At 68.8% G+C, this 112622-nt stretch carries 113 protein-coding genes and 1 riboswitch (2 of these 114 running past the window's edge); of the genes, 60 read left to right on the top strand and 53 right to left on the bottom strand.

All coding sequences use genetic code 11. The features are described from left to right. Positions 1–257 carry the beginning of a flavin-containing monooxygenase gene (locus ABD156_RS04045; RefSeq protein WP_344266522.1) on the bottom strand. Its footprint begins 1213 nt before the window's first position, so only the first 257 of its 1470 coding nucleotides appear in the window; its start codon is at positions 255–257; the stop codon falls past the left edge of the window. A 75-nt stretch (positions 258–332) separates the two neighbouring features. Further along, on the bottom strand, positions 333–1100 hold the full coding sequence (locus ABD156_RS04040) for a helix-turn-helix transcriptional regulator (RefSeq protein WP_344266519.1): 768 nt from the start codon (positions 1098–1100) through the stop codon (positions 333–335). 68 nt (positions 1101–1168) lie between these two features. On the opposite strand from ABD156_RS04040, the gene ABD156_RS04035 reads away from it, so the two are divergent. Next, the gene (locus ABD156_RS04035) at positions 1169–2218 is read left to right on the top strand and encodes a zinc-binding dehydrogenase (protein ID WP_344266516.1); all 1050 of its coding nucleotides are present in this window, start codon (positions 1169–1171) and stop codon (positions 2216–2218) included. Here the strand turns inward: ABD156_RS04035 and ABD156_RS04030 are convergent. The 3 genes from ABD156_RS04030 to ABD156_RS04020 form a co-directional block, all read right to left on the bottom strand. Next, positions 2215–2688 carry a pyridoxamine 5'-phosphate oxidase family protein gene (locus ABD156_RS04030; RefSeq protein WP_344266513.1) on the bottom strand — a complete coding sequence of 158 codons (474 nt, stop codon included), beginning with the start codon at positions 2686–2688 and terminating at the stop codon, positions 2215–2217. The two genes, ABD156_RS04035 and ABD156_RS04030, sit on opposite strands and share 4 nt — an antisense overlap. An 8-nt stretch (positions 2689–2696) precedes the next feature. Beyond that, positions 2697–3587: an SDR family oxidoreductase gene (locus ABD156_RS04025; protein WP_344266510.1), complete on the bottom strand. Its 891-nt coding sequence runs from the start codon at positions 3585–3587 to the stop codon at positions 2697–2699. Positions 3588–3668: 81 nt separating this feature from the next. After that, positions 3669–4583, bottom strand: a complete 915-nt coding sequence (locus ABD156_RS04020) for an aldo/keto reductase (protein ID WP_344266506.1) — start codon at positions 4581–4583, stop codon at positions 3669–3671. A gap of 62 nt (positions 4584–4645) precedes the next feature. On the opposite strand from ABD156_RS04020, the gene ABD156_RS04015 reads away from it, so the two are divergent. From ABD156_RS04015 to ABD156_RS03995, 5 genes are all read left to right on the top strand, one after another. Beyond that, positions 4646–5467: an LLM class F420-dependent oxidoreductase gene (locus tag ABD156_RS04015; protein WP_344266503.1), complete on the top strand. Its 822-nt coding sequence runs from the start codon at positions 4646–4648 to the stop codon at positions 5465–5467. A gap of 104 nt (positions 5468–5571) precedes the next feature. Continuing rightward, complete coding sequence (gene fbaA, locus ABD156_RS04010; protein ID WP_344266499.1) at positions 5572–6603, top strand: class II fructose-bisphosphate aldolase; 1032 nt, start codon at positions 5572–5574, stop codon at positions 6601–6603. Positions 6604–6794: 191 nt separating this feature from the next. Further along, on the top strand, positions 6795–7112 hold the full coding sequence (locus ABD156_RS04005; RefSeq protein WP_344266497.1) for a type VII secretion target: 318 nt from the start codon (positions 6795–6797) through the stop codon (positions 7110–7112). Then, on the top strand, positions 7112–8749 hold the full coding sequence (locus tag ABD156_RS04000) for an alpha/beta hydrolase (protein ID WP_344266494.1): 1638 nt from the start codon (positions 7112–7114) through the stop codon (positions 8747–8749). The genes ABD156_RS04005 and ABD156_RS04000 overlap by 1 nt, the downstream gene beginning before the upstream one ends. Positions 8750–8847: 98 nt before the next feature. Next, positions 8848–9441 (top strand): hypothetical protein, encoded by a 594-nt coding sequence (locus ABD156_RS03995; RefSeq protein ID WP_344266490.1) that lies wholly within the window; start codon positions 8848–8850, stop codon positions 9439–9441. 9 nt (positions 9442–9450) lie between these two features. Here the strand turns inward: ABD156_RS03995 and ABD156_RS03990 are convergent, their stop codons facing one another. After that, positions 9451–9606 carry a hypothetical protein gene (locus tag ABD156_RS03990; RefSeq protein WP_344266487.1) on the bottom strand — a complete coding sequence of 52 codons (156 nt, stop codon included), beginning with the start codon at positions 9604–9606 and terminating at the stop codon, positions 9451–9453. 68 nt (positions 9607–9674) lie between these two features. Then, a complete protein-coding gene (locus tag ABD156_RS03985; RefSeq protein ID WP_344266484.1) occupies positions 9675–11066 on the bottom strand; it encodes an alpha-L-fucosidase in 1392 nt (463 codons plus the stop codon). Between the two features lie 231 nt (positions 11067–11297). On the opposite strand from ABD156_RS03985, the gene ABD156_RS03980 reads away from it, so the two are divergent. Beyond that, positions 11298–13049: a hypothetical protein gene (locus ABD156_RS03980; protein ID WP_344266481.1), complete on the top strand. Its 1752-nt coding sequence runs from the start codon at positions 11298–11300 to the stop codon at positions 13047–13049. Here the strand turns inward: ABD156_RS03980 and ABD156_RS03975 are convergent. After that, complete coding sequence (locus ABD156_RS03975; RefSeq protein ID WP_344266477.1) at positions 13046–14956, bottom strand: UvrD-helicase domain-containing protein; 1911 nt, start codon at positions 14954–14956, stop codon at positions 13046–13048. The two genes, ABD156_RS03980 and ABD156_RS03975, sit on opposite strands and share 4 nt — an antisense overlap. Positions 14957–14963: 7 nt before the next feature. Continuing rightward, a complete protein-coding gene (locus tag ABD156_RS03970) occupies positions 14964–16133 on the bottom strand; it encodes a hypothetical protein (protein ID WP_344266474.1) in 1170 nt (389 codons plus the stop codon). Positions 16134–16367: 234 nt separating this feature from the next. Here ABD156_RS03970 and ABD156_RS03965 point away from each other — a divergent pair, with 234 nt between their 5' ends. Together ABD156_RS03965 and ABD156_RS03960 are read left to right on the top strand one after the other, a co-directional pair. Next, complete coding sequence (locus ABD156_RS03965; RefSeq protein WP_344266471.1) at positions 16368–16778, top strand: DUF3151 domain-containing protein; 411 nt, start codon at positions 16368–16370, stop codon at positions 16776–16778. A 108-nt stretch (positions 16779–16886) separates the two neighbouring features. Next, positions 16887–17780 (top strand): helix-turn-helix domain-containing protein, encoded by an 894-nt coding sequence (locus tag ABD156_RS03960; RefSeq protein ID WP_344266468.1) that lies wholly within the window; start codon positions 16887–16889, stop codon positions 17778–17780. Here the strand turns inward: ABD156_RS03960 and ABD156_RS03955 are convergent. From ABD156_RS03955 to ABD156_RS03945, 3 genes are all read right to left on the bottom strand, one after another. Beyond that, entirely contained in the window at positions 17761–18267 is a 507-nt protein-coding gene (locus tag ABD156_RS03955) for a GNAT family N-acetyltransferase (protein WP_344266466.1), read from the bottom strand. The genes ABD156_RS03960 and ABD156_RS03955 overlap by 20 nt on opposite strands. 108 nt (positions 18268–18375) lie before the next feature. Continuing rightward, the gene (locus ABD156_RS03950) at positions 18376–19560 is read right to left on the bottom strand and encodes a GGDEF domain-containing protein (RefSeq protein ID WP_377926848.1); all 1185 of its coding nucleotides are present in this window, start codon (positions 19558–19560) and stop codon (positions 18376–18378) included. A 323-nt stretch (positions 19561–19883) separates the two neighbouring features. Further along, the gene (locus tag ABD156_RS03945) at positions 19884–21143 is read right to left on the bottom strand and encodes an MFS transporter (protein WP_344266464.1); all 1260 of its coding nucleotides are present in this window, start codon (positions 21141–21143) and stop codon (positions 19884–19886) included. 317 nt (positions 21144–21460) lie between these two features. Between ABD156_RS03945 and ABD156_RS03940 the strand changes: the two genes are divergently transcribed. Then, on the top strand, positions 21461–23338 hold the full coding sequence (locus tag ABD156_RS03940) for an FAD/NAD(P)-binding protein (RefSeq protein ID WP_344266461.1): 1878 nt from the start codon (positions 21461–21463) through the stop codon (positions 23336–23338). Here ABD156_RS03940 and ABD156_RS03935 read toward each other — a convergent pair. The 3 genes from ABD156_RS03935 to ABD156_RS03925 form a co-directional block, all read right to left on the bottom strand. Then, entirely contained in the window at positions 23328–24227 is a 900-nt protein-coding gene (locus tag ABD156_RS03935) for a glycosyl hydrolase family 18 protein (protein WP_344266458.1), read from the bottom strand. The genes ABD156_RS03940 and ABD156_RS03935 overlap by 11 nt on opposite strands. Before the next feature lie 49 nt (positions 24228–24276). Then, positions 24277–24915, bottom strand: a complete 639-nt coding sequence (locus ABD156_RS03930; protein ID WP_344266455.1) for an HNH endonuclease family protein — start codon at positions 24913–24915, stop codon at positions 24277–24279. Positions 24916–25066: 151 nt separating this feature from the next. Beyond that, the gene (locus ABD156_RS03925) at positions 25067–25738 is read right to left on the bottom strand and encodes a hypothetical protein (protein WP_344266452.1); all 672 of its coding nucleotides are present in this window, start codon (positions 25736–25738) and stop codon (positions 25067–25069) included. A 76-nt stretch (positions 25739–25814) separates the two neighbouring features. Between ABD156_RS03925 and ABD156_RS03920 the strand changes: the two genes are divergently transcribed. Then, a complete protein-coding gene (locus ABD156_RS03920; protein WP_037808782.1) occupies positions 25815–27101 on the top strand; it encodes an adenylosuccinate synthase in 1287 nt (428 codons plus the stop codon). Positions 27102–27153: 52 nt separating this feature from the next. Here ABD156_RS03920 and ABD156_RS03915 read toward each other — a convergent pair whose 3' ends face one another. Continuing rightward, positions 27154–27651, bottom strand: a complete 498-nt coding sequence (locus ABD156_RS03915; RefSeq protein WP_344266448.1) for an OsmC family protein — start codon at positions 27649–27651, stop codon at positions 27154–27156. 149 nt (positions 27652–27800) lie between these two features. Here ABD156_RS03915 and ABD156_RS03910 point away from each other — a divergent pair, with 149 nt between their 5' ends. After that, the gene (locus ABD156_RS03910; RefSeq protein ID WP_344266445.1) at positions 27801–28703 is read left to right on the top strand and encodes a TIGR03564 family F420-dependent LLM class oxidoreductase; all 903 of its coding nucleotides are present in this window, start codon (positions 27801–27803) and stop codon (positions 28701–28703) included. On the opposite strand, the gene ABD156_RS03905 is transcribed toward ABD156_RS03910, so the two are convergent. The 3 genes from ABD156_RS03905 to ABD156_RS03895 all read right to left on the bottom strand — a co-directional run bounded on the left by ABD156_RS03905 (position 28684) and on the right by ABD156_RS03895 (position 34219). Next, positions 28684–30321: a Na+/H+ antiporter gene (locus ABD156_RS03905; RefSeq protein WP_344266442.1), complete on the bottom strand. Its 1638-nt coding sequence runs from the start codon at positions 30319–30321 to the stop codon at positions 28684–28686. The two genes, ABD156_RS03910 and ABD156_RS03905, sit on opposite strands and share 20 nt — an antisense overlap. 789 nt (positions 30322–31110) lie before the next feature. Beyond that, complete coding sequence (locus ABD156_RS03900) at positions 31111–32646, bottom strand: amino acid permease (protein ID WP_344266439.1); 1536 nt, start codon at positions 32644–32646, stop codon at positions 31111–31113. A 229-nt stretch (positions 32647–32875) separates the two neighbouring features. Next, positions 32876–34219: an FtsX-like permease family protein gene (locus ABD156_RS03895; protein ID WP_344266436.1), complete on the bottom strand. Its 1344-nt coding sequence runs from the start codon at positions 34217–34219 to the stop codon at positions 32876–32878. 273 nt (positions 34220–34492) lie between these two features. Between ABD156_RS03895 and ABD156_RS03890 the strand changes: the two genes are divergently transcribed. After that, the gene (locus ABD156_RS03890; protein ID WP_344266433.1) at positions 34493–34939 is read left to right on the top strand and encodes a nitroreductase family deazaflavin-dependent oxidoreductase; all 447 of its coding nucleotides are present in this window, start codon (positions 34493–34495) and stop codon (positions 34937–34939) included. Between the two features lie 51 nt (positions 34940–34990). On the opposite strand, the gene ABD156_RS03885 is transcribed toward ABD156_RS03890, so the two are convergent. Continuing rightward, positions 34991–36127 carry a glycerophosphodiester phosphodiesterase gene (locus tag ABD156_RS03885; RefSeq protein WP_344266430.1) on the bottom strand — a complete coding sequence of 379 codons (1137 nt, stop codon included), beginning with the start codon at positions 36125–36127 and terminating at the stop codon, positions 34991–34993. A gap of 241 nt (positions 36128–36368) precedes the next feature. On the opposite strand from ABD156_RS03885, the gene purD reads away from it, so the two are divergent. The 5 genes from purD (at position 36369) to ABD156_RS03860 (ending at position 41088) form a co-directional block, all read left to right on the top strand. Further along, positions 36369–37628, top strand: a complete 1260-nt coding sequence (gene purD, locus ABD156_RS03880; protein WP_344266427.1) for a phosphoribosylamine--glycine ligase — start codon at positions 36369–36371, stop codon at positions 37626–37628. A 100-nt stretch (positions 37629–37728) separates the two neighbouring features. Further along, positions 37729–38118 (top strand): PE domain-containing protein, encoded by a 390-nt coding sequence (locus ABD156_RS03875; protein ID WP_344266423.1) that lies wholly within the window; start codon positions 37729–37731, stop codon positions 38116–38118. Beyond that, positions 38099–38701: a DUF3558 domain-containing protein gene (locus tag ABD156_RS03870; RefSeq protein ID WP_344266421.1), complete on the top strand. Its 603-nt coding sequence runs from the start codon at positions 38099–38101 to the stop codon at positions 38699–38701. The genes ABD156_RS03875 and ABD156_RS03870 overlap by 20 nt, the downstream gene beginning before the upstream one ends. A 9-nt stretch (positions 38702–38710) precedes the next feature. Then, positions 38711–40333, top strand: a complete 1623-nt coding sequence (locus tag ABD156_RS03865; RefSeq protein WP_344266418.1) for a hypothetical protein — start codon at positions 38711–38713, stop codon at positions 40331–40333. Next, a complete protein-coding gene (locus ABD156_RS03860) occupies positions 40330–41088 on the top strand; it encodes an ESX secretion-associated protein EspG (protein WP_344266415.1) in 759 nt (252 codons plus the stop codon). The genes ABD156_RS03865 and ABD156_RS03860 overlap by 4 nt, the downstream gene beginning before the upstream one ends. A gap of 1 nt (position 41089) precedes the next feature. Here ABD156_RS03860 and ABD156_RS03855 read toward each other — a convergent pair whose 3' ends face one another. Next, positions 41090–42916 carry a serine/threonine-protein kinase gene (locus ABD156_RS03855; protein WP_344266412.1) on the bottom strand — a complete coding sequence of 609 codons (1827 nt, stop codon included), beginning with the start codon at positions 42914–42916 and terminating at the stop codon, positions 41090–41092. A 172-nt stretch (positions 42917–43088) separates the two neighbouring features. Here ABD156_RS03855 and ABD156_RS03850 point away from each other — a divergent pair, with 172 nt between their 5' ends. From ABD156_RS03850 to ABD156_RS03840, 3 genes are read left to right on the top strand one after another with little or no spacing between them, the layout of a single operon-like run. After that, positions 43089–43400, top strand: a complete 312-nt coding sequence (locus tag ABD156_RS03850) for a hypothetical protein (protein ID WP_344266409.1) — start codon at positions 43089–43091, stop codon at positions 43398–43400. 22 nt (positions 43401–43422) lie between these two features. After that, the gene (locus ABD156_RS03845) at positions 43423–44568 is read left to right on the top strand and encodes a transglycosylase SLT domain-containing protein (RefSeq protein WP_344266406.1); all 1146 of its coding nucleotides are present in this window, start codon (positions 43423–43425) and stop codon (positions 44566–44568) included. Between the two features lie 41 nt (positions 44569–44609). Continuing rightward, positions 44610–45776 (top strand): pyridoxal phosphate-dependent aminotransferase, encoded by a 1167-nt coding sequence (locus tag ABD156_RS03840; protein WP_344266403.1) that lies wholly within the window; start codon positions 44610–44612, stop codon positions 45774–45776. A gap of 98 nt (positions 45777–45874) precedes the next feature. Here ABD156_RS03840 and ABD156_RS03835 read toward each other — a convergent pair whose 3' ends face one another. Both ABD156_RS03835 and ABD156_RS03830 read right to left on the bottom strand, forming a co-directional pair. After that, the gene (locus tag ABD156_RS03835; RefSeq protein ID WP_344266400.1) at positions 45875–46852 is read right to left on the bottom strand and encodes a hypothetical protein; all 978 of its coding nucleotides are present in this window, start codon (positions 46850–46852) and stop codon (positions 45875–45877) included. A 184-nt stretch (positions 46853–47036) separates the two neighbouring features. After that, positions 47037–48212: a S53 family peptidase gene (locus ABD156_RS03830; protein ID WP_344266397.1), complete on the bottom strand. Its 1176-nt coding sequence runs from the start codon at positions 48210–48212 to the stop codon at positions 47037–47039. Between the two features lie 362 nt (positions 48213–48574). On the opposite strand from ABD156_RS03830, the gene ABD156_RS03825 reads away from it, so the two are divergent. Next, entirely contained in the window at positions 48575–48760 is a 186-nt protein-coding gene (locus ABD156_RS03825) for a hypothetical protein (protein WP_344266394.1), read from the top strand. Positions 48761–48827: 67 nt separating this feature from the next. Here ABD156_RS03825 and ABD156_RS03820 read toward each other — a convergent pair whose 3' ends face one another. Beyond that, on the bottom strand, positions 48828–49409 hold the full coding sequence (locus ABD156_RS03820) for an HAD family hydrolase (protein ID WP_344266391.1): 582 nt from the start codon (positions 49407–49409) through the stop codon (positions 48828–48830). 16 nt (positions 49410–49425) lie between these two features. Beyond that, a complete protein-coding gene (locus tag ABD156_RS03815) occupies positions 49426–50442 on the bottom strand; it encodes a threonine aldolase family protein (RefSeq protein WP_344266388.1) in 1017 nt (338 codons plus the stop codon). A 141-nt stretch (positions 50443–50583) separates the two neighbouring features. Here ABD156_RS03815 and ABD156_RS03810 point away from each other — a divergent pair, with 141 nt between their 5' ends. Genes ABD156_RS03810 through ABD156_RS03800 form a run of 3 tightly spaced genes read left to right on the top strand, consistent with a single transcriptional unit; the run spans position 50584 to position 52424 of the window. After that, complete coding sequence (locus ABD156_RS03810) at positions 50584–51093, top strand: SigE family RNA polymerase sigma factor (RefSeq protein WP_344266385.1); 510 nt, start codon at positions 50584–50586, stop codon at positions 51091–51093. Further along, a complete protein-coding gene (locus ABD156_RS03805) occupies positions 51086–51775 on the top strand; it encodes a hypothetical protein (RefSeq protein ID WP_344266382.1) in 690 nt (229 codons plus the stop codon). Before ABD156_RS03810 ends, ABD156_RS03805 begins: the two co-directional genes overlap by 8 nt. A 37-nt stretch (positions 51776–51812) precedes the next feature. After that, complete coding sequence (locus ABD156_RS03800; protein ID WP_344266380.1) at positions 51813–52424, top strand: TetR/AcrR family transcriptional regulator; 612 nt, start codon at positions 51813–51815, stop codon at positions 52422–52424. A gap of 6 nt (positions 52425–52430) precedes the next feature. Here the strand turns inward: ABD156_RS03800 and ABD156_RS03795 are convergent, their stop codons facing one another. Beyond that, on the bottom strand, positions 52431–52844 hold the full coding sequence (locus ABD156_RS03795) for a RidA family protein (RefSeq protein WP_344266377.1): 414 nt from the start codon (positions 52842–52844) through the stop codon (positions 52431–52433). A 13-nt stretch (positions 52845–52857) separates the two neighbouring features. Beyond that, positions 52858–53514 carry an HD domain-containing protein gene (locus ABD156_RS03790; protein ID WP_344266374.1) on the bottom strand — a complete coding sequence of 219 codons (657 nt, stop codon included), beginning with the start codon at positions 53512–53514 and terminating at the stop codon, positions 52858–52860. A 72-nt stretch (positions 53515–53586) separates the two neighbouring features. Between ABD156_RS03790 and ABD156_RS03785 the strand changes: the two genes are divergently transcribed. Beyond that, positions 53587–54519 carry a GlxA family transcriptional regulator gene (locus ABD156_RS03785; RefSeq protein WP_344266371.1) on the top strand — a complete coding sequence of 311 codons (933 nt, stop codon included), beginning with the start codon at positions 53587–53589 and terminating at the stop codon, positions 54517–54519. On the opposite strand, the gene ABD156_RS03780 is transcribed toward ABD156_RS03785, so the two are convergent. The 3 genes from ABD156_RS03780 to ABD156_RS03770 are packed head-to-tail and all read right to left on the bottom strand — an operon-like array spanning position 54495 to position 56799. Continuing rightward, a complete protein-coding gene (locus ABD156_RS03780; RefSeq protein ID WP_344266368.1) occupies positions 54495–55205 on the bottom strand; it encodes a FadR/GntR family transcriptional regulator in 711 nt (236 codons plus the stop codon). The genes ABD156_RS03785 and ABD156_RS03780 overlap by 25 nt on opposite strands. Further along, entirely contained in the window at positions 55202–56188 is a 987-nt protein-coding gene (locus tag ABD156_RS03775) for a lactonase family protein (RefSeq protein WP_344266365.1), read from the bottom strand. The genes ABD156_RS03780 and ABD156_RS03775 overlap by 4 nt, the downstream gene beginning before the upstream one ends. Next, positions 56185–56799, bottom strand: a complete 615-nt coding sequence (locus ABD156_RS03770) for a bifunctional 4-hydroxy-2-oxoglutarate aldolase/2-dehydro-3-deoxy-phosphogluconate aldolase (RefSeq protein WP_344266362.1) — start codon at positions 56797–56799, stop codon at positions 56185–56187. The genes ABD156_RS03775 and ABD156_RS03770 overlap by 4 nt, the downstream gene beginning before the upstream one ends. An 80-nt stretch (positions 56800–56879) precedes the next feature. On the opposite strand from ABD156_RS03770, the gene ABD156_RS03765 reads away from it, so the two are divergent. The 8 genes from ABD156_RS03765 to ABD156_RS03730 all read left to right on the top strand — a co-directional run bounded on the left by ABD156_RS03765 (position 56880) and on the right by ABD156_RS03730 (position 64425). Beyond that, positions 56880–57560 (top strand): SDR family NAD(P)-dependent oxidoreductase, encoded by a 681-nt coding sequence (locus tag ABD156_RS03765; protein ID WP_344266359.1) that lies wholly within the window; start codon positions 56880–56882, stop codon positions 57558–57560. Between the two features lie 16 nt (positions 57561–57576). Further along, positions 57577–58725, top strand: coding sequence for a galactonate dehydratase (gene dgoD, locus ABD156_RS03760; RefSeq protein ID WP_344266356.1), 1149 nt, complete (start codon positions 57577–57579; stop codon positions 58723–58725). A gap of 34 nt (positions 58726–58759) precedes the next feature. After that, positions 58760–60187 (top strand): adenylosuccinate lyase, encoded by a 1428-nt coding sequence (gene purB / locus ABD156_RS03755; protein ID WP_344266353.1) that lies wholly within the window; start codon positions 58760–58762, stop codon positions 60185–60187. A 145-nt stretch (positions 60188–60332) separates the two neighbouring features. Then, positions 60333–61136 carry a substrate-binding periplasmic protein gene (locus tag ABD156_RS03750; protein WP_344266350.1) on the top strand — a complete coding sequence of 268 codons (804 nt, stop codon included), beginning with the start codon at positions 60333–60335 and terminating at the stop codon, positions 61134–61136. A 20-nt stretch (positions 61137–61156) separates the two neighbouring features. Beyond that, entirely contained in the window at positions 61157–61918 is a 762-nt protein-coding gene (locus ABD156_RS03745) for an ABC transporter substrate-binding protein (RefSeq protein WP_344266347.1), read from the top strand. A gap of 4 nt (positions 61919–61922) precedes the next feature. After that, a complete protein-coding gene (locus tag ABD156_RS03740) occupies positions 61923–62663 on the top strand; it encodes an amino acid ABC transporter permease (protein ID WP_344266344.1) in 741 nt (246 codons plus the stop codon). Next, complete coding sequence (locus ABD156_RS03735; protein WP_344266341.1) at positions 62660–63400, top strand: amino acid ABC transporter ATP-binding protein; 741 nt, start codon at positions 62660–62662, stop codon at positions 63398–63400. Before ABD156_RS03740 ends, ABD156_RS03735 begins: the two co-directional genes overlap by 4 nt. Positions 63401–63537: 137 nt before the next feature. After that, positions 63538–64425, top strand: coding sequence for an MOSC domain-containing protein (locus ABD156_RS03730; protein WP_344266339.1), 888 nt, complete (start codon positions 63538–63540; stop codon positions 64423–64425). Here the strand turns inward: ABD156_RS03730 and ABD156_RS03725 are convergent. After that, the gene (locus ABD156_RS03725) at positions 64308–65102 is read right to left on the bottom strand and encodes an SAM hydrolase/SAM-dependent halogenase family protein (protein ID WP_344266337.1); all 795 of its coding nucleotides are present in this window, start codon (positions 65100–65102) and stop codon (positions 64308–64310) included. The two genes, ABD156_RS03730 and ABD156_RS03725, sit on opposite strands and share 118 nt — an antisense overlap. Before the next feature lie 47 nt (positions 65103–65149). Here ABD156_RS03725 and ABD156_RS03720 point away from each other — a divergent pair, with 47 nt between their 5' ends. The 6 genes from ABD156_RS03720 (at position 65150) to ABD156_RS03695 (ending at position 70875) form a co-directional block, all read left to right on the top strand. Next, complete coding sequence (locus tag ABD156_RS03720) at positions 65150–66031, top strand: phosphoribosylaminoimidazolesuccinocarboxamide synthase (protein WP_344266334.1); 882 nt, start codon at positions 65150–65152, stop codon at positions 66029–66031. 72 nt (positions 66032–66103) lie between these two features. Then, complete coding sequence (locus tag ABD156_RS03715; RefSeq protein ID WP_344266331.1) at positions 66104–66925, top strand: helix-turn-helix domain-containing protein; 822 nt, start codon at positions 66104–66106, stop codon at positions 66923–66925. A 30-nt stretch (positions 66926–66955) separates the two neighbouring features. Next, positions 66956–67792, top strand: coding sequence for a patatin-like phospholipase family protein (locus ABD156_RS03710; protein ID WP_344266328.1), 837 nt, complete (start codon positions 66956–66958; stop codon positions 67790–67792). A gap of 730 nt (positions 67793–68522) precedes the next feature. Then, positions 68523–69062, top strand: coding sequence for an NADPH-dependent FMN reductase (locus tag ABD156_RS03705; protein WP_344266325.1), 540 nt, complete (start codon positions 68523–68525; stop codon positions 69060–69062). A 150-nt stretch (positions 69063–69212) separates the two neighbouring features. After that, positions 69213–70076: a class I SAM-dependent methyltransferase gene (locus tag ABD156_RS03700; RefSeq protein WP_344266322.1), complete on the top strand. Its 864-nt coding sequence runs from the start codon at positions 69213–69215 to the stop codon at positions 70074–70076. A 100-nt stretch (positions 70077–70176) separates the two neighbouring features. Then, the gene (locus ABD156_RS03695; RefSeq protein WP_344266319.1) at positions 70177–70875 is read left to right on the top strand and encodes a DUF2334 domain-containing protein; all 699 of its coding nucleotides are present in this window, start codon (positions 70177–70179) and stop codon (positions 70873–70875) included. Positions 70876–70877: 2 nt separating this feature from the next. Here the strand turns inward: ABD156_RS03695 and ABD156_RS03690 are convergent, their stop codons facing one another. After that, positions 70878–71513 (bottom strand): MBL fold metallo-hydrolase, encoded by a 636-nt coding sequence (locus ABD156_RS03690; RefSeq protein ID WP_344266316.1) that lies wholly within the window; start codon positions 71511–71513, stop codon positions 70878–70880. Positions 71514–71714: 201 nt separating this feature from the next. On the opposite strand from ABD156_RS03690, the gene ABD156_RS03685 reads away from it, so the two are divergent. Both ABD156_RS03685 and ABD156_RS03680 read left to right on the top strand, forming a co-directional pair. Further along, positions 71715–73211 carry an aldehyde dehydrogenase family protein gene (locus ABD156_RS03685; protein ID WP_344266313.1) on the top strand — a complete coding sequence of 499 codons (1497 nt, stop codon included), beginning with the start codon at positions 71715–71717 and terminating at the stop codon, positions 73209–73211. A 9-nt stretch (positions 73212–73220) separates the two neighbouring features. Then, positions 73221–74390, top strand: coding sequence for a lactate 2-monooxygenase (locus ABD156_RS03680; RefSeq protein ID WP_344266310.1), 1170 nt, complete (start codon positions 73221–73223; stop codon positions 74388–74390). Positions 74391–74415: 25 nt separating this feature from the next. Here ABD156_RS03680 and ABD156_RS03675 read toward each other — a convergent pair whose 3' ends face one another. Together ABD156_RS03675 and ABD156_RS03670 are read right to left on the bottom strand one after the other, a co-directional pair. Further along, positions 74416–74757 carry a hypothetical protein gene (locus tag ABD156_RS03675; protein ID WP_344266307.1) on the bottom strand — a complete coding sequence of 114 codons (342 nt, stop codon included), beginning with the start codon at positions 74755–74757 and terminating at the stop codon, positions 74416–74418. 53 nt (positions 74758–74810) lie between these two features. Beyond that, on the bottom strand, positions 74811–76928 hold the full coding sequence (locus ABD156_RS03670; protein ID WP_344266304.1) for a S9 family peptidase: 2118 nt from the start codon (positions 76926–76928) through the stop codon (positions 74811–74813). Between the two features lie 208 nt (positions 76929–77136). Between ABD156_RS03670 and ABD156_RS03665 the strand changes: the two genes are divergently transcribed. Both ABD156_RS03665 and ABD156_RS03660 read left to right on the top strand, forming a co-directional pair. Continuing rightward, positions 77137–77871, top strand: a complete 735-nt coding sequence (locus tag ABD156_RS03665; protein WP_344266301.1) for a GbsR/MarR family transcriptional regulator — start codon at positions 77137–77139, stop codon at positions 77869–77871. Positions 77872–77902: 31 nt separating this feature from the next. Next, entirely contained in the window at positions 77903–79087 is a 1185-nt protein-coding gene (locus ABD156_RS03660) for a glycosyltransferase 87 family protein (protein WP_344266298.1), read from the top strand. Here ABD156_RS03660 and ABD156_RS03655 read toward each other — a convergent pair. The 3 genes from ABD156_RS03655 to ABD156_RS03645 all read right to left on the bottom strand — a co-directional run bounded on the left by ABD156_RS03655 (position 79084) and on the right by ABD156_RS03645 (position 82452). Further along, positions 79084–79896, bottom strand: a complete 813-nt coding sequence (locus ABD156_RS03655; RefSeq protein WP_344266295.1) for a methyltransferase domain-containing protein — start codon at positions 79894–79896, stop codon at positions 79084–79086. The genes ABD156_RS03660 and ABD156_RS03655 overlap by 4 nt on opposite strands. Then, the gene (locus ABD156_RS03650; protein ID WP_344266293.1) at positions 79893–81473 is read right to left on the bottom strand and encodes a GMC family oxidoreductase; all 1581 of its coding nucleotides are present in this window, start codon (positions 81471–81473) and stop codon (positions 79893–79895) included. Before ABD156_RS03650 ends, ABD156_RS03655 begins: the two co-directional genes overlap by 4 nt. Positions 81474–81555: 82 nt before the next feature. After that, positions 81556–82452, bottom strand: a complete 897-nt coding sequence (locus tag ABD156_RS03645; protein WP_344266290.1) for a hypothetical protein — start codon at positions 82450–82452, stop codon at positions 81556–81558. Between the two features lie 93 nt (positions 82453–82545). Between ABD156_RS03645 and purS the strand changes: the two genes are divergently transcribed. Together purS and purQ are read left to right on the top strand one after the other, a co-directional pair. Continuing rightward, positions 82546–82785 (top strand): phosphoribosylformylglycinamidine synthase subunit PurS, encoded by a 240-nt coding sequence (gene purS, locus ABD156_RS03640; RefSeq protein WP_037808692.1) that lies wholly within the window; start codon positions 82546–82548, stop codon positions 82783–82785. Continuing rightward, positions 82782–83459, top strand: a complete 678-nt coding sequence (purQ, locus tag ABD156_RS03635; RefSeq protein ID WP_344266281.1) for a phosphoribosylformylglycinamidine synthase subunit PurQ — start codon at positions 82782–82784, stop codon at positions 83457–83459. The genes purS and purQ overlap by 4 nt, the downstream gene beginning before the upstream one ends. Positions 83460–83522: 63 nt before the next feature. Here purQ and ABD156_RS03630 read toward each other — a convergent pair whose 3' ends face one another. The 4 genes from ABD156_RS03630 to ABD156_RS03615 all read right to left on the bottom strand — a co-directional run bounded on the left by ABD156_RS03630 (position 83523) and on the right by ABD156_RS03615 (position 88272). Further along, a complete protein-coding gene (locus ABD156_RS03630; protein ID WP_344266278.1) occupies positions 83523–83942 on the bottom strand; it encodes a pyridoxamine 5'-phosphate oxidase family protein in 420 nt (139 codons plus the stop codon). A gap of 274 nt (positions 83943–84216) precedes the next feature. Next, positions 84217–84657 (bottom strand): hypothetical protein, encoded by a 441-nt coding sequence (locus ABD156_RS03625; protein ID WP_486303411.1) that lies wholly within the window; start codon positions 84655–84657, stop codon positions 84217–84219. Positions 84658–84898: 241 nt separating this feature from the next. After that, on the bottom strand, positions 84899–86641 hold the full coding sequence (locus ABD156_RS03620) for an ABC transporter ATP-binding protein (RefSeq protein ID WP_344266275.1): 1743 nt from the start codon (positions 86639–86641) through the stop codon (positions 84899–84901). Next, a complete protein-coding gene (locus tag ABD156_RS03615; protein WP_344266272.1) occupies positions 86638–88272 on the bottom strand; it encodes an ABC transporter ATP-binding protein in 1635 nt (544 codons plus the stop codon). The genes ABD156_RS03620 and ABD156_RS03615 overlap by 4 nt, the downstream gene beginning before the upstream one ends. Before the next feature lie 144 nt (positions 88273–88416). Between ABD156_RS03615 and purL the strand changes: the two genes are divergently transcribed. Further along, positions 88417–90699, top strand: a complete 2283-nt coding sequence (purL, locus tag ABD156_RS03610) for a phosphoribosylformylglycinamidine synthase subunit PurL (protein ID WP_344266269.1) — start codon at positions 88417–88419, stop codon at positions 90697–90699. 43 nt (positions 90700–90742) lie between these two features. Here the strand turns inward: purL and ABD156_RS03605 are convergent, their stop codons facing one another. From ABD156_RS03605 to ABD156_RS03590, 4 genes are all read right to left on the bottom strand, one after another. Then, positions 90743–91405, bottom strand: a complete 663-nt coding sequence (locus ABD156_RS03605) for a nitroreductase (protein ID WP_344266266.1) — start codon at positions 91403–91405, stop codon at positions 90743–90745. Between the two features lie 16 nt (positions 91406–91421). Then, the gene (locus tag ABD156_RS03600; protein WP_344266263.1) at positions 91422–92357 is read right to left on the bottom strand and encodes a pentapeptide repeat-containing protein; all 936 of its coding nucleotides are present in this window, start codon (positions 92355–92357) and stop codon (positions 91422–91424) included. Positions 92358–92361: 4 nt separating this feature from the next. Next, entirely contained in the window at positions 92362–93213 is an 852-nt protein-coding gene (locus ABD156_RS03595; RefSeq protein ID WP_344266260.1) for a hypothetical protein, read from the bottom strand. Positions 93214–93403: 190 nt separating this feature from the next. After that, positions 93404–94294, bottom strand: a complete 891-nt coding sequence (locus ABD156_RS03590) for a lysozyme (RefSeq protein ID WP_344266257.1) — start codon at positions 94292–94294, stop codon at positions 93404–93406. Between ABD156_RS03590 and ABD156_RS03585 the strand changes: the two genes are divergently transcribed. Continuing rightward, positions 94287–94421: a hypothetical protein gene (locus tag ABD156_RS03585; protein ID WP_344266254.1), complete on the top strand. Its 135-nt coding sequence runs from the start codon at positions 94287–94289 to the stop codon at positions 94419–94421. The two genes, ABD156_RS03590 and ABD156_RS03585, sit on opposite strands and share 8 nt — an antisense overlap. Positions 94422–94467: 46 nt before the next feature. Here the strand turns inward: ABD156_RS03585 and ABD156_RS03580 are convergent, their stop codons facing one another. Both ABD156_RS03580 and ABD156_RS03575 read right to left on the bottom strand, forming a co-directional pair. Continuing rightward, positions 94468–95274, bottom strand: coding sequence for a lysozyme (locus ABD156_RS03580; RefSeq protein WP_377926826.1), 807 nt, complete (start codon positions 95272–95274; stop codon positions 94468–94470). A 101-nt stretch (positions 95275–95375) separates the two neighbouring features. Then, positions 95376–96029, bottom strand: coding sequence for a type VII secretion system-associated protein (locus tag ABD156_RS03575; protein ID WP_344266251.1), 654 nt, complete (start codon positions 96027–96029; stop codon positions 95376–95378). Between the two features lie 59 nt (positions 96030–96088). Here ABD156_RS03575 and ABD156_RS03570 point away from each other — a divergent pair, with 59 nt between their 5' ends. From ABD156_RS03570 to arfB, 7 genes are all read left to right on the top strand, one after another. Beyond that, on the top strand, positions 96089–96469 hold the full coding sequence (locus ABD156_RS03570; protein WP_344266248.1) for a sterol carrier family protein: 381 nt from the start codon (positions 96089–96091) through the stop codon (positions 96467–96469). A 155-nt stretch (positions 96470–96624) separates the two neighbouring features. Continuing rightward, the gene (locus ABD156_RS03565; protein WP_344266245.1) at positions 96625–97503 is read left to right on the top strand and encodes a helix-turn-helix domain-containing protein; all 879 of its coding nucleotides are present in this window, start codon (positions 96625–96627) and stop codon (positions 97501–97503) included. Between the two features lie 488 nt (positions 97504–97991). Continuing rightward, a complete protein-coding gene (locus ABD156_RS03560; RefSeq protein ID WP_344266242.1) occupies positions 97992–98231 on the top strand; it encodes a DUF397 domain-containing protein in 240 nt (79 codons plus the stop codon). Continuing rightward, complete coding sequence (locus ABD156_RS03555; protein ID WP_344266239.1) at positions 98218–98607, top strand: hypothetical protein; 390 nt, start codon at positions 98218–98220, stop codon at positions 98605–98607. The genes ABD156_RS03560 and ABD156_RS03555 overlap by 14 nt, the downstream gene beginning before the upstream one ends. A gap of 750 nt (positions 98608–99357) precedes the next feature. Further along, on the top strand, positions 99358–100902 hold the full coding sequence (gene purF / locus ABD156_RS03550) for an amidophosphoribosyltransferase (RefSeq protein ID WP_344266235.1): 1545 nt from the start codon (positions 99358–99360) through the stop codon (positions 100900–100902). Between the two features lie 31 nt (positions 100903–100933). Beyond that, positions 100934–102004 carry a phosphoribosylformylglycinamidine cyclo-ligase gene (gene purM / locus ABD156_RS03545; RefSeq protein WP_182892735.1) on the top strand — a complete coding sequence of 357 codons (1071 nt, stop codon included), beginning with the start codon at positions 100934–100936 and terminating at the stop codon, positions 102002–102004. Positions 102005–102037: 33 nt separating this feature from the next. Next, complete coding sequence (gene arfB, locus ABD156_RS03540) at positions 102038–102466, top strand: alternative ribosome rescue aminoacyl-tRNA hydrolase ArfB (RefSeq protein WP_344266229.1); 429 nt, start codon at positions 102038–102040, stop codon at positions 102464–102466. Between the two features lies 1 nt (position 102467). Here arfB and ABD156_RS03535 read toward each other — a convergent pair whose 3' ends face one another. After that, entirely contained in the window at positions 102468–103193 is a 726-nt protein-coding gene (locus ABD156_RS03535) for a GNAT family N-acetyltransferase (protein ID WP_344266226.1), read from the bottom strand. Between the two features lie 193 nt (positions 103194–103386). Continuing rightward, positions 103387–104280, bottom strand: coding sequence for a Gfo/Idh/MocA family protein (locus tag ABD156_RS03530; RefSeq protein ID WP_344266223.1), 894 nt, complete (start codon positions 104278–104280; stop codon positions 103387–103389). Positions 104281–104308: 28 nt separating this feature from the next. Next, positions 104309–104456, top strand: a riboswitch (cobalamin riboswitch). Between the two features lie 15 nt (positions 104457–104471). Here ABD156_RS03530 and ABD156_RS03525 point away from each other — a divergent pair. From ABD156_RS03525 to ABD156_RS03510, 4 genes are read left to right on the top strand one after another with little or no spacing between them, the layout of a single operon-like run. Further along, positions 104472–105122, top strand: a complete 651-nt coding sequence (locus ABD156_RS03525) for a hypothetical protein (RefSeq protein ID WP_344266220.1) — start codon at positions 104472–104474, stop codon at positions 105120–105122. Beyond that, positions 105109–106188, top strand: a complete 1080-nt coding sequence (locus ABD156_RS03520) for a CbiQ family ECF transporter T component (RefSeq protein WP_344266217.1) — start codon at positions 105109–105111, stop codon at positions 106186–106188. The genes ABD156_RS03525 and ABD156_RS03520 overlap by 14 nt, the downstream gene beginning before the upstream one ends. Next, the gene (locus ABD156_RS03515) at positions 106185–107843 is read left to right on the top strand and encodes an ABC transporter ATP-binding protein (RefSeq protein WP_344266214.1); all 1659 of its coding nucleotides are present in this window, start codon (positions 106185–106187) and stop codon (positions 107841–107843) included. The genes ABD156_RS03520 and ABD156_RS03515 overlap by 4 nt, the downstream gene beginning before the upstream one ends. After that, the gene (locus tag ABD156_RS03510; protein WP_344266211.1) at positions 107840–108625 is read left to right on the top strand and encodes an ECF transporter S component; all 786 of its coding nucleotides are present in this window, start codon (positions 107840–107842) and stop codon (positions 108623–108625) included. Before ABD156_RS03515 ends, ABD156_RS03510 begins: the two co-directional genes overlap by 4 nt. On the opposite strand, the gene ABD156_RS03505 is transcribed toward ABD156_RS03510, so the two are convergent. The 3 genes from ABD156_RS03505 to ABD156_RS03495 all read right to left on the bottom strand — a co-directional run bounded on the left by ABD156_RS03505 (position 108618) and on the right by ABD156_RS03495 (position 110662). Further along, a complete protein-coding gene (locus ABD156_RS03505; RefSeq protein ID WP_344266208.1) occupies positions 108618–109439 on the bottom strand; it encodes an alpha/beta fold hydrolase in 822 nt (273 codons plus the stop codon). The genes ABD156_RS03510 and ABD156_RS03505 overlap by 8 nt on opposite strands. A gap of 68 nt (positions 109440–109507) precedes the next feature. Beyond that, entirely contained in the window at positions 109508–110368 is an 861-nt protein-coding gene (locus ABD156_RS03500) for a 3-hydroxybutyryl-CoA dehydrogenase (RefSeq protein ID WP_344266205.1), read from the bottom strand. A gap of 111 nt (positions 110369–110479) precedes the next feature. Continuing rightward, positions 110480–110662 (bottom strand): DUF3073 domain-containing protein, encoded by a 183-nt coding sequence (locus ABD156_RS03495; protein ID WP_037353984.1) that lies wholly within the window; start codon positions 110660–110662, stop codon positions 110480–110482. Positions 110663–110869: 207 nt separating this feature from the next. Between ABD156_RS03495 and ABD156_RS03490 the strand changes: the two genes are divergently transcribed. After that, on the top strand, positions 110870–111766 hold the full coding sequence (locus ABD156_RS03490) for a DUF8083 family protein (protein WP_344266198.1): 897 nt from the start codon (positions 110870–110872) through the stop codon (positions 111764–111766). Here ABD156_RS03490 and ABD156_RS03485 read toward each other — a convergent pair. Next, a protein-coding gene (locus ABD156_RS03485; protein WP_344266195.1) for an asparaginase crosses the window boundary here: on the bottom strand, positions 111747–112622 show its 3' portion. 69 nt of this gene lie beyond the right edge of the window; only the last 876 of its 945 coding nucleotides appear in the window; its start codon lies off the right edge, out of view; the stop codon is at positions 111747–111749. The two genes, ABD156_RS03490 and ABD156_RS03485, sit on opposite strands and share 20 nt — an antisense overlap.

Genomic DNA, 112622 nt, shown 5'->3' with positions numbered 1-112622 from the left:
TTGAGATAGTCGAAGATCTCCGGCTGCGGCGAGAACGACCGGCTCCAGTCCGGGTTCTGCGCGTAGGAGAACGAGTACATGTGCGATTGCACGTCGCACGCGCAGCCCGGGTACGAGTTGTCCCGCCAGGTGCCGCCGACCTCGTCGGCTTTCTCCAGGATCACGTAGTCCCGGATGCCCGCTTTTTCGAGCTGGATCGCCTGGCCGAGCCCGGAAAACCCGGTGCCCACGATCACGACCTTGAACCGCTCGGTCATCTTGTCGGCCTCCGCTGCGCTGGGGGTCTGGCGGCGTTGATGTTACCTCAGGTAACAGTTACTTCAAAGTACTTCCTACTCGCCAGTACCACTCGGCAGCCGGTAGACCACCAACGTCTGTTCCGGACGCTCGGCCACGTGGAACGCGGCGTGCGACGCGGTGACCACGCCGAGCCGGGGGTGTCGAAAGCGCTTGTGACCTGCGTGGCTGAACTGGATCTCGTAGTGCGGCCACCACGCGCGCACCTCGGGACTCGCCTCGGTCAACTCGGCCACCAGCCGGGTCACGCGCGGGTGATCGGGATGCCGTCCGGCGATCGCGCGCAGCCGGGCCAGGATGTTGCGCGCCTCCTGCTCCCAGTCGACCAGGACTTCGCGCGCGGCGGGTTCGGTGAACATCCAGCGGACGACGTTGGACCCCGGTTCGATGTTCCGGAACAGCTCCGCGGCGGCGTCGTTGTACGCCAGCAGGTCGTAGCAGATGCCGGTGACATACGCGGGGTTGTCGCCCAGCATCGCCGGGACCCCCTCGACCTCGGGCGCAGCCTCTTCGGGAGCGTCCTCCGGGGTCTTTCCGCCGTCGGCGAGGCGACGCAGGTGCTCCTGCTCGGCGCTGGTCAGCCGCAGCGCGCGGGCCAGGGCGTCGAGCACCTGGTCGGACGGGCGGACGTCGCGGCCTTGTTCGAGGTAGGTGAGCCAGGTGGCGCTGATTCCGGCCAGCAACGCCAGCTCCTCGCGGCGCAGCCCGGGCGTGCGGCGGCGTCCGGTGATCGGCAGGCCCGCGTCGGCCGGGGCGATCCGCTCGCGGCGGCTGCGCAGGAAAGTGCCCAGTTCGACGCTCACCCTAGAACCTCCAGTACCAGAATAAAGCGATTCTGGATACCAGCTTAACGGCGCGCGAGGCTTGTCGTATGCGAGCTTGGACTGTTGCTTCACAAGACGACGACCTGCGCCTCTCCGAGGTCCCGGAACCCGCGCTCCAGGGCGGTGGCGTGGTCGTGGAGGTGCTCGCCGCGCATCTCCCGGCGTACACGAAAGCGGTGGTGACGGGCGGTCGCGGCGGCCTGCTGACCCCGCTGATCCTTGGCCCGTCGTGCATCGGACGCGTGACTGATGTCGCGCCGGACGTCTTCCACGTCGCGCCCGGCGACGTCGTGCTGGACACGGCGCTGCTCAACGCGGGCGACGGCGACGAAATCCTGGTCGGCTGGGTCGGCCTCGGCGGTTCAGGCGGCAGCGCGCGCACTGACCGCATGCGCGAGGTGTGGCGTGACGGTGCCTTCGCGGAGAAAGCGTTGTGCGCCAAGGAAACGATGGTCAAACTGCCCGGTGCCGAGAATTATCCGGACCCGGCGCGGCTGGCGTTTTTGCCGTGGCTCTGCGTTGCCGCCGCAGGACTGCGTACGGCAGGTCCGCTGGCCGGGCGCGACGTCGCGGTGATCGGCGCGACCGGTCAGATGGGCGGCGCGGCAGTGATGCTGGCGCTGGCGGAAGGCGTGGCGACGGTGACAGCGGTGGGCCGCAACAAGGTCGCGCTCGACCGGCTGGCCGAATTCGGTCCGCGAGTGCGTACCCATCAGCTGACCGGTGATCGCGAGACGGACGCGGCGGCGATCGGCCCGGTCGACGTAGCCCTCGATGCTCTCGGTGCCACGCCGACGGCCGACGCGACGATGGCCGCCTACGACAGCCTGCGCGTGAGCGGGACGCTGGTGCTCGTCGGCGGCGTACGCCAGGACCTCGCCATTCCCTACGGCGACTTCATGCACCGCAGGCTCACCCTGCGCGGCTCCTGGATGAGCGACGACGAGACGGTGACGAGGGTGTGGAACCTGGTTCGTTCGGGCGTGCTGGACCTCTCCGCGGTGGAGCTGCTGAAGGTGGGCCTCGACGACCCGGAAACCGCGCTTGACCTGGCGGAACGCACTTCCGGGCTCGGCTTCGTGGCCCTCGTCCCCTAGTAAGTGCCGCCGAGTTTCGAGTGATCCCAGCTCGCGATCTTCGTCGGACGCAGGATCAGCCCGACCCGCTTCGGCGCCTGCCGTTCGATGAAGGTCCGCAGCTCGTCGGGCACCGGCGCGCCCGGTTCGGCTCCGGAGTAGCGCATCATCAGCGCGATCCCCATCGCCGTGACCTGGTCGGTGTCCTCGACGAACTCGACGTCCGCTTCGAAGGAAAGCCCGCGCAGCTGGTCGTACGCGTCGCCGCTTTCGATCAGCACGGTCGCCTCGGGCAGCCGGCGCAGGTTCTTCGCCTTCTGCGAGGTGCCATACGTCCACGTCGCGACCCCGCCCTCGTGCGGGTAGTACCAGAGGGCGGTGAGGTGCGGCCTGCCGTTCGGGCCGACCGAGGCCACGTTGATGACCTTCTGCTCGGCCAGGTAGGCCTGCACCTCGTCCGGAGTCATCCGGATCTGGTCGCGACGGGACATGGCGCTCCTCAGCTGCGCTTCGTGGCCGCGCGCCCGCCGTGGCCGGTGACCGACGACTCGTACGCGCCGCGTTCCTCGACGTCCTTCAGCGCGGCCCGGTCCGCCGCCGGCACCCGGGTCCGCGCGCCGAGTTCGACGATCGGCGGCAGGAACGAGCGCAGCAGCTTCAGTCCGCCGACCCAGCGTGGCACGTGGATCGTCCTGGCGCGGCGCAGAATCCCGGCCTCCAGGTCGTCGAGCGCGACGTCCAGCGGGTAGGTCTTGCCGAGCAGGCCGGGCATGCCGGAACGCAGCTTGCCGAAAACCGGGTGCGCGTCGGCGCTTTCGACCAGGTCGGTGCGGATCCAGGTCGGGTGCGCGACGCCGACCTTCACGCCAAGGTGCGCGACCTCCGCGCGGAGGCTGTTGCAGAACGCCTCGACGCCCGCCTTCGCCGCGGCGTAGTTCGCCATGCCGGGTGCGTGCGTGATCGCGGCGAGCGAGGAGATGCCGAGCAGGTAGCCGCGGCGTTCGATCACGTGCGGGAGCGTGACGCGGAACGTGCGCCACACGCCGAGCAGGTCGACCTCGATCACCCGCTCGAACGCGGTGCGGTCCACCGAGCGCACGAATCCGGCGGTCGCGATGCCCGCGTTGGCGATGACGATGTCGATGCCGCCGAAGTGCTCGACCACGCCCTCGGTGACGCGTTCGAGGTCGTCCCAGCTGGTCACGTCCGCTTCCCAGGACTTCGCGTTCGGCCCGATCCGCTTGGCGACCGCGTCCTGCTCGGCGGCTTCGAGCCCGACGAGCGCGACCTTGGCTCCGCGCGCGGCGAGCCGCTCGGCCAGGCCGGCTCCGATCCCGCGAGCGGCTCCGGTGATGAGCACGACCTTGCCGTCGACCTGCTTCTGAGCCACGGTGCCCTCCTGAGCCGGTTTTGCCTGTCCGGAGGGCACCGTACAACAACCTACCCGCAGTAAGCTACTCTTCGGTAAGTATCAGTTCGACGCTTCGCCCAAAGCGGTGAGTTCGGCGTCGGTCAGGGTCAGCTCGACGGAAGCGAGCAGGTCAACGAGCTGCTCCGGGATCCGCGCGCTGGCGATCGGCGCGGCGACGGTCGGCTGCTGGCGAAGCCAAGCGAGCGAAACGCTGGCGACCGACGCGTGGTGCGCGGCGGCCACTTCGTCCAGCGCGGCGAGCACTCGTTCGCCGCGGGCGTCGAGGTATGCCAGCGCCCGCGGAGCCCGCGGCGAGTCGCCCGGTTCGTCCTTCGAGCGGTACTTGCCGGTGAGGAATCCCTTGGCCAGCCCGAAATACGGCAGCGTGACCAGGTTCTCGCGGGCGACGAGCGGGGCCAGCTCCCGCTCGTAGTCGCGCTCGACCAGGTTGTAATGCGGTTGCAGGGCAACGTATCGGGCGAGGTTGTTCTGGTCCGAAATGGACAGTGCGGACGCGAGCCGGTCCGGTTCGTAGTTGGACGCCGCGATGTAGCGGACCTTGCCGTCGCGCACGAGCTGGTCGAACGCGGCGAGCGTTTCTTCGAGCGGGGTGTCGAGATCGTCCTTGTGCGCGTAGTACAGGTCGATGTGGTCGGTTCGCAGGCGGCGCAACGATTCCTCGACCGACGCGGCGATGTTCTTCGCGGAAAGGCCGGGCCGCTGGTCCCCCATGCCGACCTTGGTGGCGAGGACGATGTCGTCGCGGCGGCCGCGCTTGGCGAACCAGTTGCCGATGATCGTTTCGGAACCGCCACCGCCGCCGTAGGTGTTGGCTGTGTCGAGGAAATTGCCGCCGGCCGCGGTGTACGCGTCGAGAACAGCGAATGACGTGGGTTCGTCCGCCGTGTTGCCGAAGACGTTGCAGCCGAGGTTGAGGCCGTGGATGTCCAGTTCCGTGGTGCCGAGCTTGGTCATGCTTTCGAACCTAATCCGGCCGGGACGGGAGGAAAACCGGGTTATCGCGCGTTGGGCGGGTTATGGCTATCGAACTGGGCAAGCTAGGCGTTTGGCGGATGTCGGCCGCGGTGGACCGCGAGTTCGCCGCCGAGGTGGAGAAACTGGGCTACGGCACGATCTGGCTCGGCGGTTCTCCCGGCGGCGACCTGGCGATCGTCGACGAACTGCTGGCCGCGACCGAGCGGATCAAGGTCGCCACCGGGATCGTCAACATCTGGGCCGACGCCCCCGAGGACGTCGCGCGGGCGTTCCGCCGCATCGAGGACAAGTACCCGGGACGGTTCCTGCTCGGCGTCGGCGCGGGCCACCGCGAGCACACGCAGGAGTACAAGAAGCCGTACGCGGCGCTGGTCGAATACCTGGACGCGCTCGACGCGGCCGGGGTGCCCAAGGAGTCGCGCGCGCTGGCCGCGCTCGGCCCGAAGGTGCTCGAACTGGCCCGCGACCGCACCGCCGCCGCGCACCCGTACCTGACCACCCCGGAGCACACCCGGGCCGCGCGCGAGATCGTCGGCACCGGCGCGCTGCTCGCTCCCGAGCAGAAGGTCGTCTTCGACACGGATCCGGAGCGGGCGCGCGAGACCGGCCGCAAGACCGTGCAGTTCTATCTCGGACTGTCCAACTACACCGCGAATCTGCGCAAGCACGGCTTCTCCGAGGAGGACATCGCCGGGAAGGGCAGCGACCGCCTGATCGACGCGCTCGCCGTCCACGGGGACGGAAAAGCGCTGGCCGAGGGCCTGCAGGCGCACCTTGACGCGGGAGCGGACCACGTCAGCGTGCAGTCGCTGGACGAGGATCCGTTCCCCGCCTACCGGGCAATCGCGGCCGAGCTGCTCTGAATCGCTCCAGTCGGTTTCGTCTCGTGTGAGGTAGGACCGGTCGGCGCGGCCGGTCCACCTCGTACGATGCCGCTGTAGAAGCCAGTCGTCTCGAGGAGGAACCGATGCCCATCGCCACCCCCGAGGTGTACGCGGAGATGCTCGACCGGGCGAAGGCGAACGAGTTCGCCTACCCGGCCATCAACGTGACCTCGTCGGAAACCGTGAACGCCGCGATCCGCGGGTTCGCCGAGGCGGAGAGCGACGGGATCATCCAGTTCTCCACCGGCGGCGCGGAGTTCGCGTCCGGGCAGAAGGTGAAGGACATGGTTGTCGGCGCGACCGCGCTGGCCGAGTTCGCTCAGGTGGTCGCGGCGAAGTACGACGTCAACGTCGCGCTGCACACCGACCACTGCCCGAAGGACAAGCTGGACGGCTTCGTCCGTCCGCTGATCGAGATCTCCGCCGAGCGCGTCCGGAACGGCGGGCTGCCGCTGTTCCAGTCCCACATGTGGGACGGTTCGGCCATCGACCTGGACGAGAACCTGGAGATCGCGCAGGAACTGCTCGCCAAGGCCGCCGCGGCGAACATCATCCTCGAGGTCGAAATCGGCGTGGTCGGCGGCGAGGAAGACGGCGTCGAGGCGGAGATCAACGAGAAGCTGTACACCGCCGAGGGCGACTTCCTGAAGACGATCGACGCGCTCGGCGCCGGCGAGAAGGGCCGCTACCTGCTGGCCGCGACCTTCGGCAACGTGCACGGCGTGTACAAGCCGGGCAACGTGAAGCTCCGCCCGGACGTCCTCAAGGGCGGCCAGGAAGCAGCGGCGAAGAAGCTCGGCCTGGACGCCGGCTCGAAGCCCTTCGAACTGGTCTTCCACGGCGGCTCGGGCTCCCTCCCGGAGGAAATCCGCGAGGCGGTGTCGTACGGCGTGGTGAAGATGAACGTGGACACCGACACGCAGTACGCGTTCACCCGCCCGATCGCGGACCACTTCTTCAAGAACTACGACGGTGTGCTGAAGATCGACGGCGAGGTCGGGAACAAGAAGGTCTACGACCCGCGCAGCTACCTGAAGGCCGCTGAAGCGGGCATGGCCGCCCGGGTGGTCGAGGCTACGCAGGCACTGGGCTCTGCTGGCCAGAAGCTGGGCTGACGGGGGTTTTTCTGGCGGGGAGGCCGCCTCGATCTTTTGATCGGGGTGGCCTCCCCGCTTTTTCGCGTGTGAGACCGCTCTTTGCCGCACTTCCGAAACGGTCACCAGGGTGATTTTCGGGTACTTCGACGGGCTTCTTCGCCGCACTCAGGTCATAGTGTGGTCGGAGGGTGACAGCGGGTGGGGGTGCGATGAGCGGGTTCGAGGTCGTGATCGATGCGATCGAGAAGTCCTCGGAGGCCGCGAAGCGGTCGGCCGCCGGTGCGCGATCTGTTGATCTGGCGAGCACTCTGGTCGGTGTCGCGCAGGGGTTGCCCGGCGGGACGGCAATCGAGGCGGCGCGGATGCTCGGCGATAGGTGGGGGCGAGAGCTGCTTGCCTGGACGAAAAACATGGGCGAGTACGCCGACCAGCTCACTGCGGCGGCCCGCCGCTACCGAACGGACGACCAGGCGGCAGCACATGATCTGCGGGCAATCCCTGTCCACGGTGGGCCGAGGCCGGTCTGATGGTCGCGTGGGCGGATGTACGGCGCTGGAACGCCGCGGCGATCGGCGGAGTTTCTGACGCGCTTAACCAGCGCTGCAACCAGTTGCTCGCGCTGAACGATGACGTGGAGAACGTGGCGAAGTTCGATGGCTGGACGGGCGATGCCGCAGGTGCCGCGTCGGCCAGGGGCAACTCGCTGACCTCGACTCTGGAGCAGCGGGTAGCCGAAGCGTCCGCAGTCCGCCGAGGTGCGCACGAGGCGCAAATCGCGGTCGAGCGCATTACGGCCGTGGTGGCCGAGACAGACGAGCTCGCCCGGACGAACTCGTGGGTGATCGGCGGCGACGGCGCGGTGGTGGCACCGCCGACATCCGGTCCGCCCCCGCCCCCGGACGTGGCGGCACAGCGCGAGAAAATCCGGGTTGAACTCGTGGACCGGGTCGAGCAGATCCTCCGCAGAGCGAACGACGTGGATGCTGATCTTGCCGCGATCCTGACCCGGGCGCTGCGCGGGGAGATAACCGAGCGGGACGCGGGCACACTCGCTCAGGTAGCCGCGACAGGTGCCGCGCAGAGCGGGCTCTCGATCATCGGTCCGCCCGAAGGCGGTACCCCGGGCGACAACAAGGCTTGGTGGGACACCCTCTCCGACACCGCGAAGGCTACGGTCCTGCGGGACTCGCCAGACCTGGTCCGCAACCTGGACGGCATTCCGATCGTGGATCGCGATGCGGCCAACCGGGCGGTGCTCCAGCGGGAGACCGACAAGCTCCAGGCAGAAGCGACGGAGATCTCCAGGGCCAATCCGAACGACCCGCGTTCCCCGCATCAGGCCGATTGGCCGGGCAAGGAAAAGCTCGACGAGATCGCGGGCAAGCTCAACGGCCTGCGCGCGATCGAGGATCGGCTCGACAACATCGGTCCTGGCGGGAAGCAGACTTTCTTGATTGGCTTGGACACCAACGGGGACGGCAAGGCGATCGTCTCGGTAGGCAACCCGGACACGGCGAAGAACGTCGCCACTTACGTTCCCGGCACGGGTGCGGAACTCGGCAAGATCAAAGGCGAAATGGACCGTTCCGACCGCATGTTCGACTCGGCGGCGAAGGCCGGGTCGGCGTCCACGGCGGTGGTCTCCTGGGTCGGCTACGACGCACCGGATGATGTGGTGCCCAACGCGATGAGCGGTGACTACGCGGACGACGCGGAGAAGGACCTCGACCGCTTTCAGGACGGGCTCAGGGCGACCCACCAGGGTACGCCGTCGCACAACACGATGATCGGTCACAGCTACGGAACCACCGTCATCGGCCATGCCGCACGCGACGAGCGCCTCAATGTCGACGACATCGTTTTCGTTGCCAGTCCTGGAGTCGGCGTCAACCAGGCCAGCGAACTCGGGATTCCGGCAGGACACGTTCACTCCACGGTAGATCCGTACGATCCGATCCAGCTCGCGCCGGTGCACGGCATCGAGCCGCAGAACTTCAGCGACGCCAACAAGTTCAGCTCGGGACCAAGCGATCCGAAGCAGAGCACCGAAGGGCCGTGGTACGCATTCGGTTACAACGCAGCCGCTCACTCGATGTATTGGGATCCCGGCAACAAGGCGCTCAACAACATGGGTCGCGTCATCGCCGGCCAACCGACCTTCTAACCGTGAAAAGCCGCCGGAAACCCACCGCCGTGATCTGCCTGGCGGCAGTCGCCGTCCTGACGTGGTCTCTGAGCGCGTGCGATACGGGAGGAGACGGAATGCAGCCAACGATCACCATCGAACAGGCCAACCAGCAGGTTGAGGAGTACTCGAAGAAGGCACGCGAGGCACTGCCCGCGGAGGCTCGCTACTCGTTGTTCGCATCGGAACAGCGGGGCGATTGCAACGACCCTAGCGACAACGGTCCCAAGAACAGGGTTCTGGCCAGCCGCACCTACCGGGTCGAGGGGCTGGCAAAGGACAAGATCCCCACGTACTTCGATGCGCTTCGCACTTGGTGGCAGAACCACAACTTCCGGGTGCTCGACAACAATCCGCCTAACGAGTACCTCTGGGTCGAGAACAACACGGACAGTTTTCGGATGGCGCTTGAAGCGAATCCGCAAGGTGGCTTGTTCCTCACCAGCACTTCGCCCTGCGTATGGCCGAACGGAACGCCGGTCCCCGAAGCGCAGGGCGCTGCCGAACCAACGACCGAACCCGGCGTTGCTCAGGGCGATCCGCGGACGTCGGAGCCCGCTGCTGAAGCGGGGCCCGGGCAACCACGCAAGGCTCGCCAACGGCCGCGGCCAGCAGCCGACGATGAAGAGGATTTCTCGCAGACTGACTGGACTGACGACAGCGCGTACTGAGCCTCCTGCTCAACGGTTCCTGTTTGCCCGGGGAGACGGCTTCGGGCGGGCCTCCCCCGGCCACGTCAAGGACACGACCTGGATCTCGACCAGGCCGCCGGTGACCTCACCGTTCTCGGTAAACGTGACGAGCTGGTCCTCGCCGAAGTCGTTCTGGCCGTCCACCTCTTGAACAATGCCAGGTTGGGTACAGTCGAAGGCTGGCGGAAGCGACTCCTTCGCGATTCGGCCGCCTACCAACCAGTCACCGAGAGCACCGCCGGGAACTCCTCCTCGAAGTCGTCCGTCCGACGCCGAGGCAGGTCGATCACGATCCCCTCCGAAGTACGCGTCCACGACAGGGGCCGCGAGTGCCCGCCCAGAAGCCGGATTCGCGAACGGCTCGTGATCGGCACATCTCCCGGCACAAGAAGCCGCGCGCCGGGCCAATGCAGTGGGATCAGGTGGAACGCGCCGCGTGTGCGGGTGTAGCACAGGTCGCCGTCCATTGCTCTGATCCACGGTGTCGAACCATAGATCGCGCGGCCGTTCAGGCGGAGCCAGCGGCCCATGTCCAGCAGCCGCGAACTCATCCAGTCCGCGATCGTGCCGTCCTCGCGGGGGCCGATGTTGAGCAGCAGGTTTCCGTTCTTGCTCACCACCTCGGCGAGCAAGCGGATCAACTGAACGGAAGATTTGATCTTCGCCGGGTCCTCGTTTTCGTTGTAACCCCAGGACTTTCCGATATTCAGGCAGGCTTCCCATGGATCCGGGCGCAGGACGTACTTCTTATTATCCCCTTCCACGGTAGCGAAATCTGCGCGTGAAGCCTCGAAGCGGTCGTTTGCCAGGACACTCTTCGGGTGCGGACGGTCAGCAGCGTGTCGGTAGTAGTAGGACAGGATCTCGTCGCTGCGCCAGTCCCACGTCTTCGGCCGGAAGATCGGGCCGCCGCCGAATTCGTGGTAGCCCTGGCCGTCTGCCCACAGGAGGTCCGGATCGTAGTGGTCTATCAGGGTTTTCAGGTGTGCGTGTTCGTATTGTGTCACGTAGTCGGCGACTGGGCGGTAGCCGGTGTAAGGGATTTCCGTTCCGGTGTAAGGGTTTCGGGGAGCGGTGCCTAGTGCGGGGTTGTAGAACTCGCCCAGTGAGTAGTAGAGGCCGCGCTTGAGTGGGGAGTGTGCGGCCGCGGAGAAGAGTTCGCCGACCAGGTCGCGGCGTGGGCCTAGGCGGACGGAATTGCGGTCGGAAACGTCATTGCGGAACAATTGAAAGCCGTCGTGGTGCTTGGAAGTGAGGACGAAATACCGGGCTCCGGCCTCTTCGAACAGGCGTACCCAGGAGTGCGGGTTGTAGCGGCGGGCGGTGAAGCGCGGGATGAACTGGTCGTACGCGAAGTCCGCGCCGTAGGTTTGCAGGTGGTGGTCACGGGTTCCGGTGCCGCGCGCTGGATCCGTGACGTTCATGGCGTACAGATACCATTCCGCGGCGTGTTTCGCGTCGCCCCAAGCCGCGGCTGAGTAAGCGCCCCAATGGATGAAGATGCCGAATTTGGCGGAGGGGTACCACGGGGTGGCGGCGGGGGCGGCCTGTGCTGATGGCGCGGTGAGTCCGAGCAGTCCGGCGGCGCCGGCCGCGGCGAGCACGCTGCGGCGGCTGAGTCCTGCCTGGTCCATGACGCATCCACTCCCGGTTGCGGCGGCGGTCATCGGATGTATCGGTCTACCAGGGGTACCAGCTCGCCGGGCGACCGGCAAGCATCCTGTCTGGTCAAGACAGTTGTTCACAAGCATGAACGCGACGGTTGGCCGATTGACTCGACTGGGCACCATTCTTATGGTCGAGGGAATTCATCAGATCTATCAAGGGTGGCCGTAATGGGAGAAACCAGTCGGCGGACGGCGTTGCGCGGCGGGATCGCCCTCGCGGCTCTCGCGGCTACCACCGGGACAGCTTTCGCGAAACCCGCCGGCCGGCGATTGCCGTTTCTGCTCGACATGGTTCAGAACAACCCCGGCGAACCGCTGTTTTCCAGTCGCTTCAACGATCCCGCGACGTTGAAGAGCTACGGCTACGACGGTCAGGTGATCAACGAGTTCACCCCGCCGCAAACCGCGATCACCTTCGAAACGTTCGACGAGCGCATTTTCCCCGCGGATTCACCGGGTCGCGCTTGGGTCGAAGCGGCGGCGAAGAAGATCGACGCACACATCGTGCGAGCGCACGCGGCGGGCATCGCGGCGTATTTCTTCACCGACATCATCGTACTGCCGAAATGCCTGGTCGAGCTGTACGGCGACCAAATTCTCGACAGCCAAGGCCGCATCAGCTTCGACCGTCCGCTCACTCAGCAAATCCACCGCCTCATGCTGCGCGAGATCTGCGCCCGCTTTCCCGGTCTGGACGGAATTGTCGTAAGAACCGGCGAGACGTACGTGCAGAACGTGCCATTCCACACCGGAAACAACCCGATCACCAACGGCGCCACAAGCCATCTGACGCTGCTCGGCATCCTGAGCGACGAGATGTGCTTGCGCGGCAAGCGAGTCTTCTACCGCACCTGGTCCACCGGCAGCGACAAACTGACCAGCGACCCGGACTTCTACCGGCAGGTGACCGATCAGGTCGAAACGCACGAAAACCTGGTCTTCTCGATCAAGCACACCGCTAAAGACTTCTGGCGGACTATCCCGTTCAACCGCACCATCGGCGTCGGCAAGCACCGGCAGATCATCGAAGTGGAATGCCAGCGCGAATACGAGGGCAAGGGCGCGTTCCCGAATTACGTGATCGACGGCGTGGTCAACGGGTTCGAAGAATTCCGCACCCAGCCGCGGACCGGCCCGATCGGGCTCGCCGAGGTGGTGGACAACCCGATCATCGCCGGAATCTGGACCTGGTCCCGCGGCGGCGGTTGGCGCGGACCGTATCTCCACAACGAATTGTGGTGCGACCTCAACACCTGGGTGATCGCCCGCTGGGCCCGCGACACCGGCCTCGGCGAGGAAGGCGCGTTCACCGAATACGCGACAACGCGGCTCGGCTTGCACGGCGATCAAGTCCGCCGCTTCCGCCGCTTGGCACTGCTGTCGGCGGCGGCCGTGCTGCGCGGGCATTACAGCGTGGTGCACCCGATGGGCAGGCTGATGTGGACCCGCGACCAGTTCCTCGGCGGCTCGGACAAGGACCTGACCAGCGATTACGACGCAATCATCGCAGCGGGCCGGGTCGAGCCGGTGCTCGCCGAGAAAGCAAGCGCCGCTCGGATGTGGGACGAAATCGTCGCGTTGTCCGCCACGCTCCCGTTGCGCGATCATTCCGACCGGACGTATCTGCGAGTATCCGCGCGCTACGGCCAATCCTGGCACCGCGTCGTGCACCACGGCTGGGAAGTGATGCTGCGCGGTTACGCCGGCGGGCACGACAAAGCGGTCATGCGCTACCACCTGGCCCGCTACGACGCGGAATGGCAGCGCTGGCAACGACTTGCCGAGACTGAATCGTCCTGCGCGACGCTGTATCAACCGTACAGCTTCGGCCCGAAAGGCCCGGACGGCTTGTACAACGCCGACCCGGACCACGGCATCAAACCGGCCACCGACTACTACCGCCGCCTGCTGTCCAGTTAGGACGGTACGACGCCCCACCACAGAAAATCCCGCGCCCGGGTCGCGGCCACCAGCCGTTGCCGGCTGAGCAACTCACGCTGTTCCTCTTGCTCCGCAGGGTCTTCCGGCGAAGGACGCGGCAACTGGACAACCAGCACCGCGCGAAAGTCGAGCCCCTTCGCCCGGTGCACGGTCCCGACATGCAGCCGATCCTCGGCCTCCCCGACGTAACGTTCGAGCGCACGCGTAGGAATCCCCGCAGCTTCGAGAAAACGCCGACACTGCTCGGCATCCGCATTGCTGAAGGTAATCAGCGCCGTCTCGCCGCGCGGAATGGTCAAGTCGCGGACGGCGTCAGTCAGCGCACCTGGAAGCTCGGCCTGCGTACCGGTCCACGACCGCACAACGCCGCCCGCGTTGACCGAATCCGCGTCGCGCAGCGCGACCCCGGCCGCACCGTCCAGATCATCCACCGCGTTGATCCGCCGGGCGAAGTCGAGAATGCCCGCACGGTTGCGATAGTTGACCCTGAGCACCTCGCCCCGGCCCTGAATCGGAATCCCCGCGTCGGACAGCCGCCAGCCGCCGGGATAGACCTGCTGCTGTCCGTCGCCGACGAGCAGCAGCTGATTCGGCCCGTCACCAGCGATCGTGCGCAGCAGCCGCAGGCCGGTCAACGTCATGTCCTGCGCTTCGTCAACCACGACAGCCGCGTACGGCTCTTCGAGAGGCTGCCGTTCGAGTTCAGCGCCGGCCCGAGCCAACAGGTCGTGAAAGTCGGACAACCCGTTCGCGGCCAGATTTTCCGAGTAGGTCTCGTACAGCTGCCAGACCTTCGCGCGCTGGCCCCGGTCCAGCCGAAGCCCTCGTCGAGCACGGTGGATGGACTGGTACTTCTCCAGCGTCGCGATGCCCTGGCCCTTGATGATGCGCTGGACCTCGGTTTCCCAATAGTCGTAGTTCGGCCCCAGCCGCTCAAGGGGCTCGCGATGCTCCCGCCAAGCGCGCGCGAACGCGTCCTTGGTGAGCCGCGGATTGGTGTTCAGCTCGATGCCGCGCCGCTTGAGGAACGCCCGGGCCCACGCGTGCAGGCTGAGGAACTCGGCCCGGCTCGCGAGCTCCGGGGCCAGTCGCCGGAACGTGGTCTCATTGACCGGCGGAAGAGTGCGTACGAACGTCGTGAACAGCAGTGGGCCGGTGCTCCGGCGGCCGACGTGCCGCATCCGGTGCAGCGCGACCACCGTCTTCCCGGTCCCGGCCGGACCGCTGATCCGCGCCGGGCCGGAATAATTGCGCGACGCCAGCGCGGCCTGATTGGGATGCAGGAACGTCATCCAGGTCTCGAACGGCCGCTCCACTGCCGCGAGCAGCTGGTCGTCCGCGACACTCTCCGCCGAGAGCAGCTCGAGCGACCCGGCCTCCTTCTCCGGAGCCGTGACCGTCAGCCACTCGTAGCCACGCAACCGCGCAGCGAGCCCCGAAGCGATCCTGGCGGCTTGCCGCGCGGTCAGATGCACCGTGTCGCGCCGGAAAAGCTGGTCCAGTTTGCCCGCGGGCAACGACCAGAACGGCCCGGCGGAGCCCGCGCCGCCGATCGCGACCAGGGTCACCGCGCTCCGGGCGATGCGCTGCCCGTCCGGGCCGGGCAGCCCGGCGAACCGTTCTTCGGCGTCCCGGGCCACCTCGCGCATCGCCGCTTCGTCCGGCGGCGGATCGGTGACAACAACTGCGAACACCCCGGCGCGCCCGATCAGGAAGGCATCGGCGGTTCCCGGGTCCCCGGTGCGCACCGCCAGGTGCCAGCCTTCGGCGGTTCGCTCCAGCAACCCGGCCAACGCGTTGCGTCGCAACGGATCCCGGAACCGCTCCGCGATCAGCTTCGTGGCCTGCCGCTGGACGTGACGCCGGGCGTGCGCGCTGAGTCCCACCTCCGCGCTACGCCGCGACCGAGCGTCGCGAAGCCCACCATTCCTTCGCCGGACCGGCCCCAGCCCACAACGCGAACATCGCGACCGCAGCGACCAAAGCCGTCCAATACGCGACCGGCGGTGCCGACTCCGTCCGCGAGTCCCCGAGCAGCCAAGGCCGCAACTGCGACTGCACCCAGAACGCGCCGTACCCGAGCACGGTCACCAGAACCGCCCCCGACAGCGCGGGTCGCGGCAGCAGGAAGGCCAGATCCACCGCGACCCCGACAGCCAGCAGATAGAACGGCACCGTCGACACCGGGAAGCCCAGCGCCAGCAGCAGCGGCCACATCACGCATCGGTACGCGACATACGCGCCGGCCACGGTCAGCGCGGCCCAGCGCCGTCCGACGGTTTTGCGCGCCAGCACCAGGATCAGCGCCGAAACCCCGATCCCCCACAGCGGATAGACCCACTCCGGGATCGGCATCGTGAAGTGCAGCACCGCGGCCCGGTCGACCGGGTGGCCGATCTGGTTGGCGGCGAAGGAGAGCAGCGTCGGCTCCGCCTCCGGCGTGCCGCGTTCCCAGGCTCGCAGGCCGAGGATGCCGTACTCCTGCTGTCCGTTCGGGAAGAAGGTGTTCTCCAGGAAGAACGCCCACAGCGCGAGCAGCACCCCGGTGCGGAAGCGGCCCGGCGGGGCCAGCCGCAGCCAGCCGAGCAGCACGCCCGCCTGCATGATGCCGGTGCCGAGGTACAGCATCATGTGCGACGGGCTCCACGCGGTCAGGTCGAGGCCGTTCACGCGGTGGTTGATCACGTCGAGCGGCGCGGCGACCAGGAACACGATCAGCCCGGCCTGCATGAGCCGCAGCGAGCGCCGGTCGCAGCCGAGGCCGGTGTAGCTGTGGATCGCCACCAGCACGATGATGATCACCGTGCCGACGGTGTTGATCAGGTGCGGCGGGGCGAGGTCGTCGCGCAGCCACTTGAAGTGCCACGACATGTCCCACGACGACCCGACGAGCTTGAACGCGAACGCGGTCAGCCACATGCCGTAACAGAACCGCAGCACCCACGCCGGAGTCGGCTGTCCCGGCGCGCCGCGGTGCCAGTGCGTCGCGAAGAAAAGCCTGGTCTTGCCCACTGGTCCGCGCGGGACCGCGGGGCCGGCGACGTCTTCAACCGCCTTCGTCATAGGCGCCATCATTCCCTGCCGCAAGAGGACGCGGCGGGAGAAGGGGCAAAAACCGGGGTTCACCCCTACGGGTGGCGGATTTGCCCCCGCCCGGCCCGGCACGGCAGGGTGTCGGCCCATGATGCCGAAACGAGCCGTCGCCGCCGTGCTGATCGCAGCTCTCGTGCTGGCCGGCGGAGGCGTGCTGACCAGCCTGTTCCTCTAGGCCGAGAGCAGCGTGGGCACAATGGCGGCATGACGCACAACCTGCTGGGCCCCGAGCCCACGCTGCTGCCCGAGCACACCGACGCGCAGGCCGCGCTCGACTCCGGGACGGATCCGTCCGCCGTGGCCGCCGAACACCCCGACTACAGCGAGGCCTGGGCCACGCTCGCCGAGCGCTCGCTCGCCGACGGCGAGACCGTCGCCGCGTACGCCTACGCCCGCACCGGCTACCACCGCGGCCTCGACCAGCTGCGCCGCGCCGGCTGGAAGGGCTTCGGCCCGGTGCCGTGGGCGCACCGGCCGAACCAGGGTTTCCTGCGCGCGCTCGCCGCGCTCGGCCTGGCCGCTGAGCGCATCGACGAGTCCGAGGAGCACGAGCGCTGCAAGACGTTCCTCGCCGACTCCGACCCGGCCGCGGCCGAGGCGACCGGTCTGAAGTGACGCGGGCCGCCGGTCGCGTCCCGGAAAACCCGGGCGCGACCGGCCCGTTGCCCACCTTCGGGTGACAGCTAGAGGTGTTCGCATTTGGTGACACCTACAAAGACGGCCATGCGAGGCACGGCCATGCTCACCCCCAGGATCCGCACCCTCGGCACCGCACTGCGCGAGGCCAGGGTCGACGCCCGTTTCGGACTGCGCGAACTCGCCCGGCGAGTCGGCACCAACCCCGCGCTGGTGTCGAACTGGGAGCTGGGACAACGGGTTCCCGCGCTGGAGGACGTCGCGGGCATCCTCGGCGCGCTCGGCGTCGTCGGCGCGGAGAAACAGCGGATCCTGCAACTGGCGCGCGGCACCGCCGAACCGGGCTGGGTCGCCCGCGGCAAACAGTCCGACCCGGACCACCTCGGCGGGCTGCTCGCCTGCGAACGCGCCGCGACGTCGGTCGTCGAATGGCAGCCGCTGCTGATTCCGGGGCTGCTGCAGATCCCGGACTACGCGCGGGCGCTGTTCCTCGCCGACGGATTGCCGCTGAAGGACGCGGAACGCCAGGCGGAGCTGCGGATGATGCGCCGGCCGCTGGTGGTCGGCCCCGGCGCGATCCCGTGCGAGGTGTTGCTGGGCGAGGCGGCATTGCGCAATCCGATCGGCGGGCCCGCGACGATGGCCCGGCAGCTGCGGTTTCTCGCCGACCTGATGGCGACGTCGGCGAAGCTGTCGGTCCGCGTCGTGCCCGCCGGCTCCGGCGGGCATTCGGGACTGGCCGGTCGGTTTTGCGTGTACTACGTGGAGGTCGGCGATCCGATCGTCTACTTCGAGCACCAGCACTCGGGGGCCTTCCTCCTCGACGAGGGGAACGACACCTACTGCGAGGTCGCGGACCGGATCCGCGATTTTTCCCTGGACTCCCGCCAGTCGGCGGCGTTCGTGCAGCGCACCGCACAGCAGTTCCGGGAGCTCGCGCAGGGGAAAACCGCGGAGGGGCCTAGGAATACGTTCGGTTAGCCGGGACGTCGGTCGCGATCCGCAGTTCGCTCTGGAGCAGGTTCTTCGCCGCGGAGAAGCCGTGCCGCACATAGGCCGGTATCGCGCGTTCCGAGGAGTGCACGGTCACCCGCTCCAGCCCGAGTTCCGCGGCCAGCCGCAGAATCGCCTCGATCAGGAGCCCGCCGACGCCGCTGTCGCGTGCTTCCGGCACGACGTACACGCATTGCACGTCGCCGCAGATCCGCGAAAAGTCATGCGGCGTCGGCACTCTGGGGGTGAGGGCGAGGAACGCCATCCCGAGCACGTGCTCGTCCCGCACCGCCACCAGACAGCGATGGGTGTCGGCGTGCGCTTGGGCCCAGGCGGAGAACTCGCGGATGAATTCGGCTCGATCTTGGTGCGGCAGGCCGTCTTGGTCCGCGACCCACCGCCAGCGCAGCGCGGCGACGACGGGGAGTTCGTCGGCGCGGGCTGGGCGGATCCCGGTGAGCGGCACAGGTGTCACTTCCGAATTTCCGGACGTCGTGGGCGGCTCGCTGGGCATCGCGGTTGTGAACCTGACGAAGGATGGACCCGGCCGGCCGGGGGAGGGTGCCGGCCGGGTCCGAGGTCGTCAGGCGACTGCAGCGAGTTCCCGGGTCGGAGTCACCGAGCCGACTACCTTGTTTCGGCCGCTGTTCTTCGCCGCATACACCGCGGCGTCGGCCGCGGCCATCACTTCCTCGATGCTTGTCCCGTCCATCGGGAACGCCGCCACCCCGATCGACGCGGTCCGGTTTTCGATCGCGACTGCCACGCCTTCGTTCGTCTGCGTGGGAATCACCAGCTCGCTGATGCGCTGCCGAATCCGCTCCGCCGTGACAATCGCGTCCTCTTTCGACGTCGACGGCAGCAGCGCGACGAACTCCTCGCCACCGAACCGGCCGACGAGGTCGTGCGCCCGGGTCTCCTGTTTCACCACGGCGGCAACGGTTTTGAGTACGTCATCGCCCGCCAGGTGCCCGTAAGTGTCGTTGATCCGTTTGAAGTGGTCGAGGTCGATCATCAGCGCGCCGAAGCTGCCGTTCTCGCGCTCGGCACGGGAAATCTCGCGCTGCGCGCCGTCCTGCCAGGTGGTGGCGTTGAGCAGCTGCGTCTTCTGGTCCGTGGTCGCGAGTTCCTCGAGCCGCTTGATCAGCATCGACCGCTGCAGCACGTACAGCGGCAGGATCACCAGCACCGACAGCAGCGGTTCCTGGCTCAGCACCATCACCAGCAGCCCGCCGACGCACAGGGTCGCCAGCTCGATCAGGTTGTCGTCCATCGTGCCGAGGCAGGACTCGGCGGTCGCCTTCGCCGGGTCGGTCAGGTACAGGCCAAGGCCGGTCAGGGCGGTGTTGACCAGGAAATACCCGAGCGCGCCCGCCACCACGGTGGTGACGCTGTGGCCGTTCGCGAGATGTCCGGCCAGCGCCGCGCCGAAGCCGGACAGGATCATCGTGGTCGCGTTGGCCGCGACGCGGTGCGCCTCACCGGGGCGCGTGCCGTTCCAGCTGCGGAACGCCAGGTAGACGTAAATGATCACGCCCAGCGCGGCTACCAGCTGCGGCGGCACCAGCAGCGCCGCCGGAAGCAGCCACACCGAGGTGACGGTGATGTGCGGGCCCTGGCTCAACATCCGGCGCTGCCGCTCGATCTGCCGCGTGACCTCGGTCTGCGCGATCGCCAGTCCGGCGAGCATGCCGAGGATCCCGAGCTGGCCGAGGCTGACCGGGAACACCAGCGTGCTCACCACGGTGAGCACCACCGTGACGGCCATGCTCGTCAGCGTGACCGCGACCCATTGCCGCGGCCGAGTCCAGAGCGACCACCGGGAAACCGCATCGCGCAGCCCCAGACCAGAAAATTCCCCCAATGTGACCATTCTTCCCCCCGGGTCTTGCGCGGATCTCCAGTGACACTCGCCTTACTCACAGTTTCAGACCGTTTGCCGCCTGTCCACAAGGGCCTTAGGTGTGTACATTTTTCCCGAACACGCCGGATGAAGGGTGACCAGCGATGCGCAGCAAGGAACAGTGACCGCGTAGCAGCACCGCAAGGTCGCGCAGGTCAGAGCCTCACGCGCGGGGCATGTCGGGGTAATCAGGCATGTTCGGCGCGTGTGGCTTCCTTCGCAGACCCCTCTTCGGCCTGCCCGGAAACGGTCCGCTGCCAGGCGATCGCGATCGGAATCGTGATGAGCAGCCCGGCCAATCCGAAGATCCCGACCGTCGTCTGCGCGCTGACGTGGTCCGCGATGACCCCGCCGATCAACGGCGTCACGCCCATCGTCGTGGTCAATCCGGTGTTCGACAGGCCCATCGTCTGCGCCCGGCTCTCGTCCGGGACCGCGACCGTCAGCGACGCCGTCGCCTGCAGCAGCGCGATCGTGCCGAAACCGCCGGAGATCACGAACAGGATCACCGAGACGACCGGACCCGGCTGCAGGAAGCACAGCAGCAGCGGGATCGCGGCGAGCGCGGTCATCGGGCCGATCAGCTTCGGCCGGATCCCGGCGGGCACCCAGCGCGTGTAGACGAACGTGAAGATCACGCTGCCCACCGGGTCGGCGGCGAGCAGGAAGCCGATCATTTCGGATCCGCCGCCCGAGGACGCGACGTACGGCGCGGCAATGCCCTCGTACACCGGCATCAGGCCGGCGAGCCACGTGAAGACCATCAAGGACCGCAACGCACTGGTCGCGAAGGCGACCTTGCCGCCCGCGCTCAGCGAGGAGAGGAACGGCTTGCGCTTCTCCCCGCTGGCCGCCGCGGGGCGGGACTTCAGTCCGAAGCGGAGGAAGAGCGCGGAGAGCACGAAGGTGCCCGCGTCGAGCACCAGGGCGAGGCGGGCGTCCATCGCGAGCAGCAGCGCGCCGCCGCCGGCGAAACCGAGCAGCTGCGCGGACTGGACCGTCATGCTCCGGATGCCCATGCCGACCACGAAACGGTCGCCTTCGAGCACCTGCGGCAGCAACGCCAGCTGAGACGCCTTGAACGGCGGATTCAGCAGTGAAACACAGCCGACGAGCACGCATAGCGCCCAGAACGGCAGTCCGGGAATCGCAACGCACAGAATCAGTGCCGCGCGCGTGGCGTCGACGGTGACCATGACCGCCCGGCGAGGGAAGCGGTCGGCGAATCCGGTCAGGAAGATGCCGCCCAGCAGCGACGGGAAGAACGTGAGCGCGTAGGTGAGGCCGGTCAGCGTCGCGGAACCGGTGTTGGCGTAGACGAGGACGGACAACGCGACCCGGGCAAGCTGGTCGCCGGCGATCGACAGCAGTTCGCCGAACCACATCGCGCGGAACTCGGCGACTCCGAACACCTCGCGGAACGTGACCCGGTGTGGTGCTGTCGTCATGCGTGTTCTCCCCGCTGCTGTGTGCGGACTGTGCCGCACTAGTGACCAACGGGTGACCCTAGATCCTCCTGGTCACGGGCCGGTCACACGAAGTGAGTTGCCAAGCTCAGTGTCTCGTGACTGTTGGTGATTCTCTAGGTTCTTTCGCCGGTATCCGTCAGGTCACGGTCAGTTCGCCACGTGTCCAGACGATAGCGCTCCGCACTCTCCTCCGGGGGCTGTTCGATCTTTGTGGTTTGTGCCACATCCGTTCGGGGCGGACGTCCGCAGAGTGGAACGGCCGCCGCTCGGCCACCCGGCCGCGTAGCTTCGCCCGGGTGACCGCTCTCCCGACGTTCACGCTCGCCATCGTGGGCGCCGGACCTCGCGGGGTCGGCGTCCTCGAACGGCTGTCCGCGAACGCCGCCGAACTGCTCGGCGACCGGCAAGCCGAAGTCCATCTCATCGACCCGTTCCCGCCCGGTCCCGGCCGCGTGTGGCGGTACGAGCAGTCGCCGCTGCTGCGGATGAACTCGATGCCCGAGGACGTCACCGTGTTCACCGACGACACCGTCCGGATCGACGGCCCGGTGCGGCCGGGTCCGTCGCTGATCGAGTGGGTGCGGCAGGTGCGCGCGGGCACCCTCGCGTATCCGGTGCCGGACGACGTCCGCGCCGAGTTCGAGGCCCTCGCGTCCACGGATTTCCCGACCCGGCGGCTGCAGAGCCGGTACCTGGAGTGGTTCTACCGCAAGGTGGTGGCCGAATTGCCGCCCGGCATCACGGTGATCGAGCACCTCGCCACGGCCGAGAGCATCGACAGCGACGAGACCGTGCGGCTTTCCGACGGTACGACGGTGACTGCCGACGCTGTGGTGCTGACGGTCGGCCATCTCGACGCGGTCCCCGACTCTCGCGAACGCGAGCTGGAGGCGTTCGCCGAGCAGCACGGGCTGTCCTACTACCCCGCCGGCTACACCGCGGACGTCGACTACTCCGCGGTGCCCGCCGGAGAACCGGTGCTAGTACGCGGTTTCGGCCTGGCGTTCGTGGACCTGATGCTGTTGCTCACGGAGGGTCGCGGCGGCCGGTTCGAGGAGCTGCCGTGCGGCGGTCTGCGCTATCACCCGAGCGGTGCCGAGCCGGTGCTGCACGTCGGGTCCCGGCGCGGGGTGCCGTATCACGCGAAAACCGGTTATCGGCTGCGCGGGAAACCGTTGCAGCTGCCCAGATTCTTCGACAAGCGCGCCATTGACGGCTTGACCGGCCCGCTCGACTTCCGGACGGATGTGTGGCCGCTGATCGCGAAGGAACTCGCCTGGGCGTATTACACCGAGCTGTTCACTGGGCATCCGGACCGCGTGCGCACGGATTTCGCGGTCTTCGCGGACAAATTCGCCGACCTGCCGTGGGGAACGTCCGAAATGGACGCTCTCATCGCGACTGCCGTTCCTGCCCTGGAAGATCGGCTCGACCTGGAGCGGCTGGACCGCCCGTTCGCTGGCCGCCGCTTCGATTCCGGTGAGGAATTCGGGAAAGCGGTGCGGAAATACGTCGAGTCCGACCTGGCGCGACGGGCGGATGTGCACCACAGTGCGGACCTCGGCGCGTTCATGGCGCTGCTTTCGGTGATCGGTCAGCTGCCCGCGCTGCTCGCGACCGGACGGCTGACCGCGGCTTCCCAAGTGTCCGATATGGACGGCTGGTTCCACGGGTTTTTCTCTTACTACGCAAGCGGGCCGCCGCCGCGTCGGCTCGACGAACTGCTCGCGCTGGAGGACGCTGGCGTCGTGTCGTTCCTCGGTGCGGACATTTCGATCGCCGCCGATGAGACGGCCGGGTCGTTCGTCGCATCGAGCGTCAGTCACCCGGATACGGTCGCCGCGCGCACGTTGATCGAGGCGCGACTGCCGAACGCCAGCGTTCCGCGAGTGTCCGATCCGCTGTTGCGCAGCCTGCGGGACACCGGTGCGCTGGCCGAGGAGACTGTGCCGGATGTCGACGGCGCGACGTTGCCTTCCGGGCGGATTGCCACGACGATCAACGACTTTCGACTGGTCACTGTGGACGGTGGGGTGCATCCGCGACGGTTCGCGGTCGGCCCGCACACGAGCGTCCGATCGGCGGGCGCTTTTACCCGGCCGCGCACGAACGCGATTTCGTTCCGGCAGAACGACGCGCTGGCAAGGGAAATCCTGCGGCTGGCTAACCCTTGACCGTCGGCGCGATCTGCTGCGCCCACTCCCATGGTGCGGCGGTGTCGCCGGGAAGCGAGTTGAAGTACTCCCAGCCGTCGATGCCGCCGAAGTCCGAGTATTTCTGGACGAGACTGCTGACAGTGTTCTTCAGCGTCGGCATGTCGACGTAACCGTTGCAGTTAGCGGGATTCGTCACCGTTCCGGCGACGACCTTGCTCGCCGGGACGACACCGTGGCTGATGATCTGGTCGTAACCCGAGGTGTCCGCCAGCGAACCCCAGCCGCAGTAGAACTGGGTGTTGAACCAGGAGATCTGGTCGCCGCGCTCGCGGTAGAGCCGGTCGTAGTCGAGGCCGGAAAGACCGCCACCGCCGCTGAGTTCGGTCGCGACCGGTGCGAGGGTGATCAGGAAATCCGGGCCGAAGTCGCCCCGCAGCGCGTCGATCACCCGGTTCAGCGCGTCGTTCGACATCTGTTCCTCGACGTCGAGGTCGATGCCGGACAGCGAATGGTCGCGGATCAGGTTGCGCAGCAACGGGTAGTAAGTGTCGAAGTCCTGCTCCAGGCGCTGGAAGCTGCCCTTCGCCGCGCCGCCGACGAAAGCGAGCGCGTGCACGCCTTTGCTTTGCATCGTGGCGAGATCGGCCCACATCTGCGTGAACTTGCCGTCTGAGGGCGGATCGTCGTTGAGCGTCATGGTTCCGCCGTCGTTGAGGTGCACGGCTCCGACGATCACGTCGGTGACGCCCGCGTCGTGGTCGGTGAGCCCCAGCGGGGAGATGTACGACCCGTTTTGGTGCGTAGTTTGGTAGTACACAACGACTCTGCGCCCGGTCGCCGCCGTCGCCGGGACCGCTCCGCAGAGCACCAGGAACACCGCCAGCACCGCCGCCGTGATCTTCCTCATGGGTTTGGACCATAAGACGGCGGCGGCGCCCGCGGTAGGGCTGATCGGGTCAGCAGCGCCCCAGCATGTCCGTCAGCGCAGACTTCTCCGCCGAATTCACGGTGAGCTTGAACTTGGCCTTGACCGCTACCCACATTTTGGCGTAGGTGCACCAGTATCCGGTGGACGGCGGCTTCCACTGGTCCGGCGACTTGTCGCCCTTTTCCTGGTTGACGTTGTCGGTCACCGCGATCAGCTGCGGGTCGGTCAGGTCGTTGGCGTAGGCCTGGCGCTGCGCGGTGGTCCACGACGACGCGCCGGTGCGCCACGCGTCGGCGAGCGGCACGACGTGGTCGATGTCCACATCGGACGGAGAGCTCCAGGTCGCGCCGTCGTACGGCGAGGTCCAGGTGCCCGAGGTCGGGGCGCAGTCGGAGCCGACCTTCACGTTGGTGCCGTCGCGCTTGAGCACCATCTCGCGCGTGTTGCAGCTGTTGCCCTGGTCGATCCAGTGCGGGAACTTGTCGCGGCTGTACCCGGTTTGCGAGCCGTCCGGCTTCACCGTGAGACCGGCGAGCTGGCTCTTCGCGGTGTCCGCCGACGGGATGCCGGGCGGGGTGGCGTCGGCGACGCCCACCGTGACCGAGCCGAGCAGCGCGACGCCGGCCAGGACGGTCAAGGAGTTGCGAACTGTACGTGTGGTCGGCATATTGCTGCCTTCCTGGTCAGATGCGGGACTGATTCACCTTTGACCACGAAAGTGGCGTGCGCAACACCGTCAGGTGACAGGAAACCGACCTTCAGTAAACGGAAAGTCACCGAGAGTCCAAGTCGGCTTGAACCTCGTCCGCACCGCCGGGTCAGCCGCGGACCGCGCGGAGATCGGCGGTGTGCCGGTACCAGGTCCGCCGGGTGATCTCGCGTTCCTGCGGAACACCGTCGATGACCAGCGAAAACGTCGGAACGCAGCCGAGCTGGAAGGCGCGCCCGCGATACGTCGAGGACCGTTTGAGGAGCTTGCCGCGGGTGATTCGGGCGGTGACGCCGGAGTCGTCCGGTGCGACCTCGATGCCGGAAACGAATCCGTCGAAAGCCACCTGTTCGTCGCAATACGCCTGGCCCTTGACATCGCGCAGGGTCGCGTGCCCGAGGAGCACGCCGCCGGTGTCGTCGCGCACGAGGGAGATCTCGGCGTCCTCGCCCTTCCAGGCGAGCGCGAACGCCTCGTCCGGGTCCGAAGGCAGCCGCCAGCGCGCGGCGACGCGAGAGCCGGCCTCGGTGGCCACGAAACCGACTGACACGCCCGGGAGGAGTTCGCGGCGCATGAGACGCACCACCACGGCGGCGAGGTCGGCATCGGAGCCCAGCACGACGAGCCGGTCGTGTTCCCCCAGCAAGGGGTCGATTTCCGCCTTGCCGGGACGGGGTCCGGCATGCACCAGCGGGACGTCGCCGAGCCGTGCGGGGAGATCCGCCGCGGTGCCGCAGGCCACCACTATTCCGCGCACTCCGGCGTCCTCCGTTAAAGTCATGCACCGGCATTTACCAGCGCCACCCGTGCCCCCGTCCGGGGTCACTATTCCTATTGCCGAACACCTGGAGTGTCACATGCCGGCCATCGTGCTGATCGGTGCCCAGTGGGGGGACGAGGGCAAGGGCAAGGCCACCGACCTGCTCGGCGACCGCGTCCAGTGGGTCGTCCGCTACCAGGGCGGCAACAACGCGGGCCACACGGTCGTGCTGCCGAACGGCGAGAACTTCGCGCTGCACCTCATCCCGTCGGGGATCCTGACGCCGGGCGTGACGAACGTCATCGGCAACGGCGTGGTCATCGACCCGGGCGTGCTGCTGGACGAGCTGGCCGGTCTCGAGGAGCGCGACGTCGACACCAGCAAGCTGCTGATCTCGGCCGACGCGCATTTGATCATGCCGTACCACGTGGCGATCGACAAAGTCACCGAGCGCTATCTCGGCAGCCGCAAGATCGGCACCACCGGCCGCGGCATCGGCCCGTGCTACCAGGACAAGATCGCCCGCGTCGGCGTCCGGGTGCAGGACCTGCTCGACGAGAAGATCTTCCGCCAGAAGGTCGAGGCGGCACTGGAGTTCAAGAACCAGGTGCTGGTGAAGGTCTACAACCGCAAGGCGCTCGACGCGGACCAGGTCGCCGACGAGGTGCTCGCGGCGGGCGAGAAGTTCGCGCACCGCATCGCCGACACCCGGCTGCAGCTGAACCAGGCGCTGGAGCGCGGCGAGACGGTGCTGCTGGAGGGTTCGCAGGGCACGCTGCTCGACGTGGACCACGGCACGTACCCGTTCGTCACGTCGTCGAACCCGACGTCCGGCGGCGCGAGCGCGGGCTCGGGCATCGGCCCCGGTCGCATCACGACCGTGCTGGGCATCCTGAAGGCGTACACGACCCGCGTCGGCTCCGGCCCGTTCCCGACCGAGCTCGACGACGAGTCCGGCGAGTACCTGCGCAAGCAGGGCGGCGAGTTCGGCGTCACCACCGGCCGCTCCCGGCGCACCGGCTGGTTCGACGCGGTGATCGCCCGCTACGCGGTGCGGGTCAACGGAATCACCGACTACTTCCTGACCAAGCTGGACGTGCTGTCCGGCCTGGAGAAGGTCCCGGTGTGCGTCGGCTACGAGGTGGACGGCTTCCGCACCTCGGACATGCCGATGACCCAGACCGACGTGCACCACGCGGTGCCGATCTACGAAGAGCTGCCGGGCTGGTTCGAGGACATCTCGAACTGCCGCACGTACGACGAGCTGCCTGCCAACGCGCGGGCTTACGTCGAGCGGATCGAGGAACTGTCGGGCGCGCGGGTTTCGGCGATCGGCGTCGGTCCCGGACGGGAGCAGACGATCGTGCGGCACGAGTTCGCCTGATCTTTTTCGCTTGAGCGGCCAGGCTGGTTTCGTACCGGCCTGGCCGTTTTTGTCAGCGAACCGTTGTGGTGACTGGGGTTTGGTTGCGGAACAGATCGAGCACCGGGCAGTGTTCGTCCACCGCGCGGCGGAGTTGTTCGTAGACCTCGGGCGCGGCCGGGCCGTCGAGTTCCACGGACACCCGGACGTCGCTGAAGCCGGGGCGGGTCGATTCGTCGAAGCCGAAGAAGCCGTGCAGGTCGAGGTCTCCGTCCACCTTCACGCGCACTGCGTCCAGCGGGATGCCGAGGCGGGCCGCCCAGAACTGGTACGTGATCACCTGGCAGGAGCCGAGCGAGGCCAGCGCGTACTCGACCGGGTTCGCCGCCTGGTCGGTGCCGCCGAGGGCGGGCGGTTCGTCGACGGTGAAGGCGTGGTCGCGCACCCGGACGTCCACCACCGTCGCCGTGTTCGGGGCCAGTGCGTGGTCGACACTGAACGACACCGCCGCGTTGTGCCGGTCCGTTCGCACGGCTTGGCGGGTGCCGTCGATGACGTCGGTCAGTGACATCGGTCCTCCTGGGGTCGTCGGGCGTCCAGGGTGCGGGTCCGCCGGGTCGTCGGGCAGGGGCTCTCGTCGGATGGGAAGGCGGCTGGCACAAAGCCGCGCACGTGGTTCGGATGGTGAGAAACCGGGGCTTTCCCGAATAGTTTGAAGAGATGAGCGTCGGACTGACCTTGCCCGCACTTCCGCGGGAGCACATCACGGTGACCGAATTGCTGAACCAGGCACGCGAGGCCGAGGAGGCTGGTGCGGCGTCGATCTGGTTCGCTCAGCTGCCCGAGGGCTATGACGCGCTGGCGTCGGCCGCGCTGGCCGGGCAGGTGACCTCCCGGGTCGAAATCGGGACGTCGGTGGTGCCGATTTACCCGCGGCATCCGCTGGTGCTGGCCTCTGCCGCGCGCACGGCGAGCGAGGCGTCCGGCGGGCGGTTCACCCTCGGAATCGGCCTGGGAGCGAAGAACTTTCTCGAACCCGTCTACGGCACGCCGTATCCGCCGCCGGTGCGGCACCTGCGGGAGTACCTGACTGTCCTGCGCGCGTTGTTCGCCGGGGAGCAGGTCGACTTCACCGGCTCGACGGTTGAGGTGCATCTGTCGGAGCCCGCGCCCGCGGCGCCGATTTCGGTGATCGTCGCGGCGATGGGTCCGCAGGCGTTGCGCGTCACCGGGGAACTGGCTGACGGCACGCTGCCGTACCTGGCCAGCCCGCGGGCGCTCTCGGAGCTGATCGTCCCCGGGATCGGTCCCGGCAAGCGAGTGATCGCCGCGGTTCCGGCCGTGGTGACCAGCGACGTCGACGCGGTGCGCGAGATCGCGGCGCGGGAACTCGGTTTCTACGGTTCGATTCCGTCGTATCGGCGCGTGCTGGAGGCAGGCGGCATCGAAAACGCGGCGGAGTTGGTGCTGATCGGCGACGAGGAGACGGTCGCCGCCGGCGTGCGGCGTTACTTCGACGCCGGCGCGACCGACGTGTTGCTCACCCAGACCGCCCTGCACACCGACGAGGACCGGCGGCGTACTTGGCGGCTGGCGGGCGAGCTCAACTCATCCGGTTCGTAAGGGTTGTCGTCACTGACATTTCCTCCAGATCGAGTTCGCGCAGCACCTTCTGCAGGACGTCGTCGTCAAGGCGGCCGGCGCGGTTCTCCTCGATCATCGCCGCCCGCTGGGTGATGAGGAGTTCCCGCCGCGCCTTGGCGAACTGCGCCTGCGGACTGTCGCGGCGTTCCTCGCCGGACAGGGTGATCGCGGCCTGCGCGAACCGGTAGCGGGTGTCCACCACGCGTTCCAGCCGTTGTTCGAGCCGCTTCATTTTCTCCGGCTCCATGTCCAATGTGGACAGCTGGTCGCGGGCGAGTTCGCGCAGCCGCTCGTGCGCGGCCTTCTGCGCGACCTTGCGCGCGGCCAGCTCCTCGGCCTGATCGCGGGCGTCCTCGTCCGGATCCTGGACTTTGAGCAACCGGATCAGCGGCGGCAGCGTGAGTCCCTGGATCAGCACAGTCCCGACCGCGACGGCGAACGCGAACAGCTGGATCTCGGCACGCCCAGGCGTATCCGCCGGAACACCGGACGCGGCGGCGATGGTGACGACACCGCGCATGCCGGTCCAGGAGATCACCGCCAGCGAACGCCACGCCGGCGGATCATGCTTGGTGCGTCTGAGAAGTTGCAGCGACCGAGGCAGATAGCTGGACAGGAATACCGCGGGTATCCGCACGAACATCGTCGCGAGCAACACGACGACCGCGGACAACGCGAGCGTCCCGTTGTCCCGCGCGGCATGCTGCGCCCCGTCGAGCACGAACGGCAGCTGCAGCGCCATCAAGGCGAACACCAGCGCCTCGAGCAGGACGTCGATCGACGCCCAGACAGACCGGTCCTGCACCCGCGTCGCCGGTGACGCCCGCAGCGACCGGTGCCCGAGGAACAGCCCCGCCGTGACGACCGCCAGCACGCCGGACCCGCTGAACTCCGCCCCGAACGGATGCAGATGCTCCGCGGTGACGTACGCCGCGAACGGCACCACGATCCCGAACGCCGATTCGAGCAGCGGATCGTCCAGCCGCGTGCGGATCAGCTCGACGACCCCGCCCGCGACCAGCCCGACCAGAATGCCGACCACCGTCGCGACGGCGAAGACCGCGAACCCGTGCCCGAGCGACCCCGCCGTCCCGACCACCGCGGCGAGCGCGACCTTGTACAGCGTCAGCGCGGCCGCGTCGTTGACCAGGCTCTCGCCGGTGAGCACCGTCATCACGCCCCGCGGCAACCCCAGCCGCCGCCCGATCGCGACAGCCGTCACGGCATCCGGCGGAGACACGACCGCCCCGAGCACCAGCGCCGACGCCCACGGCAAATCGGGCAGCAGCAAATGCACGACGAAGGCGATCACGAACGCGGTGGCCACCACGAGCAGCACGCCGAGCGTGATGATCGGCCGCAGATTCGCACGAAAGTGGGAGATCGAACTCTCCAGCGACGTCGAGTACAGCAGCGGCGGCAACACGACGGTCAAGATCAGCTCGGGCTCCAGCTCGACCCGCGGAACGCCGGGAATCAGCGCGATCCCCAGCGCGACCACCACGATGAGCAGCGGCGCGGACAGGTTGAACCGCCGGGCGATCGCAGTCAGCCCGAGCGACCCGGCGAGCACGCCGACCAGCGTCAAGGTCTCCATGCTTCGCATCTTGACTCATGGGTAGCGCGAGGCGCGGATGGTTGGGTTCGTGTCGGGACTCCCTTCGGGGTGAGGCGGACGGACGAGGTCGAGGCGGGCAGGGGCTGGTCGGTCCCGCACTCCAGCGCGAAGCGGACGCGACGGAGTTGGCGGCGGTCGGCGGACGGTGCGGAGATGGGGGTGGCTACTGGTGACGGACGTTGGAGGGGGCGGTGGCGTCAGGCTCGACGGCCGCCGCACGGTGACGACAGGGGCGGACCCCGCGGGGACGTTGGCGGGTGGCGGTCGTGGGTGGCGTGGCATCGATGAGGTGGCCTGCCCGGCATTGATACGGGGATGGCGGTGGGCTCCGGTGCGAATGCGGTCTTAGACGGCGGTGGCGATGTGCGGCGGGCTATGGCAGCCGGTTCACGGCTCTGCAGACGACGCGAACCGAAGCTGCGATCGGCGCACAGCGGTTCGGCGAGCGGGTTGATCAGGCCCCGCTTGCAGGCCTCCGTCCGATGCTCGTCGCCGGAGCCATGCTGGGTGGCGCATCGCCGGGTGGAGCAATGCTCGGTGGAGCATCGCCGGGTGGAGCAATGCTCGGTGGAGCATCGCCGGTCAGGGCATCGCTGGGTGGAGCATCGCCGGGCAAGGCAACGCTGGGCAGGGCAACGCCGGGTGGAGCTTTGCCGGGCAGGGCGATGCTGGGCAGAGCAACGCCGGGTGGAGCTTTGCCGGGCAGGGCGATGCTGGGCGGAGCGGTGCCGGGTGGAGAACGGCCAGCCGCCGCGAGAATCCGCAGGGCTAACCGAGTTCCTTGAGTTCCTTCTCCACCGCGGCCAATTCCTCCGCCGACCCTTGCACCTTCGGGCCGGTGAACCACTTCCGGGCCGACAAGACCCACCACAGGGCGGCCCCGCCCAGGACGACCAGGAAGGCGATCGGCGTGTAGTTGAAGGTGTCGACCGTGATGGGGCTTGCTTGGGGGAGCATGAAGAGCACGAAGATCACCACGACCCACCCCGTCGCGACGATGCCGATCGGTTTGCCCCAGCGGCCCAGGTTCCACGGGCCCTTCTCGAAGCTGTCGCCCCGGCGGACGCGAAGGAAGACCGGGATCACGTACGCGACGTACAGGCCCACTGTCGCGATCGAAGTGACTGCTGCGTAAGCCGTCGCGCTCCACAGGTACGGCAGTGCGAGCACCAGCGCGCCGCCGGCAGCCAGCCATACCGCGTTGGTCGGGGTTTGGGTTCGTTTGTTGATGTTGTGCCAGATCTTCGAACCCGGGATCGCGCCGTCGCGGGCGAAGGCGTAGATCATGCGGGAGTTCGCGGTCACCGAAGCCATGCCGCAGAACAGCTGGGCGCCGATGCAGATCAGGAGCAGGAATTTGCCGGTCACCGCACCGGTCGCGTCGATGAAGATCTGCGCTGGCGGGACACCGGTGGCCGAGTTGACCGCTCCGTCGTAGTCCTGGATCGCGAAGGTCAGGCCGATCAACAGGATCCAGCCCGCGACGAGCGACACGAGGATCGAGTTGATGATTCCGCGCGGACCCGCTTTCGCGGCGTTCTTGGTTTCCTCCGTCATGTGCGCCGAGGCGTCGTAGCCGGTGAGGGTGTACTGCGCCAGCAGCAAACCCAGCAGGAACACGTACGGCGCGGAACCCCATCCGGTCTGGTTCACGAAGCTGCCGAACACGAACGACGCTTCCTGATGCTTCGCCGGCACGAACACGAGCACGCCCACGATCACCAGCACGCCCACCAGATGCCACCACACGCTGACGCTGTTCAGCACCGCCACCACGCGCACGCCAAAGGTGTTCAGCACTCCGTGCACCACGAGAATGACGGCCAGCAACAGAATCGTGTGCCCGGGCGTCGCGCTGAAGCCCCACTGCAGATCGAGGAACGCGTTGAGGAACAGCGCAGCGCCGAAGTCGATGCCTGCGGTGACCGCGATCTGCCCGATCAGGTTGAACCAGCCGGTGAACCACGACCACGCGGGACCGTTGCGGGTCGCCAGCTTCGCCGCCCAGTAGTACAGCCCGCCCGCCGTCGGGTAGCTCGAACACACCTCCGCCATGCCCAGCCCGACCAGTACGACGAACAGCCCGACCAGCGGCCAGCCCCAGATCATCGCCGCCGGGCCGCCGGTCTTCATGCCGAAGCCGTACAGCGTGAGGCAGCCGGACAGGATCGAGATGATCGTGAACGACACGGCGAAGTTCGAGAACGCCGACATCGTGCGTTTGAGTTCCTGCGCGTAGCCGAGCGCGTGCAGGCGAGCGCTGTCTTCGTCGGGTTGTCCGGTCTGCTGGTCGGAGACATCCATCGGGCACCCACCTGAAAGGTATGCGGACAGACCATTGAGAGTGCGCAGAAGTTAGCCCTCTCCGTTCGCGGGTGTCAAGGTTTCGCTGGTCGCTGGGCGGAAGCTCCTCCGAACGGCGCAGGGCGGTCCGGGTCTGGGTGATCAACATAGAACCAGTATGTCGAACGAATGTTCGAGAGCGCATCACTCGAACCGGTCGTCTCCTGGCCAGCCGCACGAGGCGGGCCGGTCAGCGGCAGGCCTGCACCGCCGGGACGCGGATCGCCTGCCGGGCGGTGCCGACGCTGGAGGCCAGGGTCAGCGCGCACGCGATGAGCACGACGCCGAGGTAGATCGTGATCGTCGCGTGGGGCAGGACCGAGCCGGTCTTCACCAGGCTGTACGGGACCACGGTCGCAACCGAGGCGATCGAGCCGAACAGCACCCCGGTCGACGCCAGCACGGCTCCTTCCAGCCCGACCATCCCGAGCACCTGCGGTGGTGTCGAACCCACGAGACGTTGCTGGCCGAACTCCCGCCTGCGGTGAATGGTGGTGGCGATGAGCGTGTTCACGAGCATGATCGCGGCGAACAACGCGACCATGCCGACCACCACGTAGTTCAGCGTTTCGATGCTCCGCGCGATCTCGGTCCGCGCCCCGGTCGCCGCGGAGTTCTCGATGCTCTGCATGTAGAGGGTGCCGGTGGCCATTCCGGTGAACAGGATGTTCGGCACGAGGGCTCCGGCCAGTTGCTGAGTCTGCCCGTGAAGGTTGAGCACGGCTAGGTAACCGCTGGCTCCCGTTCGCCTCAGCGGCTTGGCCGCCGCCCTCGTGATCGCCGCCAGCAGCGAGGGCGCGAGCAGCGCGAACCCGACCGCGGACAGGATCGCGCCCTGGCCGCCAACAGCCATCAAGGCGGGCTCCCTGCCGGTGAACACGGTCGCGGTCAGCACTCCGGCGGAAATGCCCGTGGCGAGCACGAGAACTCCGGCAACCAGGCGGACCCGACCTGGTCGAGCGTCGCCGATCGACGCGGTGAGCAGCCCTTCCCGCACCCCGATTCTGGCTCTGCGCCACGCCGTCGCCGCCGCTGCGATCGCGGCCGCGAGCAGCGTGATCCCGAGGCCGATGCTGATCGCGAATGGACCGAATTCGGCGGGCACGCGTTCAGGCAGGCGCTGGGCGTTCTTGAGCAGGCCGACCACCAGCCGGCCGGTGAACACGGCTGGCGTGATCGCCGCGAGAAACGCGACGATCGCGATGGACACCGCTTCGCCGACGATCAGCTTGCCGATCTGGGCAGGGGTCGCGCCGATGCTTTTCAGCAAAGCGAGTTCGGTGTCCCGCTGCCGCACCAGCAAACCGAGTGTGGACATCACCGCGACCACGACAAGCACCAGGCCCCAGCCTCCGACCGCGCTCGCCATGATGGTCAGGATGCGTCCGGTCGATTCGTCGACGTTGGCGCGGGTGTCCAGCAATGAAGCGAAAGTCATCAGGATTGTGGCGCCGAGGAACAGCGAGACAAAGCTCGCCGCGAAGCTGGCGGGGCGGTGCCGCAGCGAGCGCAGCGCGAGCCGAAAGATGATCATCGGCCTACCACCGTCCGCTCGTGCTGACCGACTCCCACCGCACGGCCTGCACCGCAATTCCAGCCATCTGTCTTCTCCCCTCGACAGCCTGCGCAACGAACGCTAGGGCTCTCGACGGCACGACGACGATGGCCTGCACCCCCCGTTACGGGGTGGGGCCCGCCTTACCTCCGTCCGGCTGAACCGGCACGTCGGGTCAGAATGTCGAGAACATCGGGGCGGCTCCGTCTCCGGGACAAGAAACCGCCGCCCGCACCAGAAAGGACCGCCGTCATGGCTGTCGCCGAAGACTTCGACCGCGCGACCGACTCGAAGTGGGACTGGGTCGCTGAGCAGACCCGAGCGTACCTGGCCTCGAACGGCGCGGAAGGCCACGAATCCAACGGCCTCTACACGCTCCTGCTCGTCACGACCGGACGCAAGACCGGCATTCCCCGGCGCACCTGCCTGATCTACGGCACCTCAGGCGACGAATTCGTTGTCGTCGCTTCCAAAGCCGGTGCCGACGAGGATCCGGAGTGGTTCAAGAACCTGGCGGCGGAACCGAGCGTTGGCGTGCAGGTCGGCGACCGCCGGTTCAGTGCCCGCGCTCGCGTCGCGGCACCGGACGAGCGCGAGATTCTCTGGCCTCAGATGGCGAACATGTTCCCGCTCTACGACGAGTACGCGCGGAAAACCGACCGCGTAATCCCGATCGTTTTGCTCGCTCCGCGAAACTGAAAGGCCCGCCGGCGACGCGAACGTCACCGGCGGGCCGGGAAGAAAAGAAAATCAGCGACCGGTGAAGTCCCGCACCGATTCCAGCGCCGTGTCCGGCTGGTCGGCGAAGAATCCGTCGACCCCGGCCTTCAGGAATGCCGCTTCCTCCGCGAACACGTTGCCGAACGCGCTCGGGCTGGCCGAGGAGCGCAGGTTCGCCGGCAGGAACGGGTTTTCGTTGCGGAAGGTGTAGGGCTGCACCTCGAGCCCGGCGCGGTGGGCGTCGGCGATCAGCGTGGTCGGCTTGCCGAGGTTGTCCTGCGCGTCGCGCGGGATGATCTGGCCCTTCTCCGGGCCGAGGTACTTCGCGTATTTCGCGATCTCGCGCAGGCCCGCGGGCGTGACCAGGTCGGCGTAGGTGCGCTTGTCGCCCTTCGCGATGAAGTCCGCCGGCGCGCCCTTCGCCTCGGTCAGCTGCAGCAGCGGGACGCGCACCTGCTTGTGCAGTTCCTGCAGGTTCGACACCTCGAACGACTGGATGATCACCGGCGCGTTCGGCCGGTTCAGGCCGTTGCGGTTGAGGATCGACACCAGCTTCGGTTCGGTCGGGTTGCCGATCGAGGAGAAGTACGTCGAGTGCTTGACCTCCGGGTAGGTGCCCAGCGTCCGGTGCAGTTCGCGGCCGAGCCGCCGGGTCAGGTCGAGCACCTCCTGGTACGTCGCGATCCGGTAGCGGCCGTCGTAGAGCTGGTTGTTCGGCCGGTTCTGCGGGATCCGCTCCTTCGCGTAGAGCGTCTTCAGCTCGGCGAGGGTGAAGTCCTCGGTGAACCAGCCGGTCATCTTGGTTCCGTCGATGACCTTCGTGGTCTTGCGCGAGGCGAACTCCGGGTGGGCCGCGACGTCGGTGGTGCCGCCGATCTCCGGCTCGTGCCGGGCGACGAGCTGGCCGTCCTTGGTCGGCACCAGGTCGACGTCGACGTAGTCCACGCCCATCCGCCAGGCGAGTTCGTACGACGCGAGCGTGTGCTCCGGGCGGTAGCCGGGCGCGCCCCGGTGTCCGACGATCACCGGGCCATCGTGCCGGGCGCCGCTCGCGGCCGCACCCGCGGCCGTGTCCTCGCTCGCGGCGGCCGGGCCGATCGCGAGGCCGGCGACGCCGAGCAGGGCCAGGCCGGACAGGGCGAGCACGCCGAGGCGTTTGCGCTTCATGGGGGGACCTTTCTCTACCGGGCGATCCGCAGCTCGCCACGACTACCGCGTCACCCTCACCGCCGCAAGCGTCGGGCGCGCGGCACCAGCCGGACGGGCGGTTGACAACCGGGTAAACGGTGGATGGCGGCCGAATCCGGACACCGTTCTCCCTGGACCGGACCAGTCGCGCACCTGGTCCGGGCCGGGGTCGCGGACGGCGCGCTGCCGCGGCGCGACACGCACCGTTACGCTGTCCGGCGTGCGCGTACTGGTAATCGGCTCCGGCGCTCGGGAGCATGCACTCGTCCTCGCGGTGGCAGGCGACCCCGCGGTCACGGCGCTCGCTTGCGCCCCCGGCAACGCCGGCACGACTGCGGTCGCCGAGCAGCTCGGGGTCGAGCTCGCCGAGCCGGAGGCCGTCGCGGCCCTGGCCAAGGAGTGGAAGGCCGACCTCGTCGTGATCGGGCCGGAGGTGCCGCTCGTCGCGGGCGTCGCCGACGCGGTGCGCGAAGCCGGTATCGCCTGCTTCGGACCGTCTGCCGCGGCTGCGCGCATCGAGGGATCGAAGGCGTTCGCGAAGGACGTCATGGCGGCCGCGAAGGTGCCGACGGCGCGCAGTGAGGTCGTCGACACTCCCGCGCGTCTCGACGCCGCGCTTCAGCGCTTCGGGCCCACCTGGGTGGTGAAGGACGACGGTCTCGCCGCGGGCAAGGGCGTCGTCGTGACCCAGGACGTCGAGGTCGCGCGCAAGCACGCGCTGATGCTGCTCGACGGCGGGCACCCGGTCCTCCTGGAGTCCTTTTTGGATGGTCCGGAGGCCTCGCTGTTCTGCTTCGTCGACGGCCGCACTGTGGTGCCGATGCTGCCCGCGCAGGACTTCAAGCGCGTCGGCGACGGCGACACCGGCCCGAACACCGGCGGCATGGGCGCGTACGCACCGCTGCCGTGGGCACCTGAGGACCTGGTGGACGACGTCGTCGCGCGGGTCGTGCAGCCGGTGGTGGACGAGCTCGCCGACCGGGGCAGCCCGTTCTCCGGCCTGCTCTACGCCGGTCTCGCGCTCACCTCGGAGGGCCCGCAGGTGATCGAGTTCAACTGCCGCTTCGGCGACCCCGAGACCCAGGTTGTGCTGGCGCTGCTGCGTACGTCGCTGGCGTCCGTCCTGAACGCGACGGCGACCGGGAAGCTGGCCGAGCTGCCGCCGCTGGAGTGGTCAGGCGGGGCCGCGGTCACCGTTGTCATCGCTGCGGACGGATACCCGGGCAAGCCGCGCACTGGCGACGTCATCACCGGCGGAGAGATCGAAGGCGTGCTTCATGCGGGTACGCGGCGTCGCGACGACGGTGCGGTGATCTCGGCCGGCGGACGCGTGCTGTCGGTCGTCGGCACCGGTAAGTCGCTGAAGGCGGCGCGTAAGCACGCGTACGAGACTGTCGAGCGCGTACACCTCGCTGGCTCGCACCATCGCACCGATATCGCACTGCGCGCGGCCAACGGGGAAGTAAGCGCTCCCGCCTGAGCACTTTCTCCCACGAAGTTCGCCTCGGGTTCACGCGCCGGTTGGTAGCCTCGAAACGGGTCCGTACGGTCACCGTCCGTATCACGGGAGGGGTTAGCGCATGCCGGGAAGCACACCGCTCACCGACCTGGCTTCGTCGGTACCGGCAGCGCCGGGCGTGGCGGACATCGTGGTCGAGCCGGCGAAGCTGCTTGAGGTCGCGCGGGTGGTCGACGAGCAGGTCAGCGCGCTCGAAGACAAGCTCCTCACGCGGCTGGGCGAACTGCGCGTCGACACTCCTTCGTCGGACGCGGTGAGCGTGAACGCGATGGCCGCGTGGAACACCGTTGTCGCGGAAGGTGATCAGTCGTACGCCGCGCAGGTGCGCGCGTACGTCGCCAATCTGCACAAGCTCGTCGGACAGCTGCGCGAAGCAGCGAAGACGTACGAAGCCAGTGACGCGGACAAGGCCGCGGCTTTCGGGGACCGCGGTGCGCACGGCATCCACTAAGCCGATCCTCGCGGTTGTCGCGGTACTCGGCGTCGCGGGCTGCTCGTCGGGCGAGCAAGGCACCGCGTACCCCGTACAGCCCGCGATGAGTTCCCTCGCGCAGCAGACGAAGGCGGCCGCATTGCCGCAGCGGCCGTCGGATTTGCCTATCGCCGGGACCGATCCGTGTGACCTGCTCGGCCAGGCGCAGCTCGACCTGCTGAAGGTCACGAGCGTGCCGCGCAAGGCCGCGGAGGCGAAGGACGGCCCCACCTGCGTGTTCGATTCGGACAAGACCGAGCCGTTCCACGCGCTGCACCTGCGGATCGTCGGCGCGGACGTGCAGGAATGGCTCACCGGCTCGCGGCGAAAGAACAGCATGACTACCGCGGCCACCAGCGTCGAGGGCTATCCGGCGATCACGAACTACCGCGCGGCGGGGACGCCCTCCGACTGCGAGGTGCTCGTCGGCGTCGCGCAGGGACAAACCATGGCGGCACAGGAGTTCGCGGTCACCGCGGGCGCGTTCAGCCAGCCGCAGTTGTGCGAAATCGCCACCCAGGCCGCCGGCCTGGCCGTGCAGGGCCTGAAGAACCGGACCTAGGGAGGGCGCGTGGAGATCTCCGAACTCGCGGGCAGGATCCGCGACCACCGTTTCGACGGGTGGACCGACACCGCCATCGCCGACGAGATCGAGAAGTTCGGCACCGGCGACGGAATCGCGAGCATCGCGACCGCGGTCGAGGCGCTGCGGGAGGTCGCGACCGCGCTCGCGGGCACCGACCGCACGCTGCGCGACCAGCTGGCGAAGCTCGGCGTGGAATGGCAGAGCCATGCGGGCGGACAGGCCGGGCAGGTGCTCTCAGATCAGGCCGGCTTCTCCCAGGACGCGATGCAGAAGGTCACGCACACCGCGGAAATGCTTTTCGCGCAAGGGGAAGCGTTCAACCGCACCAAGTACAAGCTGCCCGATCCGGCCGCGGTGCGCAAAGGCGCGGAGAGCCTCACGATCGTCGATTCGGTGGCGAGCTTCCTTGGCTTCGAGACTGATCACGCGGCACAGGTGCACGCCGCGGACAACGCGCGCGGCCAAGCGGTCGAGGCGTTGAACGCTTATGCCCAGCAGAGCGGGGAAAACCTGCTGTCCACCGAGCCGTTGAGCCAGCCGCAGTCGCTCGCGATGGTCCAGCCCGGCAGCGGGCCGAGCCCGGTCGACCGCGCGGCCGCGGCGGTCGAGGTGACGCCGGATGGCCAGGTGCGGCCTGCCGCGGCTTCGGTGAAGTCGCAGTATGTTCCGCCACCTCCGGCCCCTCCGGTCGCGCCGGTGGTGGATCCGCCGACGCCCGCGTACGGCACGGCTTCGCAGGCGCAGGCTTCTCGGCCAGCCGCGCCGGTGGTCGCGGCCAGCTATGTGCCGCCGTCCGCGCCTCCGCCGTCGGGTTGGGAGAAAGCACCGGCAGCTCGGGGCAGCGAGCCGGGATCGCCTGGCGCGCCTCGGTCGGGCGGCTCCACCCACGGGCCGGGAATCCCCAGTGCGCCAAGCACTTCGGGCGGGACGCGGGTTCCCGGCGGGATGCGTCCCGGGGAATCCGGCACGTTCCTGCCGACTGGTCCGCGCGGGACGAGCAGCGGATCCGACAGCGGCGGTCCGGCTAATCGCGGCACTGTCGGCAGTTCCGAAAGTCTCGGCGGCACCACGGGTCGCGGCGGTTCGGGAGGAAATCCCGGCGGTGCCACGGGCGGCAGCTACCCCGGAGGCGGGCACGAAAACCAAGCGCTGCAACGAGGTCGTCTGGTCGGCAGCGTCCAGCAGCCGCCGCCCGCCCCCGTCGCCGAACCTTCCGGCAACGCTCCGGCCCCGCGCGGCGGAGGAGCGTCGGCAGGCGAGATCGGGGCAGGTGCCGCGGCCTTGGGCGCGGGAGTAGCCGGTGGCGCGCTTTCCGGCGACCGCGAACGGCAAGGCCGAGGACAAGACGGTCAGCAGAAAGGCCCGGTCCGGCCGTTGCCGGTGGACGAGCTTCCCGAGGAAGAAGCCGTCGCGCTGCGGAAGGCCGAGCAGATCGCGCCGAAAGCAGGCGGCGGAGACGCCAAGTACCTCTCCGAAGCCGCTCCGCAGGAAAGCGACGACGAGCACGTGCGCCGCTTCGGTGTCGACGACAAGGACCTGTTCGCCGACGGCCGGATGGTGACGCGCGACGTCCTCGGCGACGGCACGGGAGACGTGCGCCGGCCGTGAACCTGGTACTGACCGCCCTCGAATTCGACGTGCTGTGGGAATCGCTGGACCTGGGCGGACGCCCGGCCGCGCTCGCGGTTCCGTCGCCCGGGCGCACGCACACCGAACGGGCCGAACTGATCGAGTCCGTCTGGGATTCGCTGGCACAGCGCAGGCTTGCGCGCGGCCGTCGGCCATCCGGGACAGTGCTGGATCAGCTGCATTTGCTGGCGCGTCCACGGGAGGCCCTGGACGTCTGGGTGTGGGCGGACCGCGAGATCCGCGGGCGCGCGGTGAGCCGGGGCAGCCAGGCTGTGCTCGCGGTGGTCGACCGGGACGAGGTGTGGCTGATCGACGCCGAACCGGACACGCTCGCCGACGCCGCGGTACGGGTCGCCGGGGATTTCGACGCCGGGGTCGGCCAGTCGATCTCGGTCCCGCACAGCACGCTCGTCGCCGCGGATACGGCTGCCGCTGGCGATCCGAAAGCGCTGGTCACGGCTTTGGAGGACCGGGGCGTGGCGTTGTGGGAGGCGCAGGAGCTGGCGGGCATGCTGATGGGACAGGCGGCGCGCGGCCAGTTCTGCGCGGAACGGGTGCTGCGGGACGGGACGGTGCGCCGGTCGCCGCATGTGGCGGCGTTCTACGACACTGATTCCGGGCGGTATCTGTTCCAGCTCACTGACGATTCGGACGGGCATACCTGGGCGACGGTGAGTCCGGCGGACAACGCGGTGCTGGTGGAGCGGGTGCGGGAGTTGCAAGCCGCGATTTGAGTCAGCCGCGGGGTTTGACCGCGTTCACGAACACATCGAGCACCCGGCGGGCCGAATCGCAGTTCTTCCCGCCGGTCGCCGCGATATCCACCGTAGAACTCACGGAGAGAACGCCCTGCCAGCCCGGCTCATACGGAGGAAACAGCCACCGCAGGTAGCACCTGTCCGCATCCTGTTCCGTGATGAGGTATGAATTCCCCACTTTGGTCTTCTGCCCGTCGAGGAATTTCGGATCGGACAGTTGTGAAGCAGTTGCCGAATAGTCTTTTTTGCCCCTCCAGGTGCACTCGTTCAATCCTGAAAATTCGCTTGTCAGAGCACTGTTCGCGGCGTCTTGAAGCGGTTTCTTCAGATCTGGACGGCATAGGTCGGCCTGGCGGAGCGTTTTCTCGACGTTGGGGTATGGCTCCGGATTGCCGCGCAGCTTTGCGAGTACCGCCGTCATGCCTTCGAGCACGATGCTGCATGTGTCCTGTCCAGTTTCAGGCACGGATACGTCAATGCCGAATCCGGGAGTGGCGGGATTGGCAACAGTCAGTCCGCATTCAGAAGAATTATGGTACTGGATCGCGTCCATTGAACCCACCTTCGTCGGCTCTCCTTTTTTGCCGTACAGCGTGGTGCTCAGCAGAAGGATGACCATTTGCTTCGGGTCCTTCTTGAAGTGGAAGGCGCAGCCGGCGAAGAGATCGTCGGCTTGGCCTGGCTCCAACGGCCCGCTTTTCGGCAGCGAATCAGGGCCAAGCAGCTTGCACGGATCGACCCGGCGCAGTGCTGCGGGGCTGAGCGGATCAGGCGGCGGTGGGCTCACCGAGGCCGCGGCAGGATTGTCGTCGCGATTCACCAGAACCACTGTTGTTGCCGCCGCGATCACTATCGCCGTTGCCGCCGCGACAGTCGGAATCAGCCACTTAGGACGTTTCCGGGGCTCCTTCGGCACTGGCAACGCGAGCGCAGTCCTCACCTCAGCCTGCTGCCGCTCGATCATCGTGTGCACCGCTGGCGGCCAAGGCGTCGCGGTGAGCTGGACCGTGCCGAGGAAGTCCAGGATCTGTGCCGTGTTCGGCCGCGACTTCGGGTCCTTCGCCAAGCACGGTTCGACGAGCCGCCGCAGGTCCGGGTGCAGGTTGGTGAGGTCGGGAGCGCTATGGACCACGTTGTACAGCGTCTGAGGAGTGGACGCTCCGGCGAACGGTGCCCGCCCGGTCGCGGCCATCACCACCAGCGCACCGAATGAGAACACGTCGCTGGCGGGCGTCAGCGGAAGACCGTTCGCCTGCTCCGGGGACATGAATCCGGGCGAACCGATGATCGACCCCGTGTGGGTGATGTCGGTGTCGCCTTCGGCGGCTCGGGCGATGCCGAAGTCGATGACCCGCGGGCCGTCCGCGGCGAGGAGGACGTTGCTGGGCTTGAGGTCCCGGTGGATCAGGCCGACTCGGTGGATCTCGGCGAGCGCCGACGCGAGACCGGTCGCGAGAAAGTGCACCGCGCTCAGCGGGAGCGGGCCCGCGGCGTCCACCGCTTCCTTGAGCGAGGGGCCCGCGACGAAAACTGAGGCGAGCCAGGGCAGCGGGGCATCCGGATCGGCGTCCATCACCGCGGCGGTGTACGCACCGGACACCATCCGGGAGGTTTCCACCTCGCGCTTGAATCGAGAACGGAATCCCGGGTCGTGTGCGAATGCCGGATGTACCTGTTTGACCGCGACGAGCCGTCCTTCCCTGGACACCCCGAGCAGCACCCTGCCCATTCCCCCTTCGCCCAGCGAAGCGATCAGGCGGTAGCGCCCGAATTGCCGGGATTCGCCAGGATGCAGCGGCTGCACCGAATACCCTCCATTCCCCGGTCGGGGTCCTCGTGGTCGCGACGCGGGTGGAAGTCCGGGAGAACTGCACACGGCACGCGTCCGAAGTCTTAGAGTAAGCAGGGGAACCGAACCGGTCAGCGCAACGTCCGAACTGGTCGGGAAGCGAGTGTCGCGAAGGGGATGACGAACGGTGCCTGTCTACGACCCGGATTCCATGGCCATTGCCGCCAGGAACGTGGAGAAGCTGAAGGACGAGTTCGAGAAGTCCAAGAAGCATGTCACCGGAGTCGACGACGAGCACGAGAGCCCGTTCGGCACGATGGGCGGATCCCAGGACGTGCACGGCGCGGTCGGCACCTTCAAACAGGGCGTGCACAGCGAGTTCGACGCGGGCGGGAAGCTGATGGAGGCGACTGGGTTCATCCTGCGCAAGGCTGCGGGCCTGATCCAGGAGACCGACCAGGTCCACAAGACCGATCTGACTGTGCACGAAGACCGCTGAGCAGGCACGAGGGGGCAAGAGGATGGCGTTGATCGACTACCCGCCGAACTGGCAGGGCGTTGTCGACAAGGCGAAAAAGGTCGACGGCATCAAGCCGGAAGCCATTGACGCCGCTGGCAAGCAATTCACCGAGGCCTCGAAGCGAGCGGGTGACCACAGCCAGGAGTTCAGGTCGTCAACGGAATCGCTGTCCAGTGGCGTGTGGAAGGGTCCGGCGGCGGACGCCTTCGTCGACTACGTCAGGCAGATCACCAAAGCGGGCGACAAGGTGCAGGGCCATCTCGACGAGGTCGGCAAGGATCTGAGCCAGTTGTCGAGCGACCTCGGCGGGATCAAGACCAAGGTCGGCCACGCGATGGACGAGGCGAAAAAGGCGATCGACGACTGCATCCAAAAGCAGACGAAGGCCGCGCAGGACGCCCAAGCCGCGCAGGCCGCGCACGCGAAAGACGAGAAGAATCCGGCACCCGCGAAGTCGGCTGACCAGATCATCGCCGAGGCGAACACGGCGAACCAGAAAACGGCGAGCGACGCTGAAGCGACGATTGACCCGCTGCTGACCCAGGCCGACGACATGGTCAAGAAGTCGCAGCAGTTGATGCAGACCCAGATCACTGGCGGCTACTCAGAAGTTCCGCTGCCCAACTCGGACGGCACCGTGCCGCAGAGCACCGGCGGTCTGCACACCGGACACGGCGGTGGCGGAAGTGGCGGAGGCGGCGGCCACCACGGCGGCGGTGGCGGTGGCGGCGCGTCCGGTGGCGGCGGTGGTCTCGGCCCGAGCGGCGGTCCGCCCTCCTCGCCTCCGCCCGGCAATGTTCAGCAGTGGATCCAGGAAGCCATCAAGGCACTGCAGGCCGCGGGCGTGAACGTGACCGACGCGGACATCAAGAACATCTGGGCGATCATCCAGCACGAGTCCGGCGGCAACCCCAACGCGATCAACAACTGGGATTCCAATGCCGCCGCGGGCCATCCGTCCAAGGGCCTGATGCAGTGCATCGACTCGACGTTCAACGCGCACAAGCTGCCCGGCCACGACAACATCTACAACCCGGTCGACAACATCATCGCGGGAGTCCGGTACTCGCTCGACCGGTACGGCTCGATGTCCAACGTCCCGGGCATCGCGGCGATGGCGCACGGCGGCGCGTACCGCGGTTACTGACGGCACACCCCGCACGCGGTTCCGCCGGTTAGCCTGGCCGCATGGTCGACATCGGTGCTTTCGGCGGGCCCGCGTTGCGGGCAGGCGTGCCTCCTTTTCACGTGATGGACGTGCTGTCCGCGGCTCAGGCCCGGCAGCGCAGCCACGGCGACCTCATTTCGCTGGCCGCCGGGCAGCCGTCCGTGCCCGCTCCGGCGGCGGTGCTCGAAGCCGCCCAGGAAGCGCTCGGAAAGCACACCCTCGGCTACACCGAGCAGCTCGGCATTCCTGAGCTGCGCGAAGCCGTGGCCGGGCATTACCGGCGCACCTACGACGTCGACGTGGCCGCGTCCGACGTCGTCATGACCACCGGCTCGTCCGGCGGGTTTCTGCTGTCGTTCCTGAGCGCGTTCGACCCGGGCGCGCGGGTCGCGATGGCCCGTCCGGGCTATCCGGCCTACCGGAATCTGCTGAACGTCCTCGGCTGCGAGGTCGTCGAGTTCGCCACGACCGCCGAGACGAATTTCCAGCCGACCGTCGAGCAGCTCGACCGGCTCGGGCCGATCGACGGGCTCATCGTCGCGAGTCCCAGCAACCCCACCGGGACCGTGCTGCCGCCGGGTGAGCTGGCCGCGATTTCCGGCTGGTGCGCGTCGCACGGCGTGCAGTTGATCAGCGACGAGATCTACCACGGCATCTCGTATGGCAAGCAGCTCGATTGCGCCTGGCAGTACGGCCGGGAAGCGCTGGTGCTCGGGTCGTTCTCGAAGTACTTCGCGATGACCGGCTGGCGGCTCGGCTGGATGCTGGTGCCGCAGCGGCTGCACCGCGCGGTCGACGTCCTGACCGGCAACTTCACCATCTGCCCGCCCGCGGTTTCGCAGTACGCGGCCGTCGCGGCGTTCACCCCGAAGTCGTACGCCGAAGCGGACGCGCACGTCGAGCATTACCGGCGCAACCGCGACCTGCTCTTCGCCGGTCTGCGCGAGATCGGCCTCGACAAGCTCGCCCCCGCCGACGGCGCGTTCTACGCCTACGCCGACGTCTCCGAGCACACCACCGACAGCCTCAGCTGGTGCCAGCGCCTGCTCGCCGACACCGGCCTCGCGATCACCCCGGGAATCGACTTCGACCCGGTCGACGGCGGCCGCTACGTGCGGTTTTCCTTCGCCGGCGCGACCGAGGACGTGACCGAGGGGCTGCGCAGGCTCGGCGGCTGGCTGGGGTGAAACCGGTCAGGGGAACCCGGGGATCTCTGGCCATCGGCCGCTGACCTGCTGGTGCGTCGAGGCAGCGTGGTTCCGCCGCGCGGGCTTGAGCGGTCCGGTCAGCCGTGCTGCTCGGGCCAGTCCCATTCGAGCCCGTACCTCCCGGCGCGCAGTCCGAGCATGACGGCGTGCGTGTTGGCCGATTCGCTGATGCGAACAGGTCGTTCGGTCGGGGTCGGATCGCTGAACGGGCGGCGGATCTCCCGGCAGCGGACTGGGACGGCGCCGGGACCGAACTGGGCCTCGATCAGGAATTCCTGGATGGGCAGCCGGAAACTGGCGGTCCAGCTGTTGTCGGACGGCTGTCCCGGCTCGGGGTACAGCTCGATCTCGTATTCGATGACCACGGTTTCGCCACGGCGGAGCGCACTGTCGAAGAGCAGTTCGTTGATCATCAGGTGCTTCTCTTCGCTCACCGACTGGCGGCCCAGCCTGCAGTTGTGCGTCGAGATGAGCGTCGGCCGCCGTCGGGTGCCAGGAGAGAGTTCCAGCAGATTGAGGTCGTGGCTGAGGCCGTCCCGTTCGGCCCGCAGGACGTGCCGGTAGCTGATCCGGTGCACAGCCCGGCCGGAGTCGAGGTGACAGCGCAGGTGCAAGCTGATCCGGCGCAGTCCGTTCTGCGGCGCGATGTCGGCGTCGGTCATCAGCGCCGACAGACCACTGGAGTCCAGCCACTGCTCGTCGGGCGCCGCGGACTCCTCGGCGGCGACTTGCCTGCCCCTCGGCCGGGGCGGTCCCAGCCTGCCGGACAGCCTGCCCATCGGCAGTTCGAGGACGTTCTCGAGCTGGCGCACCGCTTCTATCGACCGGCGTTGTTCGGGCTGGCGGCTGCCGGACTGCCAGTTGCTCAGCGTCGCCAGGCTGACCCGGCTTCCGCGCTCGGTCAGCCTGGCCCGGATGCGTTCCAGGGTGAGGCCGCTGGCATCGATCGCGCCGCGCAGCGTGTCGGCGAAGGAGGGCCCGGCCGGGTCGAGGGAGTCGAAATTGTTCCGCTGGTCGGGACTGTGCCGTGCGTCCGAATAATCGTGGAGCGTCAAACGCGCGTCACCTCCGCTGCGACTCCCCGTGCCGGTGGCACCTTCCCTCGTTCGGAACCCTATCGAGTGAAGGGGGCTAGAAAAAGGTAACGACAAGCGATCGGGAGGAACGTCGTATTTGTTCCGCCCGACCGCTGGTCGCTATTATGCCCGATTAAGGTGAACTATCTGAAATTGTCGATTCTTACTTGGTGAAGGCGCCGGTGCCCTTCGGGGTGCCCAGCCCGGTCGGGCCGTCCCAGCCGGTGCCCGCGTTGCACCACTGCTTGGTGTCGCAGCTGCCGTTGCTGCCCGAGGTGACGTCGGTCAGCTGGTCGGTGTGCGACCACGGGTACTGGGCGGGCCAGTCCTGCGCACCGGGGGTGCCGGCATCGGCGTAGACGCTCGCGATGATCGGCGACGAAGCGCTGGTGCCGCCGACGACCTGCCAACCGCTCTGCTGGAAGGTGTCATACACCGCGACGCCGGTGGCCGGGTCGGCGACCGCGGAGACGTCCGCGATGGCCTTCTTGTCGCAGCCGGTCGCGGCGGTCTGGAAAGCGGGCTTCGCCGCGTAGCTGGAGCAACCCGAGCCCGCGCCCTTCCACGCCGTCTCGGTGTACGAGCCGCCGCTGTTCTTCAGGGTCGTGCCGCCGACGCCGACGGCGTACGGGGAGGACGCCGGCCAGCTCGCGCCGTAGCCGTTGTCACCGCTGGACGCGGTGATCGCCACGCCGGGGTGATTGAAGTGCGCGTCGCCCGCGCCGCCCTCGGACTCGTCGCCGCCCCAGCTGTTGGAGACGAACTTCGCGCCGAGCTTGACCGCGGTGTCCACTGCCTTGCCCAGGTCGTCGGTGCTGGCCTGCTTGGCCTCGACCACGAGGATCTTGGCGTTCGGCGCGGTCGCCGCGATCATGTCGACGTCCAGCGCGGTCTCGACGGCCCAGTCCGGGTCGGCGGCCGGCAGCGGGCTCTCCTGGCCGTCTTCATTCACGATCTGCACGTCGCCCGCGGGCAATCCGAACTGCTTGCGGTAGGCGGCCAAATCTGCTTTGAGAGAGGGGTAATCGCCGGACTCGGTGACGGCGATCGTCTGGCCCGCACCGCCGTCGGCCTTCAGCTGATAGGCGGCTTGCAGCTCTGCGGGGCCGTAGCCGGAGGGAGCGGCGCCGGGGGCGCGCCGGGCCTGCTTGATGTCAGTGCGCACCTGTGCGAAGCAGGACATGTGGCCTGCCGCGCGCACCTGCGCACAGGCGTTTTTCACCGTCGGACCACCGGTGGCCGCGGGGGCGGCGGAGAACTGCTGCGCGGTGGCAGTTCCACCGGCGGTGAGGGCGAGCGCGACGGCGAAGACACCGCCTGCGATCAATTTCTTGCGCATTGATTTTGCTCCCGACTCAGTGGTGAATAATTCACCATTAATAATTGGTCCGGGGTGCCGAATGAACAACGGGCCGATAGTAGGTGTCTTTCAACGGACAGTCGTAAAGCCGTAAAAACCGCATTCCGTGATGTCTCGGCCGGTCCGGTGGCCAAGGGGGTCGGGTTGCTCCGCGGCCTGCCAGCCGGCCGCTCCGGCGGAGCCCGAGCCGGACCCGCTGGACGAGACGACCAGGAGAGCTGGTTCAGGGGGAACCCGGAAAAGACCCTGAACGTTGGCAGGATGGAGAGAGTTTCCGTCGCACGGATGGCACGCTGGAGGGCACCGGGCCGACGTGGCGCGGAAACGGCATCGGAGGAGCCATGTTCTGGAAGATCGTCGGAGCGCTCGTCGTGGCCTGGATCGCCTTCATGGTGCTCGGGTCAGTGATCGGCTTCGTGTTCAAGGCCGTGCTGTGGATCGGCATCATCGGCGGGGTGCTGTTCCTGGGCACCGCGGCCTACGGGGCGATCACCGGGAAGAAGCAGTCGAAGCGCATCAGCCGCTGACCGGCGCCGAACCATACTGAGCACTCGACGGCTCCCGCACCGCGAAGGTGCGGGAGCCGTTCACGGCTCAGGCCAGCGCCGCGCGGGCGGCTTCGGCGCCGTCCCACAGATGCGCGCGGAGTCCGACCGCGCGGGCGCCGTCGATGTTGATCTGGCGGTCGTCGAAGAACAGGCACTCGTCCGGCTTCGCACCCAGTTTGTCCAGCAGCAGCTGGAAAATCTCGGCGTCCGGCTTCGCGACCTTCACGTCTCCGGAGAACAGCGTGTGCTTGAACAGCTTGGACCACTCCTGCTCGCGCACCCAGACGCCGAACGCCGACGGCGCGTTCGACAGCAACGCGAGCGAGGCGCCGGCCTCGGACAGCGACCGCAGCAGGTCCAGCGATCCCGGCGCGAGCTGTCCCCAGCCCGCGACGTCGAGCGCGGTCAGTTCGGCCGACAGCGCGTCGTCCACCTTCGCGCCCACCTGGTCGCCGATCGACGTCCAGTACTCCAGGTCAGGGCAGCCGCGGTCGTACGCGTCGCGCACGCTCCAGTACACCGGCTCGAACGTCTCGAGCGAGACGCCCATGGCGGCGGCCAGCTTCGGCACCGCGGTGGTGCGGACGCTGAGCACCTCGCCGTAGTCGAACACGATCCAGTTGGTCACCCGAGTCCCCCAGGGGTCAGGCACCGGCCTTGATCCGGTGCAGCGCTTCGGTGATGTCAGCGGACGACAGGTCCCGGTGCGTCACGAACCGGACCTTGCCCGCCATGGGCAGAGCCTGAATGCCGAGCGAACCGAGCCAGTTCAGCGCGGTCGGCACGTCCGGCACCCCGGCCAGAACGATATTGGTGTCCGGCGTCCGCACGTCCCAGCCGTGCTCGGACAGGCCGTCTGCCAGCCGCTTCGCGAACTCGTGCGTCTCGGCCAGTTCGTCGACGCGGTCCAGCGCGACCAGACACGCGGCGGCGAGGACCCCGCCTTGACGCACGCCGCCGCCGAGCATCTGCCGCATCCGGCGGGCCTGCTCGACGAACTCGACGCTGCCGGCGACGACCGAGCCGACCGGCGCGCCGAGGCCCTTGCTGAAGCACGCCGACACGGAGTCCACGCCGACGGTCAGCGCGGCGGGCGGCACCTGCAGCGCGACGGCCGCGTGCCAGATTCGCGCACCGTCGAGGTGCACGGTGAGCCCGGCCTGCTTCGCGACGGACAGCAGTTGCGCGTGCTCGTCCGGCGGAGTGACCGCGCCGCCGGCCGCGTTGTGGGTGTTCTCCAGGCACAACAGCGTGGTGCGAAGCGTGAAGTACGGGCCGGGGTTGCCGATCGCGGCTTCGAGCGTTTCCGGCAGGCACCGGCCGGGGCCCGCGTCGTGTTCGAGGATGTCCGGCATGCCGCCGGCCAGCCAGGCGGCCGAGCCGAGTTCGTTCGTGAGCACGTGCGCGCCGCGGGTGGCGAGGAACCGGTCGCCGCGCTGCAGGTGGACGCTCAGCGCGATCAGGTTCGCCATCGTCCCGCTCGGCGTCCACAGCGCCGCGGGCATGCCGAGCGTCTGCGCGGCCCGGCGCTCGAGCTCGGCGATGGTCGGGTCGGTGCCGATGACGTTGTCGTCGACCTCGGCCTCGGCCATGGCCGCGCGCATGATCGCGTCCGGGCGGGTGACGGTGTCGGAACGGAAGTCGATCAGCTGCCCAGTCATGGTCACAGTCCGATCACATCACACAGGTGGGCGCGGCATCAATGCGACGGGGGGTGGAACGTCTCCGGCCGGACGTGCAACCGTGGACGCCCCCGGATCCGTCCCTTCACCGGACATGGCCAGAGCGGAGCTGCAAAGCGCGTGGACCAGCGCGACGAACAGGAGTTCGCGGAGTACTTCGCCGCGAGGAGGGACGCCGTGCGCCGGACGGCCTACTTGATGTGCGGGGATTGGCACAAAGCCGACGACCTCGCGCAGACGGCGTTCGTCGCGTTGCACCGGAGGTGGAAGAAGATCAGAGACCGCGCGGCGACCGACGCGTACGTGCGCAAGACGCTGGTGCGCGCGGTCATCGACGAGTCTCGCCGTCCGTGGCGGCGGGAGCGGCAGACCGAAGTGCTGCCGGAACCCATGGACGACGGACCGGGGCTCGCCGAACGCGTCGCGACGCGCGAGGACCTGCTCGCGGCGTTGAAGGAAGTGCCGCCGAAGCAGCGGGCGGTGCTGGTGCTGCGGTTCTTCGACGGACTGGACGTCGGGGCCGCGGCGACGGCGCTGGGCTGCAGCGAAGGCAACGTGAAGAGTCAAACGGCGCGCGGGCTGGCGAACCTGCGCCAGGTGCTGGAACGGGAGGTGGAGACCAATGGATGAGCGGGAAGCCGAGACGTTGTTCTCCGCCGCTCCCGGCGAGGTGCCGCCCCCGACGTTCTCGGTGGACGACGTGGTGCGCCGCTCCAAGCGCGAGACGGTGCGCCGGCGCAACCGGATCACCGCTGGCGCCGCGGCCGTAGTGGTGGCTGCCGGGTTCGGCACCTGGGGAATTGTGGGAATTTCGAGCGAGAAGTCTGATTCGATGGCGAATTCCGCGGCCGCGCCAGTGCAACCCGGCGGGTCGGCGGCGCGTCCTTTCAGCAATGGGGATGACTTCCCGGGTCAGCCGTCTCGGCAGGGAGCCGGCGAAACCGGGAGGACCGGCCCTCGGGTCGAAGGCACCTCCGGGTGCGGACGGGTGGACTGGGAGCTCGCCACTGCCCTCGCTGGCGAGCTCCCAGGCCACTTGAACGCCGCGCAGGCTTCCCCAGGCAGCGTTTGTACGACGTCGTCGCGCGGCGCGGGGTTCCCGCTTCCGGACGGGACGATCGGCGCGGCGGTGTTCGCTCGCGGTGCCGCGGTGAATGTGCCCACGCAACCGGCTGGAGCCGTCACCGTGCGTCAGCAAACTGGCAGCGGCGGGACTCTCGTGCTGGTCAGCGTGCCGGGGACGTCCGGGCACCCGGCACCGTACGCAACCGACCTGGCGCGCTTCGCCGCTTCGCTGGCCACCCGGTTCTGATCGGCGGCCTCCGGGGCGGCTGGCAGAATGACCGGACATGACGGCAGCAGCCACCACCCCCAAGGGCGAGCGACGACGGGCAGCGCTCGTCGAGGCCGCCGCTGAGCTGCTGGCCGAGGGCGGCTTCGACGCGGTCCGGCACCGGGCGGTCGCCGAGCGGGCCGGCCTGCCGCTGGCGTCCACGACGTACTACTTCGACTCGCTGGAAGAGCTCGTCACCGCCGCGGTGGAGCACCACGGGCAGACCGAACTGGCCAACGGGCGACGGCAGTTGGACGACCTGACGACCCGGAACCGGGGCGTGCAGGCGACCGTGGAACTCGTGCTGGACATGCTGCTCGGCCCGCAGAGCGGCGACCCGGAAGCCGACGCCGAGGCGGTCCTGCTGCGCTACGAACGCCTGGTCGCCACGGGACGGCGGCCGTACCTGCGGCCGTTGATGCGGACGTTGTCCCAGCAGCTCAACGAACTGCTGACGGAGATCTTCGCCCGCTCCGGGACGCCGGTGGCCAAGGACGAGCTGGACCGGCTGGTCGCGCTCGTGGACGGGGCCGTGGTCAACGCGCTGATCGCGGTCGACCCGGCCCCGCGCGCCGCCGCCGGGCGGATGCTGCGGACGGCGCTCGCGGAGTCCGCTGGCGTCCATTGAGGACAGTCAGCCCGGATACGCCGCGGTGGCGCGGATTTCGATCAGCAGCCCCGGGCTGGCGAGCCCGCTGACGCCGATCATCGACCACGCCGGATAAGGCTCGGCGGTCACCAGGCGCTTCTTGGCCTCCAGGAAACCGGGCAGGTGCTGGTGGATGTCGACGTGATAGCTCGTGATGTCGACCAGCGCGGAGAGGTCGAGGCCTTCCAGACGGAGGATTTCCTCGATCCGGCGGAGCGCGATCTCGGTCTGCTCCTCGACGGTTTCCGCGATCGCCCCGTCCGGGCGGCGGCCGATCGTCCCCGCGATGAACAGGAGATTTCCCGCGCGGACCGCGGCCGAGTAACCGAAGCGGGTGAAGGCGGACGCCCCGGACGGCCCGAAAACCTCGGAGTCCTCGGGGATTTTGAGGGAGTGCATGGGGATTCCTTTCTCAGTTGCCCCAGCGGGAGGTGCGGGCAGCACGCTCCAACCGGGTTTCGCCGTCGGTCGCACGCTCGCGCAAGAAATCAGCGGGAGTGGACGGCACGGGCGCGTTTTTCGGATTTTTCGCGGCCTGCGCGACGATCGCGTCGGTGAGCGAGCGGACCATCTCCAGCCGGGGGTAAGCGGCGTGGATCGTCGCGGCCTGCTCGTCGGTGACGGCTTCGACGTACTCGGCGCCGATCGGGCCGCCGAAGTCGACGGCGACCCCGGCGTGGACGAGCACACACAGTTGGCCGCGGTGCTGCACGATCCCTGGGGAGGTGTGCAGGGCGATGGCTTGCCAGACCTGGTCGGCGTCCGCGACGGGAATCCCTTGTTTGACAAGGAATCCGGCCGCACGTTCGGCACCTTCGACCTCGAAGCGTTCCACGTGCGGGCCGTCCGGCGCCACGCCGATGTCGTGCATGACGCACGCGGCGAAGAGCAGGTCGTCGTCGTAGCCGGACAACGCGAGCCGATTGGCGACCAGCCGGGCGAACAGGTAGGTGCGGACGCTGTGGTTGAACACCGACCGCGATTCCAGCGGTCGGACGACCTCGATGACGGCGTCCGCCAGCGGAGTCGCGGGCAGGGTGGCAACCGCGTCCGGAAGGAGTTCGGTCATGCCTTCAACCCTGGCCCGCAACGCCCTGACCTGGCGAGTGGCAAGTTTGCCGTACTTCGATAGAATCTTGCCATGACGGTGCATCGAGTCGCGGTGCTGGCACTCGACGGGGTCCTGCCGCTCGACTTGGCGATCCCGGCGCAGGTGTTTCACGCCCGGCCGCAAACGCATTACGACATGACGCTGTGCGCGCTCGCCCCGAAGGTCGCCACCAGCGCCGGGTTCGAGCTGGCGGCCGAAGGCGGGATCGAGGAGCTGCGCGCGGCGGACACAGTGATCGTGCCGGGCTACGACCCGATCCGGGAGACCCCGGAAGCGGCGGTCGAGCTGCTGGCCGAGGCGCGCGACCGGGGACGGCGAGTGGTGTCCATCTGCACCGGCGCGTTCGCGTTGGCCGCGGCCGGAATTCTCGACGGCCTGCACGCGACGACGCATTGGGAATATATCGACGAATTCGAGCGGGAGTACCCCTCGGTCCAGGTCGACCGGGATGTCCTCTACGTCGATGAGGGCGACGTGCTCACCTCGGCCGGCGTCTGCTGCGGCATCGACCTGTGCCTGCACATCGTGCGCCGCGACCTAGGCGCTGCGGTCGCGAATCGAATCGCGCGCGGGCTGGTCGCCGCGCCGCATCGGGAGGGCGGACAGGCGCAGTACGTCCCCGCTCCGCTCGCGGACGCTGGCGACGCTTCACTGTCCGCCACGCGGGAATGGGCGTTGCAGCGACTGGACGAATCGCTCAGCATTCGCCTGCTCGCCCGGCACGCGGAGATGTCGCAGCGGACTTTCCTGCGCCGCTTCGCTGAAGAAACCGGGACGACTCCGTTGCAGTGGCTGCTCAACGCGCGGCTCGGCAAAGCGCGGGAACTGCTGGAGTCCACGGAGCATTCAGTGGACCGGGTGGCGCGGGATTGCGGTCTCGGCACCCCGGCCAACCTGCGGCTGCACTTCCGGCGGGTGCTCGGGACCACGCCGACTGCTTACCGGCGAGCTTTTACTTCCTGACCTGTCCTCTTGGCGTCGGCGGCCGATTTCACCAGCAGCTCCAGCATCGCGGTCTCCGCGCCGACCGGGTCGTGCGCGGCGATGGCGTCCAGCACCCGGCGGTGGCTCGGCACCGGATCGTCGGTGGGACCGGCGCTGTGGACGAGTTTGTCCCGCTCTGCCAGGCCGATCGCGATGACGCGTTCGATCTGGAGCAGGAAGTTGTTGTGCGCGGCGGTCAACAGGCCGCGGTGAAACGCCAGGTCCGCCTCGATACTCGCTTCCAGATCCGGTGCCGCAACCATCGCATCGAGTGCGGACTCAAGCGCAGCAAGGTCCTCGGCGGTCGCGCGTTCCGCCGCCATCCGCGCCGCGGCGGGCTCGACCACAGCGCGTACCTCGGCCAATTCGTCCAGCAGACCGGCGTTTCCGCGTGCGGTGGTTTGCCAGCGCATGACGTCGGCGTCGAGAAGCTGCCAGTTCTCGCGCGGTTGCACGAAGGTGCCGTGCTTCTGCCGCGCGCCGATCATTCCCTTTGCTGCCAACACCTTCAACGCTTCGCGCAGCGCAGTGAGACTGATGTCCAGCTCCTCGCGCAGCGCCGGAAGGTCCAGCACCATGCCCTCGCGCCATTCGCCGGACAGAATGCGCGCGGCGAGCGTTTCCACGGTCTGTCCGTGCAGGCCGCGAGGGCGATGGTCGGTCACCGGAGCGGGAGCACGCACGTCGGGGAACCGGTCGGGTACTTGCGGACCTCCGCGTTTCCCAAGTCTTTCAACGGAAAGACGGAAATGACGTCGTCCCGGAACGCGGCGGTGTAGCACGTTCCGTCTGCCACCGCGAAGTTCCACGGATAAGCGCCGCACGGCTGGTCGACGGTCGCGCGCAGCGGATCTCCGGCGAACGAAGTGATGCACTCCGGCCCGCGGTTCGACAGGTAGATCCCGGATTCGAGCACTTCCAGGTGCGCCACCAGGGATTCGCTACCGGCCGCCGTCGCCGGAGTCGCCGCGACGAACTCGAACTCTCCCGGCGACGTCTCCCGCATCGTGATCAGCTCACCGGACAGTTCTCCTGCCACGTAAGCGATTCCATCCGTGCTGCGCACGAGCTGCCGCGGTCCCGTTCCCGGCGGCAGCGACGAAACGGCCAGCGGAGTCAGTTTTCCTTCCGGCGACAGGGTGTAGCTGCGGATCTCGTCGGTGCCGAGGTCGACGGCGCTCACCACGGAACTGTCCGCTGAGGACGCCGCCATGTGGACGTGCGGGCCTTCCTGCCGGTCGGCGCGCGGCCCGCTCCCGGTGTGCTGCACGAGGTCCGTGCGGCCCGCGATCCGGCCGTCCGGGCGCAGGGCGAACACGGCGAGGCTGCCGCCGCCGTAGTTGGCGCACAACAGGAATCGGCCGTCCGGCGTCACCGCGAGGTGGCACGGGCTGGCCCCGCCGGATTCGACCACGTCGAGCGCGACCAGGCCGTCGGCGACCGAAACGGAGGTGATTTCGCCGTAGCTCGTCTCGTTGACCGCGTACACCATCGGCAGCGCGGGATGCTGGGTCAGCCAGGTCGGCGACACCATCGGCAACGTCGAATCCGCGATCAGCTCGCCGCCGGAGCGTCGGAAAACCGTGATTCCCGTGCCGTTTCCGCCGGTTTCGGCGGTACGGCAGCCGACGAGTACGACGTCGCTCACGAGCTCTCCCTCACCAATGCGGCCACTCTGGCCCGGATGTCCTCCGACGAACCACGGGTCAGCGCCGACCCGATCCCGCAGGCGACCGCGCCCGCGTCGAGCCAGAGTGGCACGTCCTCGGGGGCGATTCCACCCGTCGGCACGAGTGGAGCCTGCGGAAGCGCGGCGCGTACGTCCTTAATCCATTGCGGACCGAGCGCGGAAGCCGGGAAAACCTTTACGGCGTCAGCACCTTCCTCCATCGCGCGTACGATTTCGGTGACTGAGCCAGTGCCCGGAAGCGCCGCGACGCCGTACCGATGAGCGGTACGCAACACCTCGGTGTGCAACGACGGTGACACGAGAAACTGGGCCCCCGCACGGATCGCGGCCGTCGCGGACGACTCGTCCAGCACCGTGCCCGCCCCGATCGTGGCGTCCGGATACGCGGCGGCCAGCTCCTCGATCGCGACGAGCGCACCCGCGTTCGTGAGCGGGACTTCGACCGACTTCAACCCCGCGTCGAGCACCGCTCGTGCGGCGGCGACGGCCGAGGCGGCGTCCGCTGTCCGCACGATCCCGACGACGCCCTGGCGCACCGCTTCGCGCGTGATCTCCCACCGGTATCCCATGGCTGCCAGCCTAGCAGGCAAATTATAAATTACTAATTATTCTTGACGGGGTCGCGGGCGTCCCGGCATGCTTCCGAACCATGCGCACTGCCGTGGTGACCGGCGCGGCGTCCGGGATCGGAGCCGCGACCGCCCTCCAGCTCGAAGCCGACGGCTACCGGGTGATCGGCGTCGACCTCGCCCCGGTGCCCGGCGGCGTGCAGGGCGACGTGACCGAAGACGAGACGTGGCAACGAGTTCTCGATCTTGCCGGCGAAGTCGACGCCGTGGTCAGCAACGCGTATCTGCCGACTTCGGGCCCGCTGCACGAAACCGACCGCGCGCAATGGCAACGACAGCTGGACGTCAATCTCACCGCGTCGTACCTGGCCGTGCGGGCCTGTCTGCCGTCGCTGCGATCTCGGCGCGGCTCTGTGGTGCTGGTTTCCTCGGTACACGCGCGGTTCGGCCTGCCCGGCCACCCGGCTTACGCGGCCAGCAAAGGCGCTTTGGTTTCCCTGGCCCGGCAATTGGCCGTCGAGTACGCACCGGAAGTCCGGGTGAATTCGGTGCTTCCCGGCCCGGTCGAGACCGAAGCGTGGGACCGGATCAGCGCGGAGGACCGCGAACGCAGCGTTCGCGCGACGCCCGCCGGACGGCTCGGCGACCCGGCCGAAATCGCCGCGGTGATCGCGTTCCTGCTCTCGCCCGCGGCGTCGTTCGTCACGGGCGCCGAGCTGACCGTCGACGGCGGCTGGTCGGCCGCTAAGGATTCCGCTTAGTCCGTTTGGAGGCACTGTGCAGATCACCGGGGTCGAGACCTTCCTGGTCGCGCCGCGCTGGTTGTTCCTGAAGGTCAGCACCGACGAGGGCATCGCCGGCTGGGGCGAACCGGTCGTGGAAGGCCGCGCCGGGACCGTTCGCGCGGCCGTGCACGAGCTGGCCGAGCTGGTCGTCGGGAAGGATCCGCTGCGCATCGAGGACCACTGGCAGGTCCTGCGCCGCGGCGGTTTCTATCGCGGCGGACCGGTGCTCTCCAGCGCGCTCGCCGGGTTCGACCAGGCGCTGTGGGACATCGCGGGCAAGGCGCGAAACGCTCCGGTGCACGAGCTGCTCGGCGGTCCGGTGCGCGATCGCGTGCGGGTGTATTCGTGGGTTGGCGGAGACCGTCCGTCGGGGATCTTCGACGCGGTGTCCGCGCAGGTCGAGCGTGGTTTTACCGCGGTGAAGATGAACGGCACCGGCCCGCTTGGACCGATCGTCACGCCTGCCGAAGCGCAGGCCGTGCTGGCCCGCGCCCGGGAGGCCCGCGAGGCGCTCGGACCCGACCGCGACCTCGCGATCGACTTCCACGGCCGCGTCTCGCCCGCGATGGCGCGACGGCTGGTGAAGATGCTCGAAGAAGTACAGCCGATGTTCGTCGAGGAGCCGGTGCTGCCGGAACTGCCCGCCGACGTGCTGAAATCGGTGGTCGAGGCCTCCACGGTCCCGATCGCGCTCGGGGAACGGCTGTTCTCGCGCTGGGAATTCAAACCGGTGCTGGACGCGGGCGTGGCCGTGGTGCAGCCGGACCCGTCGCACGCGGGCGGCATCTCGGAACTGCGCCGCATCGCCGCGCAGGCCGAGGTGTACGGCGCGAGCCTCGCCCCGCACTGCCCGCTCGGCCCGATCTCGCTGGCCGCCGCGCTGCAGGTGGCGTTCGCGACGCCGAACTTCCTGATCCAGGAACAAAGCCTCGGCATGCACTATCACGACGGCCGCGAGCCGGTCGCGTATCTCGCCGACGACGCGTTGTTCCGCTTCGTCGACGGGTACGCCGCGCGCCCGACCGCGCCTGGCCTCGGCATCGAAGTGGACGAGGAGGCCGTGCGTCGCGCTGATGAGACTGGGCACGCCTGGCGGTCGCCGGTGTGGCGGCTTCCCGACGGCAGCCTCACGGAGTGGTGACCGCCCCGCTGACCTGCGCAGGTATCGTGGCCCCGTGACGCTCAAGCCCAGCATTCCGAACGTGCTCGCCGCCCGCTACGCCTCGCCTGAGCTGGTGGCGCTCTGGTCGCCCGAACGCAAGGTCGTGCTCGAGCGGCGGCTGTGGCTCGCCGTGCTGCGGGCTCAGGCCGAGCTGGGCGTCGAGGTGCCCGAAGGCGTGGTCGAAGACTACGAGCGCGTGGTCGAGCAGGTCGACCTCGAATCGATCGCCGCCCGCGAACGCGTTACCCGGCACGACGTGAAGGCCCGGATCGAGGAGTTCAACGCCCTCGCCGGGCACGAGCACGTGCACAAGGGCATGACCTCGCGCGACCTCACCGAGAACGTTGAGCAGCTGCAGCAGTTGCGCTCGCTGGAGCTGGTCCGCAGCCGCGTCGCCGCGGTGCTGTCGCGGCTGGCCGCGCTCGCCGTCGAGCACTCCGACCTGGTGATGGCCGGCCGCTCGCACAACGTCGCCGCGCAGGCGACCACGCTCGGCAAGCGCTTCGCGACCGCCGCCGACGAGCTGCTCGTCGCGTTCTCCCGGCTGGACAACCTGATCGAGCGTTACCCGCTGCGCGGCATCAAGGGTCCGGTCGGCACCGCGCAGGACATGCTCGACCTGCTCGGCGACGAGTCCACTTTGGACCAGCTGGAGACGAAGATCGCCGAGCACCTCGGCTTCGGCAACCGGTTCGTCAGCGTCGGCCAGGTGTACCCGCGCTCGCTCGACTTCGACGTGCTGTCCACTGTGGTCCAGCTTGCCGCCGCGCCGTCCAGCCTCGCCAAGACGATCCGGCTGATGGCCGGGCACGAGCTGGTCACCGAGGGCTTCAAGCCGGGCCAGGTCGGGTCGTCGGCCATGCCGCACAAGATGAACACCCGGTCCTGCGAGCGCGTCAACGGCCTCGCGGTGGTGCTGCGCGGCTACCTGTCGATGATCGGCGAGCTGGCCGGCGACCAGTGGAACGAGGGCGACGTCTCGGATTCCGTGGTGCGCCGCGTCGCGCTGCCGGACGCGTTCTTCGCGCTCGACGGCCTGCTCGAGACCTTCCTCACCGTGCTCGGCGAATTCGGCGCGTTCCCGGCCGTCGTCGAGCGTGAGCTTGATCGCTATCTCCCGTTCCTCGCGACCACGAAGGTGCTCATGGCGTCGGTGCGCCGGGGCGTCGGGCGTGAGACGGCTCACGAGGCCATCAAGGAGAACGCCGTCGGCGTCGCCCTCGCGATGCGCGAACGCGGCGCGGAGAACGACCTCCTTGACCGGCTCGCGGCCGACGAACGCCTCCCGCTCGACCGCGCTGACCTGGACGAACTCCTCGCCGACCGGATCTCGTTCACCGGCGTGGCCCCGCGTCAGGTCGAAGAAGTCGCGGCGCGCGTCGAGGACGTGCTCAAGCGATTCCCGGACGCCGCGCAGTACGCGCCGCAGCCGATTCTGTGAGTGCGCGCACGCCGTCCACGTGCTGAGACGGCATTACTCGATCGGGCGAAGCTTTTAGTCTTCGTGCCGAACCCGGAAGCGCCAGGCCGCCACCCCGCGGCCTGGCGCTTCTTGTCTGCGCACCCCGGATATTCAGGAAGAAGTCATGAGAAAGATCCTCAGCACGCTCGCCGTCGTTGTCGCCGCCACCGCGGGCCTTACGGCGTGCGGATCCTCGGACGCTTCCGGGGAAACCCTGCGCGTCGGCACCCTCACCGACGCCCCGCCCAGCATCTACCTCGAGAACGGCCAGTTCACCGGGTACGACAACGAACTCCTCCGGGACATCGCCAAGCGCGAGGGCTTCAAGGTCGACTTCGTCGGCACCGAGTTCTCCGGCCTGCTCGCCAAGGTCGCCGGCGGCCAGCTCGACATCGGCAGCTCGACGATCTCCGCGACCGCCGCGCGCAAGAAGACCGTGGCGTTCAGCAACGGCTACGACACCAGCTACACCACCGTGGTCAGCAAGAAGGGCGCCGCGCTGCCCGCCGCGAACTCGTTCGCGGGCAAGCGGGTCGGCGTCGTGCAGGGTTCGGTGCAGGACGAGTTCGCCGGCAAGCTCGCCGGTGCGCAGGTGGTCCGGTTCCCGGACTACAACGCCGGTTTCGCGCAGCTGAAGACCGGCGGTCTCGACGGCTGGGTCGTGCCGAAGGACATCGGGCAGAAGTACATCGACCAGAACCCGACGCTCCCGCTCGAATTCGGCTACACCGTCGCGGACAAGGACACCCCGTCCGCCTTCGCGGTCGCCAAGTCGAACCCCGAGCTGCTGAAGAAGATCAACGACGGTCTGGCGAAGGCGATCGCCGACGGCACCGCGGCCCGGCTGCACGCGCAGTTCTTCAAGGAGGCTCCGGTCGCGAAGGAGCTGGAGAAGGGCGGCCCGGGCCTCCCGGTGGCGAACTCCTGATGCCGGGGCACACTGGTGGCATGAAAAAACTGATCGTCACCGCCTTCACGGCGGCACTGGTCGCCGGTCTCACCGCGTGCGGTGGCGACGGCGGCGAGACCCTGCGGGTCGGCACGCTGAGCGATTCGCGGCCCAACGCGTATCAGGAGAACGGCCAATTCACCGGCTTCGACAACGAGCTGCTGAAGGATGTCGCCGCGAAAGAGGGCCTGAAGCTGGAATTCGTAGCGACCGATTTCTCGGCGCTGCTCGGCAGCGTCGCGAACGGCCGGTTCGACATCGGCAGCTCGGCGATCGCGCAGACCGACGCGCGCAAGAAGACGGTGGCGTTCAGCGATCCGTACAACTACCAGTCGCTCGGCATCGAGGCGAAGGCGACCGCGGGCATCACCGACGAGAACTCGTTGGCGGGCAAGCGGATCGGCGTGGTGCAGGGCACGGTGTCGGACACCTGGCTGGCCTCGAACGCGCCGAAGGCGCAGGCGGTCCGGTTCCCGAACGACGCGGCGGCGCTGAGCGCGCTGAACTCCGCGGCGGTCGACGGCGCGGTGTTCGACCAGGTGTCCGCGGAGGACTACGCGACGAAGAACCCCGCGCTGAAGGTCACGAAGGCGATCACCACCAACATTCCGCACGGGTACGCCGTGAAGAAGGGCAACACCGACCTGCTGGCCAAGCTGAACGACGGCATCAAGAAGGCCGTCGCGGACGGTACTTGGGCCAAGGTGCACCAGCAGTTCGAGCCGAGCATTCCGGTTCCCGCGGACTTCAAGACGAAGTAGCCTGATGGATCAGTTTTTCGACACTTTCCTGAACTGGCAGTACATCTGGGAGGTTTTCCCGGACCTGCTCAAGACCGGCCTGCTGAACACCCTGATCCTGTCGGTGGCGGCGGCTATCATCGGGACCCTGCTCGGCATGGTGCTCGCGGTGATGGGTCTTTCCACCAAACGCTGGCTGCGCTGGCCCGCGCGGGTGTACACGGACATTTTCCGTGGCCTGCCCGCGATCCTGACGATCCTGGTGATCGGACAGGGCGTCGGCCTGCTCGCTCGCGGTTTGGTGGGCAACAACCCGTACCCGCTGGGCATCGCCGCGCTGAGCCTGATCGCCGCCGCCTACATCGGCGAGATCTTCCGCGCGGGCATTCAGAGCGTCGACAAGGGACAGCTGGAGGCGAGCCGCGCGCTCGGCATGAGCTATTCCAAGGCGATGCTGCTGGTGGTGATCCCGCAGGGCGTGCGGCGGGTGCTGCCCGCGCTGGTGAACCAGTTCATCGCGCTGGTGAAGGACTCGACCCTGGTGTACTTCCTCGGTTTCCTTACCTCGCAACGGGAACTGTTCCGCATCGGCCAGGACCTCGCGGCGAACACGGGCAACTTGTCGCCGCTGGTGGCCGCCGGGGTCGTCTACCTGGTGATCACGGTTCCGCTGACGCACCTGGTGAACTACATCGACAAGCGGCTGCAGACCGGTCGCAAGGTGACCGCGGAGAGCAACGAAATGCTCGCGGGTGGGACGGTATGAGTACAGCGATTCGTTCGTCTTCGGTGGAACTGAAGGACATCCACGTCCGATTCGGGACGCTGGAGGTCCTGCGCGGGGTGAACCTGAAGGTGCCGAGCGGGAGCACCACGTGCGTGATCGGCCCGTCCGGTTCCGGAAAGTCGACCTTGCTGCGCTGCGTGAACCGCCTGCAGGAGCCCGATAGCGGCGACCTGCTGCTGGACGGGAAAAGCGTCATCGCCTCGGATCCGGACGCGCTGCGCCAGCGCGTCGGGATGGTCTTCCAGCACTTCAACCTGTTCGGGCATCGAAGCGTGCTGGACAACATCGTGCTCCCGCTGCGCAGCGTGCGCGGTCTGTCCAAAGAGGACGCTGCCGAGGTCGCCCGGGCGCGCCTGGCGGAAGTCGGCCTCGCGGACAAGGCCCCCTACCGCCCGGCCGCGTTGTCCGGTGGCCAGCAACAGCGGGTGGCGATCGCCCGGGCGCTGGCGATGGAACCGGAAGTGATGCTCTTCGACGAGGCCACGAGTGCGCTGGACCCGGAGTTGGTCAAGGGCGTCCTTGACCTGATGGCTGGGCTGGCTTCGCGGGGTCTCACGTTGATCGTGGTGACGCACGAGATGGGATTCGCCCGGAGCGTGGCCGACGAGGTCGCGTTCATGGACGCGGGACGGATCGTGGAGCAGGGGACGCCGGAGCAGGTGTTCGAGGCGCCGGCTAGTCCTCGGTTGCAGCAGTTCCTGTCACAGGTGTTGTAAGGCCAAGGTACGTGAGGGGAACCCTGAGGGAATCAGATTCCCTCAGGGTTCCCCTCACGTACGTTCGTCGGAACGCAACCCCCGCGGGATGGCTGCGCCGCCCCGTCCCCTTCGGACGAACAGGTACCGTGATCCTCATGGGGACGATCTCGCAGCTCACGTATTACCCGGTCAAAGGCTGCGCTGGCACCACAGTCCAGTCCGCCGCCGTAACCCCAGCCGGTCTCGCGCACGATCGTGAATTCATGGTCACCGCCCCCGACGGCGACTTCCGCAGCCAGCGCCGCTCCCCGATCATGGCCGCCATCCGACCCCGCGTCCTGGACGACGGCACCCGCCTCACCTTGTCCGCGCCGGGGATCGAAGACCTGACCATCGAAGTCCAGAAGGACGGCCAGCGGCACCCCGCGGCCACCTTCAACTGGACCGGCGAAGGCGTCCACCAGGGCGCCGACGCCGCCGAGTGGTTCTCCACCGTCGTGGGGCAGCCGTCCGTGCTTCTCGGGGTGACGCCGGAACACGACCGGGTGACAAGCGGCGAGACCGCCGGCACCGCGGGGTTCGCCGACGGGCACGCGATCCTCGTGATCTCCGAGTCCTCTTTGGACCACCTGAACGAACGCATCGCCGAGCGCGGGGCCGAACCCGTGCCGATGGACCGCTTCCGGCCGAATCTCGTGATCCGCGGCTGGGCGGAGCCGCACGCCGAGGACTCCGTCCGGCGGATGGAAGCCGGCGGGGCCGAGTTCGCCTACGCGAAGCTGTGCGTGCGCTGCGCGGTGCCGATGGTCGACCAGGAAACCGGCAAGCGCTCCGGCCCGGAGCCGATTCGCTCGCTGGCGGCGTACCACCGCGATCCCGACGGCGGCGTCCTCTTCGGCATGAAGGCGGCGGTGACCAGGCCCGGTCAACTGGCGGTCGGCGACGCGGTGATGGTGCATTCCTCGGTCGGTCCGATCCGCAGCACCGAAGCCGCCGAGCCGCCGTTGACCGCGACGGCCAGCTTGCCTGCCGAGTCGGTGTAGACGAGGTTCGCGCCACGGGGCACGTCGGCGAAGGTCCGGCCGATCGCGGCGGACACCGCGACGTGCTCGCTGTGCACCGTCACCTCACCGGTCAACCCGGTTAGATCGAGGTCAGCGGGGGTGGCGGCGAGCTGGACGTTGCCGAAGTGGTCGACGGTCAGCACGTCCGAGACGAGCTTGCCCGGGAACGCGGCGACCAGCGGTTCCGGCAATCGCACCAAGTCGCGGATGGCGGGCCCGAAGGAACCGGGGTGTGCGCCCATCGCGAGCCGCGCGGCTGTCGGGGCGAAGATGTCTCGGCCGTGAAAGGTCGCGGACGTCGGCGTGCGCACATCGATCACGTACGCCGCGTACACGCCGCCTAGCGCCTCTGCGGCGGGCAGCAGCAGACCGTTGTCCGGGCCGACCAAGATGCCGTGCGTCGCGACCACCACGATGCCGCGACGCTCCGTACCGACGCCTGGGTCGACGACAGCGAGGTGCACGGCTTTAGGCAGCGACGGCACGGTCTGCGCGAGCACTGCCGCGCCTGAGCGCACCTGCTGCGGCGGTACGAGGTGAGTGACGTCGAGAACGCGTACGTCGGGCGCGATGCCGGCGATGACCCCGTGGCAGGCCGCCACGAAGCCGTCGTGCAGCCCGTAGTCGGAGGTGAACGAAATCCAGCGGTAGGCCATGACCTGCATCATCCTCGTAGTGACGGCCGTCGGGTTAGGGTGCAGCGGTGACGACGCTCGCCGATTACCCGAAGATCGCCGCTGGAAAAGTCCGGGACCTGTACGCGGTCGGAGACGACCACCTGCTGCTGGTCACCTCGGACCGCATCTCCGCCTACGACTTCATCCTGGACACGCCCATCCCCGACAAGGGCCGCGTGCTCACGGCGATGAGCGTGTTCTGGTTCGAGCAGTTGTCGGACCTGATCCCGAACCACCTTGTCGCGTACGACGACCCGCGCATCCCCGCGGAGGTACGCGGACGCGCGCTGCTCGTACGCCGTCTCGACATGCTTCCGGTGGAAGCCGTCGCGCGCGGGTACCTCACGGGGTCCGGATACTCGGACTACCAGCGTACGGGCGCAGTGTGCGGCGTCGAGCTGCCCGAAGGTCTCGTGGAGGCCTCGAAGCTGCCGTCGCCGATCTTCACGCCCGCGACGAAGGCGGCGTTCGGCGAGCACGACGAGAACGTTTCGTTCGACGCAGTGGTCGCGACTATCGGTGCGAAGCGCGCGGAGGAGCTACGCGAGGCGACGCTCGCGGTGTACCGCCGTGGCGCGGAAGTGGCGGCGAAGCGCGGAATCCTGCTGGCGGACACGAAGTTCGAGTTCGGGGTGGACGAGACGGGCGCGCTGGTGCTGGCGGACGAAGTGCTGACGCCGGATTCGTCGCGGTACTGGCCGGCGGAGGGGTACGAGCCGGGAAGGGTGCAGCCGTCGTTCGACAAGCAGTACGTGCGCAATTGGCTGACGGGGCCGGAGTCGGGCTGGGACAGGGCGTCGAACGTGCAGCCGCCGCCGTTGCCGGGGGAAGTGGTGGAGGCGACGAGGGGAAGGTACGTGGAGGCGTACGAGAGGATGACGGGGTTGTCGCTGGAGGAGTGGCTGTAGGACAGGGGGAGAGCGAAGGCCCCAGGGGAGAGAACCCCGAAAACTGTCGGCACCCCCTGACACACTGCAACCATGACCACACCGTACGCAACACCGCGCGCGAGGGCATTGGGCCTGGAGTTACGCGCGGCGCGGGAGAGAAGAAGACTGGGCGTAAGAGAGTTGGCCCGGTTGCTGGGGATGACGCCTGGTTTCGTGACGAATTGGGAACGAGGACTGCGGCTGCCGAAGCCGGAGGACATCGGAGCGGTACTGGCGCACTGCAGGGTGATCGGGCCGGACCGCAGGCGAATAGTGGAGATGGCGCGAGGAGCGCGAGAGCAGGACTGGATAGACAGCGGCGGAGAAGAGCCGTACCTGGAGTGGGAGCGCACGGCGGACGCGGTGTTCGGCTGGGAGCCGGAGTTGGTGCCGCCGTTGTTGCAGACGAGCGGGTACGCGCGAGCGCTGCTGTCGGGAGCCTCGGGCGCTGTCGCGGACGAGGTGGACGCGCGGGTAGCCGAGAGGCTGGAGCGGCGAGCGGTGCTCGATTCGGGCGCGCGGTGTGTGCTGGTGCTGGGGGAAACGGCGCTGCACAAGAGGATCGGCGGCGCGGAGGCGATGGCGGAGCAGCTGCGGCACCTGCGCGAGCGGCTTGCGGAAGGAAAGGTCGAGGTGCGAGTGGTCCCGGCGGACCGGCATCCCGATCTGGGCAGGGCGTTCACGATTTTCGATTTCGCGGACCTGCCGTCGATCGTCCACGAGCGGTTGCTGCGCGAGAGCGCGAGCAGTTCGAGCCCGGCGCGGGTGGCGAAATACCGCGAGGTGGCGGAAACGTTGCTGGAGCTGGCTTTGCCGAGCCCCGAGACGGATGCCCTGCTGGAGTCGGCGCTTCGGAAATTGTCGGTGCCCTAGGGCAGAGTGGACACCGGTGAAAGGAGCGGCATGAGCCGAGCTTTGGTGTTGGGCGGCGGTGGCGTCGCCGGGATCGCGTGGACGACCGGATTGCTGGCCGGGCTCGCGGAAGCGGGCCAGGACGTGACCGGAGCCGACGTGCTGATCGGCACGTCGGCGGGCGCGGCGGTGGCGGCGCAGCTGGGCAGCGGATTGCCGTTGCCGCGGTTGTACGCGCGGCAGGCGGATCCGGCCCGGCAAGCGGCGGAGATCGCGGCCGAGTTCAACCCGGAAAAGTTCGGCGAGGAGTTCGCCGCGGTGCTGGCCGAAGGCGGCACCGCGGCGGAAATCCGCCGGAAGATGGGAAAATACGCCCTGGCCGCGGAAACCGTACCGCAACCGCGGCGGCGCGCGGTGATCGAATCCCGCCTGCCGTCCCACGATTGGCCCGAGCGTGCGGTGAAAATCGTTGCGGTGGAAGCGGAAACCGGTGAACCGGCGGTGTTCGACCGTGCGTCCGGAGTCCCGCTGGTCGCCGCGGTCGAGGCAAGCTGCGCGGTGCCCGGCATCTGGCCGGTGGTGCCAATCGACGGCAGGCGGTATGTCGACGGCGGGGTCCGTTCGTCCGCGAATGCCGACTATGCAACAGGTTTTGCTCAGGTGACGGTGGTGGTTCCGATGGGCGCGGCGGAGGCTTTCCCGACGGAGCGCCCGTTCGAGCAGGTGCTGGCGGATCTCCGCGAGGCAGGCGCGAAGGTAGCGGTGCTCGAACCGGACGAGGCCTCGGTCGCGGCGATCGGCCCGAACCCACTGGACCCAGAAACTCGCACCGCGGCCGCGACGGCCGGGCTGGCGCAGGGACAACGGGGAGGAGTGGTGTGGCAGTAAGGCAGGCACACCGCGCGGCGGCTCACGGCTGATTCCTCGCCTGGCCTCCGCCTGGTCGGGAGCGGTTTCGTGGCTGGTCTGTCGGCTGGCGGGTCTTCGGCTTGTTCGGGTGGGGTTTCGCGGCTGGTCTCTCGGCCGGCAGGCCCTCCGCCTGGTCAGGAGCGGTCTCGCGGCTGGTGATTCGCGGGTTGCTGCGGTACCTGTGTTCGGCTGTCGAGAGGCAGGGTGCGGCAGTTCCGGGGCGGGTTGGCGGCGGTTTGGTGGCTTGTGGCGGCAGTTCTGGTGCGGGTTGGCGGCGGTTTTGGCGGCTTGCGGCGGCTGTCCTGGTGCGGGTTGGCTGTGATCTGGGCAGATCGTGTGACTGCTCCGGACCGGGTCTGGTCGCGGTCGTGGCTCCGGCCGCACCTGCCCTTGACTGGAATCCGATCCGTCACCAACCGTCTGCCGCCAAGACTCCGTGCAACGCGGCGCGCCGCGAAGCGGGTCCATCCTCGATCTTGGCGGCCCGATCTCCCTCGCCGCCCGCGCCATGAGGAAGCGCGGCTGCCAGAACCCCCGGCCGCCACTGGGAAATCCCGTGCCACCGAGCCGTTCTCTTGAGAACTGCCGAGGCGGCCGGTGCCGGGGGTGGCGGCAGCGCGTGCGGCAATCGCGGTCGCAGCGGGTGAACGTTAGGTGCCTGTCGAAAAAGGAGACCCCGCGGTGCCGTCCGCGCTGGCACACTGGGCTCGTGATTCTGCTCATCAGCGGCAGTCTGCGGGCCGGTTCGGTCAACGCGGCTGTCATCGCGACCGCGGCCGGGTTTGCTCCGTCCACTGTGTACGGTGGGCTCGACGGGTTGCCGCACTTCAATCCTGATCGGGATCGGGATCCGTTGCCGGACGAGGTTTCGGCGTTGCGGGCGGCGATCGGGGCGGCGGACGGCGTCCTGTTCTGCACCCCGGAGTACGCCGGCGGCTTGCCGGGTTCGTTCAAGAACCTGCTCGACTGGACCATTGGCGGCGGCGAGATGTACGGCAAACCTGTCGCGTGGATCAACGCTTCTTCGGTCGCCGCGCCGACCGGGGGTGCGGACGCGCACGAGTCCCTCCGCAAGACGCTCACCTACGCGGGTACCCGCATCGTCGACGACGCTTGTGCGCGGATTCCCATTCCTCGCCAGGCTGTCGAGAACGGCGCCCTCATCGATCCCGACCTGCGTGGGCGGGTCGCGGTCGCGGTGCGGCGGCTCGTGGAGGCGGCCAAACCAGCCAAACCGGGCAATCCGTGAGCTGCTGAGCCCAGCCGTGAAAACTGCTCGGTCACCACGGCGGTGAGCCGGGCCTTTCCCCAGAGGTGAGGGGTTTCCACCGTCTCGGAGGCCAGGGCGACAGCGAAAATCGGTGGCCCTGCGGCATTTGCCCGGTTAACGTCCGCGAGGGTGAGCTACGAGCATCCCCTCGCCTACCTCGTCGGCATCCAAGGAACCGCGTTGCTCCGCGCGTTCACGGGCGAGCACGATCGCGCGTTCGTCGAAGCGCGCCTTGCGGAAATCCGCGCATTGCTGGCCGACGAAGGCCTGGCCGAAGGCGTCGAGGTAACTCAGCTCGGCCCGCGGGACGGTTACGCCCGCTGGGCCGCCGCGTACGACTCCGGCGAGAACGCTGCCTTCGCCGACGAGCCCTACCTCGCGACGATCCTCGACACGATCCCACCCGGTCGCACGCTCGACGCTGCCTGCGGCACTGGACGTCTCACCCGTCTCCTGGTCGAACGCGGTCACCACGTCGTCGCCGTCGATGGTTCTCCCGAGATGCTCAGCCACGCGAAGGCCGACTCGACGCTCGTCGCTGACCTGCGCGAACTCCCGGTCGACGACGGTTCGCAGGATCTGGTGCTCTGCGGTCTCGCGTTGTCGCACGTGCCGGACCTGACGCCGGTGATCGCCGAGTTCGCGCGGGTTCTCGCGCCGGGCGGGCACCTCGTGCTCTCCGACGTGCATCCCGAGCAGGTCCAGCGCGGATCGATTCCCTCGGTGCGCATGGCCGACGGTGCTCCGGCTCGGGTGCGCACCTATCACCACCGGGTCGGCGACTATCTGCGCGCGTTTTTCGCCGCGGGTCTCGCGCCGGTGAGTTGCCAGGAGCCGACGCCCACCCCGACCAAACCGCAGCAGGTTCCCGGTGGCGGGCCGTGGGATCTCTGGCCCTGGTCGCTCAACGGGCTAGTACCGGACGCGCTGGCTGCGGCAGCGAAGGATGTTCCGTCGATGCTTATCTGGCACTGCCGGAAAACCGAGGCCTGAACAGCGCGCATACCCGGCGGTGACTGTCCGCCGCGTAAGTCTCACTCGTAGTTCACGGTGCGGTCAGGCGGTCGCCACACGGCTGCGGCGCAATGGTGGCGTGGATGCTCGCCTGCTGGTCTCGCTGTCCGGGGTCACCACGCGCACGCTGCACCGTTGTGCGCATCTGGCGGCCGAACTCGAACGTCGGCATGTTCCGCTGTCGATTCTGCATGTCGCGCGCACGGAGGACGGGCCTGTCACGGCCTGGGTCCGTACGCGCGCGGCGGCGGGAGACTCGGTGCTGCTCAACGGCTACGACCACCGCATTCCGCCGACGCATCGCGCCGTGCACCTCGGTCGCAAGGCCGAGTTCGCCGTGCTCCCGGCGCACGAAGCGCGGCTCAGGCTCATCGCCGCGAAGGCGGCCCTCGACGCAACCGGCGTGACTGTCGACGGCTTCGCACCCCCGCGTTGGCTCGCGTCGACCGGCACTGTTCAGGCGTTGCGCGAGCACGGCTTCGCGCTGTGTGCCGACCAGAACGCCGTCCGGGACCTGGTGTCCGGCGAGATCCGGCGCGCGCGGGTGCAGGACTTCACGAGTCAGTCGCACCGTACGGAGACTGTCCGCTGCTTCGCGCTCGTGCTGGCCTCCGCCCGGGCCGCGCGCCGAGGCGGGCTGGTGCGGCTTGGCATTGACGCCGCTGACCTCAGCCGCCCCGGCTTGCGGCAGGCGTTGCTGGACGCGGTGGACGTCGCCCTCGAAAACCGGGCCTTCGGGAGCACCTACGGCTCCCTGCGCCACACCGCGCCCGCCTAGGCCTACACCTCCGTCGCGACGCCTCGTTCCAGCACCTTCACGTCGGTGCCTTCCGGGGCGAGGTTCTGGAACAGCCCGTAATGCATCGCCGGGTTGGCCAGCACCGCCTCGTGGATCGGCACCGAGCGGCGCGGCGCGACCGCGCGCAGGAAGTCCACCGCTTCGCCGGCCTTCAGCCAGGGCGCCCCGGTGGGCAGGCCGAGCACGTCGACCTTCTGCTCGGGCACGAAGAACGAATCGCCCGGGTGGTAGAACGCACCGTGGTCGACGAGGTAGCCGATGTTCGGGATCACCGGGATGTCGGCGTGGATCACCGCGTGCTCGCCGCCGACGACCGACACCGAGGTGCCGCCGAACTCGAACGCGTCGCCGGGCTTGGCGACCTCGAACTCCAGGTGCAGCTTCTCGATCGCCTCGGCCGAACCGGGGTCGACGATCAGCTTCGCGTCCGGGTTCGCCTTGAGCAGCCCGGGCAGCCGTTCGACGTCGAGATGGTCGAAGTGCTGGTGGGTGATCAGCACCGCGGACAGTTCGCGCTCGGCCTCGAAGCCGGTGGAGAACGTGCCCGGGTCGAGCAGAATCCGCTCCGCGGCGGTCTCGAGCAGTACGCAGGAATGTCCGAAATGGACGATGCGCATCAGGGTTTCTCCTTACCAAGATCGGTCGGTTCAACCCTACGCTTTCGGGCTCGGTCCACGAGGGCGTCCAGCGAGGACTCCCGGTCGGAGGACTTTCCGCGCCCGCTCCCGGATGACATGCTGGCGGGAAGCCCGGGCAACTGTTGGCAGAGTGTCAGCAACCTCGTAGCCTGGGGGTTCACCGAGACGGGGAGAACGCCGATGACCGCGGTCCAGCCGAAGCCGACGCCCGTCGGCGAGACGTTCGATTCGCTCAGCCCGGCCACCGACGAGGTCGTCGGGACCTATCCGGTGCACACGGCCGACGAGGTCGGCGCCGCCGTCGAGCGGGCAAGGGCGGCCGCGCGCTGGTGGGACGGCCTCGGTTTCGCCGGTCGCGCGGAGCGGCTGCAGCGCTGGAAGGGCGTGCTCACCCGGCGGCTCCCGCAGCTGTGCCAGGTCGTGCGCGACGAAACCGGCAAACCGGTCGCGGATGCCCAGCTCGAGAGCGTGCTGGCGATCGAGCACATCGCGTGGGCGGCGAAGAACGCCCGCAAGGTGCTCGGCAAGCACCGCCGCTCGTCCGGCCTCCTGATGGCCAACCAGGCCGCGACCGTCGAATACCTCCCGCTCGGCGTCGTTGGCGTGATCGGGCCGTGGAATTACCCGGTGTTCACCCCGCTCGGCTCCATCGCGTACGCGCTGGCCGCGGGCAACGCCGTCGTGTTCAAGCCGAGCGAGTACACCCCCGGCGTCGGGAAATGGCTGGTCGACGCGTTCGCCGAGATCGTGCCCGAGCAGCCGGTGCTGCAGCTGATCACCGGTTTCGGCGAGACCGGGGCCGCGCTGGTCGGCTCCGGCGTGGACAAGATCGCCTTCACCGGCTCCGCGGCCACCGGCAAGAAGATCATGGCCGCCGCCGCGAACACGCTGACCCCGGTCGTGATCGAGGCGGGCGGCAAGGACGCGCTGCTGGTCGACACGGACGCGGACCTCGAAGCGGCGGCGGACGCCACCGTCTGGGGCGCGTTCTCCAACTCCGGCCAGACCTGCATCGGCGTCGAGCGCGTCTACGTGCACGAACGCGTGGCCGACGAGTTCGTCGCGCGGGTGGTGGAGAAGGCGAAGAACGTGCGCGCAGGTTCCGACGAGGACGCGCAGTACGGGCCGATCACCATGCCCTCGCAGCTCTCGGTGATCCGCAGCCACATCGAGGACGCCCTGAAGCGCGGCGGAAAGGCGCTGGTCGGCGGCGTGGAGAGCGTCGGCGACCGTTATGTGCAGCCGACCGTGCTGGTCGACGTCCCGGAGGACTCCGAGGCGGTGCGCGAGGAGACGTTCGGCCCGACCGTCACCATCGCCAAGGTCCGCGACATGGACGAGGCGATCGAGAAGGCCAACGCCACCAAGTACGGCCTCGGCTCGACGGTGTTCTCGCGGGCGCGCGGTGCCGAGCTGGCGTCGCGGCTGCGCGCGGGCATGACCTCGGTGAACGCGCCGCTGTCGTTCGCCGGCATCGCGTCGCTGCCCTTCGGCGGCGTCGGCGATTCCGGGTTCGGCCGGATCCACGGCCCGGAGGGGCTGCGCGAGTTCGCCCGTCCGAAGGCCGTGGCCCGGCAGCGCTTCACCGCGCCGCTCACGCTCACGTCCTTCTTCCGCAAGGAATCCACGGACGCGCTGGTCGCCAAGCTGGTCACCGTCCTGCACGGCAAGCGCTGAGGAGAACTGTTGCCCGGCTTCGGCGATTTCCAGCTCGAGATCTACTTCGCCGGGCTGTCCGGCCGCGTCCCGGACCTGCCGATGTCGTACGCGGAACTGGAAGCGCGTGCGGCACAAGCGCTTCCGCCGTCCGTGCTGTCCTATGTGGCCGGCGGGGCGGGCGACGAGCGGACCCAGCGCGGGAACGTCGAGGCATTCGAGCGCTGGGGCCTGGTCCCGCGGATGTTCGTCGGCGCGAACGAACGCGACCTGTCGGTGGACCTGTTCGGGATGACGCTGCCGTCGCCGCTGTTCCTGGCTCCGGTCGGGGTGATCGGCCTGTGCGCGCAGGACGGGCACGGCGATCTCGCGACCGCGCGAGCCAGCGCGCGAACGGGCGTGCCGATGGTCGCTTCGACGCTGAGCGTCGACCCGATCGAGACGCTCGTGCCGGAACTGGGCGACACTCCGGGCTTCTTCCAGCTCTACACGCCGACCGATCGCGACCTCGCCGCCTCGCTCGTGCAACGGGCCGAGGCGGCGGGTTTCCGCGGCATCGTCGTCACACTCGACACCTGGGTGACCGGATGGCGTCCGCGCGACCTGTCGACGGCGAACTTCCCGCAGCTGCGCGGGCATTGCCTGGCCAACTACTTCACCGACCCGGTGTTCCGGAAACGGCTCGGCAAGGCCCCGGAGGACGACCCGGCCGCCGCCGTCGGGCTGTGGGCACAGCTTTTCGGCAATCCGCTCACCTGGGAGGACCTGCCCTGGCTGCGGTCGCTGACGAAGCTTCCGTTGCTGGTGAAAGGCATCCAGCATCCCGACGACGCCCGCCGCGCCATCGACGGCGGGGTCGACGGGATCTACTGCTCGAACCACGGCGGACGGCAGGCCAACGGCGGTCTCCCGGCGCTGGACTGCCTGGCCGAGGTGGTCGACGCCGCAGATGGCACGCCAGTCCTGTTCGACTCCGGCGTTCGCTCCGGAGCCGACGTGGTGAAGGCGCTGGCCTTGGGCGCGACCGCGGTAGGCGTCGGCCGCCCTTATGCCTGGGGCTTGTCGTTGGCTGGTGAGGACGGCGTTGTCCATGTGCTGCGTACCTTGCTCGCTGAAGCTGACTTGATCATGGCTGTCGACGGCTATCCGACCCTTAAGGACCTCACCCGCGAGGCGCTGCGGCGGGTCGGCCAGGCCTGAAACAGCGCCTGGCCGACTGCCCGCGTCACGAGGGAAGGAAGTACCCCTCGTGCTCGTCCCACGGGATCTCGAAATCGTCCAGTTGCACCCGCCACTCCGCGTCCGGAATCGCGCGGCGCAGTTCGGTCACCGAGCCCAGCACCTGTCCGAGCACCGGCATTACCCGGTCGAGATCGAACGGCATTTTGGTGGACCCGGCCACGATCGCGTCCGGCTCACTGCCGCCTTCCTCGTACAGGAAGAGGGATTCCTCGTCCTGGTAAGGGAAAGCCGACTGGTGGGCGGTGACGATGCGCTCGATCGCGGTGGTCTCGGCCGGCGTGAGCGCGGTCGCCCGGCTCGCGTCGTAGTAGAGGGAAGTGCTCATGACTGGAACCGTAGCGGCAGGGTCCGACAAAAACGGGCAATGTCGACAAACCGTCAGGCAAACAGCTCGCTGAGCAGCTCCGGGTCGAGCACGATCGGAGCGGGCCGGTACGCCGGCGGCTGCTCGCCCATCAGCTCGCGCACCAGGAAATCCCAGCCGCGGGCGCGAACATAGGACAGGCAGTCGATGAACACGTGCTCGGCGCCGGGCACGATGAGCAGCTCGAAGTCCTTGTTCGCCGCGATCAGCCGGTCCGCCAGCCGCAGCGTGTTGTCCGGATGCACCCGGTCGTCCATCTCGCCGTGCACGAGCAACAGCTTGCCCGCCAGCCGATCCGCGATCTCCACATTGGACGACGCCGCCCACGCCCGCGGGTTGTCCGCGCCGTCGTAGGCCTCCACGAAGTCCAGGCTGAAGTGCTGCGCGTCGTGCGAACCGGACAACGCGACGCCGACCCGGTAGACTTCGGGGTAGTCCAGCATCGCCCGCACAGTCGCGAATCCGCCGCCGGAATGCCCGAACGCGCCCACCCGGTCGAGATCCATCCACGGCCGTGTCTCGGCGAGCTGCCGCATGGCCGCGAGGTGGTCGTCGAGGCTGCCCGCGTCGGCGAGCTTGCCGTAAGACGCGTCGTGGAACGCCTTGCTCCGGCCCGGCGTACCGCGTCCGTCCACCGCGAGCACCACAAAGCCCAGTGCGGCAAGGGGTTCCGCGTCCAGGCCCATGCCGCCCGGGTCGAACGACGGCGAGGTCCGGGTGACCTGCGGGCCGGGATAGATGTTGTCCACGACCGGATACGTCTTCTCCGGATCGAAGCCGTGCGGCCGGTAGAGCACGCCGTAGATGTCGGTGACCCCGTCTGCCGCCTTGACACAGAACGGTTCCGGCGGCGTCCAACCGGTCGCGGCGAGCTTCGTGATGTCCGCCCGCTCCAGCTCGACCAGCACGCGACCAGACCAGTCGCGGACCGTCGTCACCGGCGGAGTGTCCACAGTGGACGCCGAGTCGACGAAGTACGCCATGCTGTCCGGCATCGTGACGACGTGGTCCAGGCAATCGTCAGTCACCTTGGCGAATCCGCTGCCGTCCAAGCCGATCCGGCACACCGTCCGCCGGTACGGATCCTCCGCGACCAGCCCGGACGCGACGAAGTACACCGTCTCCGCTTCGACGCCCAGAATCTGCCGCACCGCCCATTCGCCGGACGTGACCTGGTTCAGCAGCTCGCCGGTGCGCAGGTCGTAGCGGTACAAGTGACCCCAGCCGTCGCGCTGCGAGTACCACAGCACCTCGCTCTCCAGCACGCGGACGATCGGCGGTTCGTACAGCCACTGGTTGGGCTCGACGCGGGTCGGCCCGGTTTCGCTGAGCACCGTGGTGACCTCGCCGGTCGACGGGTCCATCCGGTGCAGGGTGAGGGTGTGGCGATCGCGCGGCTGGGCGAGGAAATACACCGCCGAACCGTCCGCCGCCCACCACGCCCACTTGGCCATCACCGGCGACATCATCGGCGAGAGCAGCGGTTCGGTCTGCGCGCGGACCATAGTGCCGGTAGCGACGTCCAGCACCACCAGTTCGGCCAGCGCCATATGCTCGTCGCCGGTGTACGGGTAGCGCTGGGTGTGCAGCGCCGGCGCGCTGCCGTCGGCGGGCCGGGATTCAAGCAGATGCGTCTCGCGGACCTCGCGCTCGTCCGTCCGGTGGGTCAGCACCTTGGTCGAATCCGGCGACCACGCGACCGCGGGCGGAAGGTGCGGCAACCCGAACTTGCGCAGCAGGGTGCCGTTGCCGAGGCTTTCCGGGCTGGTCCCGTATTGGTAGCCGGGCGCGCCGTCACTGGTCAGCGGCCATTCGCGGGTGCCGGACACGGCCCAGAGATCAGCGCCGCGCTGGGACACTGCGACCTTGCCGTCCGGCGAGGGCACGTCCAGCGGGGCGCCCGGGGGCGTCGCGGCGGGCAGCTTCGTCGGGTCGAAGTCCGGGGTGCGGGTGCCCGCGGCCGGGTCGACGAGGAAGAACTGCTTGCTGTCTCCGTGGTTCACGGCGTACCAGAACCGCGTGCCGCCGTCGATCCACTGTGGACGGACGCGGTCGCCGACGACCAGCTCGCCGGGGCGGGCGGGGCGGCGCAGGAGCAGTTCGGCGGTGCGGTAGTTCTCGGTGGCGGTCACGCTCGGGTTCCTTCCCCCAGTTGTTTCTGACTTGCGAAACGCTACGTTGCGTTTCAGGAATTTGTCAGCCTGGTTGCTGCGTTTCGAGCGCGTATATGCAGGTAAATTGCGGTGTATCGTTGCAACGAGCGCTAAGGTCAACGCAATGAGACTGTTGCAATGAAGGTAAGATCAACGCTATCGTCGGCCAGGAACGAAGGAGGTCGCGATGCCCGGCGGCAGACTCACCCGGCAGGAACGGCACCAGATCGCGCTCGGGCTCGCCGACGGTCTCGCGTACGCGGAGATCGCGCGCGGGCTCGACCGGCCCACCTCGACGGTCACCCGCGAGGTGCTGCGCAACGGCGGCCCGGCTGGCTACCGCGCCGACCTCGCCCAGCACGCCACTGAACATCGCGCCCACCGGAGCAGGCAGTCGACTGCCCGCCGCGCTCGCCCGGCCCCGGAGGAGGGCGGACGCGACGCCGAGAAGGTGCGCGAGTACGAGGAGTCGTTCGCCACCGTCTTCACCGACGCCGGGCTGCCGAAGATGACCGCGCGGCTGCTGGTCGCGCTCTACACCACCGATTCCGGCGGCCTCACCGCCGCCGAGCTCGTCCGGCGGCTGCAGGTCAGCCCCGCGTCGGTGTCGAAGGCGATCGCGTTCCTCGAACACCAGGGCTTAGTCCGCCGGGAACGCGACGAGGGCCGCCGCGAACGCTACCTGGTCGACGACGACGTCTTCTACGAATCGATCATGACCACTGTCCGCGCCAACCTCCGCCTCGCCGAAACCGCGCGGCGCGGCGTCGAGGTGCTGGGTCCGGACACGCAGGCGGCCGTCCGGCTGGAGGGCATCGCGCGCTTTGTCGACGTCGTCGCGGACAGCATCCGCCGTTCTGCCGAGGAAGCGCGCGACATCCTGCACGCCTACCGCGAAGAACATTCGCAACCGTTCAGCTGATCGCCAGAGCCGAAGTTACAATGGCCGCCGTATGTGGTTGCAGGAAAAAGCTGGGCGGCTCTCAGTCTCGTTGCTCGTCGTCAGCCTGACAGCGATCGCCGTGGGCGCAGCCGCCGCCCTCAGCCGCTTCAATCCGGTTGACCTGCAGGTCTATCGCTTCGGCGCGGACGCCGTCCTTCACGGTGGCGACCTTTACGGCGCTCTCCCCACCACCACGGCGGGGTCCATGCTGCCCTTCATTTACCCGCCGTTCGCCGCGATTCTCTTCTCCGCCTTGGCACTTCCGCCGCTGTCCGTCGCGTCCTTTGTGCTCGATTTCATCTCGGTCGTGTCGCTCTGGGCCGCGCTGTACGCCGTGGTCCGCCGCCTGCGGCAGAGCTGGAACCGCCGTACCGCCGCGGTTACCGCGTCCGCGCTGGCCGGTGCCGCGCTCGCCTTCGAACCGGTGCGCTCGACGCTCTCTTTTGGACAGATCAACCTCGTCCTGATGGCACTGGTCGTGGTCGATTGCCTTGCGCCCAACCAACGCTGGCCACGCGGCGTGCTGGTCGGGATCGCCGCCGCGATCAAGGTCACGCCCGCGGGCTTCCTGCTGTTCTTCTTGCTCACCAAGGATTTCCGCGCCGCCCGAAACGCCCTTTTCACCGGTGCCGCGGCCACGCTGGCCGGTTTCCTGGTCGCGCCGCGCGCGTCCGCCGAGTACTTCTTCGGCGGCGGCCTCACCAACGCCGACGGATTCAGCGGTTCTCCCTACGCGACCAACCAGACCATCGAAGGCGCCCTCAACCGGCTCGCCCTGCTGCCGCGCACGCACGACCTGCTGTGGCTGAGCCTTTCCGCGTTCGTTTTGATCGCCGCTGTGCTCGTCATGCGGCGCGTCGACGGACCGCTCGCCTTCGTCGTCAACGCGACAGCCGTGCTCGTCCTGTCGCCGATTTCCTGGTCGCACCACTGGGTATGGATCGTGCCCGCCGCGCTCATTCTCGCCGCGCGGGTCCGCACGCCCGGCACCGTCGCGATGCTGGTCGCGGGGGTCGCGGTCTTCATCGCCGCGCCGCACACTTTCGTGCCGTCGAGCGGAATGCAAGAACTCGCGTGGGCCCCGTGGCAGCACCTGGTCGGCGACTCCTACCTCATTCTCGGGCTGGGTTTCCTTGCCGGGCAACTATTCTCGCTGCAACTCGCCCGGGTTCCCGCCCTGGAACGCGCCCGTTAGGCGGAGCCGGGCCACACCAGCGTCACCAAATCCCGGCCGGAAGAACCGAGGTCTGGTGGCATTTCCGGGTCTACGCCCAGTTCCAGCAACGCCCGCTCCACCTCCCCGGCCGCGTCGCGGGGCAAGCACAACCGCCGCCGAGTCACGTCCACCATGGTCGAGAACTCCGCGTACTCCGGCTCCGGCGGCCGTTGCCACACCACGACTTCCGGTTCGATCCCCACTTCCGCGAGCGCCGCGAGACAGTCCTCGACGGTCGGTCCTGTCGGCCTTTCGATGCCGTGAACCCGTTGCCACAACGGGTTAAGCTCGGTCAGTGGATGCCGCGCGGCCGTCTCGACCACCACCCGCCGCCGCGCCGCCGCAGTGAGCGCCGTGGCGAACGGAGCGAGGTCGGGAACGTTGTAAACCACGTTCCCGCACACCACGACATCCGCCACACCAGCTTCCGCGGCCGGCTCGGGCCACCTTCCGGACAGCAGCCGGTGCTCCACGCCTGCCGCCCGCTCGGCGAACGCGGCCAGCAACTCGTCGTCGGTGTCCACCGCCGTCACCGCGGTGACGTTCGACCGGCCGACCAGGGACAGACTCGCCGCCCCGGCCGCCGCGCCGACGTCGAGCACCGTGCCCGGCTCCTGCAACGCCTCGGCGGCCAACCGGTGCGTCGCCCCGATCGGCTCGGCGATCTGCTGATCGGCCCGCCGCAGGAACACCTCGCGGGGAAGGACCCACGGCGATTCCGGAGGGTGCACGGCGTCCGGAATCGCCCAAGCGGCAAGGAGATCCCGCCAGTTCGAGAGAGCGGTCATCGAGCCCGGATCAGATCAGCCGCCTTCTCCGCCACCATGATCGTCGGCGCGTTGGTGTTCCCGCGCGGCACCACCGGCATCACCGAAGCGTCCACCACCCGCAGCCCCGAAACCCCGCGCACCTTCAGTTCCGGATCCACCACCGAGTGCTCGCCGCTGCCCATCGCGCAAGTGCCGACCGGGTGGTACAGCGTCTGCGTGTTCTCCCGGACGTGCTCGGTCAGCGCCTCGTCCGACAGCTCGTGCGTCGCCGGAAGGAACGGCCGGTCCAGGAATTTCGCCAGCGGCCCCGACCGGCCGATCTCGATCAGCGACCGCAGCGCCGACTTGATCGACTCCAGGTCGATCGACTCCGCGTAGTAGGCCGGGTCGATTTCCGGCTTCCACAACGGATTCGCCGACTTCAGCCGGAGCCTGCCGCGGCTCGCGACGTCGACCAGCGTGGCCGCCGACGTGAAACCAGGGCAGGTCGGTTCGCGCATTCCGTTGTCGTAGAACAACGTCGGGGCCACGTGGATCTGCATGTCCGGCGCGTCGAGCCCGTCGCGGGTCGAGTAGAACGCGCCCGCCTCGCCGATGTTCGACGCGAGCGGCCCGCGTTTGGTCAGCTGGTAGCGCACCAGCCCGGCGGGCGTCGCGGAGTCCGCGATGTCGGTGGTGCCCTTCGTCGACCAGATCACGCCGACCGCCGGGTGATCGTGCAGGTTGTCGCCGACGCCGGGCAGCGCGGCGACCACGTCGATGCCCAGTTCGCGCAGATGTTCGGCCGGCCCGACCCCGGACAGCATCAGCAGCTGCGGCGAGTTGATCGCGCCGCCGGACAGCAGCACCTCGGCGTCTGCCCGGACTGTCGTCGGCACGCCCTTGTCCGAATAGGACACGCCAACCGCGCGGGTGCCCTCGAAGACCACGTTCGTGACCTGCGCGTTTGTTCGCACGGTGAGATTCGGCCGCGACAAAGCGGGCCGCAGGTAAGCGTCCGCGGTGGACCAGCGACGGCCGCGTTTGCAGGTGACCTGGTAGAGCCCGGCCCCCTCCTGCGATTCGCCGTTGAAGTCGTCGGTGTGCTTGAGCCCCCACGAAACGGCGCTGTCCACCCACGCGTGCGACAGCTCGTGGGTGAACCGCCGGTCCTCGACATGCAGCGGGCCGTCCGTGCCGTGCAGCGGACCGCCGAGGCGCTGGTTGCCCTCGGCGCGCTTGAAGTACGGCAGCACGTCGTCCCAGCCCCAGCCGGTGGCTCCGTGCGCATCGCGCCAGCCGTCATAGTCGGCGCGGTTGCCGCGGATGTAGATCATCGCGTTGATCGACGAGCACCCGCCGAGCAGCCTGCCACGCGGCCAGTACGCCGTCTTGCCGGTGTGCTTCTGCTCGACGGTCTCGTAGTTCCAGTCCCACTTCGTCTTGAACAGCGACGCGAACGCCGCCGGGATCCGGACCTCGTCCGCGGTGTCCTCTCCGCCCGCCTCGAGCAGGAGCACCCGCGCGGACGGGTCCTCGCTCAGCCGGTTCGCCAGCACGCAGCCCGCGCTGCCCGCGCCGACGATCACGTAGTCGAAGGAGTCCTGCTCTGGCACGCTGCCTCCCGGTGGTGTTGACACCCTGTCAACGACACATCATGGCGCAGGTCACGCTACGCGCAAGTCTCCGGAAAACCGATCAGTCAGAAGTGGCATCGAACGAGGTGACGCACGCGCCGTCGACCGCGTGGTCGTCGGTCTCCACCCGGCCGACGCCGGTGGTGCCGTCGACCTTGGTGTCGAGGTGCACGATGGTCCGCCCCGCGGTCCGCAGCACGTCCGTCTTGCGCACGGTCAGCTTCGTTTCGCCGTAGATCCACTGCTGGGTGCCGTTGCGAGTGGTGTCCGGCGCGTCGCGGCACATGACCGACAGCGCCGCCGGGATGTCGCGCGCGTTGACCGCGTCGATGAACTTCGTCGCGGCATCCGTGCCGTCCTTCACGGACGGTCGCGGCTTCGGGTCGGTCGACAGGCTGGCCAGCGGGGCCGGTTCGCCGCCGGACTTGGCGTCGCGCACGCACCAGCCGTCGCCGTCCGGGATGAGCGCGATGCCGTAGACGATCTCGCCCGCGGTGATCGTGGCCGCGCGCTCCTGCTGGCCGGTCGGATGCACCGGATTGCTGATCTTCGCCTCGCTCTTCGCGCTCCGGAAGAAGTCGTCGGCGGTGTAGGACCGCTTCGACCGGATCTTGCACCACAGCTGATCCAGCCCGGTCTGCTCGGTGATCGAGTTCGCGACCGACTGGGCCGCTTGCTCCGGCGTCCCCCGCGACGTCGTGTCCAGCTTCTCCTTGAAGAACCCCGGCGTGACCCAGCCGGTGAAGGCGACCGCGCCGCCGAGCACCACGACCGCCGCGCCGAGCGAGATCCACAGCCCGGCCTTCGACTTCTTCGGCGGCTGCGGCTGCTGGCCGAAAGGCGGCCCGAACTGCGGCTGACCCTGCGGCGGGTACGGCTGCTGGAACTGGCCCTGCCGCGGCCCGCGCGGCGGATAAGGACCCTGCTGCGGGTACGGGCCTTGCGGCGGGTGGTTCATGTCTCCCCCTCGATACCGGTCTGTCTGCCGGTCAGGCTAGTGAAGTACGCTTCAACCGCACCCACGACCTGCAGAAATAAGGAGCAGCCAGCCGTGGCTCGAGTCGTTGTCGACGTCATGCCCAAACCCGAGATCCTCGACCCGCAGGGCCAGGCGGTGGCGCGCGCGCTGCCGCGGCTGGGTTTCTCCGGGGTCGCCGACGTGCGCCAGGGGCGGCACTTCGAACTCGAGGTCGACGACGACGTCGATGACGAGACGCTGGCCAAGATGGCCGAGGGCTTCCTCGCCAACCCGGTGATCGAGCAGTGGACGATCCGGCGGGTCGAGGCGTGAGCGCCCGCATCGGCGTCATCACCTTCCCCGGCACGCTCGACGACGGCGACGCCGCCCGCGCGGTCCGCTACGCCGACGCCGAAGCCGTTTCGCTCTGGCACGCCGACGACGACCTGAAGGGCGTCGACGCGGTCGTCGTCCCGGGCGGCTTCTCCTACGGCGACTACCTGCGCGCCGGCGTGATCGCCCGCTACGCGCCGGTGATGACCTCGGTCATCGACGCCGCGCACAAGGGCATGCCCGTGCTCGGCATCTGCAACGGCTTCCAGATCCTGTGCGAGGCCGGCCTGCTGCCCGGCGCGATGATCCGCAACGTCGGCCTGCACTTCGTGTGCCGCGACCAGTGGCTGCGCGTGGACAACAACGCCACCGCGTGGACCTCGCGCTACGAGGCAGGCGCGGAAATCCTGATTCCGCTCAAGAACAACGACGGCTGCTACGTCGCCGAACAGTCCACTGTGGACATGCTGGAGGCGGAGGGCCGGGTGGCGTTCCGCTACGTCGGCGGCAACCCGAACGGCTCCCGCAACGACATCGCGGGCGTCACCAGCGAGAACGGCCGCGTGGTCGGTCTCATGCCGCACCCGGAGCACGCGATCGACGCGCTCACCGGCCCGTCCGACGACGGCCTCGGCATGTTCTACAGCGCGGTCGATGCGCTCGTGAAGGCCTAAGGCAAAGGTCCGTGAAGGACTCCTTGAGGGAATCTGATTCCCTCAAGGAGTCCTTCACGGCTTTTACTTGCTGTGGTCGCTGGAGAGCCAGCGTTCGGTGCGCACCCGCACCAGCACCGAGGTCTCCTTGAGCGAGCCCGCGACGAACTGCCGCGCGTCCGCCTCGGGCGCGTACCGCGAAGCGATAGCGAGCGCCTGCTCCTCGGTCGGCGCCGAGGACCGGTCCACGACCGGACCGGACACCGTGACGTACTTGTACGGCTGGGTTTCCTGCTGCACAGTGAGGCTCAGCTTGCCGGAAGCCTCGATCGCCCGGTCCTTCGCCGACCCGCGGTCCATCCAGATCAGCAATTCGCCGCCGGGCTCGTAGTCGTACCAAACCGGCACCGCGAGCGGGGCCGCGCCTTCCCGGCCGATCGACAGCACGCCCACTCGCTTCTCCGCGAGGAATTTCTCTCGTTCGTCCACCGTCATGACCGCCATCCGGCGTCACCCCCGTGTTGTCTGCCTCGGCTTCGCCGAGGCGTGCGGGATCGCCTTCAAGCCGGTGTCTGGGTGAGCGACGCACTCGGCCCGGGGGCCGAGCACGTCGCTCGCCCAGACACCGGCGCGATCCCGCCGGCATGGTTCCGTCTGGAGCCAACGCCGAATCCCCAGCAGGCATTCCGCTTAGCTCGCCGCCGCGGCCGTGTGGAGCCGGTGCGCGATCGCGATCACCGTGCGGCTTTCGAGCACGGTGCTCAGCCGAGCCGGAATATCAGTGCCGTGGACTGCCCGCTGTAGATCCCGCGGACTCCGAAAACGGCCCCGTCTGGCCAGCGGAGACCACGGCGATCACCTGCCCGCCCTCCACCCTGAGCGGTGCCGCGACGATGCCGCCGCCGGGTGCCGGGGCTTCCCAGCGTTTGGCACCGGTGCGGAGGTCGAACGCGGCGAGGCGGTTGGGCTTCTGCGGGCTTGTCAGCGCGATCATCGTGGTGCCTGTGACGAGTGCTCGCGAACGTCGATGTGACGTGCCGTTGGAGACCCCGCTCAGGCTGTAGCCGAATCCGTCGTCGCCGGAGTCCTTGGCGCTGCAGTGGGACAGCAGTACGAAGTCCGCCCTCCGCGGCATCCCGTCCGACGGGATGCAGTTCGAGTGCACCTTCTCGTCGGTCGGTGGCGTGACCTCGGACCAGCGGACGGTGCCGGTGGCCACGTCCAGCCCGAGCAGTTGTTGTTAGTGCACGACCACGACCGAACCGCCGACGATCTCCAGTACTGCGTGCTCGTCGAGTTTCGCCTCCGACGGGCTTCCCGACGAGGTGATGGGCATCGCCCCGCTGCCACAGCAGCTTTCCCGCGTTGACATCCAGCACGGCCGCGTTCGAGCAGAGATCCCCATAGCCGACGGCGCCGCGGCTTTCACCGCGCCGGATTTGTCGTCCGGGAATCGCGCTTCAGCTCGCCGCTTCAACCAGTCGCGAGTACGGACCGCCAGCCGCGATCAATTCCTGATGCGGCCCAAGCTCCGTGATCTGCCCGCCCTCGACCACCGCGACCCGGTCGGCCGCCGCGGCCGTGTGGAGCCGGTGCGCGATCGCGATCACCGTGCGGCCTTCGAGCACCGCGTTCAGCGACCGTTCCAGCTCCCGTGCCGAACCGGTGTCCAGCAGCGACGTCGCCTCGTCCAGCACCAGCGTGTGCGGGTCGGCCAGGACGACCCGGGCCAGCGCCAGCTGTTGCGCGAGACCGGCAGGCACCGCGTACGCACCCGAGCCGAGCTTGGTGTCCAAACCGTCCGGCAGCCCGGCCGCCCACTCCGCCGCACCGGCGGACGCGAGCGCGGCCGTCAGTTCCTCGTCGGTCCAATCCCCGCCGTCGCGCCGAGCCGGCAGCGCCAGATTTTCCCGCAGCGTCCCGGAAAACGTGTGGTGCTCCTGCGTCAGCAGCAGAACCTCGCCGCGCAGCACGTCGTCCGCGAGCGTCGACACCTCGGTGCCGCCGACCTGGATCGTCCCGGCCGTCGGAGCCGAGATTCCGGCCAGCAGCCTGCCCAGCGTCGACTTGCCCGCGCCCGACGGCCCGACGATCGCCAGCCGTTCGCCGCGGGGCACGCTCAGGCTGATGCCGTGCAGCACCTCGCGGTCCGCGGTGTAGCCGAACCGGACGTCGCGCACCTCGATGCCGCGCCCGCGCGGCACGTCGGTGACCTTCGCGGCCGTTTCAGGCGGCTGCACGCCGAGGATCCGGCGCGCCGCTGCGACCGCGACCTGCAGGTCTTCCAGCCAGAACAGCGCCTCGTTGAGCGGCGCGGTCATGGCCTGCGCGTAGGCCAGCATCGTGGTGATCGTGCCCAGCCCCGCCCAGCCCTGCTGATACGCGAGCAGGCCGAGCAGCAGCAGTGCCGCGATCGGCAGCACATAGCTGATCTCCAGCGACGGCAGCCAGCGCAGCTGATACGACCGCATCCGCCGCTCGCCGAGCACCGCCTGGTCGAGCGCGCGATGGCCGGTGCGCAGCCGCCGCTCGGTGAGGCTCAGCGCCTCCGCCGTCCGAGCGCCCTCCACCGTCTCGTGCGTGACCGACTGCAGGTCGCCCCACCGGTCGAGCATCCACGCGAACGCCTTCGGAATCACCCGCTGGTACCAGATGTTCACCGGGACCAACAGCGGAATGGCGACCAGCAGGGTGAGCGCGAGCAGCGGCGACGTCACGATCATCGCGATCGTCGTCAGCAGCACGGTGACGGTGGCGATCAGGATTTCCGGCGCGGCGAACCGCACCGCGTGGTCCAGCCTGCTGACGTCGCTGGTCGCGCGGCTCAGCAGGTCTCCGGTCCCGGCCGCCTCGACGGTGCCCAGCGGCAGGTCGAGCGCGTTCTTGACGAACCGTTCGCGATTCTCCGCCAGCACGCGTTCGCCGAAGACCCGCCCGCGCAGCCGGGCCGCCTTCTTCGCCCACGCCTGCAGCACGAGCACCACCACGAACGCCACCGCGAGCAGGTCGACCCGCAGCGTCGTGCCGTGGCCGACCACGCCGTCCACCAGCAGGCCGAGCAGCTGCGGCCCGGCCAGCCCGATCAGCGTGGCCAGGAAGAACAGGCCGAGCATCAGGGAGAACTCGCGCCGGTGCTGCGCGGCCGTGCGCCGGGCCCATTGCCGGACCTCGCGCCTCGACGCGAGCGGGAGCCGCGTCGTCATACCGTCACCGCCTTCGCGCTCACTATCTCGTCCGCCACGTTCCTCCACAGTGGACTCTGGCTGAACACCACCGTGGTCTTTCCGTTCCGCAATTCCTTGGCGCGCTGGGTGATCCGGGCCTCGGTGTGCGCGTCGACGGCCGAGGTCGGCTCGTCCAGCAGCAGCACGTCGGCGTCGGTGGCCAGCGCCCGGGCAAGGCTCAGCCGCTGCCGCTGACCGCCGGAAACCTCGCGGCCGCGTTCGCCGATCAGCTCGTCGACCCCGCGCGGCAGCGCTTCGACGATGTCTTCGGCGTCCGCCGCGTGCAGCGCCGCGAAGATGTCGACGTTTCCCTGCCGCGCGGGCTCCAGCTGTTCGCGCAGCACGCCGGAGAACCAGATGTCCTGGTTGTGCGCGTACACCACGCGGGTCCGCAGTTCGGCGAGCGCGACGCGGTCCGCCGGAACGCCGCCGACCAGCACCTTCTCGTCCTCGTCCGGATCCGCGAACCGGGCCATCCGCTCGGCGATCGGCTCCGCTTCGGCGCCGAGGTCGACCACCGTCAGCTTGCCCGGCTCGACGCGGATGCCGCTGGTCGTGTCCACCAGCTCCAGCGGCCCGTCCGGCAGCGGCCGCGGCGACTCCGGGTCGGCCAGCCTCGAGCGCAGCGACAGCAGCCCGCACACCTTGCGCGCCGCGACCAGGCCCGAGCTGAGCGCGCTGACCTGCTCGGTCGCCGTGCTCACCGGCACCACCAGGAACGCCGAAACACCGTAGAACGCCACCAGTTCGCCGACGCCGATCGTGCCGTCGAGGGCGAGCCGCGCTCCCAGCCAGGTGATCGCCACCGTGACCAGCCCCGGCAGCAGCACCTCCGCCGCGGCGAGCCACGATTCGCTGCGCCCGACCTCGACGCCGGACCGGCGCACCAGCTGGCTGGCGTCGTGGAACCGGCGCAGGAACCGCCGTTCGCCGCCGACGCCGCGCAGGATCCGCAGCCCGGACACGATGTCCGCGCCGAGCGCGTTCACGTCGCTCAGATTCTCCCGCTGCGCGGTTTTCCGCTTCTGCAGCGGCGCGAGCAGCGGGCCGATGCCGAGCACCGCGAGCGGGACGCCGACGAGCGCGACCGTGCCCAGCAGCGGCGACGTGCCGAGCATCGCGATCCCGATGACCACGAAGGCCACGATCGAACCGAACGAGCGGCCGAGCACCTCGAACGCGTTGCCGATCCAGTTCATGTCCGACGAGGTGACCGCGACGACGTTGCCGGTGCTGGCCGCCTCGCGCAGGGTCGCGCCGAGCCGGGTGGTGTGGTCGGTGACCAGGCGTTGCGTGGTGCCCGCGCCGTGGATCCACATGCCGTACGCGGCGAAGTGCAGCGCGGTGCCGAGCAGCGCCTGCAGCACGCCCAGCACGCCCGCGACCACTGCCCAGCGCCAGAGCGCGGAAGTGTCGCCGTCGGCGATCGCCCCGACGCCACGGCCGATCACCAGCGGCAGCAAGGCGCTCGGCAGCGACCAGCCGGCCCCGGCGACCGCCGCGCCGAGGACGAGCCACGGCCGCGCGCGCAGGACCGCCAGCAGGTACCGAGCCGCTGTCGGGCGTTCCGGCAGCCGGATGGCGGGAAAGGGGTACGTGGCGGAAAGCACGATCACTGACGCTAAGCCGCCGGGAGTGTCCAGCGCGACTGATTTATCCCCGGCCGAACGTTCCCGAGACCAGGCCGGGCGGCTGCGGGTGTGACCCGGCCGACACGTAGTCTTGAGGTTGTGGCGAACCCTGACACGGATACCGTGACCAGCACAGTTGACACCACCGCAGTGGCCGCGGCGACCCCGGAAACGAGCCAGCCGTACGTCGAACTCGGCCTCGCCGAAGACGAGTACGCGCGGATCCGGGAAATCCTCGGCCGCCGGCCCACCGACGCCGAGCTCGCGATGTACTCGGTGATGTGGAGCGAGCACTGCTCCTACAAGTCCTCGAAGAAGCATCTGCGCTACTTCGGCGAGACCGCCACCGACGAGATGAAGGCCAAGATGCTGGCCGGCATCGGCGAGAACGCGGGCGTCGTCGACATCGGCGACGGCTGGGCGGTCACCTTCAAGGTGGAAAGCCACAACCATCCGTCCTATGTGGAGCCGTACCAGGGCGCGGCCACCGGCGTCGGCGGCATCGTGCGCGACATCATGGCGATGGGCGCGCGGCCGCTCGCGGTCCAGGACGCGCTGCGCTTCGGCCCGGCCGACGCGCCGGATACCAAGCGCGTGCTGCCCGGCGTGGTCGCGGGTGTCGGCGGCTACGGCAACTGCCTCGGCCTGCCGAACATCGGCGGCGAGCTGGTCTTTGACCCCTCCTACGCGGGCAACCCGCTGGTCAACGCGCTGTGCGTCGGCGCGATGCGCACCGAGGACCTGCACCTGGCGTTCGCGTCCGGCTCCGGCAACAAGATCATCCTGTTCGGCGCGCGCACCGGCCTCGACGGCATCGGCGGCGTGTCCGTGCTCGCCAGCGACACCTTCTCCGGCGACGAATCCGCGGCGGGCCGGCGCAAGCTGCCCAGCGTGCAGGTCGGCGACCCGTTCACCGAGAAGGTGCTCATCGAGTGCTGTCTCGACCTGTTCCGCGAGAAGCTGGTCGTCGGCATCCAGGACCTCGGCGGCGCCGGACTGTCGTGCGCGACGTCCGAGCTGGCCGCGGCCGGTGACGGCGGCATGCACATCTACCTCGACCGGGTTCCGTTGCGCGCCACCGGAATGACGCCGGCCGAGGTGCTGTCCAGCGAGTCGCAGGAGCGCATGTGCGCGGTCGTCTCGCCGGAGAACGTCGAGGCGTTCATGGCGGTCTGCGCCAAGTGGGACGTCATCGCCACCGACATCGGCGAGGTCACCGACGGCGAGCACCTCGTCATCACCTGGAACGACGAGATCGTGGTCGACGTGCCCGCGCACACCGTCGCGCACCAAGGCCCGGTGTACGACCGTCCGATCGAGCGCCCCGCGTTCCAGGACGGCCTGATCGCCGACACCTCCGCGAACCTGCCGCGTCCGTCGACGCCTGAGGAGCTGCGCGCGGACTTCCTGAAGCTCATCGCGTCGCCGAACCAGGCGTCGAAGGAATGGGTGACCGCGCAGTACGACCGCTACGTGCGCGGCAATTCGGTGCTGTCCCAGCCGTCCGACTCGGGCATGATCCGGATCGACGAGGAGAGCAACCGCGGCGTCTCGGTGGCCACCGACTGCAACGCGAAGTTCGTCTACCTCGACCCGTACCGCGGCGCGCAGCTCGCGCTGGCCGAGGCGTACCGGAACGTCGCCACCGGCGGCGCGACCCCGGTCGCGGTGTCCGACTGCCTCAACTTCGGCGCCCCGACCGACCCCGGCGTGATGTGGCAGTTCGAGCAGGCCGTGCACGGTCTCGCCGACGCGTGCGTCGAGCTGGGAATCCCGGTCACCGGCGGCAACGTCAGCTTCTTCAACCAGACCGGCGACACGGCGATCCTGCCGACCCCGGTGATCGCGGTGCTCGGCGTGATCGACGACGTCACCCGCCGCATCCCGACCGGCATCGGCGCGGAAGCGGGCGAGACCCTGCTGCTGCTCGGCGACACCCACGACGAGCTGGACGGTTCGGCCTGGGCCCGCGAGCTGCACGGCCACCTCGGCGGCGTTCCGCCCCGCGTGGACCTGGCCCGCGAGAAGCTGCTCGCCGACGTCCTGGTGGCCGGTTCGCGCGACGGCATGATCTCCGCCGCGCACGACCTCGCCGACGGCGGTCTCGCTCAGGCCCTCACCGAGACTGTCCTCATTGGACAGTGCGGGGCCCGGGTGTTCCTCGACCGCGACCAGGACCCGTTCGTGCAGCTGTTCTCCGAGTCGTCCGGCCGCGTGCTGGTGGCGGTCCCGCGCACGGAGGAGCTGCGGTTCACCGAGATGTGCACCGCGCGCGGCCTGCCGTGGCGCAAGACCGGCGTCGTCGACCCGGATTCCGGCACGCTGGAGATCCAGGGCGTCACGGAGTTCAGCCTTGAGGAGCTGCGCGAGACCTGGGAGAAGACGCTTCCGGCGCTGTTTGACTGAGGGCCTCGTGAGTGCCTATGCCGGCTAGAACCGGCGTAGGCACTCACGACCGAAACGTCACCACTTCCGCCAGCGACGCCCGGGGGATCGCCGGCCGGGGCTCGTCCGGATCGGCATACCCGATCGACATGCCGCATCCGAGGACATAACCGGCGGGCGGCTCCGCGATTTCCGTGACGCTCCGGTGGTAGCGGCCCCACGCGATCTGCGCGCAGCTGTCGAGCCCCTCGGCACGCAGCAGCACCATCACGGTCTGCAGGAACATCCCCGCGTCCAGCCATTGCGGCGGAAGCATCTGCTCGTCCAGATAGCAGAACAGGCCGACCGGAGCACCGAAGAAGTCCCAATTCCGCACGCGGACCCGTTCCCGGCCCGCGTAGTCCCCGCGCGCGACACCGACCGCGCCGTAGCGCAGCGCACCCAGCTCCTCGATCCGCCGCGCGTATTGCTCAGGCAGCGCTTCCGGATAGGGCAGCACCTGGGGCGGATCACCGGTGTCGCCGTCGGAGATGCGCTGCCGGACCAGGTATTTCAGCTCGGCCAGCTTCGCTCCGGACAGGACATAAACCCGCCAAGGCTGCAGATTTCCCCCGGAGGGCGCGCGCAAAGCTGTGGTGAGGACTCGGGTCAGGACTTCGTCGGGCACCGGCTTGCCGAGAAAGCCGCGGACCGACCGCCGGGAGCGCACCGCTTCGTAGACGTCCACGGTTTTTTGATGCTACTCAGCTCGGCACCGCGACATATCCGCCATTCCGAGGTTCCAGCTTCCAGCCGTCCGGCAGCTGGAGTTCCGTCGAATCCGCGAAAGTCGCCCCGTCGAACAGGACTTCCTTCGCGAAAGTCGCACCCTTGAAGGTCGTCGGGCCCTTGAACGCGGTGTCGGAGAAATTGGTCCGCTCCGAGAACGCGGTGCCGGAGAACCAAGCCCGGTCGTGGAAAGTCGCGTTGCGGCAACGGAAAACCCCGATCAACCGACCGCGTCCGGTGCCCGCGGCGGTGAAGTAGGCCTGGCCGGTGAAGACACAGCCGCTGATGTTCGTACTGCTGTAGAGAGAAGCGTGCCGCAGCAGCAATCCGCCGATCTTGCGGCGGGAAAGGTCGAAATACTCCAGCACCGCGCCGGTCAGGTCGAGATCCGGCCCGGGTCCGTCCACATCGGACGGTGGCAGCAGATCCCGGACCAGCCGCTGCGCGGTAAGCCGCACCTGGAGCTCGCGTTCCTCTTCGGGTGTAACGTCCGCACCCTCATAGCGGCCATGAGTGAACGGCCGCCGCAGATAAGAACACAGCACGTCCAGCACGGTCTGCCGATACTCCGGCCGCGTCCGCGCCAGCCCGGCCAGCGCGTGCAACGCCCCCACGCGCACCTGATCGGCCTCGTGCCCCAGCAGTTCCACCGACTTCGCGAACCGCTCGTCGGAGATCCGCTCGCGGTCGACGTCGTGCCGCTGCTGCTCGATCGCCTGCCGCGCCTCCTCGACGCGGCGACGGCGGTCGTTGAGCCACAACGCGTACAGCGCCACGACCGCGCCACCGGCGAGACCGGCGGTCTTGAGAGCTTCGCTGCGGCTTGTCGCGGGGTCGGTGAGCAGCCAGCCACCGACCCCGCACAGCAGTGCCACGGACGCGATCAACGTCCACAGCAGCGGCGAGCGCACCGGGTCAGAACGCCAGGATCAGGTACAGCCCCACGCAGTAACCGCCGCCGCGGTTCATGATCACCATCGTGCCGCTGGCGTCCTTGCCCGACAGCGTGCCGGTGATCCGGGCGCTCGTCGTGGCGCTGCCCGCGGTGACCTTGCCCAGGGTGAGCTGCGGGTCGCCGCTGGTGGTCTCGTCGATGCTGCGCTTCGACATGCTCTCGGTGCCCTGGCAGGCCAGCGCGGTGGCACCGGCGGCGTCCTTGGCGTTGAGCTTGGCGAGGAAGTTGTCGATGACCTGCTTCGCCTCGCCCGACGCGCCGCTGGAGCCCGGGTCCTCGCTCGAATCCGTCGACGGCGAGGACGAGTCGCTCGGCAGCGGAGCCTCCGAGGACTGGGACGGAGCCGGGGCCGGCGGCTGCGCCTGCGAGCTGCCCTTGTCGTCCTTGCTCAGGAAGAACCCCGGCGCGACGAACCCGGTGATGCCCAGCGCGACCACCACGACGACCGCGACGGCGATGCCGATCCACAGCCCGGTCTTGTTGTTCTTCGGCGGCTCGCCGCCCGGCCCGCCCGGGTATTGCTGCTGGTCCCAGCCCTGCTGCGGGAACTGCTGGGTGCCCGGATACGGCTGCTGCTGGTACCCCGGGTACTGCTGCTGGGCGTTCGGGTCCCACCCCTGCTGCGGCTGCTGCTGGGCGTTCGGATCCCAGGCCGGCTGCTGCTGGTGCTGGGCATTCGGGTCCCAGCCCGGCTGCGGCTGAGCCTGGTTGGGGTCCCACCCCGGCTGCTGCGGCACCCCGCCCGAGCCGGGCTGCTGCCAGCCCTGGCCGTAGGGGTCCCCGCCCTGTCCGGGCTGCGGTGGGTAAGTCATGTCCGGTTCCGCCTTCCTGCTGCACCGACTCGCGCCGCGGTCTGACGCCCCGCCGGCTCAGGCGGTTCCGTCTCCGCCCCAGGTCTGCATTGTGCAAGGCGGGTAAAGCTCGCACAAAAGCGGCTCCCGGCCGCCCCGCCCGGCAGGAGGCGGGGAGAACCGGGAGCCGCGTCCGTGCGCGCCGCTGAGGTCAGCCGTTGGCGAGTGCCAGCAGCCGGTCGTAGGCGCCGTTGAACGTGTCCTGGTCCAGCGGGCTGGAGGTGTACTGCCACACGGTGTAGTAGCCCCAGTTGTACGGAAGCGTTCCGGCCGAGGACGCGTACCGCGCGATCCACAGCGGCGCGGTGCTGGAGAAATCGCCGCCGGCGCACTGGTTCCACCAGTTCGTCGACGTGTAGATCACCGGCCAGCGGCCCGTCCTGGCGTGGTAGGTGTCGTGAAAGTCCTTGATCCACGCGGTCATCGACGCCTTGCTCAGGCCGTAACAGGTCGCGCCGTACGGGTTGTACTCGATGTCGAGCACGCCGGGCAGCGTCTTGCCGTCGCGCGACCAGCCGCCGCCGTGCGAGACGAAGTAGTTCGCTTGCGTCGCGCCGCTGGAGGTGTTCGGGGTGGCGAAGTGGTAGGCGCCGCGGATGAACCCCTGGTTGTAGGAACCGTTGTACTGCTGGGCGAAGTACGGGTTCGTGTAAGTGGTGCTCTCAGTGGCCTTGGTCCACACGAACCGCTTGCCCTGGCCCCACCAGTTGCCCCAGTCGACATTGCCCTGGTAGCCGGACACGTCGATGCCGGCGACGGCGGCCGCTACCTGGTTCGGCAGCGCGGCCGCCGGTTGCGGTTGCTGCGCGGCGGTTTTCGTCTCGGGGGTGGACTGATCCCCCTCGACGCGCCGGATCTGCGAACCCATGGTGTGGTTGTTCGCCTGGATGTCGGCGTTGACGGCGTTGACCTCCCGCGCCGAAAGCGGGGAAGCGGCCGGGGCGGCCGTCGCCTCTGTCGAAGCGCCGAGCAGGAGCGCGACAACGGGGACGGTCAGAGCGGACAGCAGCGCGGTGCGCCGCCCTCTTCGGGAAGTGGACATCGTCGATCCCTTCACAGATACCCTCGCGGAGGGCGGCTATGTGCAGGTAGCCGCCACGGGGGAGATTCTTGAGGACGAATCGTCGTTTGTCATCAAGTTCCGTGAAGATGAATGGTCGAGTGGGTGATTTTCATCGGGCGGTGATGACTAATTCGTGACAACGTCACGAATGTTCACCCGAATGCCAGATTGCGCAGCGCTGTTTGGGTTCCGTTGAGCCAGTTCTGGTCCCCTGGCAGCGTGCCGCTGTTCGAGAACTGCCAGATGGCGTGCTGTCCCCAGCCCGCGGGGAGTTCGCCGATGAAGGAGTTGTAGCGCGCGATCCAGAGCGGATTCCCTCCGAAAGAAGGGTTGTTTCCGGTGCAGCGTTTCCACCAGCTTGTCGAGGTATAGATCGTCGGCAGCCGTCCGGTGCGGGCGCGATAGGTGTCGGAGAACGCGCGAACCCAGTCGGCCATCCCGTTCGCGTCCTTGCCGTAACACGTTTCGCCGTAGGGGTTGTATTCCATGTCGAGTGCGCCCGGAAGCGTCCTGCCGTCGGCCGACCAGCCGCCGCCGTGCGCGAGGAAGTAGTTGGCCTGCGCCGCGCCGTCGGACACGTCCGGGCGCGCGAAGTGGTAGGCGCCGCGCACGATCCCAACTTGGTAGGAACCGTTGTACTGCTGGGCAAACTGCCCGCTGACGAACCCGGTGCCCTCGGTCGCTTTCACATACACGAACTTCGCGCCCGCTCCGGCCGCGGCGGGCCAGTCGACCGGGCCTTGGTGTCCGCTGACGTCGTGCCCGAGGTACTGATCCGCCGTCGTATAGGAGATGTTCGGCGCTCCGAGCACGCCTTCGTGCTTCGCGATTTGCGAACCGGCGTAGTTGTCCGCGGCCCCGGCGTAGCTCGGCGCGGCCTCCGCCGTTTCGCACAGGGACGTGCCGGCGATCCCGGCGAAGAGAACCGCGCTCCAGCGCAGCAGCAGATGACGCTTCACCCAGGGCTCCTCACCGGACGCGTGTACTCCTACTGCGTCACGATGCCCGGATGCGCGGATTTCGGCGAATCATGATCACTCGGCAGAGTGGTCTGCCCAGGTCAGCGCCGTTCTTCGGCCAGTGCCTTCATCAGGTGCTCGGCCGGCACGACCGCGGTGATCAGGTCGTGCGGGTTGACCGCGAGCGGGTGCCCGGCGAGCAGCCCGACGATGTCGCGGCCGAGCACCGCGCGGGCGTGCGGCCATTCGCGCGGCACCAGCGACTTCGCCGTGTACGCCGGGACCATGACCCGGCCGTCGGCGTTGTGGAAGCCGATCACCGTGCGCTGCACCGGGGACAGGGCGTAGACGAGCAGCGTCGAATCGAGGATGACGCGCGGCAAGTCTTCGGCGGGCCGGTGTTCGGTGCGGACCATCTGCAGCAGCCGCTCGAGTTCGTTGCGCGGCTCGGGAAAACCGAGCGCCTTCGGCGAGGGCCGGTACCGGTCGTTGGGGTGGAAGTCCTCGACGACCTCTCCGGTTCCGTTCACCGGATACGCGCCGACGACCGCCCAGGACGGCACCGGACCGCGCGCGTCGAAGGCCTCGTCGATGACATACAGCCAGCTGTTCGGGTTGGTCCGCGCGTTGGCGCGCATCTCGGGAGTGATCTCGGGTTTTCCTTGCGGCCCGCGGCGCGGATACGCGTTCCGGCGCGCGCGTTTGCCCGCCGGGGTCCGGGAAACCATCCGATCTGCCTCGTCCCGCTGCGCCATCGCCGTCCCTCGGTGCCGGGTGCCTGAAACTCCGTCCGCGGCCACTCTACTGTTGTCGCATGGCCTCTTCGCGTTCGGTCGATCCCGCTCAGTTACGAGCGGCGGTGCTGGCCGTTTCGGACTGGTTGCGCGGCGACGGACCGGATCCGGCGCGCCCCGAACTGGCCGCTGCGGTGCGCGCGACACTGCGGACCCTCGCCCAGGACGCACCCGGCCACACCGTCGAGGTCCGGGTGCCGCCGTACGCCGCGGTGCAGTGCGTCGAGGGCCCGCGCCACACCCGGGGCACGCCGCCGAACGTGATCGAGACCGATCCGCGGACGTGGCTCGAACTGGCCACCGGTCTGCTGGACTGGGAGGACGCGCTCAGCGCCGCACGGGTATCCGCCTCGGGCAGCCGCGCGGACCTTTCGCACTGGCTTCCGGTCGTGCGGATCTGATTTTCCGCCGGAATTGTTCCCGCGGGTGTGTCTTCTGAGGCACACACTCCGTAGAATCCCCTGAACGCGGGCCTGTGCCACGCTGTCCGGGCAGTGCCTTGCGTGTACTTTGGGTAGTCGGATTTCGTACGAGCGGCAATGGAAGGGCCCTGGTCATGAACGCGGTAGGCGTGTCCGCCGGCGAGCAGAGCCTCGGCCCGACAGCGCGCCGGATGATCCTCGGCTCGCAGCTTCGCCGGTTGCGCGAGGAAGCCGGGATCACGCGTCAGCAGGCCGGTTACAACATCCGCGGTTCGGAATCCAAGATCTCCCGGCTGGAACTCGGCCGCGTCGGCTTCAAGGAACGCGACGTCGCCGACCTGCTCACCATGTACGGCGTCTCGGACGACGACGAGCGCAAAGCGTTCCTCGACATGGTCAAGCAGTCGAACGAAGCGGGCTGGTGGCGCAAGTTCGGGGAGACGGTGCCCGGATGGTTCACCGACCTCGTCGGTCTTGAGGAGGCGGCGTCCCGGATCCAGATCTGGGAGCCGCTGTTCGTGTCCGGTCTGCTGCAGATCGAGCCGTACGCGCGAGCGATCTTCAGCCACGGCCGCCCGGAGATGGCCGACGAACGCGTGGACCAGCTGGTGGCCCTGCGCATGCGGCGGCAGAAGATGCTGGCCCGCCCCGACGCGCCGCGCATCTGGGCGGTGCTCGACGAATCGGTGCTGTACCGGCCGATCGGCGGCCCCAAGGTGTTCCGCCAGCAGCTGGAATACCTGCTCGAGGTCACCACGCTGCCGCACGTGTCGGTGCAGATCCTGCCGTACTGCCGAAGCGGTCTGTCGGCCGAGCACGCGTTCTCGCTGCTGCGCTTCGCCGAGGCGGAGCTGCCGAACATCGTCTACGTCGAGTACCTGACCGGCGCGCACTACCTGGACAAGCGCGACGAGATCGAGAAGTACGGCCGAGCGCTGGACCTGCTGGCTGTCGACGCCGAGACTCCCGAGCGCAGCCGGGCCCGCATCGCCAAGCGCAAGGCCGAGATCTAAGCGCTGTCTCTCTTCACCGCACCGAGCGCTCGGCTCCGGTGAAATTCTCCCCATCAAGAATTCCGCCCCAGCCATCCGGGCGAGCGGTAGCCGTATAGAGAACGCCCGCCTCCATTCTCATCACCGAGCGTGCATAAGTCCGGAAGGCTGTTTCCACTGACCCGGTTCCCGGTCTTCTTCTCGCCCCTTCAGTCATCACGGTCAGTGTTCTTCATTCACCCGCTGCACCCAGCGGTAGCGAGTCACGAACGCGGTGCGTTATCAGGATGCCAATATCGTGACCCAAGGTAATATTTAGCCCGTTCGGGTAGTGCTCGAATCACCTGTCTGGGAACTTCTACTGAACCGTGTCGTCACGCAGTGAGAAATTTGCAGAAAATTCTGCACGTGCATTTACCGCTGCATGCGCGCGTGCTAGCGTCAAAGTCGCGGGCAGATGCACATGCAGATTCCTGAGCTTTTCATCGTCCTTCCCGGAAGGTGGCATCATGGCTGAGCGGTTCGAGAACGGTATTCCGGCCGACCGTCTGACCGGCGCCGAGTGGCGCAAGGCGAGCTACAGCGGCGCGGTAGGCAACTGTGTTGAAGTAGCCCCGCTGACCTCGGGCGAGATCGCGATGCGGAACTCGCGCTTCCCGGAGGGCCCCGCGCTCGTCTACACGCGCGCGGAGATGGCGGCCTTCCTCGCCGGCGCGAAGGACGGCGAATTCGACGATGTCCTCGGCTGAGAACAACGTCGTCGGACCCGCCTTCGACATCGAGCAAGGCCTGCAAAAACTGATCGACCGCGGCTACCGGTTCGTCCACCCGACGAACGGAAGCGGCGAAGTGCAGGCCGTCGTCGGAGTGCGAGTCCACGACAACGTGGTGGACGTCGTCCGGCTGAACGCGGAGGACGACGTCGAGGCCACGCGCATCCCTGGCAGCGAGCAGAACATCTTCGCCCCCGCGTCCACGCTGTGGCGCTCGCGCGGCGAAGCAAGCCAGGTACTGGGCGAAGTACTAGCCCTCCCCGAGCGCCAACCGGCCTCCGCCGCGGCCTCCACCGCGGGCTGCTGGGTCCCCGGCCGAGGCGGCCGCTCGAAGTGGCTAGCCGCTAGCTGATTCGCCCTCCTCTCCCCGCGCTTGTCCCCACCGGTGCCTCCCAGATTTCAGGCCCCGCACGAAGTGGCCCAATCCACTTCGTGCGGGGCCTGGCTCATTTCTGCCCCCTCGCCGCCGCCGCACGTGGCTCGGCCACTGCCGTGAGGGCCACCTTCACGGATTCTGAGTCCCTCAGGGTTCCCCTCACGACCCGCACCAGGCCGTGGGGGACCCCATCACGGACCTGGATTCCCTCAAGGGGCCCTTCACAGCCCGCCCGCTCACCGCCGCCGATGCGCCCCCAATGTGGCGTTGGGTGCATGCGGCGCACCCAACGTGGCGTTCGGTGCATCTGACGCACCCAACGCCACATTGGGGCCGCGAACCCCAACGCGCCCATGCACTCCAGCCGCGCGCCCTAAACCGCATCTCGCACCCCCGACTCGGCCATGCAGCCACTCCCGCCCCGCACCCCGATACGAAGCCACAATGCGGTCTGAGGGTGGTTGTCAAGGCATCTTTCCCGCCTTGACAACCACCCACAGACCGTCATCACAATCGGCTTCGGGGTGCCCACCCAGCCAAAGAACGGCAATGTCGCCGCCAGGCGACGAGCCGAATCCCGGAACGAGACCCCCGCTCCAAAACCAGATCACCGCTCCACACTCTCCTCCCCCGTAGTGGTCAGAACCACGCCGCAACCCCGATCCCCGACCGATCCACCCCTTACACTTGGACCTGGCCCGCCCGCGTCTTCCTGGGAGCTCCCCGGTGGTTTCCGACCCCTCCGCCAGTCCTGCTCGACCCGAAGATCAAGATCAACCCGATCCGGAACCCCGTGAGGAGTGCGGCGTCTTCGGCGTCTGGGCTCCCGGGGAAGAAGTCGCCAAGCTCACCTACTACGGCCTCTACGCCCTGCAGCACCGCGGGCAGGAGGCAGCGGGCATCTCCGTTTCGGACGGCTCGCAGATCGTCGTCTTCAAGGACCTCGGGCTCGTCAGCCAGGTCTTCGACGAGCAGGTCCTGCAGTCGCTGCAGGGCCACATCGCCGTCGGGCACTGCCGGTACTCCACGACCGGAGCCACGATCTGGGAGAACGCCCAGCCGATCTTCCGCACCACGGACACCGGCAGCGGCCTGTCCTTCGCGCACAACGGCAACCTGGTCAACACCGCCGAGCTGCGCGATCGCACTGTCGCCGCGGGGCTGAAGCCGCACGCCGGGCTCACCGGGTCTTCCAGCGACTCCGACCTGGTCTGCGGGCTGCTCGCCGCGAACGCCGCCGACAAAGGCATCGAGGCCGCCGCGCTCGAGCTGCTGCCCACCCTCAAGGGCGCGTTCTGCCTGGTCTTCGCCGACGAGAACACCCTGTACGCGGCCCGCGACCCGCACGGCGTGCACCCGCTGGTGCTCGGCCGGCTGGAGCGCGGCTGGGTCGTGGCGAGCGAGACCGCCGCGCTCGACATCTGCGGCGCGTCCTTCGTGCGCGAGGTCGAGCCGGGCGAGCTGATCGCCATCGACGCCGAGGGGCTGCGTTCGTCGCGGTTCGCGAACCCGGAGCCCAAGGGCTGCGTCTTCGAGTACGTCTACCTCGCGCGCCCGGACACGTCGATCGCCGGCCGCAGTGTGCACGCCACGCGCGTCGAGATCGGCCGCAAGCTGGCCGTCGAGCACCCGGTGGACGCCGACCTCGTGATGCCCGTGCCGGAGTCCGGCACCCCGGCCGCGATCGGGTACGCGCAGGGCTCGGGCCTTCCGTACGGGACCGGTCTGGTCAAGAACGCCTACGTCGGGCGCACCTTCATCCAGCCGTCGCAGACCATCCGGCAGCTCGGCATCCGGCTGAAGCTGAACCCGCTGCGCGACGTCATCCGCGGCAAGCGCCTGGTCGTGGTGGACGACTCGATCGTCCGCGGCAACACCCAGCGCGCGCTCGTGCGGATGCTGCGCGAGGCAGGCGCGCTCGAGGTGCACGTGCGGATCGCGTCGCCGCCGGTGCGGTGGCCGTGCTTCTACGGCATCGACTTCGCCTCGCGCGCCGAACTCGTCGCCAACGGCGTCGACCTCGACGGCATCCGCCGCTCGATCGGAGCCGATTCGCTCGGCTACATTTCGCTGGACGGCCTGGTCGCGGCGTCGGAGCAGCCGAAGTCGCGGCTGTGCACGGCCTGCTTCTCCGGCGAGTACCCGATCGCGCTGCCCGAAGACGCGCTCATCGGCAAGCACCTGCTCGAAAGCATGGACGCCGCAGGTGGCGCGGCCGCTCCCGTCAGTGCGGCCGGGTACGGTGCCGAAGACGCCGTCCGGCGTCCGTGAACCAAGCATGTCCAGTAGGGAGTCCGCTTCCGTGAGCGAGTCCACGAGCGCCACGTACGCAGCCGCCGGGGTCAGCATCGACGCCGGTGACCAGGCCGTCGAGCTGCTCAAGCCACACGCCGAGCGAGCCACGAGGCCCGAGGTGCGCGGCGGGGTCGGCGGTTTCGCCGGGCTCTTCTCCCTCAAGCTCGACAAGTGGAAAGAGCCGATCCTCGCGTCGTCGACGGACGGCGTCGGCACCAAGATCGCGGTCGCACAGGCGCTCGACAAGCACGACACGGTCGGCATCGACCTGGTCGCGATGGTGGTCGACGACCTCGTCGTCACCGGGGCCGAGCCGCTGTTCCTGCAGGACTACATCGCGGTCGGCAAGGTCGTGCCGGAGAAGATCGCGGCGCTGGTCGGCGGCATCGCCGAGGGCTGTGTCCAGGCTGGTTGCGCGCTGCTCGGCGGCGAGACGGCCGAGCACCCCGGCCTGATGGGCGAGCACGACTACGATCTGTCGGCCACCGGCGTCGGCGCGGTCGAGGCGTCCGCGCTGCTCTCGCCGGAGAAGGTACGCCCCGGTGACGTCGTGATCGCGATGGGCTCGTCCGGCCTGCACTCCAACGGCTACTCGCTGGCCCGGCACGTGCTGCTGGACATCGCGCGGATGCCGCTGGACGGGCACGTCGAGGAGTTCGGCCGCACCCTCGGCGAGGAACTGCTCGAGCCCACCAAGATCTACGCGAAGGACTGCCTCGCGCTGGTCGCCGAGACCGAGGTGCGCACGTTCGCGCACATCACCGGCGGCGGCCTGGAGGCCAACCTGGCGCGTGTGATGCCGCGCGGCCTGGTCGCCAAGCTCGAACGCGGCACGTGGACGCCGGCTCCGGTGTTCGCGCTGATCGGGCAGCGCGGCAAGGTCGAGCGCGCGGAGCTGGAGAAGACGTTCAACATGGGCGTCGGCATGGTCGCGATCGTGTCGGCCGAGGACGTCGACCGGGCGCTGGCGGTGCTCACCGCGCGGCACGTGCCCGCGTGGATCCTCGGCGACGTCCAGCCCGCCGAAGACCCGGACGGCCCGCGCGCGGTCCTGTCCGGCGACCACCCGCGGTTCTGAAAGCCGCTTGCCACGTCTTGAGACACTGAAGACATGGCGGAGGACGTACGCGTCGGCGCCCGGTTCGTGATCCCGGGCGCCGAACTGCGAGAGCGGTTCTCCCGGTCCTCGGGGCCGGGCGGACAGGGCGTGAACACGACGGACTCGCGCGTCGAGCTGTCGTTCGACGTCGCGAGCTCCGCCGCGATCCCGCCCGCGCTGAAGGAACGCATCACGGCCCGTTTGGGCACCCGTCTGGTCGATGGCGTGCTGACCATCGCGGCCAGCGAGTACCGCTCCCAGCTGATGAACCGCGACGCGGCCCGGGAGCGGTTGGCTGACGTGTTGACGAAGGCTTCCGCGCCGCCGCCTGCCAAACGGCGTCCGACCAAGCCTTCGCGAGGCTCGAAGGAACGCCGTCTGGCGGCGAAGAAGCGCCGCAGCGATGTGAAGCGTGGTCGCGGCGGCCGGTACGACGATTAGGTCAGCGACAGGTGCACGCACTCACCGGCGACTTGGTAGCCCGCGCGGCGTACACGGTCCCGATGCCGACATCGCCTGGTGTGAGGAAAGCAGTCCGTGCGCCGCGTTCGTGGGCGAGGCGCGTTAGGTACGCGGTGATTGCCGCCGCGATGCCTTTGCCGCGGTACTCAGCCGCCACCGCGATGCCGACGATTTCTGTTGCACCGGAGACGATGTCCAGCGCGATTCCGCCGCCCACAATGGTTTCGCCGTGTTCGGCCAGGACGGTCAGGTAGTTGCGGTTGCGTTCGACATCAGCATCCGACACCTCCGGAGACTCGCCGAAGGCGACATTCTGCACGGACCGCAGGCGGCGGAATTCGTTGTCGGACACCGGTTCCCGCAGCTGAATGCGCTCCGGTGCACCACAATCGACGCGGTCCTCGGCAGTGCAGGTCATCACCGGCACGCGTCGTTCCAGCGTGAAGCCTGCGGCGACAAGGGATTTCTCGACATCGGGAGCGGCGTCGGTGAAGAACTCCAGCCTCGGCAGGAGATTTCGTTGCTGGTAAGCGGAAATCAGCAGAGCGATCTCAGCGGGCGTGGGTGCGGCGCCGTCATCGGGGATGGCGTAGTTCTCCATCGGATGCGAGCTGTCCTGGGCGAAAGTCGCCAGGAACGGGCCGATGCGCTCGGTGTCGCGGCCGATCGGTGCGGTCGCGCGGACGTAGGCCTGAAGGGCGGACATCTCTGGTGGAAGCCTTTCGAGAAAGAAGGAATGCAGCACAAGAACCGGGCAGGGCGAACCCCACGACCGGCGCGCAGGCCGAACAGCTCAGGCCACGCGGCCGGAGTGGGCCGTGGCGGAGCACATAGGCATTCCTTCGTCCGAAACGAACTTCCCGTTCATCGTCTCAGGCCGGGCAAGCGAATAAACGGGCTCAGCGAAGAGCGGCGCGCGCCTGGTCCACGATCCGAGCCAGGTGCACGCCCCGCCGGACATCGCAGGAATGCGTGGTCGTTCCGCACGACACCATCGCGGCGAAATCGTCCAGCAGCGCGGTGTACGCGTCGTTCGCCGTGCCGGTGCGGCCGAGGGTGCGGAGGCCGTGTTCGCCGAAGACCGAGTACTCGACCACCGTCGGCTGCACCGGCAGGCGCAGGCTGAGCGTCGCGGTGCTCGTGATGCCGCCTTCGTGTTCGAGCAGCAGCTGCCACAAGTCCTCGGGACCACGATGCGCGGCGAGGACGTCGGTGATCGGGCCGAGGGCGGCGTCGAGCAGGTCGAACGCGTGCGGGCCGATGTCGGCGAGCGCGCCGGCAGCCGGATCCTGCCGCCAGGCCGAGGTCGCGTACTTCCCGGCGAGCAATGCGCCGGACAGCCACCGCACGCTGCCGCCTCGCCAACCGCCAGCAGCGGTGACGCCGTCCAGCCAATCGCGCGTCTGCTGGGCGAACCGCAGCGTCAGCATCACCAGCGACGCGACGCCAGCCGACGTCACGGCGTCGGCGAGACGCTGCGCCGAGGCGAGATCGGGGGCGATCGGCTTCTCGAGGATCAGGTGCTTGCCCGCCTCCGCGGCCCGGGTCGCCAGCTCGGCCTGCACGGTCGGCGGCACGGCGAACGCGAGCGCGTCGACCTGCTCGAACAGCTCGTCCAGATCGCTGGTCGGCACGGCGTCGTAGGCCTGCGCGAGCGCGGCGGCGGCCTCCGGCCGGCGGCTCCACACGGCACTGAGCACGGTCCCTGGATGATCCGCGAGCCCGGGAGCGTGCACCGTGGTGGCCCACGGTCCGGTTCCTACGAGGCCGACGCGCAGCTGGTCCTGTCCCACGCCCGGAAGTGTAGGTGTGGCCGCGGTCGCTTCCAGCGGGGCCTGCGGTGCGTTAACGTCGACAAGTTCTTCGCCACGAACGGGGGAAGCCGGTGAGAATCCGGCGCTGGCCCGCAACCGTGAGCGGCCCCCCGGAGGGACCGCGAGCCGGATCGCCCGTCGTGGTCCGATCGATGCGAGGTACATCTGACATGCGATTCGTGCACGCGCGGCACTGGGGGCGAGTCCTCGCCGGCTGCGCTCTTCTCGTCGCCACCGGCTTAGGCGGGGCGTCCTCCGCCTCCGCGACCACGCCCGGCAAGGGCGCCGACGGCTATTGCCAGGACGACAACGGCGTCACGGTGATCGTCGATTTCCAGGGGCTGGGCGGGGAAACCCTCATCCGGTGCGCGCCCGGAAAGCAGGAAAACGGCGTCACCGCCCTGCAGAACGCGGGTTTCGAACTCGCCGGCGCGGGCAAATACGGCCTGGCCGTGATGTGCAAGATCGAGGGCAAGCCCGCTGATCAAGCCTGCACCGGGATGCCGCCGGAGAAGGCGTCGTGGAGCTTCTGGACCGCCACCAACGGCGGAAAATGGGAGTCGGCGCAGGTCGGCGCGCAGAGCTGGAAGCCGCCGGCCGGGGCGTTCGAGGGCTGGTCCTTCGCGATCGGCAAGTCCTACACCGAGTATCCGCCGCCGCGCACCGAGCCGGTGCGCAAGGCCGCCGCGCCTGCCCAAGCCCCGGCGTCCACTTCGGACAGTGGATTCCCGTGGGGCCTGGTGATCGGCATCGTGGTCGTCGTGCTGCTCGCGGTGGCCGGGACGGTCGTCGCGGTGCGTCGCAGGCGTGCCGCGGAGTAGTCCGCGGGCGCTCCATCCCGGCGCGTGGTGGGTGTGGGCGCTCGCGCTCGCCGTCGCCGCGAGCCGGACCACGAACCCGGTTCTGCTCGCGCTCGTGATCGCGGTCGCCGGGTTCGTCGTGGTGCTCCGCCGCGGCGACGCGCCGTGGGCGCTGGCGTTCCGGATGTACGCCTGGATCGCCGGGGTGATCCTGGCGTCGCGCGTGCTGTTCCGGATCCTGATCGGCGGCGAGGACGGCGGCCACATCCTGTTCACGCTGCCGACCATCCCGCTGCCGAGCGTCGCCGCCGGCATTCAGCTCCTCGGCCCCACTTCGGCCGAGGAGCTGCTCGGCGGGCTGTACGACGGGCTCCGGCTGGCCACGATCGTGCTCTGCATCGGGGCCGCGAACGCGCTGGCGAACCCGAAACGCCTGCTCAAGGCCGTACCCGGCGCGCTGTATGAGGTTGGTACCGCGGTCACGGTCGCGTTGTCCGTCGCGCCGCAATTGGTCGAGAGCGTGCAACGGGTGCGCCGCGCGCGTCGGCTGCGTTCCGGCAAGACGCGCGGCCTTCGGTTCGTGAAGGGGATTTTCGTGCCCGTGCTCGCCGACGCCATGGACCGATCGCTGCAGCTCGCGTCGGCGATGGATTCCCGCGGCTACGGACGGCGCGCGTATCTCTCGCCACGCGTCCGGATCCTGATCGCGACCTGCGTGCTGGCCGGGCTGGTCGGCGTCGCGGTGGGGGTTTACGGCGTGCTCGACGGGTCCGCTTCGTGGCTCGGCGTGCCGATGCTCATCGCCGGTCTGGTGCTCGCCACCGCCGGATTCGTGCTGGGCGGACGGCAGATCCGGCGAACGACCTACCGGCCCGATCCGTGGCGGCTGCCGGAGACGCTGGTGGCGCTGTGCGGCGTCACGACCGCGGTGCTCGTGCTGATCGCCGACCCGGTGTCGCTCACCACCCCGGCCAGCCCGCTGACCTGGCCGGAGCTGCCGTTGCTGCCGACCGTCGCGGTGCTGATCAGCGCGGCGCCCGCTTGGTTCGCGCCGCGTCCGGCGCTGGTGTCGGAGGTCGCCCGATGATCGAGTTCTCGCACGTCAGCGTCACCTACGACGGGGCGGACCGGCCGGTGCTCCGCGACGTCGACCTCACGATCGAGGAGGGCGAGCTTTGCCTCGTCGCCGGGCGCACCGGTGTCGGTAAGTCGACATTTCTCGGCGCGATCAACGGTCTCGTCCCGCATTTCACCGGCGGCACGCTTGCTGGGCGCGTCGCGGTCGCCGGGCTCGACACCGCGACGCATCCGCCGCGCGAACTGGCGTCGGTGGTCGGCGTGGTCGGGCAGGATCCGCTGGCCGGATTCGTCACCGACACCGTCGAGGAAGAACTGGCTTACGCGATGGAGCAGCTCGCTGTCGCGCCGGACGTGATGCGCAAACGCGTCGAGGAAACCCTTGACCTGCTGGGCATCGCCGAACTCCGCGACCGTCCACTTCGGACGCTCTCCGGCGGGCAGCAGCAACGCGTCGCGATCGGCGCGGTGCTCACGGCGCATCCGAGCGTGCTGGTGCTGGACGAACCGACGTCGGCGCTCGACCCGACCGCGGCCGAGGAGGTGCTGGCCGCGATCACGCGGCTGGTGCACGACTTGGGCACGACGGTCGTCGTCGCCGAGCACCGGATGGAACGCGTCGCACAGTACGCCGACCGCCTGCTCTACCTGCCCGGCGACGGCACCGTGGTGTCCGGTCCGCCGGCGGAGGTTTTCGCCGAGACAGATGTCGCGCCGCCCATCGTGGAGCTGGGACGACTCGCGGGCTGGTCGCCGCTGCCCCTCTCGGTCCGCGACGCCCGACGGCTCGCCCGTCCGCTGCGGGAACGCTTGGCCGAGCGCCGCCCCAATGTGGCATTGGGTGCATGCGACGCACCCAATGTGGCGTTCGGTGCATCTGACGCACCCAATGCCACATTGGGGCGTTCTGGGGAGGCGGTGCTTAAGGCGAGGGGTGTGCGGGTTCGGTACGGCGGCGTGAACGCGGTGCGCGGCGTTGACCTGCGGCTGGATCGCGGCGAGGTCGTCGCGCTGATGGGCCGGAACGGCTCGGGCAAATCCTCGCTGCTGTGGGCGTTGCAGGGCAGCGGACCTCGTTCCGACGGCACGGTCGACGTCGAAGGCGCGGACCCGAAGACGCTCCGCTCTCGCGCTGCCCGCACCCGCGTCGGCCTGGTTCCGCAGACCCCGTCTGACCTGCTGTATCTCGACTCAGTCGGCGCGGAATGCCGACAGGCGGACGTCGAATCGCACGTCACGCCAGGCACCGCGCGGAAGCTGCTCGACCGCCTCGTGCCCGGCATCGAAGACGACACCAACCCGCGAGACCTGTCCGAAGGCCAGCGACTCGCCTTGGTCCTCGCGGTGCAACTCGCCGCCGCCCCGCCGGTCGTGCTGCTGGACGAGCCGACCCGCGGCCTCGACTACCCGGCGAAACGGCACTTCGCGACCATTCTCGCCGACCTGGCCGCCGAGGGACACGCGGTGCTGCTGGCCACCCACGATGTCGAGTTCGTCGCCTCCGCCGCGCACCGCGTCGTGGTCCTGGCCGAGGGCGAAGTGGTCGCCGACGGCCCGACCGCGGACGTCGTTGTGGCCTCGCCCGCCTTCGCACCGCAGGTGGCGAAGATCCTCGCGCCGGAACCGTGGCTGACCGTGGACGCGGTGGCGAAGGCGTTGGCGTGACCGATTTCCTAGGCCCAGCTGTCCGCATCCGGCACCGCACGGCGCTGGTGCTGACGGCCGCCGTCGTGGTCGGCCTGGCGATGTTCTGCTGGCCGCTGCTCGCCCGCAGCACCGTCGGGACCTCCGCACACGTGACCGACGCGCCGTTCGTTTTCCTCGTGACACTCCCGGTGCTGATCCTGATCGTGCTGGCCGAGCTGTCCAGCGGCGGACTCGACGCGAAGGCGCTCGCGCTGCTCGGCGTGCTGTCCGCGGTCAACGCCGCGTTGCGTCCGCTCGGCGCTGGCACCGGCGGGATCGAGCTGGTGTTCTTCCTGCTTGTGCTGGCCGGGCGGGTCTTCGGGCCGGGCTTCGGGTTCGTCCTCGGCTCGACGTCGCTGTTCGCGTCCGCGCTGCTCACCGGCGGGGTCGGGCCGTGGCTGCCGTTCCAGATGCTGGCGTCGTCGCTGGTCAGCCTTGGCGCCGGGCTGCTGCCGCGTCGGGTGAAGGGCCGGTGGGAGATCGCGATGCTGGCGGTCTACGGCGTGGTCGCCGCCTACTTCTACGGGCTCGCGATGAGCCTCTTCACCTGGCCGTTCCTGGCGAGCCACACCGCGCTGGACTTCGTCCCGGGCGGCCCGCTCGGCGAAAACCTGCACCGGTTCCTGGTCTTCACCGTGCTGACGTCCACTTTGGGCTGGGACACCGGCCGCGCGCTCACGAATCTGGCCGCGATCCTCGTGCTGGGCCCGGCGATCCTGACGGTGCTGCGCCGGGCCGCACGACGAGCCGCGTTCAGCTGAGCGACTGGCCGACCTTGTCCAGCACCTCGACGAACTGAGCCATGCCGGCCGCGTTCGGGAAGTGAGACGTGTCGATGTCGTGCACCTCGAACTGCGTGCCGGGCGTGCGCGCGTCGGCCTCGGCGATCATCCGGTCCTGCAGGGCGAGCGGCACCAAGCGGTCTTGGAGATGCCGGATGTAGAAGCGCGGGACGCGCCCCCACCGCTCCGGCGTGCCGCGCGAATCGGTCGAGCTGCGTCCGATGATGTCGTCCGGGGCCATCGCGTTGAGCAAGGCGTAGAACTCGCCGTCGGTGGCGTCCGCGCAAAGAGCCGCCTTCGCCTCCGCCGACGAAGACCGCCAGTTGAACCGCATCGCACCGATCACCGCCGGATCGGCCGCGATGAACCCGAGCATCGCCCCGACCTGCGACGACGCGGCCTCAGGAGTGGCGAGATATTCCTCCGGCGTCGGCAGATCGACACAGCAGAACGCGGCGTCGTAGACGAGCGCCGACACCAGATCCGGGACCTCTTCGGCGACAAGCGTGACCAGCGCGCCGCCGATGCTCGACCCGACCAGCACGACCGGACCCAGCGTGGCGGCGCGGCGGACGACGTCCACAGTGGTCGCGACCTGGTCGGCCACGGTCAGGCCGACCAGCGCCGACGGTTCCGTGGCGAACGCGCCGAGATCCTGCGGAGCCTGGTACGACAGCCGAAACTGCTGCTCCGGCTGCGGCACCCCCACCCCGCGATACCCGCGCAGCACGAGTTCAGGCGGGGAGGCGGACACGCCGTTGGCGCCGGCGGCGAAGACGAACGTCGAAGTCATGCCGCACAGTCAAGCGACCCGCCCGGCCCAGCACAGCGGGGAAAAGTGGATCAGGCCCGCAACTAAAGTCAGGAGTAGGAGTAGAACCCGCGGCCGGTCTTCTTGCCGAGCAGCCCGGCGTCGACCATGCGCAGCAGCAGCGGCGGCGACGAGTACAGCGGCTCTTTGAACTCCGCGTACATCGAGTCCGCGATCGCCTTGATGGTGTCGAGGCCGATCAGGTCGGACAGCCGCAGCGGACCCATCGGATGCGCCGTGCCCAGCTCCATGCCGCGGTCGATGTCCTCGGCCGAGGCGAAGCCCGATTCGATCATCCGGATCGCCGACAGCAGATACGGCACCAGCAGCGAGTTCACGATGAACCCGGCCCGGTCCTGCGACCGGATCACCGTCTTGCCCAGCGCGCCGGTGGCGTGCTCCTCGGCCCGGCGGGCGGTCTCCTCGCTGGTCAGCAGCGACGGGACCAGCTCGACCAGCGGCAGCACCGGCACCGGGTTGAAGAAGTGGATGCCGACGACCTGCTGCGGACGGCCGGTGGCCATGCCGAGCTTCATGATCGGGATCGACGAGGTGTTGGACGCGAACACCGCGTCCTCCCGCTCGACGATCTTGTCCAGCTGCCGGAACACGTCGACCTTGGCCTGCTCCTGTTCCAGGATGGCCTCGACGACGAGATCGCGGTCGGCGAACTCGGCGATGTCCGTGGTGAAGCGAAGCCGCCCGAGCGCCGCCTCGGCGTCCTCGGCGGCCAGCTTGCCGTTGCGGACGCCGCGTTGCAGCGACTTCTCGATGCGCGCCTTGCCCGCGTCGAGGGCGGGCTGGTTCACCTCGGTGACCAGCACGTCCAACCCGGACCTGGCGTGCACCTCGGCGATGCCGGAGCCCATCAGCCCTGCTCCGACCACACCTACTCGTGCGATGTCGCTCACCCGTCCAACTCCTTCGTCACCTCGCCGACAGCAAGAAAACGGGCAGCACACAACGCACGAGGGCGTCTCGGACCTCAGTCCGATTCCGCCCTCGCGTGTCGTGTGCCTGCGTCAACGGCGGTACTCGTCGTACCCGTCGTCGTACGGGTCCTCGTACCGCTTGTCGTCCTCGTGGTTGTCCGAGGAACTACTCGACAGCTCGCGCTGCAAAGCATCGAAATCGGTGTCGTGGGAGCTGTACTTGAGCTCGCGCGCCACCTTCGTCTGCTTGGCCTTAGCCCGGCCGCGCCCCATGGCTCGACCCCCTCGCACAGGGGCGGGGCGGCCGGGGGAATCGGCGGCCCCGCATCGTCTCGACAGTTCTTTCCTGCTGACACCGTACCGTGTCCCGGGGGTTGGATGCGACGTGGCACGGTGTGCTCGTCGCGACAGTGTCCGCCGGACGCCGGTTACCGGCACGTCGATGCCGATCGGCCCTGGTCGGCGTGCCACGATGCTCGGGTGCTCCGACCCTTCGTGGCCTATCTGCGGGTGTACGAACCTCTGCGCGCGCTGGGCGATCCCCCCGCGCAACAGCTGGTCGAGGCCGTTTCCGCGGGCGGGCTCAGCCGGGTCGGGATCGGCGAACGCGAACAGTGGATGTGGCTCAAGTCACAGGCGGCCGCGCCGGTGCGTTTGCTGCCCGCGCAGCTGCGCGACGGACGCCCCTCGCCGAGTCTCGTCAACGACGTGCTCGTGCTGGATCCGGCCGACGTCCCCGCCGGCCACTCGGCCGAAGGCCCGTTCGCGTGCCCGCTCGAAGTGCGCGCCCGCTCGGCCGCCGCGTTGAGCACCTTCCTCGCCGACGCCGAGCCGGCGTTGCGGATCGCGGTCCTCGACTCCGGCGGCGTCACCGCGGATCGCGCCCGCGCCCAGACCAAGGCCGCGATGACCGACCTCACCGCCACCGCCGCGCACACCCTCACCACCACCTGGACCGTCCCGCTGCCGTGGTTTTCACTGGTCGACCCGGACGAGCGCAAGCTCGTGCTCGGCAGCGGCCCGGGCGACCCGACGCGGGAGGCGTCCTGGCGCACCCCGATGTCCGAGGCGCTGCGGCGGGCGTCCGAGGCGGGCGAGCTGATCGAGACGACCTTCGGCGACTCCGGTCCCGGCCGGGTGCTCTCGCAGACCCGCCAGTGGCTGGAGAGCTTCGACGCGGACTCGGTCGTCGAGCTGGATTACGGCGGTCTCGTGCAGCTGTTCGCCGATTCGCTGCTGGACGCCGACTCCACCGCGGAGGAGGTCCACGACATCCTCGACGCGCTGCGCACCGGGAACGTCGAGGAGCTGGCCGAGCTGTTTTCGCAGCTGCGCGAGTTCTGGGGCGATCTCGCGGCTAAGGAGCACTCCAACTGACCCGCAGCTCGCCTACCGGTTGACCGCCGCCGAGCACCGGCGGATGGACCAGGTCGGCCAGCTCCTCCGGTGCCTCGATCCCGAGCCGAGCCAGGACGGCCATCGCCAGCGGAGCCAAGGCTCGCTTGTTGCCGTCCGCGATCTTGATCGCACACGCGGTGCCGTCGCCGAGCGTGAACGCCAGGACGCCCTCCGCGCCGCTCTTCGACAGCAGCCCAGGCACCGCCTGCATCAGCCGGGTGTCTTCGCGACCGGTGCCCGCGACCAGCCACGGGTGGGCCCGCATCGCGTCGGCCACCCGGCGTTCGTCGGTGCCCGGGTCGGCCTGCGCGAGTCGGCCGAACGACCTCGCGAGGCCGGTCGGCGAGAACGCGAACAGCGGCGCGCTGCAGCCGTCGACGCCGACCGCGGCGATGGATTCGCCGGTCAGCTCCTCGACCGTCTTCGCGAGCTGGACCTGCAGCGGATGGTCCGGCAGCTGGTAGCCGTCGGTCTTCCAGCCGTTCGCGACGCAGGTGGCGAGCATCGCGGCGTGCTTGCCGGAGCAGTTCATGGTGATCTTCCGCGGCTCGTCGGCCGCGCGCCGGGCGTCCTCGCCGATCGGCAGCTCGGCCGGGCAGGCCAGCGCCGTCGGGTCGAGCCCGGCCGCGGACAGCATCGCGGCGACGCGCTCGAGATGTCCGGTTTCGCCGGAATGCGAGGCGCAGCCCAGCGCCAGGTCTGCGCCGTCGTAACCGAGCCCGGCGCGGAGCATCCCGACGCCCTGCAGCGGCTTGTTCGCCGACCGGGGGAAGAACGGGCTGGTGACGTCGCCCGCGGAGAACTGGACGGAGCCGTCCGGCGCGGTCACGACGAG

Source organism: Amycolatopsis albidoflavus, from assembly GCF_039525725.1.
GTDB classification, from domain to species: domain Bacteria; phylum Actinomycetota; class Actinomycetes; order Mycobacteriales; family Pseudonocardiaceae; genus Amycolatopsis; species Amycolatopsis albidoflava.
The sequence above is the reverse complement of the archived record's forward strand: the minus strand, read 5'-3'. Positions and strand labels throughout refer to the sequence as shown.

Coding starts and splice junctions, on each gene's coding strand:
- ABD156_RS04035 (WP_344266516.1), top strand. CDS start 1,169: ATGCGAGCTTGGACTGTTGCTTCACAAGACGACGACCTGCGCCTCTCC.
- ABD156_RS04030 (WP_344266513.1), bottom strand. CDS start 2,688: ATGTCCCGTCGCGACCAGATCCGGATGACTCCGGACGAGGTGCAGGCC.
- ABD156_RS04020 (WP_344266506.1), bottom strand. CDS start 4,583: ATGACCAAGCTCGGCACCACGGAACTGGACATCCACGGCCTCAACCTC.
- ABD156_RS04015 (WP_344266503.1), top strand. CDS start 4,646: ATGGCTATCGAACTGGGCAAGCTAGGCGTTTGGCGGATGTCGGCCGCG.
- fbaA (WP_344266499.1), top strand. CDS start 5,572: ATGCCCATCGCCACCCCCGAGGTGTACGCGGAGATGCTCGACCGGGCG.
- ABD156_RS04005 (WP_344266497.1), top strand. CDS start 6,795: ATGAGCGGGTTCGAGGTCGTGATCGATGCGATCGAGAAGTCCTCGGAG.
- ABD156_RS04000 (WP_344266494.1), top strand. CDS start 7,112: ATGGTCGCGTGGGCGGATGTACGGCGCTGGAACGCCGCGGCGATCGGC.
- ABD156_RS03995 (WP_344266490.1), top strand. CDS start 8,848: ATGCAGCCAACGATCACCATCGAACAGGCCAACCAGCAGGTTGAGGAG.
- ABD156_RS03980 (WP_344266481.1), top strand. CDS start 11,298: ATGGGAGAAACCAGTCGGCGGACGGCGTTGCGCGGCGGGATCGCCCTC.
- ABD156_RS03970 (WP_344266474.1), bottom strand. CDS start 16,133: ATGACGAAGGCGGTTGAAGACGTCGCCGGCCCCGCGGTCCCGCGCGGA.
- ABD156_RS03965 (WP_344266471.1), top strand. CDS start 16,368: ATGACGCACAACCTGCTGGGCCCCGAGCCCACGCTGCTGCCCGAGCAC.
- ABD156_RS03960 (WP_344266468.1), top strand. CDS start 16,887: ATGCGAGGCACGGCCATGCTCACCCCCAGGATCCGCACCCTCGGCACC.
- ABD156_RS03950 (WP_377926848.1), bottom strand. CDS start 19,560: ATGGCCGTCACGGTGGTGCTCACCGTGGTGAGCACGCTGGTGTTCCCG.
- ABD156_RS03945 (WP_344266464.1), bottom strand. CDS start 21,143: ATGACGACAGCACCACACCGGGTCACGTTCCGCGAGGTGTTCGGAGTC.
- ABD156_RS03935 (WP_344266458.1), bottom strand. CDS start 24,227: ATGAGGAAGATCACGGCGGCGGTGCTGGCGGTGTTCCTGGTGCTCTGC.
- ABD156_RS03930 (WP_344266455.1), bottom strand. CDS start 24,915: ATGCCGACCACACGTACAGTTCGCAACTCCTTGACCGTCCTGGCCGGC.
- ABD156_RS03925 (WP_344266452.1), bottom strand. CDS start 25,738: ATGACTTTAACGGAGGACGCCGGAGTGCGCGGAATAGTGGTGGCCTGC.
- ABD156_RS03920 (WP_037808782.1), top strand. CDS start 25,815: ATGCCGGCCATCGTGCTGATCGGTGCCCAGTGGGGGGACGAGGGCAAG.
- ABD156_RS03915 (WP_344266448.1), bottom strand. CDS start 27,651: ATGTCACTGACCGACGTCATCGACGGCACCCGCCAAGCCGTGCGAACG.
- ABD156_RS03910 (WP_344266445.1), top strand. CDS start 27,801: ATGAGCGTCGGACTGACCTTGCCCGCACTTCCGCGGGAGCACATCACG.
- ABD156_RS03905 (WP_344266442.1), bottom strand. CDS start 30,321: ATGGAGACCTTGACGCTGGTCGGCGTGCTCGCCGGGTCGCTCGGGCTG.
- ABD156_RS03900 (WP_344266439.1), bottom strand. CDS start 32,646: ATGGATGTCTCCGACCAGCAGACCGGACAACCCGACGAAGACAGCGCT.
- ABD156_RS03895 (WP_344266436.1), bottom strand. CDS start 34,219: ATGATCATCTTTCGGCTCGCGCTGCGCTCGCTGCGGCACCGCCCCGCC.
- ABD156_RS03890 (WP_344266433.1), top strand. CDS start 34,493: ATGGCTGTCGCCGAAGACTTCGACCGCGCGACCGACTCGAAGTGGGAC.
- ABD156_RS03885 (WP_344266430.1), bottom strand. CDS start 36,127: ATGAAGCGCAAACGCCTCGGCGTGCTCGCCCTGTCCGGCCTGGCCCTG.
- ABD156_RS03875 (WP_344266423.1), top strand. CDS start 37,729: ATGCCGGGAAGCACACCGCTCACCGACCTGGCTTCGTCGGTACCGGCA.
- ABD156_RS03845 (WP_344266406.1), top strand. CDS start 43,423: ATGGCGTTGATCGACTACCCGCCGAACTGGCAGGGCGTTGTCGACAAG.
- ABD156_RS03840 (WP_344266403.1), top strand. CDS start 44,610: ATGGTCGACATCGGTGCTTTCGGCGGGCCCGCGTTGCGGGCAGGCGTG.
- ABD156_RS03830 (WP_344266397.1), bottom strand. CDS start 48,212: ATGCGCAAGAAATTGATCGCAGGCGGTGTCTTCGCCGTCGCGCTCGCC.
- ABD156_RS03825 (WP_344266394.1), top strand. CDS start 48,575: ATGTTCTGGAAGATCGTCGGAGCGCTCGTCGTGGCCTGGATCGCCTTC.
- ABD156_RS03815 (WP_344266388.1), bottom strand. CDS start 50,442: ATGACTGGGCAGCTGATCGACTTCCGTTCCGACACCGTCACCCGCCCG.
- ABD156_RS03805 (WP_344266382.1), top strand. CDS start 51,086: ATGGATGAGCGGGAAGCCGAGACGTTGTTCTCCGCCGCTCCCGGCGAG.
- ABD156_RS03800 (WP_344266380.1), top strand. CDS start 51,813: ATGACGGCAGCAGCCACCACCCCCAAGGGCGAGCGACGACGGGCAGCG.
- ABD156_RS03795 (WP_344266377.1), bottom strand. CDS start 52,844: ATGCACTCCCTCAAAATCCCCGAGGACTCCGAGGTTTTCGGGCCGTCC.
- ABD156_RS03790 (WP_344266374.1), bottom strand. CDS start 53,514: ATGACCGAACTCCTTCCGGACGCGGTTGCCACCCTGCCCGCGACTCCG.
- ABD156_RS03785 (WP_344266371.1), top strand. CDS start 53,587: ATGACGGTGCATCGAGTCGCGGTGCTGGCACTCGACGGGGTCCTGCCG.
- ABD156_RS03770 (WP_344266362.1), bottom strand. CDS start 56,799: ATGGGATACCGGTGGGAGATCACGCGCGAAGCGGTGCGCCAGGGCGTC.
- ABD156_RS03765 (WP_344266359.1), top strand. CDS start 56,880: ATGCGCACTGCCGTGGTGACCGGCGCGGCGTCCGGGATCGGAGCCGCG.
- ABD156_RS03750 (WP_344266350.1), top strand. CDS start 60,333: ATGAGAAAGATCCTCAGCACGCTCGCCGTCGTTGTCGCCGCCACCGCG.
- ABD156_RS03745 (WP_344266347.1), top strand. CDS start 61,157: ATGAAAAAACTGATCGTCACCGCCTTCACGGCGGCACTGGTCGCCGGT.
- ABD156_RS03740 (WP_344266344.1), top strand. CDS start 61,923: ATGGATCAGTTTTTCGACACTTTCCTGAACTGGCAGTACATCTGGGAG.
- ABD156_RS03735 (WP_344266341.1), top strand. CDS start 62,660: ATGAGTACAGCGATTCGTTCGTCTTCGGTGGAACTGAAGGACATCCAC.
- ABD156_RS03730 (WP_344266339.1), top strand. CDS start 63,538: ATGGGGACGATCTCGCAGCTCACGTATTACCCGGTCAAAGGCTGCGCT.
- ABD156_RS03725 (WP_344266337.1), bottom strand. CDS start 65,102: ATGGCCTACCGCTGGATTTCGTTCACCTCCGACTACGGGCTGCACGAC.
- ABD156_RS03715 (WP_344266331.1), top strand. CDS start 66,104: ATGACCACACCGTACGCAACACCGCGCGCGAGGGCATTGGGCCTGGAG.
- ABD156_RS03710 (WP_344266328.1), top strand. CDS start 66,956: ATGAGCCGAGCTTTGGTGTTGGGCGGCGGTGGCGTCGCCGGGATCGCG.
- ABD156_RS03690 (WP_344266316.1), bottom strand. CDS start 71,513: ATGCGCATCGTCCATTTCGGACATTCCTGCGTACTGCTCGAGACCGCC.
- ABD156_RS03685 (WP_344266313.1), top strand. CDS start 71,715: ATGACCGCGGTCCAGCCGAAGCCGACGCCCGTCGGCGAGACGTTCGAT.
- ABD156_RS03675 (WP_344266307.1), bottom strand. CDS start 74,757: ATGAGCACTTCCCTCTACTACGACGCGAGCCGGGCGACCGCGCTCACG.
- ABD156_RS03665 (WP_344266301.1), top strand. CDS start 77,137: ATGCCCGGCGGCAGACTCACCCGGCAGGAACGGCACCAGATCGCGCTC.
- ABD156_RS03660 (WP_344266298.1), top strand. CDS start 77,903: ATGTGGTTGCAGGAAAAAGCTGGGCGGCTCTCAGTCTCGTTGCTCGTC.
- ABD156_RS03655 (WP_344266295.1), bottom strand. CDS start 79,896: ATGACCGCTCTCTCGAACTGGCGGGATCTCCTTGCCGCTTGGGCGATT.
- ABD156_RS03645 (WP_344266290.1), bottom strand. CDS start 82,452: ATGAACCACCCGCCGCAAGGCCCGTACCCGCAGCAGGGTCCTTATCCG.
- ABD156_RS03630 (WP_344266278.1), bottom strand. CDS start 83,942: ATGGCGGTCATGACGGTGGACGAACGAGAGAAATTCCTCGCGGAGAAG.
- ABD156_RS03620 (WP_344266275.1), bottom strand. CDS start 86,641: ATGACGACGCGGCTCCCGCTCGCGTCGAGGCGCGAGGTCCGGCAATGG.
- ABD156_RS03595 (WP_344266260.1), bottom strand. CDS start 93,213: ATGACTTACCCACCGCAGCCCGGACAGGGCGGGGACCCCTACGGCCAG.
- ABD156_RS03590 (WP_344266257.1), bottom strand. CDS start 94,294: ATGTCCACTTCCCGAAGAGGGCGGCGCACCGCGCTGCTGTCCGCTCTG.
- ABD156_RS03575 (WP_344266251.1), bottom strand. CDS start 96,029: ATGGCGCAGCGGGACGAGGCAGATCGGATGGTTTCCCGGACCCCGGCG.
- ABD156_RS03570 (WP_344266248.1), top strand. CDS start 96,089: ATGGCCTCTTCGCGTTCGGTCGATCCCGCTCAGTTACGAGCGGCGGTG.
- ABD156_RS03565 (WP_344266245.1), top strand. CDS start 96,625: ATGAACGCGGTAGGCGTGTCCGCCGGCGAGCAGAGCCTCGGCCCGACA.
- ABD156_RS03560 (WP_344266242.1), top strand. CDS start 97,992: ATGGCTGAGCGGTTCGAGAACGGTATTCCGGCCGACCGTCTGACCGGC.
- ABD156_RS03555 (WP_344266239.1), top strand. CDS start 98,218: ATGTCCTCGGCTGAGAACAACGTCGTCGGACCCGCCTTCGACATCGAG.
- arfB (WP_344266229.1), top strand. CDS start 102,038: ATGGCGGAGGACGTACGCGTCGGCGCCCGGTTCGTGATCCCGGGCGCC.
- ABD156_RS03535 (WP_344266226.1), bottom strand. CDS start 103,193: ATGTCCGCCCTTCAGGCCTACGTCCGCGCGACCGCACCGATCGGCCGC.
- ABD156_RS03525 (WP_344266220.1), top strand. CDS start 104,472: ATGCGATTCGTGCACGCGCGGCACTGGGGGCGAGTCCTCGCCGGCTGC.
- ABD156_RS03515 (WP_344266214.1), top strand. CDS start 106,185: ATGATCGAGTTCTCGCACGTCAGCGTCACCTACGACGGGGCGGACCGG.
- ABD156_RS03505 (WP_344266208.1), bottom strand. CDS start 109,439: ATGACTTCGACGTTCGTCTTCGCCGCCGGCGCCAACGGCGTGTCCGCC.
- ABD156_RS03495 (WP_037353984.1), bottom strand. CDS start 110,662: ATGGGGCGCGGCCGGGCTAAGGCCAAGCAGACGAAGGTGGCGCGCGAG.